This is a genomic window from Bacillus sp. D386 (genome assembly GCF_006346415.1).
This window is the reverse complement of the sequence record NZ_VEMV01000004.1, coordinates 461,372-576,714: the sequence shown is the minus strand read 5'-3', so window position 1 is coordinate 576,714 and position 115,343 is coordinate 461,372. Positions and strand designations below refer to the sequence as shown.

112 protein-coding genes, 2 pseudogenes, 2 riboswitches and 1 other annotated feature (1 of these 117 cut by a window edge) are annotated in these 115,343 nt (G+C 38.2%); of the genes and pseudogenes, 35 read left to right on the top strand and 79 right to left on the bottom strand.

The features are described from left to right. Positions 1 to 233 precede the first annotated feature (233 nt). Both FHY45_RS14770 and FHY45_RS14765 read left to right on the top strand, forming a co-directional pair. Complete coding sequence (locus tag FHY45_RS14770) at positions 234 to 1,571, top strand: sodium-dependent transporter (RefSeq protein WP_139892308.1); 1,338 nt, start codon at positions 234 to 236, stop codon at positions 1,569 to 1,571. A gap of 49 nt (positions 1,572 to 1,620) precedes the next feature. Then, a complete protein-coding gene (locus FHY45_RS14765; RefSeq protein WP_139892306.1) occupies positions 1,621 to 1,965 on the top strand; it encodes a helix-turn-helix domain-containing protein in 345 nt (114 codons plus the stop codon). Positions 1,966 to 2,650: 685 nt separating this feature from the next. Here FHY45_RS14765 and FHY45_RS14760 read toward each other — a convergent pair. Both FHY45_RS14760 and FHY45_RS14755 read right to left on the bottom strand, forming a co-directional pair. After that, complete coding sequence (locus FHY45_RS14760) at positions 2,651 to 3,817, bottom strand: aminotransferase (RefSeq protein ID WP_139892304.1); 1,167 nt, start codon at positions 3,815 to 3,817, stop codon at positions 2,651 to 2,653. Further along, positions 3,814 to 4,314 (bottom strand): Lrp/AsnC family transcriptional regulator, encoded by a 501-nt coding sequence (locus FHY45_RS14755; RefSeq protein ID WP_066106655.1) that lies wholly within the window; start codon positions 4,312 to 4,314, stop codon positions 3,814 to 3,816. The genes FHY45_RS14760 and FHY45_RS14755 overlap by 4 nt, the downstream gene beginning before the upstream one ends. Positions 4,315 to 4,546: 232 nt before the next feature. On the opposite strand from FHY45_RS14755, the gene FHY45_RS14750 reads away from it, so the two are divergent. Further along, complete coding sequence (locus tag FHY45_RS14750) at positions 4,547 to 5,716, top strand: MalY/PatB family protein (RefSeq protein ID WP_066106652.1); 1,170 nt, start codon at positions 4,547 to 4,549, stop codon at positions 5,714 to 5,716. Between the two features lie 108 nt (positions 5,717 to 5,824). Here the strand turns inward: FHY45_RS14750 and FHY45_RS14745 are convergent, their stop codons facing one another. Together FHY45_RS14745 and FHY45_RS14740 are read right to left on the bottom strand one after the other, a co-directional pair. Beyond that, positions 5,825 to 6,028 carry a hypothetical protein gene (locus FHY45_RS14745; RefSeq protein ID WP_066106649.1) on the bottom strand — a complete coding sequence of 68 codons (204 nt, stop codon included), beginning with the start codon at positions 6,026 to 6,028 and terminating at the stop codon, positions 5,825 to 5,827. A 151-nt stretch (positions 6,029 to 6,179) separates the two neighbouring features. Further along, complete coding sequence (locus FHY45_RS14740; protein ID WP_139892302.1) at positions 6,180 to 6,920, bottom strand: peptidylprolyl isomerase; 741 nt, start codon at positions 6,918 to 6,920, stop codon at positions 6,180 to 6,182. 129 nt (positions 6,921 to 7,049) lie between these two features. On the opposite strand from FHY45_RS14740, the gene kapB reads away from it, so the two are divergent. After that, on the top strand, positions 7,050 to 7,436 hold the full coding sequence (gene kapB, locus FHY45_RS14735; protein ID WP_139892300.1) for a kinase-associated lipoprotein KapB: 387 nt from the start codon (positions 7,050 to 7,052) through the stop codon (positions 7,434 to 7,436). A 41-nt stretch (positions 7,437 to 7,477) separates the two neighbouring features. On the opposite strand, the gene kapD is transcribed toward kapB, so the two are convergent. Further along, positions 7,478 to 8,098, bottom strand: a complete 621-nt coding sequence (gene kapD / locus FHY45_RS14730) for a 3'-5' exonuclease KapD (RefSeq protein WP_066106643.1) — start codon at positions 8,096 to 8,098, stop codon at positions 7,478 to 7,480. A gap of 117 nt (positions 8,099 to 8,215) precedes the next feature. Here kapD and FHY45_RS14725 point away from each other — a divergent pair, with 117 nt between their 5' ends. The 3 genes and pseudogenes from FHY45_RS14725 to FHY45_RS14710 all read left to right on the top strand — a co-directional run bounded on the left by FHY45_RS14725 (position 8,216) and on the right by FHY45_RS14710 (position 9,740). Beyond that, positions 8,216 to 8,440, top strand: coding sequence for a hypothetical protein (locus tag FHY45_RS14725; RefSeq protein WP_066106641.1), 225 nt, complete (start codon positions 8,216 to 8,218; stop codon positions 8,438 to 8,440). Beyond that, positions 8,398 to 9,339: pseudogene (locus FHY45_RS21255) on the top strand (transglycosylase domain-containing protein). Before FHY45_RS14725 ends, FHY45_RS21255 begins: the two are co-directional and overlap by 43 nt. 125 nt (positions 9,340 to 9,464) lie before the next feature. Further along, complete coding sequence (locus FHY45_RS14710) at positions 9,465 to 9,740, top strand: hypothetical protein (RefSeq protein ID WP_066106638.1); 276 nt, start codon at positions 9,465 to 9,467, stop codon at positions 9,738 to 9,740. Between the two features lie 21 nt (positions 9,741 to 9,761). On the opposite strand, the pseudogene FHY45_RS14705 reads toward FHY45_RS14710, so the two are convergent. Then, a pseudogene (locus tag FHY45_RS14705) lies at positions 9,762 to 10,226 on the bottom strand (DUF5366 family protein). A gap of 319 nt (positions 10,227 to 10,545) precedes the next feature. On the opposite strand from FHY45_RS14705, the gene FHY45_RS14700 reads away from it, so the two are divergent. From FHY45_RS14700 to mnhG, 7 genes are read left to right on the top strand one after another with little or no spacing between them, the layout of a single operon-like run. Next, positions 10,546 to 12,954 (top strand): Na+/H+ antiporter subunit A, encoded by a 2,409-nt coding sequence (locus FHY45_RS14700; protein WP_139892296.1) that lies wholly within the window; start codon positions 10,546 to 10,548, stop codon positions 12,952 to 12,954. Further along, on the top strand, positions 12,951 to 13,373 hold the full coding sequence (locus tag FHY45_RS14695; RefSeq protein ID WP_066106630.1) for a Na(+)/H(+) antiporter subunit B: 423 nt from the start codon (positions 12,951 to 12,953) through the stop codon (positions 13,371 to 13,373). The genes FHY45_RS14700 and FHY45_RS14695 overlap by 4 nt, the downstream gene beginning before the upstream one ends. Further along, positions 13,373 to 13,714, top strand: a complete 342-nt coding sequence (locus FHY45_RS14690; protein WP_066106626.1) for a Na(+)/H(+) antiporter subunit C — start codon at positions 13,373 to 13,375, stop codon at positions 13,712 to 13,714. Before FHY45_RS14695 ends, FHY45_RS14690 begins: the two co-directional genes overlap by 1 nt. Next, entirely contained in the window at positions 13,707 to 15,191 is a 1,485-nt protein-coding gene (locus tag FHY45_RS14685; protein WP_139892294.1) for a Na+/H+ antiporter subunit D, read from the top strand. Before FHY45_RS14690 ends, FHY45_RS14685 begins: the two co-directional genes overlap by 8 nt. A 7-nt stretch (positions 15,192 to 15,198) precedes the next feature. After that, positions 15,199 to 15,675 (top strand): Na+/H+ antiporter subunit E, encoded by a 477-nt coding sequence (locus FHY45_RS14680; RefSeq protein WP_066106620.1) that lies wholly within the window; start codon positions 15,199 to 15,201, stop codon positions 15,673 to 15,675. Continuing rightward, complete coding sequence (locus tag FHY45_RS14675; RefSeq protein WP_066106615.1) at positions 15,675 to 15,956, top strand: Na(+)/H(+) antiporter subunit F1; 282 nt, start codon at positions 15,675 to 15,677, stop codon at positions 15,954 to 15,956. The genes FHY45_RS14680 and FHY45_RS14675 overlap by 1 nt, the downstream gene beginning before the upstream one ends. Continuing rightward, positions 15,943 to 16,296 (top strand): monovalent cation/H(+) antiporter subunit G, encoded by a 354-nt coding sequence (gene mnhG, locus FHY45_RS14670; RefSeq protein ID WP_066106612.1) that lies wholly within the window; start codon positions 15,943 to 15,945, stop codon positions 16,294 to 16,296. The genes FHY45_RS14675 and mnhG overlap by 14 nt, the downstream gene beginning before the upstream one ends. Positions 16,297 to 16,348: 52 nt before the next feature. On the opposite strand, the gene FHY45_RS14665 is transcribed toward mnhG, so the two are convergent. Beyond that, positions 16,349 to 16,714 carry a hotdog fold thioesterase gene (locus FHY45_RS14665; RefSeq protein ID WP_066106926.1) on the bottom strand — a complete coding sequence of 122 codons (366 nt, stop codon included), beginning with the start codon at positions 16,712 to 16,714 and terminating at the stop codon, positions 16,349 to 16,351. 206 nt (positions 16,715 to 16,920) lie between these two features. Here FHY45_RS14665 and FHY45_RS14660 point away from each other — a divergent pair, with 206 nt between their 5' ends. Continuing rightward, positions 16,921 to 17,100, top strand: coding sequence for an asparagine synthase (locus tag FHY45_RS14660; protein ID WP_066106609.1), 180 nt, complete (start codon positions 16,921 to 16,923; stop codon positions 17,098 to 17,100). 121 nt (positions 17,101 to 17,221) lie between these two features. Next, positions 17,222 to 17,635, top strand: coding sequence for a YuzC family spore coat inner layer protein (locus tag FHY45_RS14655; protein ID WP_066106606.1), 414 nt, complete (start codon positions 17,222 to 17,224; stop codon positions 17,633 to 17,635). A gap of 44 nt (positions 17,636 to 17,679) precedes the next feature. On the opposite strand, the gene FHY45_RS14650 is transcribed toward FHY45_RS14655, so the two are convergent. From FHY45_RS14650 to FHY45_RS14625, 6 genes are all read right to left on the bottom strand, one after another. After that, positions 17,680 to 17,913 carry a hypothetical protein gene (locus FHY45_RS14650; RefSeq protein ID WP_066106603.1) on the bottom strand — a complete coding sequence of 78 codons (234 nt, stop codon included), beginning with the start codon at positions 17,911 to 17,913 and terminating at the stop codon, positions 17,680 to 17,682. Between the two features lie 126 nt (positions 17,914 to 18,039). Continuing rightward, positions 18,040 to 19,548, bottom strand: coding sequence for a leucyl aminopeptidase (locus FHY45_RS14645; protein ID WP_139892292.1), 1,509 nt, complete (start codon positions 19,546 to 19,548; stop codon positions 18,040 to 18,042). A gap of 549 nt (positions 19,549 to 20,097) precedes the next feature. Then, on the bottom strand, positions 20,098 to 20,877 hold the full coding sequence (locus FHY45_RS14640) for an ABC transporter ATP-binding protein (RefSeq protein WP_139892288.1): 780 nt from the start codon (positions 20,875 to 20,877) through the stop codon (positions 20,098 to 20,100). A gap of 16 nt (positions 20,878 to 20,893) precedes the next feature. Continuing rightward, a complete protein-coding gene (locus FHY45_RS14635; RefSeq protein WP_180349986.1) occupies positions 20,894 to 21,916 on the bottom strand; it encodes a FecCD family ABC transporter permease in 1,023 nt (340 codons plus the stop codon). Further along, positions 21,909 to 22,913 (bottom strand): FecCD family ABC transporter permease, encoded by a 1,005-nt coding sequence (locus FHY45_RS14630; RefSeq protein ID WP_139892286.1) that lies wholly within the window; start codon positions 22,911 to 22,913, stop codon positions 21,909 to 21,911. Before FHY45_RS14630 ends, FHY45_RS14635 begins: the two co-directional genes overlap by 8 nt. Before the next feature lie 12 nt (positions 22,914 to 22,925). Further along, positions 22,926 to 23,900, bottom strand: a complete 975-nt coding sequence (locus FHY45_RS14625; protein ID WP_139892357.1) for an iron-hydroxamate ABC transporter substrate-binding protein — start codon at positions 23,898 to 23,900, stop codon at positions 22,926 to 22,928. 244 nt (positions 23,901 to 24,144) lie between these two features. On the opposite strand from FHY45_RS14625, the gene FHY45_RS14620 reads away from it, so the two are divergent. Then, positions 24,145 to 24,996: an alpha/beta hydrolase gene (locus FHY45_RS14620; RefSeq protein WP_139892284.1), complete on the top strand. Its 852-nt coding sequence runs from the start codon at positions 24,145 to 24,147 to the stop codon at positions 24,994 to 24,996. Positions 24,997 to 25,075: 79 nt separating this feature from the next. Here FHY45_RS14620 and FHY45_RS14615 read toward each other — a convergent pair whose 3' ends face one another. The 5 genes from FHY45_RS14615 to FHY45_RS14600 form a co-directional block, all read right to left on the bottom strand. Continuing rightward, positions 25,076 to 25,738: a 3D domain-containing protein gene (locus FHY45_RS14615; protein ID WP_139892282.1), complete on the bottom strand. Its 663-nt coding sequence runs from the start codon at positions 25,736 to 25,738 to the stop codon at positions 25,076 to 25,078. A gap of 118 nt (positions 25,739 to 25,856) precedes the next feature. Next, positions 25,857 to 26,180, bottom strand: coding sequence for a YuiB family protein (locus tag FHY45_RS14610; protein WP_066106581.1), 324 nt, complete (start codon positions 26,178 to 26,180; stop codon positions 25,857 to 25,859). An 87-nt stretch (positions 26,181 to 26,267) separates the two neighbouring features. Continuing rightward, positions 26,268 to 26,390, bottom strand: coding sequence for a YuiA family protein (locus FHY45_RS20610; protein WP_175354293.1), 123 nt, complete (start codon positions 26,388 to 26,390; stop codon positions 26,268 to 26,270). A gap of 151 nt (positions 26,391 to 26,541) precedes the next feature. Beyond that, entirely contained in the window at positions 26,542 to 27,024 is a 483-nt protein-coding gene (locus FHY45_RS14605) for an NUDIX hydrolase (protein WP_139892281.1), read from the bottom strand. Positions 27,025 to 27,119: 95 nt separating this feature from the next. Further along, positions 27,120 to 28,337, bottom strand: a complete 1,218-nt coding sequence (locus tag FHY45_RS14600) for an NAD(P)/FAD-dependent oxidoreductase (RefSeq protein WP_257469124.1) — start codon at positions 28,335 to 28,337, stop codon at positions 27,120 to 27,122. Between the two features lie 299 nt (positions 28,338 to 28,636). Here FHY45_RS14600 and FHY45_RS14595 point away from each other — a divergent pair, with 299 nt between their 5' ends. Continuing rightward, entirely contained in the window at positions 28,637 to 29,635 is a 999-nt protein-coding gene (locus tag FHY45_RS14595; RefSeq protein WP_066106573.1) for an NAD(P)/FAD-dependent oxidoreductase, read from the top strand. 213 nt (positions 29,636 to 29,848) lie between these two features. Further along, positions 29,849 to 30,481, top strand: coding sequence for an NAD(P)H-binding protein (locus FHY45_RS14590; protein ID WP_066106570.1), 633 nt, complete (start codon positions 29,849 to 29,851; stop codon positions 30,479 to 30,481). Positions 30,482 to 30,656: 175 nt separating this feature from the next. On the opposite strand, the gene FHY45_RS14585 is transcribed toward FHY45_RS14590, so the two are convergent. Further along, positions 30,657 to 31,022, bottom strand: a complete 366-nt coding sequence (locus FHY45_RS14585; protein WP_066106916.1) for a HesB/IscA family protein — start codon at positions 31,020 to 31,022, stop codon at positions 30,657 to 30,659. A gap of 262 nt (positions 31,023 to 31,284) precedes the next feature. On the opposite strand from FHY45_RS14585, the gene FHY45_RS14580 reads away from it, so the two are divergent. Continuing rightward, entirely contained in the window at positions 31,285 to 32,043 is a 759-nt protein-coding gene (locus tag FHY45_RS14580; protein ID WP_066106567.1) for a TraR/DksA C4-type zinc finger protein, read from the top strand. A gap of 64 nt (positions 32,044 to 32,107) precedes the next feature. Here FHY45_RS14580 and FHY45_RS14575 read toward each other — a convergent pair whose 3' ends face one another. Continuing rightward, the gene (locus FHY45_RS14575) at positions 32,108 to 32,344 is read right to left on the bottom strand and encodes a YuzB family protein (protein WP_066106566.1); all 237 of its coding nucleotides are present in this window, start codon (positions 32,342 to 32,344) and stop codon (positions 32,108 to 32,110) included. Between the two features lie 345 nt (positions 32,345 to 32,689). Between FHY45_RS14575 and FHY45_RS14570 the strand changes: the two genes are divergently transcribed. Next, the gene (locus FHY45_RS14570; protein ID WP_066106563.1) at positions 32,690 to 33,760 is read left to right on the top strand and encodes an NAD(P)/FAD-dependent oxidoreductase; all 1,071 of its coding nucleotides are present in this window, start codon (positions 32,690 to 32,692) and stop codon (positions 33,758 to 33,760) included. A gap of 90 nt (positions 33,761 to 33,850) precedes the next feature. On the opposite strand, the gene FHY45_RS14565 is transcribed toward FHY45_RS14570, so the two are convergent. Beyond that, a complete protein-coding gene (locus FHY45_RS14565) occupies positions 33,851 to 34,213 on the bottom strand; it encodes a YuzD family protein (RefSeq protein ID WP_139892277.1) in 363 nt (120 codons plus the stop codon). 102 nt (positions 34,214 to 34,315) lie between these two features. Between FHY45_RS14565 and FHY45_RS14560 the strand changes: the two genes are divergently transcribed. Then, entirely contained in the window at positions 34,316 to 34,552 is a 237-nt protein-coding gene (locus tag FHY45_RS14560; protein ID WP_066106557.1) for a NifU family protein, read from the top strand. 52 nt (positions 34,553 to 34,604) lie between these two features. Here FHY45_RS14560 and thrB read toward each other — a convergent pair whose 3' ends face one another. From thrB to FHY45_RS14545, 3 genes are read right to left on the bottom strand one after another with little or no spacing between them, the layout of a single operon-like run. After that, positions 34,605 to 35,516 carry a homoserine kinase gene (thrB, locus tag FHY45_RS14555; protein WP_066106554.1) on the bottom strand — a complete coding sequence of 304 codons (912 nt, stop codon included), beginning with the start codon at positions 35,514 to 35,516 and terminating at the stop codon, positions 34,605 to 34,607. Continuing rightward, positions 35,513 to 36,574: a threonine synthase gene (gene thrC, locus FHY45_RS14550; protein ID WP_066106550.1), complete on the bottom strand. Its 1,062-nt coding sequence runs from the start codon at positions 36,572 to 36,574 to the stop codon at positions 35,513 to 35,515. The genes thrB and thrC overlap by 4 nt, the downstream gene beginning before the upstream one ends. Position 36,575: 1 nt before the next feature. After that, a complete protein-coding gene (locus tag FHY45_RS14545) occupies positions 36,576 to 37,868 on the bottom strand; it encodes a homoserine dehydrogenase (RefSeq protein ID WP_180349984.1) in 1,293 nt (430 codons plus the stop codon). A 413-nt stretch (positions 37,869 to 38,281) separates the two neighbouring features. Here FHY45_RS14545 and FHY45_RS14540 point away from each other — a divergent pair, with 413 nt between their 5' ends. Next, positions 38,282 to 38,779, top strand: coding sequence for a phosphatidylglycerophosphatase A family protein (locus FHY45_RS14540; RefSeq protein WP_066106546.1), 498 nt, complete (start codon positions 38,282 to 38,284; stop codon positions 38,777 to 38,779). Between the two features lie 59 nt (positions 38,780 to 38,838). Here FHY45_RS14540 and FHY45_RS14535 read toward each other — a convergent pair whose 3' ends face one another. From FHY45_RS14535 to FHY45_RS14525, 3 genes are all read right to left on the bottom strand, one after another. Next, a complete protein-coding gene (locus FHY45_RS14535; RefSeq protein WP_066106910.1) occupies positions 38,839 to 39,603 on the bottom strand; it encodes a TIGR01457 family HAD-type hydrolase in 765 nt (254 codons plus the stop codon). Positions 39,604 to 40,102: 499 nt separating this feature from the next. Beyond that, positions 40,103 to 40,552, bottom strand: coding sequence for a DUF86 domain-containing protein (locus FHY45_RS14530; RefSeq protein ID WP_139892273.1), 450 nt, complete (start codon positions 40,550 to 40,552; stop codon positions 40,103 to 40,105). A gap of 50 nt (positions 40,553 to 40,602) precedes the next feature. Further along, on the bottom strand, positions 40,603 to 41,859 hold the full coding sequence (locus tag FHY45_RS14525) for an EAL domain-containing protein (RefSeq protein ID WP_180349983.1): 1,257 nt from the start codon (positions 41,857 to 41,859) through the stop codon (positions 40,603 to 40,605). A 232-nt stretch (positions 41,860 to 42,091) separates the two neighbouring features. Here FHY45_RS14525 and FHY45_RS14520 point away from each other — a divergent pair, with 232 nt between their 5' ends. Then, the gene (locus FHY45_RS14520) at positions 42,092 to 42,358 is read left to right on the top strand and encodes a DUF3055 domain-containing protein (RefSeq protein ID WP_066106537.1); all 267 of its coding nucleotides are present in this window, start codon (positions 42,092 to 42,094) and stop codon (positions 42,356 to 42,358) included. Positions 42,359 to 42,416: 58 nt separating this feature from the next. Here FHY45_RS14520 and FHY45_RS14515 read toward each other — a convergent pair whose 3' ends face one another. Continuing rightward, entirely contained in the window at positions 42,417 to 42,692 is a 276-nt protein-coding gene (locus FHY45_RS14515) for a YutD family protein (protein WP_066106535.1), read from the bottom strand. A gap of 242 nt (positions 42,693 to 42,934) precedes the next feature. On the opposite strand from FHY45_RS14515, the gene FHY45_RS14510 reads away from it, so the two are divergent. After that, entirely contained in the window at positions 42,935 to 43,927 is a 993-nt protein-coding gene (locus FHY45_RS14510; protein ID WP_066106532.1) for a M23 family metallopeptidase, read from the top strand. 61 nt (positions 43,928 to 43,988) lie between these two features. On the opposite strand, the gene yunB is transcribed toward FHY45_RS14510, so the two are convergent. The 7 genes from yunB to adhE all read right to left on the bottom strand — a co-directional run bounded on the left by yunB (position 43,989) and on the right by adhE (position 52,511). Beyond that, the gene (gene yunB / locus FHY45_RS14505) at positions 43,989 to 44,762 is read right to left on the bottom strand and encodes a sporulation protein YunB (RefSeq protein WP_066106530.1); all 774 of its coding nucleotides are present in this window, start codon (positions 44,760 to 44,762) and stop codon (positions 43,989 to 43,991) included. 49 nt (positions 44,763 to 44,811) lie between these two features. Further along, positions 44,812 to 45,924, bottom strand: coding sequence for an HD-GYP domain-containing protein (locus tag FHY45_RS14500; RefSeq protein WP_066106527.1), 1,113 nt, complete (start codon positions 45,922 to 45,924; stop codon positions 44,812 to 44,814). Between the two features lie 180 nt (positions 45,925 to 46,104). Next, the gene (locus FHY45_RS14495; RefSeq protein WP_066106526.1) at positions 46,105 to 46,404 is read right to left on the bottom strand and encodes a YunC family protein; all 300 of its coding nucleotides are present in this window, start codon (positions 46,402 to 46,404) and stop codon (positions 46,105 to 46,107) included. 64 nt (positions 46,405 to 46,468) lie between these two features. Next, positions 46,469 to 47,836: a bifunctional metallophosphatase/5'-nucleotidase gene (locus FHY45_RS14490; protein ID WP_066106523.1), complete on the bottom strand. Its 1,368-nt coding sequence runs from the start codon at positions 47,834 to 47,836 to the stop codon at positions 46,469 to 46,471. Positions 47,837 to 47,846: 10 nt separating this feature from the next. Continuing rightward, positions 47,847 to 48,671: a sulfite exporter TauE/SafE family protein gene (locus FHY45_RS14485; RefSeq protein WP_139892269.1), complete on the bottom strand. Its 825-nt coding sequence runs from the start codon at positions 48,669 to 48,671 to the stop codon at positions 47,847 to 47,849. Between the two features lie 250 nt (positions 48,672 to 48,921). Beyond that, positions 48,922 to 49,767 (bottom strand): DUF72 domain-containing protein, encoded by an 846-nt coding sequence (locus FHY45_RS14480; protein WP_066106517.1) that lies wholly within the window; start codon positions 49,765 to 49,767, stop codon positions 48,922 to 48,924. Between the two features lie 140 nt (positions 49,768 to 49,907). Further along, on the bottom strand, positions 49,908 to 52,511 hold the full coding sequence (adhE, locus tag FHY45_RS14475) for a bifunctional acetaldehyde-CoA/alcohol dehydrogenase (RefSeq protein WP_066106514.1): 2,604 nt from the start codon (positions 52,509 to 52,511) through the stop codon (positions 49,908 to 49,910). Between the two features lie 362 nt (positions 52,512 to 52,873). Here adhE and FHY45_RS14470 point away from each other — a divergent pair, with 362 nt between their 5' ends. After that, positions 52,874 to 53,179 (top strand): c-type cytochrome, encoded by a 306-nt coding sequence (locus FHY45_RS14470; protein ID WP_066106511.1) that lies wholly within the window; start codon positions 52,874 to 52,876, stop codon positions 53,177 to 53,179. A gap of 98 nt (positions 53,180 to 53,277) precedes the next feature. Here the strand turns inward: FHY45_RS14470 and FHY45_RS14465 are convergent, their stop codons facing one another. The 18 genes from FHY45_RS14465 to FHY45_RS14385 form a co-directional block, all read right to left on the bottom strand. Continuing rightward, a complete protein-coding gene (locus FHY45_RS14465) occupies positions 53,278 to 54,159 on the bottom strand; it encodes a mechanosensitive ion channel family protein (protein ID WP_077248115.1) in 882 nt (293 codons plus the stop codon). Between the two features lie 396 nt (positions 54,160 to 54,555). Then, a complete protein-coding gene (sufB, locus tag FHY45_RS14460) occupies positions 54,556 to 55,953 on the bottom strand; it encodes a Fe-S cluster assembly protein SufB (RefSeq protein WP_066106507.1) in 1,398 nt (465 codons plus the stop codon). A gap of 63 nt (positions 55,954 to 56,016) precedes the next feature. Beyond that, positions 56,017 to 56,451, bottom strand: coding sequence for a Fe-S cluster assembly sulfur transfer protein SufU (sufU, locus tag FHY45_RS14455; RefSeq protein WP_139892267.1), 435 nt, complete (start codon positions 56,449 to 56,451; stop codon positions 56,017 to 56,019). Further along, a complete protein-coding gene (locus tag FHY45_RS14450; protein ID WP_066106501.1) occupies positions 56,441 to 57,670 on the bottom strand; it encodes a cysteine desulfurase in 1,230 nt (409 codons plus the stop codon). The genes sufU and FHY45_RS14450 overlap by 11 nt, the downstream gene beginning before the upstream one ends. Further along, complete coding sequence (gene sufD, locus FHY45_RS14445; protein ID WP_066106498.1) at positions 57,670 to 58,974, bottom strand: Fe-S cluster assembly protein SufD; 1,305 nt, start codon at positions 58,972 to 58,974, stop codon at positions 57,670 to 57,672. Before sufD ends, FHY45_RS14450 begins: the two co-directional genes overlap by 1 nt. 17 nt (positions 58,975 to 58,991) lie before the next feature. Then, on the bottom strand, positions 58,992 to 59,777 hold the full coding sequence (gene sufC / locus FHY45_RS14440) for a Fe-S cluster assembly ATPase SufC (protein ID WP_066106490.1): 786 nt from the start codon (positions 59,775 to 59,777) through the stop codon (positions 58,992 to 58,994). 359 nt (positions 59,778 to 60,136) lie between these two features. After that, the gene (locus FHY45_RS20605; RefSeq protein WP_175354290.1) at positions 60,137 to 60,289 is read right to left on the bottom strand and encodes a YuzK family famiily protein; all 153 of its coding nucleotides are present in this window, start codon (positions 60,287 to 60,289) and stop codon (positions 60,137 to 60,139) included. A gap of 293 nt (positions 60,290 to 60,582) precedes the next feature. After that, positions 60,583 to 61,416 (bottom strand): MetQ/NlpA family ABC transporter substrate-binding protein, encoded by an 834-nt coding sequence (locus tag FHY45_RS14435; protein WP_066106487.1) that lies wholly within the window; start codon positions 61,414 to 61,416, stop codon positions 60,583 to 60,585. Positions 61,417 to 61,429: 13 nt separating this feature from the next. Beyond that, complete coding sequence (locus FHY45_RS14430; RefSeq protein WP_066106484.1) at positions 61,430 to 62,098, bottom strand: methionine ABC transporter permease; 669 nt, start codon at positions 62,096 to 62,098, stop codon at positions 61,430 to 61,432. Beyond that, on the bottom strand, positions 62,095 to 63,126 hold the full coding sequence (locus FHY45_RS14425) for a methionine ABC transporter ATP-binding protein (protein ID WP_139892265.1): 1,032 nt from the start codon (positions 63,124 to 63,126) through the stop codon (positions 62,095 to 62,097). Before FHY45_RS14425 ends, FHY45_RS14430 begins: the two co-directional genes overlap by 4 nt. A 113-nt stretch (positions 63,127 to 63,239) precedes the next feature. Continuing rightward, a riboswitch (SAM riboswitch) is annotated at positions 63,240 to 63,351 on the bottom strand. A 94-nt stretch (positions 63,352 to 63,445) separates the two neighbouring features. Next, positions 63,446 to 64,765: an O-acetylhomoserine aminocarboxypropyltransferase/cysteine synthase family protein gene (locus tag FHY45_RS14420; RefSeq protein WP_066106478.1), complete on the bottom strand. Its 1,320-nt coding sequence runs from the start codon at positions 64,763 to 64,765 to the stop codon at positions 63,446 to 63,448. Positions 64,766 to 64,851: 86 nt separating this feature from the next. Further along, a riboswitch (SAM riboswitch) is annotated at positions 64,852 to 64,956 on the bottom strand. A 277-nt stretch (positions 64,957 to 65,233) separates the two neighbouring features. Then, on the bottom strand, positions 65,234 to 65,515 hold the full coding sequence (locus FHY45_RS14415) for a thioredoxin family protein (RefSeq protein ID WP_066106475.1): 282 nt from the start codon (positions 65,513 to 65,515) through the stop codon (positions 65,234 to 65,236). Beyond that, entirely contained in the window at positions 65,490 to 65,885 is a 396-nt protein-coding gene (locus FHY45_RS14410) for a toprim domain-containing protein (RefSeq protein WP_139892263.1), read from the bottom strand. The genes FHY45_RS14415 and FHY45_RS14410 overlap by 26 nt, the downstream gene beginning before the upstream one ends. A gap of 170 nt (positions 65,886 to 66,055) precedes the next feature. Continuing rightward, on the bottom strand, positions 66,056 to 66,439 hold the full coding sequence (gene gcvH, locus FHY45_RS14405; protein ID WP_066106469.1) for a glycine cleavage system protein GcvH: 384 nt from the start codon (positions 66,437 to 66,439) through the stop codon (positions 66,056 to 66,058). 72 nt (positions 66,440 to 66,511) lie between these two features. Beyond that, on the bottom strand, positions 66,512 to 66,865 hold the full coding sequence (locus tag FHY45_RS14400; protein WP_066106466.1) for an arsenate reductase family protein: 354 nt from the start codon (positions 66,863 to 66,865) through the stop codon (positions 66,512 to 66,514). 142 nt (positions 66,866 to 67,007) lie between these two features. Continuing rightward, positions 67,008 to 68,792 (bottom strand): acyl-CoA dehydrogenase family protein, encoded by a 1,785-nt coding sequence (locus FHY45_RS14395; RefSeq protein WP_139892262.1) that lies wholly within the window; start codon positions 68,790 to 68,792, stop codon positions 67,008 to 67,010. Positions 68,793 to 68,858: 66 nt separating this feature from the next. After that, a complete protein-coding gene (locus tag FHY45_RS14390) occupies positions 68,859 to 70,037 on the bottom strand; it encodes an acetyl-CoA C-acetyltransferase (protein ID WP_139892261.1) in 1,179 nt (392 codons plus the stop codon). 37 nt (positions 70,038 to 70,074) lie between these two features. Next, the gene (locus FHY45_RS14385; protein ID WP_373925483.1) at positions 70,075 to 72,465 is read right to left on the bottom strand and encodes a 3-hydroxyacyl-CoA dehydrogenase/enoyl-CoA hydratase family protein; all 2,391 of its coding nucleotides are present in this window, start codon (positions 72,463 to 72,465) and stop codon (positions 70,075 to 70,077) included. Positions 72,466 to 72,644: 179 nt separating this feature from the next. Here FHY45_RS14385 and FHY45_RS14380 point away from each other — a divergent pair, with 179 nt between their 5' ends. Then, positions 72,645 to 72,773 carry a YuzL family protein gene (locus tag FHY45_RS14380; RefSeq protein ID WP_077248114.1) on the top strand — a complete coding sequence of 43 codons (129 nt, stop codon included), beginning with the start codon at positions 72,645 to 72,647 and terminating at the stop codon, positions 72,771 to 72,773. A 101-nt stretch (positions 72,774 to 72,874) separates the two neighbouring features. On the opposite strand, the gene arcC is transcribed toward FHY45_RS14380, so the two are convergent. The 5 genes from arcC to argR all read right to left on the bottom strand — a co-directional run bounded on the left by arcC (position 72,875) and on the right by argR (position 78,346). Continuing rightward, complete coding sequence (arcC, locus tag FHY45_RS14375) at positions 72,875 to 73,837, bottom strand: carbamate kinase (protein WP_066106453.1); 963 nt, start codon at positions 73,835 to 73,837, stop codon at positions 72,875 to 72,877. Between the two features lie 44 nt (positions 73,838 to 73,881). After that, on the bottom strand, positions 73,882 to 75,297 hold the full coding sequence (arcD, locus tag FHY45_RS14370) for an arginine-ornithine antiporter (RefSeq protein WP_066106450.1): 1,416 nt from the start codon (positions 75,295 to 75,297) through the stop codon (positions 73,882 to 73,884). Between the two features lie 70 nt (positions 75,298 to 75,367). Beyond that, positions 75,368 to 76,378, bottom strand: coding sequence for an ornithine carbamoyltransferase (gene argF, locus FHY45_RS14365; RefSeq protein ID WP_066106447.1), 1,011 nt, complete (start codon positions 76,376 to 76,378; stop codon positions 75,368 to 75,370). Positions 76,379 to 76,426: 48 nt separating this feature from the next. Further along, complete coding sequence (gene arcA / locus FHY45_RS14360; protein ID WP_066106443.1) at positions 76,427 to 77,659, bottom strand: arginine deiminase; 1,233 nt, start codon at positions 77,657 to 77,659, stop codon at positions 76,427 to 76,429. 231 nt (positions 77,660 to 77,890) lie between these two features. After that, positions 77,891 to 78,346 (bottom strand): arginine repressor, encoded by a 456-nt coding sequence (gene argR, locus FHY45_RS14355; RefSeq protein ID WP_066106440.1) that lies wholly within the window; start codon positions 78,344 to 78,346, stop codon positions 77,891 to 77,893. A gap of 142 nt (positions 78,347 to 78,488) precedes the next feature. Further along, positions 78,489 to 78,699, top strand: a binding site (T-box leader). Between the two features lie 52 nt (positions 78,700 to 78,751). Here argR and argS point away from each other — a divergent pair. Further along, entirely contained in the window at positions 78,752 to 80,437 is a 1,686-nt protein-coding gene (argS, locus tag FHY45_RS14350) for an arginine--tRNA ligase (protein WP_139892260.1), read from the top strand. A 79-nt stretch (positions 80,438 to 80,516) separates the two neighbouring features. Here the strand turns inward: argS and FHY45_RS14345 are convergent, their stop codons facing one another. From FHY45_RS14345 to rodA, 4 genes are all read right to left on the bottom strand, one after another. Beyond that, positions 80,517 to 81,140, bottom strand: coding sequence for a hypothetical protein (locus tag FHY45_RS14345; protein ID WP_139892259.1), 624 nt, complete (start codon positions 81,138 to 81,140; stop codon positions 80,517 to 80,519). 85 nt (positions 81,141 to 81,225) lie between these two features. Continuing rightward, positions 81,226 to 81,912, bottom strand: a complete 687-nt coding sequence (locus tag FHY45_RS14340) for a Crp/Fnr family transcriptional regulator (protein ID WP_139892258.1) — start codon at positions 81,910 to 81,912, stop codon at positions 81,226 to 81,228. A gap of 414 nt (positions 81,913 to 82,326) precedes the next feature. Next, complete coding sequence (locus FHY45_RS14335; RefSeq protein WP_066106428.1) at positions 82,327 to 83,454, bottom strand: sensor domain-containing diguanylate cyclase; 1,128 nt, start codon at positions 83,452 to 83,454, stop codon at positions 82,327 to 82,329. Positions 83,455 to 83,697: 243 nt separating this feature from the next. Continuing rightward, positions 83,698 to 84,870, bottom strand: a complete 1,173-nt coding sequence (gene rodA, locus FHY45_RS14330) for a rod shape-determining protein RodA (RefSeq protein ID WP_066106425.1) — start codon at positions 84,868 to 84,870, stop codon at positions 83,698 to 83,700. Positions 84,871 to 85,211: 341 nt separating this feature from the next. Between rodA and FHY45_RS14325 the strand changes: the two genes are divergently transcribed. Together FHY45_RS14325 and FHY45_RS14320 are read left to right on the top strand one after the other, a co-directional pair. After that, positions 85,212 to 86,063 carry an MBL fold metallo-hydrolase gene (locus tag FHY45_RS14325; protein WP_066106422.1) on the top strand — a complete coding sequence of 284 codons (852 nt, stop codon included), beginning with the start codon at positions 85,212 to 85,214 and terminating at the stop codon, positions 86,061 to 86,063. Between the two features lie 644 nt (positions 86,064 to 86,707). After that, complete coding sequence (locus FHY45_RS14320) at positions 86,708 to 87,289, top strand: YdcF family protein (RefSeq protein WP_066106420.1); 582 nt, start codon at positions 86,708 to 86,710, stop codon at positions 87,287 to 87,289. A 70-nt stretch (positions 87,290 to 87,359) separates the two neighbouring features. Here FHY45_RS14320 and FHY45_RS14315 read toward each other — a convergent pair whose 3' ends face one another. After that, positions 87,360 to 87,872, bottom strand: a complete 513-nt coding sequence (locus tag FHY45_RS14315; RefSeq protein ID WP_066106417.1) for an acyl-CoA thioesterase — start codon at positions 87,870 to 87,872, stop codon at positions 87,360 to 87,362. Between the two features lie 202 nt (positions 87,873 to 88,074). Between FHY45_RS14315 and FHY45_RS14310 the strand changes: the two genes are divergently transcribed. Both FHY45_RS14310 and helD read left to right on the top strand, forming a co-directional pair. Next, positions 88,075 to 90,201, top strand: coding sequence for an MMPL family transporter (locus FHY45_RS14310; protein WP_139892257.1), 2,127 nt, complete (start codon positions 88,075 to 88,077; stop codon positions 90,199 to 90,201). A 177-nt stretch (positions 90,202 to 90,378) separates the two neighbouring features. Further along, on the top strand, positions 90,379 to 92,712 hold the full coding sequence (gene helD, locus FHY45_RS14305; protein ID WP_139892256.1) for an RNA polymerase recycling motor HelD: 2,334 nt from the start codon (positions 90,379 to 90,381) through the stop codon (positions 92,710 to 92,712). Between the two features lie 60 nt (positions 92,713 to 92,772). Here helD and FHY45_RS14300 read toward each other — a convergent pair whose 3' ends face one another. The 7 genes from FHY45_RS14300 to FHY45_RS14265 form a co-directional block, all read right to left on the bottom strand. Further along, positions 92,773 to 94,032, bottom strand: coding sequence for a sensor histidine kinase (locus FHY45_RS14300; RefSeq protein WP_139892255.1), 1,260 nt, complete (start codon positions 94,030 to 94,032; stop codon positions 92,773 to 92,775). Between the two features lie 107 nt (positions 94,033 to 94,139). Continuing rightward, complete coding sequence (locus FHY45_RS14295; protein WP_139892254.1) at positions 94,140 to 96,353, bottom strand: alpha-galactosidase; 2,214 nt, start codon at positions 96,351 to 96,353, stop codon at positions 94,140 to 94,142. A 173-nt stretch (positions 96,354 to 96,526) separates the two neighbouring features. Continuing rightward, complete coding sequence (locus tag FHY45_RS14290) at positions 96,527 to 97,987, bottom strand: S1C family serine protease (protein ID WP_139892253.1); 1,461 nt, start codon at positions 97,985 to 97,987, stop codon at positions 96,527 to 96,529. A 480-nt stretch (positions 97,988 to 98,467) separates the two neighbouring features. Beyond that, complete coding sequence (locus FHY45_RS14280) at positions 98,468 to 99,952, bottom strand: HAMP domain-containing sensor histidine kinase (RefSeq protein WP_225983625.1); 1,485 nt, start codon at positions 99,950 to 99,952, stop codon at positions 98,468 to 98,470. After that, positions 99,939 to 100,628, bottom strand: a complete 690-nt coding sequence (locus tag FHY45_RS14275) for a response regulator transcription factor (protein WP_139892251.1) — start codon at positions 100,626 to 100,628, stop codon at positions 99,939 to 99,941. The genes FHY45_RS14280 and FHY45_RS14275 overlap by 14 nt, the downstream gene beginning before the upstream one ends. A gap of 80 nt (positions 100,629 to 100,708) precedes the next feature. Further along, entirely contained in the window at positions 100,709 to 101,407 is a 699-nt protein-coding gene (locus tag FHY45_RS14270) for an ABC transporter ATP-binding protein (protein WP_066106398.1), read from the bottom strand. Between the two features lie 12 nt (positions 101,408 to 101,419). Continuing rightward, positions 101,420 to 102,925, bottom strand: coding sequence for an ABC transporter permease (locus FHY45_RS14265; protein WP_139892250.1), 1,506 nt, complete (start codon positions 102,923 to 102,925; stop codon positions 101,420 to 101,422). 291 nt (positions 102,926 to 103,216) lie between these two features. On the opposite strand from FHY45_RS14265, the gene FHY45_RS14260 reads away from it, so the two are divergent. Together FHY45_RS14260 and dnaN are read left to right on the top strand one after the other, a co-directional pair. Further along, positions 103,217 to 104,383: an MFS transporter gene (locus tag FHY45_RS14260; protein WP_139892249.1), complete on the top strand. Its 1,167-nt coding sequence runs from the start codon at positions 103,217 to 103,219 to the stop codon at positions 104,381 to 104,383. A gap of 479 nt (positions 104,384 to 104,862) precedes the next feature. Continuing rightward, positions 104,863 to 105,993 carry a DNA polymerase III subunit beta gene (gene dnaN / locus FHY45_RS14255; protein WP_139892248.1) on the top strand — a complete coding sequence of 377 codons (1,131 nt, stop codon included), beginning with the start codon at positions 104,863 to 104,865 and terminating at the stop codon, positions 105,991 to 105,993. A gap of 59 nt (positions 105,994 to 106,052) precedes the next feature. On the opposite strand, the gene FHY45_RS14250 is transcribed toward dnaN, so the two are convergent. Then, positions 106,053 to 106,295, bottom strand: coding sequence for a YkuS family protein (locus FHY45_RS14250; RefSeq protein ID WP_066106389.1), 243 nt, complete (start codon positions 106,293 to 106,295; stop codon positions 106,053 to 106,055). Between the two features lie 208 nt (positions 106,296 to 106,503). Here FHY45_RS14250 and FHY45_RS14245 point away from each other — a divergent pair, with 208 nt between their 5' ends. Further along, on the top strand, positions 106,504 to 106,782 hold the full coding sequence (locus FHY45_RS14245) for an AbrB/MazE/SpoVT family DNA-binding domain-containing protein (protein ID WP_066106388.1): 279 nt from the start codon (positions 106,504 to 106,506) through the stop codon (positions 106,780 to 106,782). 272 nt (positions 106,783 to 107,054) lie between these two features. On the opposite strand, the gene FHY45_RS21150 is transcribed toward FHY45_RS14245, so the two are convergent. The 8 genes from FHY45_RS21150 to FHY45_RS14205 all read right to left on the bottom strand — a co-directional run. Continuing rightward, positions 107,055 to 108,794, bottom strand: coding sequence for a glycine betaine ABC transporter substrate-binding protein (locus FHY45_RS21150; RefSeq protein WP_066106386.1), 1,740 nt, complete (start codon positions 108,792 to 108,794; stop codon positions 107,055 to 107,057). After that, on the bottom strand, positions 108,791 to 109,999 hold the full coding sequence (locus FHY45_RS14235) for a quaternary amine ABC transporter ATP-binding protein (protein ID WP_066106383.1): 1,209 nt from the start codon (positions 109,997 to 109,999) through the stop codon (positions 108,791 to 108,793). The genes FHY45_RS21150 and FHY45_RS14235 overlap by 4 nt, the downstream gene beginning before the upstream one ends. Before the next feature lie 172 nt (positions 110,000 to 110,171). Beyond that, entirely contained in the window at positions 110,172 to 111,086 is a 915-nt protein-coding gene (gene murB, locus FHY45_RS14230) for a UDP-N-acetylmuramate dehydrogenase (protein WP_139892247.1), read from the bottom strand. Positions 111,087 to 111,399: 313 nt separating this feature from the next. Then, complete coding sequence (locus FHY45_RS14225) at positions 111,400 to 112,062, bottom strand: amino acid ABC transporter permease (RefSeq protein WP_139892246.1); 663 nt, start codon at positions 112,060 to 112,062, stop codon at positions 111,400 to 111,402. A gap of 12 nt (positions 112,063 to 112,074) precedes the next feature. Next, positions 112,075 to 112,710: an amino acid ABC transporter permease gene (locus FHY45_RS14220; protein WP_077248128.1), complete on the bottom strand. Its 636-nt coding sequence runs from the start codon at positions 112,708 to 112,710 to the stop codon at positions 112,075 to 112,077. 62 nt (positions 112,711 to 112,772) lie between these two features. Further along, the gene (locus FHY45_RS14215) at positions 112,773 to 113,582 is read right to left on the bottom strand and encodes a transporter substrate-binding domain-containing protein (protein ID WP_139892245.1); all 810 of its coding nucleotides are present in this window, start codon (positions 113,580 to 113,582) and stop codon (positions 112,773 to 112,775) included. Positions 113,583 to 113,597: 15 nt separating this feature from the next. Further along, a complete protein-coding gene (locus FHY45_RS14210) occupies positions 113,598 to 114,326 on the bottom strand; it encodes an amino acid ABC transporter ATP-binding protein (protein WP_066106365.1) in 729 nt (242 codons plus the stop codon). A gap of 486 nt (positions 114,327 to 114,812) precedes the next feature. Then, positions 114,813 to 115,343 carry the 3' portion of a response regulator transcription factor gene (locus FHY45_RS14205; protein WP_139892244.1) on the bottom strand. 69 nt of this gene lie beyond the right edge of the window, so the window shows 531 of its 600 coding nt (coding positions 70-600); the start codon falls outside the window, past its right edge — the gene reads right to left on this strand; the stop codon is at positions 114,813 to 114,815.

Genomic DNA, 115,343 nt, shown 5'->3' with positions numbered 1-115,343 from the left:
AATGTTTAAATTTTTCGTTTATATACGCAATATAAAATTATAGCACAATGTTTAACCATTATCAAAAATGACCTACATACCTTTCTATTTTTATTTACCCTATTGCCTAATAATAAACACCTTTATCGGCAGGAATAACTTACCTGTTTAATCAGATTTAATATTCTGGCAATTATTCCTGTATAATGCTACTATAATACGATTAATAAGATTACAAGCTATGAGGTGCATACATGCAAACACATGAACAATGGTCATCAAAGATTGGTTTTATTTTAGCTGCTGCCGGTTCAGCAATCGGACTGGGGGCCATTTGGAAATTCCCTTATATGGCTGGAACAAATGGCGGTGCGGCCTTCTTCCTTTTATTTATTGCGTTCACACTCTTTATCGGTGCTCCTATTTTAATTTCCGAATTTGTTATTGGAAGAAACGCACAAAAGGATGCAGTCAGTGCCTATAAAGTTATAGCCCCTAATTCTAAATGGTTTTTAATGGGGTGGATGGGTGTAATTGCTTCCGTTCTGTTGCTATCCTTTTACAGTGTGGTAGGCGGCTGGATTTTATCCTATCTAGGCAGAAGTCTACTTGGGCAGATAACAGGGGTAGCTAATTATGAATCATTATTTAATAACATTATTGAAAATCCATATGAATCAATCATTTCCCAGATTCTGTTCATACTATTGACAATATGGGTGGTTCAGGGAGGAATCAAAAAAGGGATTGAACGGGCAAGCAAGTATATGATGCCGGCATTATTCATTTTGTTTATTATATTGGCCGTTCGATCGTTAACCTTGGATGGAGCTATGGAAGGTGTTAGATTCTTCTTGCAGCCAGACTTCAATAAAATCACGGGTGAATCCGTATTGCTGGCACTTGGACAAGCCTTTTTCGCTCTTAGTGTGGGAACATCGGTAATGGTGACCTACGCTTCCTATTTGCCGAAAAACGAGAATTTGATGAAATCTGGCTTTTCAGTTGTGGGATTAAATATTTTAATCTCCTTATTAGCAGGACTTGTTATCTTCCCTGCTGTATTCGCGTTAGGATATGATCCTGCATCAGGTCCAGGACTAGTTTTTGTCATACTACCAGCTGTATTTAATGAGATCGCATTCGGAGGATTTTTCATGATCATCTTTATGATCTTATTGTTATTTGCGACTCTTACCTCAGCCTTTTCCATTTTGGAAATTGTTGTAGCAGTCATTTCAAAAGAAAATCCCGAAAAACGAAAATCATCCGCATGGCTGGCTGGAGTCATCACTTTCATTGTAGGGATTCCGAGTGCTTTATCCTATGGCATTTTAAATGATGTTCATATTGCAGGGAAAACATTCTTTGATCTGGCAGATTTTATTGTTTCAAATCTTGCCCTGCCGCTCGGTTCACTATTTATCTCTATATTTATAGGTTACGTTATGGATAAAAACGCAGTCAGAACAGAGTTACAAAATGGCTCGAAATTGAAATACTGGATGTTTAACGGTTGGTATATCCTAGTCCGTTACGTATGCCCTGCCGCAATTTTATTAGTCTTCCTGAACTCTATTGGAATTATTTAGTAAGGTGGTAGAATATAAGGAGAACTATTAATATCGGGAGGGATTGATAATGGCTACAATTGGAGAAAATATTCGTAAGTACAGAATTGACAAAGGAATGAGTGTGGAAGAGCTAGCGTTACGCTCCAGAATCGGCACTCACAAACTTGAGCAATACGAGGAAAATGAAATAACACCAAGCCTCCAGGTTCTCCTGACTATTTCAACTGCATTGGATTGCCCTGCCTCCGAATTAATGGAGCACGCCAATCCAACAGGACCATGCCAACTAGATCCCGAACTCCATCACCTCATCAACACAATGGGGCAAAAGCGAGCGAAATTAATACTAAAGAAAACCCAAGACATAACCGAAGCCGACTTCCTAAGGATAATGGGGAACTTAAAAAGCTGAAACGGCTCGTTCAGAAGCGAGGAGCATAAGAGAAAGCCACGAAGGGAATGGTCTTCCCCGCAGTGGCTTTTCTTATGTCCTGAGCTTCTAGCCGTTGAAGCTGGATTAACTAAAAGGCTGAGGCGACTGCCCAGGAGCGACAAGCATAAGACGAATACTCGGAGGGAGGTTTTTCTCCCGCAGAGTATTTGCTTATGACTCGAGCTCCTAGGAGCCGAAGCTGGATTAACTAAAAAGCTGAAGGGCCTTGCCCAGGAGCGAGGAGCATAAGACAGAGGCTCGGAGGGGATGTTCTTCCCCCGTAGAGGCTATGCTTATGTCCCGAGCTCCTAGGCCCTGAAGCTAGATTAACTAAAAGGCTGAAACGACTGCCCAGGCCCGAAAAGCATAAGAGAGAGGCACGCAGGGAGGTGTTCTTCCCTCCCGCAGTGGCTATCCTTATGACTCGAGGGACTAGGAGTTGAAGCTGGATTGATTAAAAGGCTGAGGCGACTGTTTCAAGGAACAAAGACTAAGAACGCCACGTCGTGTGGCAACGCCTTTGTGACCAACATCCTGTTGGCCTCAACCAAACAAAGGGGCAACCATAGGTCATTTAACGACTTATGGTTGCCCCCTCATTTTTTATATTTGAAAATCTTTTCCCTATACTCAGAAAACTCTTAGTAAAAGTCCATAAGGAAATTTATGAATGATTGTTTAAAAATCGTTCAATTCTGGTTAAGGCTTCCCGTAATTGATCGATAGATGTAGCGTAAGAGCAACGGATATGCCCTTCTCCGCCTATACCAAATACATTGCCTGGTACTACTGCTACCTTTTCCTCAATCAATAATTTTTCTGCAAATTCTTCAGAGCTCATGCCAGTAGATTCAATGGATGGAAAAGCATAAAATGCTCCACCCGGTGTGTGGCACTTCAAACCAATCTCATTAAATGAACTAACAATATAATTTCTTCGATGATTATAGCTCATACGCATTTCTTCCACATATCCCGCCCCATATCGCAGGGCCTCCAAAGCAGCATATTGGGCAGATGTAGGGGCACACATAATCGCATACTGGTGGATTTTCAGCATAGCTTCAGAGATTTCTTTGTTTGCACATACAAAACCAAGCCTCCAGCCTGTCATAGCAAATCCCTTTGAGAAGCCTGATATTAAAATCGTCCGTTCATACATCCCTTCAATGGCTGCAAAGCTGGTATACGCGTCATCATAAACAAGTTCCGCATAGATTTCATCGGAAATCACAAGAACATCATGTTTAATAGCAATTTCAGCTAATGCTTTCAAATCATCCTTAGACAATTGGGTTCCTGTTGGATTATTGGGTGAACAAATCATAATCGCCTTCGTTTTCGGTGTTATAGCTGCTTCTAACTGTTCGGGTAACAGTTTAAAATCAGATTCTTTCATGGTTCCAACCGAAACAGGCTTACCTCCTGCCAATGCCACTAATGGAGCATAGGATACGAAGCATGGTTCAACGACTATTACTTCTTCTCCTAGGTTGAGAATGGCTCGTAAGGCGATATCGATTGCCTGACTTGCACCTACAGTTACAATAATTTGATTTTCAGGGGAGTATGTTACCTGAAAACGTCTACTCATATAGGCTGCAATTTCCTCGCGTAAATCAAGCAATCCTGCATTTGCTGTGTAAGACGTATAGCCTTCTTCCATCGAGAGGATAGCAGCTTCCCTGTATCGCCACGGAGTAACAAAATCTGGCTCACCTACACCAAGCGAAACGATACCTTCCATGCCTGCTGCCAAATCAAAAAATTTACGTATTCCGGAGGGCTTCATTTCTCGAGCCGTATCAGATAGATAACTCGTTTTAATCATGGAGTTATCACAATCCTTTTATCCTCATCAAGAGGTGCAAATACAGTCCCATCATGTTTATACTTTTTAAGAATAAAGTGAGTCGTTGTAGAAATAACTGAATCAAGAGTCGATAATTTGTCTGAAACAAATCGCGCTACCTCATTCATCGACTTGCCCTCAATGACCACAGATAAGTCATAAGCACCTGACATTAAATAAACGGATGTGACCTCTTCATAGCGATAAATTCGTTTTGCTGTCTCATCAAAGCCTACGCCTCTTTTAGGGGTTACTTTCACATCAATCATGGCAGTAACTCCTTCGTGATCTTTAACTTTCGACCAATCGACCAAAGCGGCATAGCCAACAATAATATTGGATTCTTTCAGTTTTTTTAAGGCTAGTTCAACTTCCTCTTTAGACATTGCTGTCATTTTTACTATATCATCCAGAGGGATTCTGGCGTTTTCTTCGAGAATATTCAAAATCTCAATTTCCTTAGCTGTAAGGTTCATACCCTCACCTCCATTAAAAGTATCATTAGATATAAAGATATCTGAAAATTTAATTTAAATTAAACTTTTTCCATTATAACACTCATTTTATACATATGAATATGTAATCAATTATTTTCATCTCACATACCATATTTATTTGAGAAAACAAGCCAATTAATAAATCTTCTAAAACTGCCAGTCTGTAAATATATGATAAAATAAGGGAATCATATAAAGGCGGGGTGAAAAAATGAACAGTACAACAAATACAGAAACCATTATAGATCGTAAAGGAACAGCTTCGTATAAATGGGATAACGTTGATTCATTATTCGCAGGCAGTGACTTATGGCCAATGTGGGTGGCAGACATGGACTGGGCTTCGCCTGTTCAGGTACAGGAAGCTTTAATTACCCGCATACAGCACCCAATATTCGGATATACATATGCCTCCGATTCTGTATACCAGGCTATCATAAATTGGATGAACGAAAAGCATAAATGGTCGCTTAAAAGAGAAAATATTTCTTTTAGTCCAGGTGTAGTTCCGTCCTTATCAGCAGCTGTTCTTGCATTTACTGAAGCTGGAGATCAAGTGATGATTCAAACACCTGTCTACGGTCCATTTCATAATGTCGTTAAAAGTAATGGCCGAACTCTTGTTACCAATAGAATGAAAATCAACCAAAATCAATTTGAAATTGATTTTGAAGACTTTGAAAACAAGCTTCGTAATGGAGTAAAATTATTCATCTTATGCAGCCCGCACAATCCTGGCGGAACGGTTTGGGCAAAGAAAGACCTTGAGAGAATGATTAGCCTATGTCAGCACTATCAAGTGCCTGTCATTTCCGATGAAATTCACGCTGACCTGATTCTTTATGACAATATTCACACACCTGCCGGAATCATCAGCAAAGATGTTATTACACTGATGGCTCCTAGTAAAACCTTTAATATCGCTGGATTGCATGGCTCTCTGATCCTAAGTGAAAATAAAGATTACCTCTTAAAAATGGAACAGCAATTCCTCAAGCAAGGTATTGGGGGCATTAATGTACTTGCCTATACTGCCATGGAAGCGGCCTACACCCATGGTGCTGAGTGGGTGAGTGAGACCGTATCCAAAATTGAAGAGAATATTGAAATCCTGACTGATTATGTTTCTAAGCATTTACCGAAAATAAACATCATGATTCCTCAAGCATCTTTCCTTGTTTGGATCGATTTACGGGATTTAGGAATATCAGATATTGAAATCACAGAAAGGCTCATCCATAAAGGGAAATTGGCTCTTGAACCCGGTGCGAAATATGGGCAGGATGGCCAAGGATTTGTTCGAATGAATATAGGGTGCTCTAAGGACACTCTCACTGAGGGCTTGCGCAGATTGCACGAAGCATTCCAAGACCTCAACTAATTATGTAACAAGCATTTGCCAATCAGTCTGGCAAATGCTTGTTTAATTTTAAGAAGAATCCACTCAGATTTCGGCAAAAAAAAACTGCACACTTTGCATGTGCAGCCATCATTGAATATTTTGCTCTTTTAATTTTTCTTCCAATTCCTTTGCCTTCTGTACCTGCTTACGATTATAAACAATGATAAACCGCATCGTTAACACTGCAAACAATGTAAAAATGGCCATCGTTAATCCGGCTGGAATGTATTCTCTTTTATCTTCAGGAAAATACAAGAATAATCCTATAATAAACGCTAATGGCTGAGACATGTTTGGAGACACCCCTTCCTGATTTGAAAACATTTGAATTTTAACCATATTATAACACGACCAGGGTGAGTATAAGTGATATTTGATTATCCTCATTTATAAATAAGAAAAAAGCTGCCGAGTCATCGACAGCCTACTTACATTATAGGGATTATTTTAGTATGTTGATTTTTTCAATCACTACATCATAAACCGGTTTATCGTTAGGACCTACTTTAGTAGTTGCGATGTCATCTACAACACCCATTCCTTCAGTAACTTGTCCAAACACGGTATGTCTGTGGTCAAGCCAAGGAGTTCCGCCTATTTCCATGTATTTTTCCACTGCTTCCTGAGGATATCCCGCTTGTTCCATTTGTCCTTTTAGATTCGCTTCAACAGCACCTTTTTGAACAATAAAGAATTGACTTCCATTTGTACCAGGGCCGGCATTTGCCATAGACAAAGCACCACGGAAATTAAATAAATCCATCGTGAATTCATCTTCGAATGATTGACCCCAAATGCTTTCTCCACCCATTCCTGTTCCAGTTGGATCTCCGCCTTGAATCATGAAATCATTGATCACGCGGTGGAAAATGATCCCCTCGTAGTATCCATTTTCTGCATGAGTCAGGAAATTTTCAACCGCTTTAGGAGCTTGGTCAGGGAATAATTTGATTTGGATGGAACCTTTATTAGTTACCATCTCCACTAATCTTTCATTACCTTGTACTTCTGTAAATTGAGGTAATACTGTCATTTTATCTTCGCCTTCTTTCTCTTTAATGGTTTGATCCAGCTTTAAAGTTGTTTGATCACCAGATTGGAATACCTTATCTTTTATATACAGATTCCAAATCGCTGCACCAAGGAGGATTATTAATAATAGTATCATGGTCTTCCATTTCATTTAAACTACCTCCAATTTTTCACTTTACACGATTCTCAAAAAAAAAGCATCTTTCTGAAGAGCTTTTTATAGGATTGATTATGGTACATCGGTATGATAGAGAAGAACAGATATGAATGGGGGATAAAAATGAATGAACTCACTATTGGCGACCAAGTGATTGCACATTATAAAACCGGTAAATATGTAGGCGAAATCACCAATATCCGAACAAATGGATATATGGTTGTTAAAATACTGGCTGTATTAAAGCACCCTATGCAGGGAGATCTTCATCATCCAAAACAAACAGAAGTTGATTTTTTCCATGAGCGAAAGGCTTTAGCTTACAGGGAACAAACCAACATACCGGTAAACATGGTGAAACCGTTTAAAGGGGAAATTCCTGATTACACAGAATCCCTGCGCCAGTCTCTTGAAACATTAAAACAGGAATTGCAAAAAGAAGAATCAAAGTGGTCAGATATGTCTTTGTCAGCTATATCGAATATAGAGCGCGAGTATTTTCCAATATGATAAACATAAAAAACCAAATCACTCTTTACTGATTTGGTTTTTTACGTCAACCCATTAAATAACTGTGAAAAATCCACAACGTCTCCGATTGTCGTTGGCTTATAGTTATCCACATACCTCCTGTCCTGCTCAATTAATGTAAACAGTTCATAAGTCATTCTGGCATCATCCAAAGCACGATGCCAAACGCCTTTAGCCTTGTCCCCATATTGCTGAACTGCTTTCCATAGGCCTGTCTGATTTCGGTCACCAAAGAATTTTTGATACTCAATCGATAAATCCAATTGCTTTCCCGTTAAAGGGAATATATGTCCTGAATACTGACAGTTTTGCTTTAACACCTTCATATCCATGTTTCCCCATGTAGCAATCGTTGGAGAGTTAGGATGATCCAATTCTCGCAGTAAACTGTGAAAAACATCAAATTCCACCCCTGTCTTAAGATCATCTTCGGTAATGTGCAAAAAGTTCTTACATCGGTTCGTTAACGACTGAAATACTCTGGGCAGGACATAAGAATTGTATTGATTGACTATTGTTCCACTCTTTACCTCGATAATTCCATATTCAATGATTTCAGGAAAGAACCCATTCGGATTATTTCGATCCTCTGGCATTGTAAATTCAAAATCTATGAATAAATAGTGGTCATCCTTCTTCACAATGATACAACCTCCTTGTTTTCGTGTAATCTATTGCTCCTTCCAAATTTTCCTCTTTTAACCATAAAATCAATACGATATAGTTAAATATACGAATAGAATTCCAGGTGGGTAAAAATGAGAAAATCAATTGGATTTTGTATGATTTTATTACTGGTTCCATCCTTATACGGATTGAGTACATTAACACTGAATGAGTTTTCCAAATTGCAAAGCCTCAATCATGTTTTGGACACCAATTTACAAATAGATCAATCAGCCATGCAGCTTAACAGTACAATCACAGATTCCGATGGACAATTATCAGAGAAATCTATCAAACAGAGAATCGGAAATATATAAAGGATGCTGATATCCCTCAAATTTTAAAGGATATTTACGTAGTTTCAGAGGATCAGCATTTTTATTCACATAAGGGGTTTGATTTATCAGCTATTAGCAGAGCGTTCATAATTAATACGGAAAGCGGGGGAATTCATCAAGGGGGCAGCACCATTACACAACAGCTCGCTCGAAATTTATTCCTCACAAATGAACGTACATATAATCGTAAATTAACTGAACTGCTTTACGCCTATCAGCTTGAGCGTGATTTTTCAAAAGATTAACTATTAAATACTTACATAATTGCGATTTACTATGGTAACAGTTCCTATGGAATTGAAGCTGCTGCTCATTTTTATTTTTCCAAATCAGCAAAGAATCTCAAGCATGGTGAACTCTCTTTTCTAGCGGCAATTCCTAATAACCCTAGTCTTTATGACCCGCTGACTAATTTCCAAAATACAAAAAAACGCCAGGTTAGACTTCTGCAGCAACTTGAGAATAAGAATTTCATAACGAATGGAGAAAAAGAGCAAATTTTAAAAGAATCAATAAAATTAAATCTTTCCAAACGAATCCAAGAATTTCCTGATTATACCGATTACACGCTGGCTGAATTTCGTCAGCTGGTCGCAGAGCAGGATGGTTATCAGTTTTCTGGTTTATCTGAACAAGAATCTAATCAATTAACAGAGAAATTAGATAACCGCATCACGGAACTGCTGCATTCAGGAATTACGATCCACACTTTTTCTCGATTCAGATATTCAGAAAAAGCCAAATCAGCCGTTAGTAGCATCCTGCCTTATAAAAACGTTGAAGCATCAGCGGTAGTTATTAATCATTCTACTCATGAGCTTGTCTCATTGATTGGGGGAAAAACATATAAACCCTCAACATTTAATCGAGCCCATTAAAGTTTTCGTCAGCCAGGATCTACGATTAAACCATTGCTGGTATATGCGCCTTATTTGAAAACTAATAAGGATCCAAAAAATAGACGCTTCAGCGATATGCATCGAAAATTACTGCCCAGAGAACTATGGTCATTCAACATATAGCAATCTTCCACTCAATCAGGCAATGGCCAAATCGGTTAATACTGCAGCTGTTCGATTGCTTCAAAAAACAGGTAGCTTATATAGGAGGAAAAACCGGTACAACAAATGATTATCATGATTTATGGTTTATTGGGATGACTGCTTCGTATACTGGTGGGGTCTGGGTGGGCAAGGATCAGCCGTCCAGTATTGATTTTTTAAATAAAAGTCAGCCGCAAATACAAATATGGAAAAGCATGATGTATTCTCTCTATTAGAGGTTCATCATGCTTTTTCCTTTACAGCGGAAGTCCCGCCATTATACTATTATATAATTTTAAGACAGAGAGACAGACTGCCAATAACAGAACGGCCCAGATAGTTACATGAAAAAATATAATCCCTATCAATCAGGTACCCGATAAGGATGAACTGATTATATACAGAAAGTATATAAAAGCGAATAATGAAGTAAGTAAAAAGCAGCCTGCAAGCAACCAAAGACAACATAACATAGATATAAGTCCACCTATCAGAAAAATGATAGAAGTCCCTCTCAGCTTTTGCAGGTCTTCTCCCACCTTATCCTTTGAGAAAAATAAAAGTGACAGTTCCAAAAAGGTATCGACAAGAAGCTTTAACGCAGCAAGTAACATAAAAAAACAGATAAAGAACAATAATAAAAAGGATAATTTAATATGGATCTCTGATAACAATCCAGTCATGCCTGAATAGAGCCCATTGCTTTTTAAAAATGCAATCATTCTTACCATAAGATGAACAGCAAAGAACAGACTAAATGCCATTATCGATAATAAGGGAAAATAACCTGTTACATATGTATTCTTCATTTTCATTATTCCTTATACTTCACATTTTCCCATTATAAACCATTTATCGGAAAGGAGAATTAAATTTTTAAATTTTTTCCTTCATATAATACATGGTTAAAACACATGAATACCAGTCTTTTCAAGTACAGTCTAATATAAATTTGCTGTATAATTTGCTATGCTGAATGTACGGATTGGTACATTTTGTTGTAATTTTTCAATATTTTATAATTTTTTAAGGGAGGTCCTTATGTCAATGCTTCACTTGAGTATATTACTGCCTTTTTTGGCTGCGATATGTATTCCGTTTATAGGCAAATATGCTCGTAAAATACATACCGGATGGTTCGTACTCATTATACCTATCGTATTATTTGGTTATTTGTTTACGTTCCTGCCTGAAATAACGGATCATCAATCCATAACAGCTAGTTTTGAGTGGATTCCTTCACTAAACATATCATTTGATGTTTATGTAGACGGATTAGGCCTGCTCTTCGCTATGCTGATCACAGGTATTGGTACACTAGTTATTCTGTACTCCATCTTTTATATGGACAAAACAAAAGAAAAACTGAGTAATTTTTATGTTTATTTACTATTATTTATGGGGGCTATGCTTGGGGTTGTCCTATCTGACAACTTAATCGTCCTTTATACGTTTTGGGAATTTACCAGCCTTTCTTCCTTCCTGCTGATTGGCTATTGGCATGAGAGAAAAGGATCTCGCTACGGAGCGCAAAAATCATTATTAATCACCTTTTTAGGTGGCTTATCCATGCTAGGAGGTTTTATAACCCTCTCTGTAATGGGAAATACCTTCAGCATCAGAGAATTAATTTCAATGGCTCCTGATTTGGTAAACCATCCTCTTTTTTATTTTTCGATGATACTCGTTTTATTAGGGGCATTCACGAAGTCTGCCCAATTCCCATTCCACATTTGGTTACCTGATGCAATGGAAGCACCTACACCAGTCAGTGCATATCTTCATTCAGCAACGATGGTTAAAGCAGGTATCTATTTAGTAGCACGTTTGAGCCCTATATTTGCTTTATCAGGTGAATGGGTATGGATTATCGGCCTGGTCGGTATCATAACCTTAATTTGGGGTTCCTTTAATGCAGTACGTCAGTATGATTTAAAAGGGATTCTTGCCTACTCAACAGTCAGCCAGCTCGGCTTAATCATGTCCCTGCTTGGCATCGGTGCGGCTTCCCTCCATTTTGGATCAGCCGAGAATAATGTATATATTGCCGCTGTTTCGGCAGCTGTTTTTCACCTAATTAACCATGCAACCTTTAAAGGTTCATTATTCATGGCAGTCGGTATAATTGATCACGAAACGGGAACTAGGGATATTCGTAAACTGGGCGGATTAATGACCATAATGCCAATCACTTTTACTATTGCTGCAATCGGAGCATTCTCAATGGCAGGCTTGCCTCCATTCAATGGCTTCTTGAGTAAGGAAATGTTCTTTGGCAGCCTATTAGATATAACAAAAGCAGATTTTCTTAACCTGCAAACATGGGGTAATTTATTCCCTGTTATTGGATGGCTGGCAAGTGTATTCACATTTGTTTACTGTATGATTCTTTTATTTAGAACATTTGGCGGCAAACTTCAGCCTGAAAAATTAACGAAAAAACCACATGAAGCACCGATTGGATTATTGATTTCACCAATCACGCTTGCAGCCTTGGTTATTATTTTTGGATTATTTCCAAACATCCTTACTTCAACAATTATTGAGCCAGCTACTGCAGCTATCCTGCCGAGCCTTTATGAAAACGGAAACCCTCCGCATCTTCATATACAAATGTGGCACGGAGTAAATGGCGCATTATTAATGACAATCGGAGTTGTCATCTTAGGAATTATCTTGTATAAGTTCTATCCAAAATGGAGCAAGATTTATACGTATTTCTCTGATAAATACACATTAAACAATGCATATAATATGGGATTAAGATCACTGGATACAGGTTCACGTCTCATTACCCGCGGATATATGAACGGGAGTATCCATGATTATTTAGTTTATATATTTGGCTTCTTGATTATCAGTTTACTTTATACGGTTTGGAAAACCGATAGCTTTGCATTCGAAACAACCAGTATGACTCCAATTGGGGTATACGAAGTTATTTTGATCTTTATCTTAGTTCTGGCTTCAATCATGATTCTATTTGCAAAATCGAGACTGACTTCAATCATTTTAATGGGAGCGGTTGGTTATACAGTATCACTTTTATTTGTTCTATTTAGGGCACCTGATTTAGCCTTAACTCAATTTGTCATTGAAACAGTATCTACATCGCTGTTCTTGCTTTGTTTCTATCACTTGCCGAAGTATAAACCAAAGGAAAAGCGTATGCGTTTTAAATTGACGAACCTGGCAATCTCTCTCGGTGTCGGAATTACGATGACACTTATCGCGCTGGCTTCTCACAGTACGAAGCTATTTGAATCCATCTCTGAATTTTATAAAGAGGTTACGTACAAAGAAGCTGGTGGAGAGAATATGGTTAACGTAATCCTGGTTGACTTCCGTGGTTTGGATACCATGTTTGAAATCACCGTATTATCCATTGCAGCCATGGGAATTTACACCATGATTAAACTCCGTCTCACGAAAAGAGGAGGGGAAGAATGAAAACAAATGATTTAATTTTACAGACGGTTACTAAAATCGCAACTTTTATTATTATTTTGTTCTCTATACACATTTTCTTTGCCGGACACTATACGCCGGGCGGTGGATTTATCGGTGGTCTTATGACTTCTTCTGCCATCATTCTTTTATTGCTGGCATTTGATTTAAAAACCGTAAAAAGTTTTCTGCCGGTAAATTATTTATCGTTAATAGCTGTGGGGTTGTTGTTATCTGTCGGGACTGGAGCTGGTGCGTTATTCTTCGATGCTCCTTTCCTGACGCACGCCTTTGATTATTTTGATTTGCCGCTCCTTGGAAAAACATCCCTTCATACAGCAGTTATCTTTGATACGGGTGTTTATCTAGTTGTAATCGGCGTGACAATGACCATTATTCAAACGATTGGGGAGAGTGAATGATGGAGATTTTAATGTGTTTTGCTATAGGAATTCTATTTACGATTTCCACCTATTTACTTTTATCAAAAAGCTTGCTTCGTATCATTATTGGAACAAGCATATTGAGCCATGCGGTGAATTTATTGGTTCTTACCATGGGAGGATTAAAACAAGGAGCTGTGCCTATCTTAAGTGAACACGCCAAATCCTATGTGGATCCGCTGCCACAGGCATTAATCCTGACAGCGATTGTAATTAGCTTCGGTGTCACATCTTTCTTCCTGGTATTGGCCTATCGTTCCTATCAGGAACTTGGAACGGATAACATGGATCAACTGAGAGGAAATAAGTCATATGAATAACCTTGTTATATTACCTATTTTACTTCCGTTATTGACAGGAATTTTATTGTTATTCCTTGCGAAAAAAATAAATGCCCAACGAATAGTCGCCTTGGCCTCTTCTATACTGGTCCTGGTAGTTACCTTTTCACTTTTAATAGAGGTAAAAACAAATGGCATTCTAACCTTGCAGGCCGGCAGCTGGGATGCCCCTTTCGGAATTAGTCTTGTAGCGGATATGCTGGCAGCCTTACTGGTTTTAACTACATCTCTTATTACATTAGTAACGATTATTTATTCTTTTAAAAATATTGATGCAAACCGTGAAAAATATTTCTACTATGCCCTTATCCAATTTTTAATTGTAGGTGTTAACGGGGCATTTTTGACCGGAGATATATTCAACTTATTTGTATTTTTTGAAGTAATGCTGATGTCATCTTATGTATTACTTGTGACAGGTGGTACAAAAGTACAGCTTCGCGAGTCTATTAAATATTTGCTTGTAAATGTAATTGCTTCTGGCCTTTTTGTTGCTGCTGTTGCATTCTTATACTCTGTTGTAGGTACGCTGAATATGGCAGATATCTCAGAAAGAATTGCGGAAGTAGACCAGCCGGGAATCATCACGGTTATCGCTGTTCTGTTTCTAATCGTGTTTGGATTGAAGGCAGCCATTTTTCCTTTATATTTTTGGATGCCCGGCTCATACTTTGCGCCGCCAATTCCAATCCTGGCTTTGTTTGGTTCATTATTAACGAAGGTTGGTGTTTATTCCATCCTAAGAACCTTTACCATTATGTTTTATCATCATACTGATTATACGCATACATTGCTGGAGTACCTTGGAATTTTAACCATTGTATTTGGCTGTATCGGTGTATTGGCCTATATGGATGGTAAAAAAATCATCATTTACAATATCGTAATTGCCATTGGTGTTATAATCTTCGGTATTTCAATCATGAATACCGCATCCATATCCGGTTCAATTATGTATACAATTCATGACATGATGATTAAAGCAGCCCTGTTTCTGCTTATTGGAGTAATGATGGCCAAAACAGGGACAAGTAATATTAAGCGCATGGGTGGGTTAATTCACGAATCTCCACTTTTAGCTTGGATGTTCTTCATAGCGGCTATATCGTTAGCAGGGGTTCCACCTTTCAGCGGTTTTACAGGAAAATTACTAATCATTCAGGGTGCCTTTGATGAAAGGCATTACGTAGGAGGATTGGTAGTCCTATTCTCAAGTTTAATTGTTTTATATTCCGTGATGCGCATTTTCATATTCGCGTTCTGGGGAGAGAAAAAAGTTTACGATGAGAACTTCTCCAAGAAAGATAACCGTTTTTTACTATTGCCGATCGGCATTTTACTTGTAGTCTCAATATTGTACGGATTGGGCTCTGAAGTTGTTTATACGTATGTTTCTGATGCGGTTGATGTTTTAATGAATCCATCAGATTACATTCAGGCCGTACTAAAGGAGTGATGAAGATATGTCTTATCAAATATTATTAAATGTAATTCTAGCCTTGACCTGGATGTTCCTGACGACGTCAAATACAGCCGCTTCCTTTATTATCGGCTATTTAATTGGGGCGATTATTCTTTTTCTATTCAGACGCTTTTTTTCGACTCGGTTTTATTTGCATAAGGTAGTGGCTGTCCTTCACCTTCTGGGGATATTTATACGAGAATTATTGATTGCAAACTTCGACGTTTTTAAAACAATCATCAGACCAAAGCTTGAACTGAAGCCAGGAATTTTTACTTATGAAACCAAACTTAAATCGGATTGGCAGATCACTCTTCTGTCCTGTCTGATTACCTTAACTCCCGGTACATTAGTTCTGGATATTTCTTCTGATAACAAAACATTATTCATCCATGCATTAAACATATCGGAGATTCCAGAGATGCAAGAAAGTATAAAAAATTCATTTGAGCGACTTATTCTGGAGGTGAGTGAGTAATGATTAATTTCATCCTTCAGCTTTCTTTAGTCTGTATAGCTATTTCGATGCTCATTCTAATTTATAGAGTAATTAAGGGACCAAGCATCCCTGATCGTGTAATGGCATTGGATGCTATTGGCATGAACTTAATTTGCATGATTGCCATACTATCTTTATTGCTCAGCACATCCATGTTTTTAGAGGTTATCCTTCTGATCAGTATTCTTTCGTTCACTGGTACGGTTGCCTTTTCGAAATTCCTGGAGAAAGGGGAAATCATAGAAAATGAACGAAATTAGTTCCTATATTTTTGTTTGTATCGTTTTAATCGGTTCTATATTAACCGTTGTATCAGCTCTTGGAATACTCCGTTTACCCGATGTCTATACGCGGAACCATGCAGCTTCTAAAACATCCACTTTGGGTGTAACCCTTGTATTGCTTGGCACATTCTTATATTTCTGGATTACAGAGGGCCATTTTAACTCCCGTATCCTGTTAGCTATCTTCTTTATTTTTATGACAGCTCCGGTTGCCGGACATTTAATCAGCCGTGCAGCCTATAATACAGGCGTTAAATTGTGGAAACATAGTGTGCGTGATGATTTAAAAAAGGCAAAAAAACAAAAAAATAGCTAATGACAGAAAAAGAGGATGCTTACAAGATCGCTTTAGACCTTGTAAAACATCCTCATTTTTTTATTTGAATAACAGCAAGCGTACATCTGCTGATACATATTAATTCGTTCTCTTCATCCGTTATTTTAATTTCCCATACCATTGTTTTTTTTCCTCTGTGTACAATATTTCCTGTTGCGGTCACCAAGCCTTCCCTTTTGCTTTTAAGATGATTCGCATTAATCTCTAAACCAACGACTGCTTCTTTCTCCTCGTCAACCATTGTATATCCACCAAGACTGGCGACCGTTTCGGCAAGAGCCACCGATGCGCCACCGTGAAGAAGTCCCATCGGCTGGTGTGTCCGATGGTCAACAGGCATGGTTGCAACAACTCTTCCTTCACAGACCTCAACTATTTCTATCCCTAATGTACCCATCAATGTTTTACTTAAATCCAATTAAAGGCATCCTTTCCATTGCTTATTTGTTATGAATTAGATAAAGAGCGGAAAAATAAAGGAGTAAAGCTTTCTTACAACTGATTCCTATTCTGATTTTTAAGGTGAATCCCTTCGAAAAAAGATGAACTGGATATCTGTAAGACTTTACAAAAAGCATATCTAGATGATGGAGGATTGGTCAAATGGATCTTCGAGAAGGAATGGTTCCAACTGTATTAGGTACCGCTGTTGCTGCTACTGGTTATGCCCTTAAACAAAAGCATAATAGCAATAAAATGATTGCCAATGCACTATTTGGATTTGGGCTTGCCCATATTGCTCTTGGTGTTATTGATTTAGTCGAGCATCGCAACGATATCTAAACGAACATCATCTATCCCCTAAATAAGCAACCTAACCGTTGCTTATTTTTTGGTCTAATACAATCTACCTTCTCTTATATATAGTTATAAGGTATTTTATTTCGTAAGAGGAGGTGCCCATATGTATGCAAATCAACAGTTTTATAACTGGGCTCAAAGTCTAGGTCCTCATTACCACATACCCACATGGATCCATCCATCTGTTACTGGTATGAATTCTTATTCTTCATATAACAGAAAAGTTCCTGCTATAGATACAACAAAATTTAAGAATTCTGCCAATCGAACCGCGTCCTATCTGACTGAAGCATTAAGAATTGCCAATCAGATCTCTGCATCTCAAGATTTAGCTCGTCAAATTATGGCAGCCTCTGAGTTTAATAACCTAAGCGAAGTGAATCGATTATTGCTTTCAACCGGTATTCGAATAGCTCCTTCCATCTATTACGATCCGGAGGGAATTCGGCTGGTTTTTGCTGATAAACAAACCAGTCCTCCCTGTTGTGAAGTTGGGGTAGTCATACGATGGAGCTAAAAACCAGCAGTTTGATAACTGCTGGTTTTGTTTACAAATTATTATTAATAAAATCCGCCACCATATCCCCATGGGGACCCATATCCATACGGAGGATAACCATATCCATATCCCCATGGTCTGCTAAGCAATGCTCCACCTATTAATCCGCCGGCTAATCCTAAACCAAATCCCCCGATCGGACCTCCAAATCCAAAACCAAAACCTGGTCTACCCCATGGTCTTCCCCACGGTCCGCCCCACGGTCTGCCCCATGGTCTTCTCTGTCTGTAATCCATCTGTAAAATACCTCCTGTTTGTTTAAATGCCTACACTATTATGTATGCAGAAACCTAACAGCAGGTAAGGGCGTATGCCCTCTTACAAGGATAACATTCACATTTAAATCTATTTATGAGATTAGATTAATCTTCACCATCCAAACCAAAACGTTCAACCAATACAGCCAATGTCCTCGCCATTACACCAGTAGCACCTGATGGTCCAAGTTCATAGCTGGAACGTCTTGTAGATGTACCAGCTATATCTAAATGCACCCATGGAGTCTCCTCGGCAAACTCACCAACAAATGCACCTCCCATAATGGCATGCCCCTCTGCTCCCGGCGAATTATTAAGATCAGCTATTTTGCTATTGCGAACACGCGCTTTATCCCTTTCGGTAATTGGCAATCTCCACATGGGTTCTCCAGCTTCATCAGATGCTTTTAAGACTTCCTCAAACCAGCTTTCATGATTTGTCATCGCACCTGTCATTTCTACACCTAATGCTGTAATAACTCCCCCGGTTAATGTAGCTACATCAACTAAATAATCCGCTCCATGCTGTTTAGCATATGTAATCGCATCTGCCAACACAAGACGCCCCTCGGCATCTGTATTCAAGACCTCAATTGTTTTACCAGCCATGGAAACTATGACATCATCCGGTTTGAAGGCATTTCCGGAAATCATATTATCTGTTGATGGAATAACAGCCACAACATTTTGTTCAGGTCTGAATTCCCCAATTATCTCCATAGCTCCAAGGACAGCGGCTGCTCCCCCCATATCCGTTTTCATTCCAACTATCCCTGCTTTTGTCTTTATTGAATATCCGCCTGTATCAAATGTAATTCCTTTGCCAACCAAACCAATTACATCTGTCCAGTCAGATTTCCCTTGATATTTTAGGACAATCATTTTAGGTGGTTCAGCAGATCCTTGGTTGACGGCAAGCAAGGCTCCCATTCCAAGCTCCTGCATATCTTCTTTTTCAAGGATTTCGCACTCAAACTGATACTTATCAGCCAGCCCTTTAGCATAATTGGCCATATCTGTAGACGTTAGCATATTACCTGGAAGATTTACTAAAGTCCGAGCTGAATTGGTTCCTTTTCCATATGTATATCCAACAAAAAGGGAAGACTCAACTAGCTCTCGGTCGGCTTCCGTATATACAGAAACCTCTTCTATTTTCTGATCTGGTTCATTTTTCTTATGCTTATATCCTTCAAATTCATACGTAGACAAGGCTAATGCTTCTCCTAAAGCATGTGCTGCATCCTCCACCGTAATGACATCTGTCAGGAATGACGTTAAGTCGACGCTAATCTTTGTCCATCCACGACCTTCGACTTTCTGAAACATTTTGCCAAATGCTTCTTTCAGCTCTTCGAATGTTAAATCTTTTTGTTTCCCCAATCCAACGAACACCAATCTCTCCGGTGGAATAAGATCAAGTGTATGCAATGTCGAAACTTTTTTCTTCCGAGCGGAAATATCTCCAACCTTGGCAAGCTCCTGAAGCTTACTATTCATCATTTTATCCGCTTCCGATAAAGTCGCTGCAAGCGTAACTGGATGATTAAATGCTCCAGTTACCAAAACAGGCATATGTATTTGACTCGGATTTTCATTATAAACTTTAAACATACTACTCCTCCTGATCGTTTATCTTTATTCATGCCTTTTCTTACACATTAACTATCCTTACCTATTATCTTACCATTGACATCATAATTTAGAACAAATGACGCATTCTATTCACTGAAAAATTAAACGATTTACCCCGACATATCTTGCCTATTTTACCCTTCCTTTAGACATAAAAAAATAGAGGACTATTATCCTCTGTGAATTAGTTGCGGAGGCCAACAGGATGTTGGTCACAAAGACGTTGCCACAGGACGTGCGTTTTTAGTCTTTGGTCCTTTAATAGGTCGCCTCAGCTTTTATGCAATCCGGCTTCAACGGCTAGAAACTCAGGTCATAAGCATGACCTCTACAGGAGGGAAGAACTCCTCCTTCCGAGCCCCTGTCTTATGCTCCTCGCTTCTGAGCAAGCCGCTTCAGCACTATAGTCAATCCGGCTTCAACGGCTAGAAGCTCACAGGACATAAGCATGACCTCTACAGGAGGGGAGAACGCCTCCTTCCGAGCCCCTGTCTTATGCTCCTCGCTTCTGAGCAAGCCGTTTCAGCACTATAGATTATATCCAACACATACCGGCGCTTGGTCATATGGGTCGATGATGATTCTGGCTTCTATTTGAAATACGGTTTTTAGTACTTCTTGGTTAATGATTTCGGTTGGTGTGCCGGATTTGATTATACTGCCGTCTTTCATGGCTATGATATGGTCTGAGTATCTGGAGGCATGGTTAATATCATGAAGAACCATTACAATTGTACTTTTTTCTTGGCGATTGAGTTCCTGAATAATTTGCAATACATCCAGCTGGTGGGCCATATCCAAGTATGTTGTGGGCTCGTCTAAGAGGATGATATCTGTTTTCTGAGCTAGGGCCATGGCTAGCCAAACCTTTTGTCTTTGCCCACCAGATAAGCTTGCGATGCTTCGGTTTCGGAAAGGGGATGTTTTAGTTATATCCATTGCCCATTCAATGATTTCCATATCTTCATTCGTCATTATTTTATTATTTTTACGATGTGGATAACGTCCATAGGATACCAATTCCTCCACACCCAACAAGCCCGGTGCAACCGGGCTTTGCGGCAGCATAGAAAGCCGTCTGGCAATCTCCTTCGTTGAAATCGTGTTCATATCTTGCTCTTGCAAAAATACCTTCCCTTGCTTTTGTTTCAGTATACGTCCCATTGTTTTTAATAAAGTAGATTTTCCACAACCGTTCGGTCCAATAATAGTCGTTATTTTTCCTTTAGTAATGTCTAAGTTTAAATTTTGAAACACGGTCTTTTTTTCATAACAGGCTTCAAGATTTTCTGTACGCAGAATACTCATATCAAATATCCCCTCTTTATGCTTTCGCCTTTTTGAGTAAATACAAGAAGAATGGTACCCCAATAATGGATACGATAATACCAACTGGCAGTTCAGCAGGGGCAATGATTGTTTTGGCAATATAATCAGAAGAGACTACCAACAGCGCACCGATTGCTGCACTCACAGGGATAACAAATCTATTTTTAACACCAACAAGATAGCGCGATATATGCGGCGCCATTAAGCCAATAAATCCAATACTGCCTGATACTGATACACAAGCGCTTATTAAGCCGATACTGCTGAGAAGTAAGATTGATTTTTCTTTATTAATGGCTATACCTAAACTGATAGCGCTACTATCCTCTAATTGGAGCAAATCAAGTATATAGGCCTTTTTTAGAATGATCGGTATACATATAAACAGCCAGGGGGCCATGGCAAGTATGTAAAGCCAATTGGCATCATAAATGCTGCCTGTGATCCACACAACTGCCATTTCAAAATCAGTTGCTTTCATTTTCAGCGACAAATATAAGGAAACGGCACCAAAAGCTGAACCAATCGCTATTCCAGTCAAGATGAGTCGTTCTACATCAAGGGAACCATTTTTCCATGAAAAGGCGAATATAATTAAGGCCGCCAGCAATCCTCCAACGAGACCAAATAAGGGCATAGCCATAATGGAGAGCCATGTCATTCCTTGAAAGACGCTATGAAAGAAAAACATAAATAAAACTACAGCCGTACCAGCACCGGCATTAATACCAAGTATTCCTGGATCGGCCAAGCCATTCTTCGTCACTCCCTGAATCACAGCACCGGCTATTCCAAGCCCAATCCCAACCAGACAGCCAATCAGAATCCTCGGTAACCTAAAATCAAAGATGACCAAATCGTGTTCCGGATTTACGTCTATTCGTGCTAATGTCTTTATTACATCGATAACAGACAATTGAAAGGTTCCGGCCATCAAGCTATAAACGATGACTGCTGTAATAGCGAGTACAATCAGCCATAATGTTATGTAATATCTTAGTTTTGAAACTTTATGCAAGGCCTCTTCCTCCTTTTGTTCTGATTAAATAGAGGAAGAATGGTACACCAATCAATGCAGTCACAACGCCAATCGGTGTTTCAAAGGGATAATTAATAAACCTGCTTAAAACGTCACATAAACCAAGAAATACAGCCCCGAGTATGCCTGCACAAGGAATTATCCATTTATAATCAACGCCGACAAGCATACGGCTAATGTGCGGAATGATTAAGCCTACGAAACCAACTTTTCCTACTAATGCAATTGCCGTACCCGTTAAACAAATAACAGACAGAATACAAATTACTTTGACTAATCCGGTACGCTGGCCCAGGCTGATTGAAACTTCCTCACCAAGAGAAAGAATCGTTACGGATTTGGAAACTAGTAAGGCAAGGAAGATTCCAACTATTCCAATTGGTACAGCCAGTCCAAGGAGCTCTGAATCTATTTGATGCAATCTCGCATTATACCAAAAACTAATATTCTGGGAGACTTGGTAATAGGAGGCCAATGCTTGAGACAGGCTGCTCAGAAACGTCCCAATTACAGTACCTATAATTGCCAAACGAACAGGTGATAAACCATTGGGAAGCATAGAGCCAAATCCATAAACAATTCCTGCACCGAGCGCTGAACCAACCATTGACAACAAAATCATTTCAATAGATGTCATATTCGGTAGGAAAATCATTGATACAGTAATGATAAAAGCTGAACCGTCTGCCACCCCCATAATGGAAGGGGATGCAAGATAGTTTCTTGTCATCCCCTGCATTAGTGCACCTGATATAGCAAGGAAAGCTCCAACAAGAAGTGCGCCTATTGCTCTCGGTAAACGGGATGTCATAATAATGGCATGGTCTACATTACCGGCATCATAATGAAAAAGGGCATTCCAAATCGTTATATAATCTATATTTTTGGCTCCATAAAAAACGGATAACAGGATGATAAGGAGTATAAGAATGGGTGCCGCACATATTATCAGTAAAGGTATTTTCCTCTTATCCATACACCATCAACCTTACTCAGTCAAAGAGCTGGTTGCAGCTTCGAGGAAAGCCGTCTTACTCCATGCCGTACCGCCCTGGGCAAGAGGATCCACAGTATTAACGAATACTTTTTCGTTTTTAGCAGCATTCATACTTTTCCAAATTGGATTAGCTTCTAGTTCTTCTAATGCTTTCGGTTTATCAGCATTTTCACTTTCTTCGAATTGAAGGAACACATAATCCGGATTCACTTCCGCAAGCTTTTCCATTGAGATAACTTCCTGTGCCTTCGCAGATTTTACCACTTCCGGTACCTCAAGTCCTAAATCATTGTATAGAACTGGGTTAAGGTACATACTTTCCGGATACACATAGACATTGCCTCCTCGGATACGAAGGACCATTGCCTTTTTCCCTTTCAGAGTTTCACCCAATTGTTCTTTTGCTTCCTCAGCATCTTTCTTATAACCAGAAATAATCATATCTGCTTCAGTTTCTTTACCTGTCAAATGAGCCATTAAATTTAAGTTATCTTCCCAATTTGTTGAGATATGGGAGTATGGGAATGTTGGTGCAACCTTCGTTAATTGTTCAGTAACATTCTCCTTCGCTTTGGAAGTCCAAAGGATTACATCAGGCTTTAATCCAAGTAACGTTTCATAATTTGGCTGTGTTTTTTCCCCTATCGACTTGGCACCAGCCAAATCTTCAGCCAAATAAGCAGGCAGTTCTCCGGCAATTGTAATAGCGCCTACAGGCTTAACTCCTAAAATTGCTGCATCCTCCATGGATTCAAGACTCGCTGTAGCAATCTTTTTCACTTCAGAAGGAACCGTATATTCTTTATCTAGGTATGTAATCGTTTGAGTTTTATCTTCTGATTTCTTACTTTCATTAGCTTGAACTTTATTGTCGGATTGTTTTATTTGTGTCTCCGTACCATTGCATGCTGCCAAACCAAGGCAAATCATTGCGGATAAACCCACTATTAATAAATTCTTTTTAATACTCATTTTCCTCTTCCTCCATCTAATCTTTTTTCTATGTACTCGCTTTCACTCTAACTTAACTATTGTTTTTCCTACCCCCATATTTATCGCAGAAAGTATTGAAAATGATAATCATTATCAAGTATTATATAAAATATATACTAACAAACTGGAATTTTCAATTAATTTTATGTAAATTTTTGAATGATTTATTCTTAATTTGTCAAATAATCTTTTGAATCAAATGAAAAGAGGTCAATAAATGAGAGAGACACCCAAAAAAAATTCTATGGAAGACAGCTTGCCTTGGCAGCAAAATATTTCTTTACCCAATACCTGGGAAATAGATATGTACAATCAGAAACAGGACCGGTTTTATCGTATTTTTATTTACAAGCCGGATACTGTTCCTCCTCCTGAAGGATACCCGGTTATCTATGCGTTGGATGCAAACTCTGTATTTGGCACCTTTGTTGATGCAATGCGTGTGCAGATGAGAAAGCCGGAAAAAACTGGCGTGTATCCAGCGATTATTGTTGGAATTGGTTATCACACAGATCAGCCATTCTCTCCTTACCGTGTCTATGATTTTACTAGGGCAATATCAAAAGAGGATTTACCGCCGCACCCAGCAGGCTTGGAATGGCCGTCTCATGGCGGAGCTGAATCTTTCATTACATTTATTAAAGAGAAAGTTAAACCTGAAATTGAGCGCCATCTGCCGGTCAATATAGACAAACAAACACTGTTTGGCCATTCACTAGGCGGATTATTTGTTTTACAAACTCTTTTTTCAGAGCCAGATACTTTTCATACATACATTGCAGGAAGCCCCTCTATTCATTGGGATATACAGTTTTTTAGAAATGAGAAAGAAGCATTCATCCATAAGGTAAAGCAATCTCAACGGCAAATAAAGATTTTGGTCGGGGTAGGCGAGCTGGAAAAGCTACACTTTAGCGGAATGAATAAAAATGCTGCTGAAATTTCCGAAGAACTTAATCAATTGCATCAATACGGTATTCACATACAGTTCAGAGAGTTTACAGAGGAAAGTCATGTATCGGTATTATTACCACTTATTAATCGTGCAATTAAACTGGGGAGTATATAAAAAAGCTATATAGCGAACACCGAATTTAAATCATAAAAAAACCGCCCATGAGGAACGGTAAAGGAAGAAAAATATTTCACTACTTGTTATTAATAATTTGATTTCTAAATACTTGCAAGCTCTCTGTTTCATTCAAAGCTTTTAGCTCAGGTTCAGTCAGCTTGCCTGTTCCCATACTGACTACATACACCTTCAGCTGCTTTTTCCCCCATTTCTGATATACATCGTCCACGGTATCGTAATAAAGATCTATTTTATTCCCCTTTATGGCTGAACCTGTATCAGCAACCACTCCATACCCATAGGATGGGATAAAAAGAATGGTCCCAATTGGAAAGACACTTGTGTCCGCTGCAATCGTTGAATATAAGTCACGTTTTACCCTAACACCGGAATAGGTGATTCCGTAGCTGGGATGGTTTGGATTTTTCCCAGTTGACTCGTATCCTGCTGTATAACCTGTAGCAATCACTTCTTTAGCCGGGTATTTATTCCAATTATCATTTTCTTCCAGCGTGGACGCTGATTTTATTTGTTTAACAGAGGAAGTTGTGTCATAGCTTGATAACGATATTTGCTCTTTGGGCTTAGGATTTTCCCTTACTATTTTAGAATGTATATGGCGAAAAACAGGAAACTCATGAACACTAATTCCTGTAAAATATGAAAGGGTTACAACGGTAGCCAGTAAGAATAAAAAAACGAGTGAAATTGCTCTGATAAATTTAAAAGTATGGTCCATGTGACGATTTCTCCTTTCACACAAACCATTTTTCCCAATACCAGATTATCTATTCGTTTTTCAGAATTATCTATACATTTTCAAATAAAAAAACCCTTTAACGATTGCTCGAAAAGGGTTAAAACATTCTGTATCCCATGGTACGAAGTATTCTTATAACGATACCTGAAACAATGGACCCTGCTAAACCTGCGGCTAGGATAATTGCATCTGCAGAGGCAAGATTGAATAAATGCTCTTTTAATGATTGAAAGCTAGAAGATGGATTTACAAAGTACTCCGTTAACTTAACACTGTTAATAAAATATAATGCTGCCAAAGGATAAATAACGGCCATAATCCATGTCTTTCTAAATAACATATTTAAAATAAAGCCCAATCCGAAAAAAAGAATAAAGAACAATACAACTGATATAATTACAACCGGAATTGACATGCCCATTCTCTATAACTCCCCCTTAGTCGTACAAAAGTAAGTTTATAGGATGGAATAATTTTCGTCAATTGGGTTGTTTTTGAAAAATAACATTTATTTAGTGTTTTTTGTTTTACCACTTCCTCCGCAACATGAGCATGTTTCAGATCCTCCAAGCAATAATTGAAAATATCCCTTTCCATAGCAATACGGGCACTGATAGGCTTTTTGATTCATAACATGATCACCCCCCTAATTTAATTGAATTTTCTGATAATATAACAGAAAATTTGGTAAATGAAAAGTACCCCAAAAGACTCAGTAATTTAATGTAAGCGTATATAAGGTAAATTTCCTTTTAAATTCTCCCTTATACACAAGAAATCAATTATATAAATAATTTATAAGCGGTGTATTGAAAGACATCCCCAGGATTGATTCCTTCAAGCGGTTTCTTATGAAGGGATGCATGCTTATCATTTAACTCCGTCAATAACAATGAACTGTCCGGATCCTTTTTAATTGTCTCCTGGTCCATAAAAGCAACATCCAATAATTCAGTTTTTTGTATCGAAATCTCTCCGGAAATTGGTTCCAATAAAAATAGCAGCATATTATCACTGATCTCATTACGTATAACACCTGTTCTAAGACCAAATAATCCAATGATTTTCGTCTCAATCCCCGTCTCTTCTTTAATCTCTCTAACCACTGCTTCATCTGCTGTTTCTCCCGGCTGTACAAAACCTGCCGGCAATGACCATTTCCCTTTTAAACCGCCATAAGACTTCTTCACAACAAGCCATCTGCCATCCTTTGTTACGACCAATCCTGCTACACCTAACCAGACATATTTGCTTCTTTCTAACATATGAGCACCTTTTCCTAGATTTTTTTAATTATCTATACAAAAAGCTGTCTCGAGTATAATCGGACAGCTTTCTTTCGAAGTATATTATACCTTTATTAGATTAATTTAAATTTACCCTTTTTCATGAGAAGCGGCAAGCCACCCATCATGTATAAGGCACGATTATCAATGATTTTTTTCATCGCAGCTGCTTTTGTACCTTTTAATTTTTTGCCAAAAACGACTCCAATAGCATCATCATCCCCAAGTGAACATACAGTGCCTTTTGGTTCAAATACGAAATCTTTCATTTTCTCTCCTCGAATAAGGGCAGCAATATTTTCAGAGCAAACTTCTGCCTGCTGCATAGAAATTTGAGCTGTTGGTGGGTAAGGACGATTAATCTCTTCATTAATGATTAACGCACAATCTCCAATGACAAAAACATTTTCAAGACCGGGCGCCTGCAAAGTAGGCTCTACTTTCACACGGCCTCGCATCGCCTCAATACCTGACTTTTCAATGATACTGCTTCCTCTGACACCCGCAGCCCAGATAACTGTACCGGCTTTTATTAATTCTGTATCGTCTTCGCCTTTTCCGACAAGAATTCCCTCTTCCGTGCAGCCTTTGACTGGTGTGCCAATCATAAACTCAACACCTTTTTTCTCCAATCGTGCAACAGCATATTGTACAAGCTCCGGATCAAAGCCTGGCAATGCTGTAGGTGCTGCTTCTACACAAATAATACGCGCTTTATTAGGATCAACATCATATTCTTCACAAAGAGCTGGCATACGATTAGCAAGCTCTCCAATAAATTCAATACCTGTAAATCCAGCACCGCCTACTATAATAGTCAGTCTTTCTTCCTTTTTATCCGTTTGGTATTGGGAGAACTGATAATCAATATGTTCACGAATATGACGTGCTTTATTCACACTGGAAATACTGAATGCATATTCCTTTAATCCTTCAATACCAAATGTTTCAGATTCAGCACCTAAAGCAACTACTAAATAATCATATGAAACAGTACCATTCTCGCAAACTATCACTTTCTCATCTTTTTTTATTTCTACAACGGTATCTTCAATCATGGCTACCTTATTACGATCGATGATACTGCTAATATCATAACGTACTTTATTGTGATGTATGGTACCCGCTGACGCTTCATGCAGCCAAGTTGTTTCATAATGATAACGATGCTTATTAATTAGTGTAATTTCAGCTTCATTCACATTAATTTTATTTTGCAAACGCTTAGCTGATAACAATCCGCCATAACCGGCTCCTAGAATAACAATTTGAGGCTTTTTCACTAGTATCACGTCCACCTTTTTTATATGATATAAAAATTCAAACATCTTGTGATATCATTCACGTATATCACGTCAAAAATGTCACAAAATATCAACATTTCGCTATAGATTACTATATTCTCTTTTGGTTATTTTTTCAAGCGCTGGATATAAAAAGGATAAAAAAATAAGTAACGGTATTACCTTTGACTTTTTTGAATATTTACTCTTATTATCTTTATATACACACATATCCTTTAGAGGAACGTTATACCAAGATATATGGTACTATTTATTAAAGATTTATTTACAATATAGGGGGTAATCAAGTGAAAGAAGATCAAAAAGTATATGACGTAACGATCATAGGTGGAGGACCTGTAGGATTGTTCACTGCTTTCTATGGTGGTATGAGGCAAGCCTCAGTGAAAATCATCGAAAGTCTGCCCCAGCTAGGCGGACAATTATCCGCACTCTATCCCGAGAAATATATTTATGATGTAGCGGGTTTTCCCAAAATACTCGCTCAAGAATTAGTTAATAACCTAAAGGAACAAATGGCTAAGTTCGATCCAACCATTTGCCTTGAACAAGCTGTCGAGAATGTTGAAAAACAGGCAGATGGCGTTTTTAAAGTAACAACCGATAAGGAAGTTCATTATTCAAACACGATCATCATCACAGCCGGTAATGGAGCATTCCAGCCAAGGCGCCTTGAACTTGAAAATGCGTCTAATTATGAAGGGAAAAATCTTCATTATTTTGTTGATGATTTAAATAAATTTGCCGGTAAAAAAGTCGTCGTATGTGGCGGAGGGGACTCTGCAGTAGACTGGGCATTAATGCTTGAGCCTATCGCCGAGGAAGTAACCCTTGTTCATCGCCGGGATAAATTCCGTGCCCATGAACATAGTGTGGAAAATCTTAAAAATTCAAGTGTAATCATAAAGACTCCATATATACCATCTGAATTAGTTGGCGATGGGGAATCCATTAAACAAATCGTGTTGGATGATGCAACCGGGGATCATAAAGAAACGATTGATGTTGATGACGTATTAGTTACGTTTGGCTTTGTTTCTTCACTTGGACCTATTAAAGAGTGGGGACTTAATATCGAGAAAAATTCCATCATTGTGAATAGCAAAATGGAAACTAATATACCTGGTATATATGCAGCAGGAGATATTTGCACATATGATGGGAAAGTGAAGCTAATTGCCTGTGGATTTGGTGAAGCTCCTACGGCTATTAACAATGCAAAAGCATATATGGATCCTAAAGCAAGAATCCAGCCCCTTCACAGTACAAGTATGTTTAAGGATTGATTTATTGAATTAAAACTGGTCAAGACGCGCCATGCAGAATAAATAAAGGAATTCAGGATGTAAGCTCCTATGCTAACACATTCTGAATTCCTTCTTTTTTTAGAACCCAACCTTCCCTCTTTGTATGTATACAAATTCTTCCCTTACGTACTAGTAAATACCAGAGTCAGGCCCCCTATGAAGCGGGTATGAGTTACTAGTGAGGTGATTACAATGAATGTGTTAATAGTCGGTGCAAACAATCGCACAGGCCAGCGAGTACTTGAGCTTTTGAATAAGTCTTCTCATCAGGCATACTGTTTAGTACATGATGAAAATCTTGCTTCATTAGTTAGAAGTCTTGGTGCTGAACCCATGTTCGGAGAAATAACCGATTCTCTCCAATTGGAGGGCATGCACGCAGTTATTTACGCAGTCGATGTAACAAATCCTAGTATTCATGATACGATCTCCCATGTAACACAGCACGGAGCTATCCACTTTATACGAGAGTGTGAAAAAGCGGGCATAGAGCGCTTCGTCATGCTAAGCTCCGTTTATGCTGACAAACCGGATGAAGCACCATGTGTTCTTTATTCCTTATTGGAGGAAACAAGGATGACGGAGAATTATTTAACTGGATCCAGTAGGTTAAAGTATACAATTGTCCGTCCAGGCAAAATGATTGATTCTGATGGCACATTTAAAATACTGGCGGCAGAATCTATCGATGATGATGGAATGATTTCACGTAATGAAGTTGCACAGGTTTTAGTTGATACATTAGAAATAGATACGACTTTTAATAAGAAATTTTATTGTATTGAAGGCCCTTTTCCTATTAAGGAAGCCTTGGCTGAAGTGTAATATAAAAACAACTAGTCTCCCTCTCCCCGCTCTTATTGGGAGAGGTTATTTTTGTATTTAGCAGGAACCTTAAAATGCCTTAGTCTCATATAAAAAATTCCTTCTCAATAGATACCTTTTTGATCGCATCTGTTTAAAGAAGGAATTCCAACTAAATCAGTATTGATTTGTTAGTTTAACATTGCTCTGGATTACCCGTAACTTTAGCTGTACGAAATGAAGACCCACAACCACATGTGGCAATGGCATTCGGATTATCAATCGTAAAACCTCCGCCGAGCATCGATTGTTTATAGTCTATACGCGTTCCAGTCAGGATAGGCGCGTCCTCTTTATTCACAAGAAAATGAATTTCATGCTGTATGGTTTCAATATCACTATCTTGTTTTTTTTGCTCAAAGTTCATGCCATACGATAAACCGCTGCACCCTCCACCATGGACGGAAACACGCAAATATGGCTGATCTTCCCCGCTTTCTTTTATCATCGTATTTATTTGAAAAGCTGCTGCTTCTGTTACAATAATGACATCATTATTCATTACCATTCTTCCCCCTTATAAAAAGTTAGAAGGAAATTAAATCCTCTATTTATTAGTATATACATTAACCGGTGTCCTCTCAACCTTAAAACTGCCCATAATATGCTGCTGTTCGCACGTTTTTGAATAAGATATACGCTTTTAAATAACACTTTACCTAAATGACTATATTATTTTATCCAAAAGATTAATTAATATTTTTTACATAAACAGCAGCGGAATGAAAGAAAATAGAAAGACGAAATTGAAAGGAGTTTCCTTGATGCTTTCTTCCGAACAACAATCCAATCTTCAATCAAAATTAGCAGATGAAAAAAAGGAACTTGAACATCACATTTCCCTGAATAATCATTTTGGCATAGGGGAAGATGAAAATTTTTATAATTATGTAGGAGAACTCTCTACATATGATAACCATCCTGCGGATACCGCCACTGAGCTATATGAACGTGGTAAAGACCTAGCCTTAAATGAACATTTTGAGAATGAACTTAATCAGGTAAATAGAGCTTTACAGGCAATTGAACAAGGAACCTATGGTAAATGTGAAGTATGCGGTAAAGACATCCCTTTTGAGCGGCTTCAAGCAATACCATCTACCACTTATTGCATCGAGCACAGTACTGAGCAAACCGTTTCTCACGAACGTCCAATAGAAGAACAGGTCCTGCATCCATTATATGAAAAAAAGCATGAGACAGAAGTAAATGGCTTTGATGAAGAAGATTCCTGGCAGGCTGTTGCGGAGTGGGGGAGTTCAGATACCCCATCTGATTATTATGATCCAAAAGAGCACTATGATCAGGTCTATTTAAATTCCGATGAATATATTGGATATGTGGAGGATATTGAAAATTTCGCTGGAAACGATATTGAAGGGAAAAATGTTCAAATCTATCCTACAGCAGAACTTGAGCAATTAAAGGATTTATTGGATGAAGAAGGTATCATGACATCCTTTGGCGATTTAAAACCATATGAGGAAGATCCTTATACTGAAGATACCAATGATGATGAGTAATTCTTTATACAAAAAATAGGGAAGAAATAAGCAGAGTATGCCTATTTCTTCCCTTTTTATTATATTAAAACATTGGGTTCTCTTCCAGATATTCATAAATATGATCTACTAGTTCTTCCGGACTGTCCCCTGTTACGACTTCTCCATTTACAAGGGCATACATACTGGCAGAGCAAATTCCACAATAACTAAGACACCCATATTCAATAACATCCAAATTAGGATCTTTATCTAAAATCTCCATAGCGGCCTGTGAACCGCTGACAAGATTACTGACACAAAATTCAATTATTGGTTTCATACTATTGTCACCCCTTAGCACAACCAAAATCCTACTCTAAAATGATATAATAGTCAATTAATTAAGGTGAATCAGTTACCTTTTTATACTCCATCTGCCGAGAGATGTAATAGAGAAAATGTTTTTAAATTAGGACATCCGAAACGGAGTAATAATGTGACTTTTCACAAATTATACACAATTCAGTTGTTATTTTTTCCTATTTTCGATATACTTTGTATGGAATTTTACAATATTGACATCTATTATAATAATTTAATATTTTTATAGCACTACTTTGAATTTAGTATTCTAGCATAGTTTAAAATTAGAAAATTGTATCCCAACAAAGGAGTCGTCATTTCTATGAAAAACTTAGTCATCCTCGGTGGTGGGTATGGTGGTATGAGAATACTTAACAAGCTCACTGATCATCATTTTCCCGCAGATATTCATGTTACTTTGGTCGATCGAATTCCTTATCATTGTTTAAAAACTGAATTTTATGCGCTTGCCGCTGGTTCCATTTCTGACCACACTATTCGTGTATCATTTCCTCAGCACGAAAGAATTCAATACAAGTACGGTGAAGTATCCTCTATCGATTTATCAAATAAGAAAGTTCTATTAAAAGATCAGGAACCGCTTACATATGATGAACTGATTATCGGCCTGGGCTGTGAGGACAATTATCATAATGTGCCTGGAGCCGCAGAATATACCTATAGCATACAGTCTATTGATAAATCTCGCAGTACCTATCAAGCACTGAATAACCTCGGACCAGGTAAAGTAGTTGCCATCATTGGCGGAGGATTAAGCGGAATTGAACTAGCTAGTGAATTGATTGAAGGACGCCCGGATTTAAATATTAAGCTTTTTGACCGTAATGACCATATTTTATCAGCATTTCCTAAAAAACTTAGTAATTATGTGGAAAGCTGGTTTCATGAACATCGTGTAGACTTAGTCCCAAATAGTAATATTACTAAGATAGAACCTAACCTGCTTTATAATGGTGACGTTTCCATTCCATGTGATGCCATTGTTTGGACCGCTGGCATTCAGCCAGTACAGCCAGTCAGAGAACTGCCTGTTGAAAAAGACAGCGGTAACAAAATAAAACTGACAGTCCAGCACACCATCCCAGGCTATCCAGATGTATTTGTCATTGGAGATTGCGCAAGCCTTGGACATGCCCCAAGTGCGCAATTGGCAGAGGGGCAAGGTGAACAAATTTATCAGGTACTGGTTAAAAAATGGGCCGGAGAACCGCTCCCAGAATCCTTCCCTCCAATTAAACTGAAGGGAATTCTAGGATCCCTTGGTAAAAAACATGGTTTCGGACTAATGTCTGAACGTACTATTATTACTGGCAGAATGGCGCGGCTGTTAAAGTCAGGGGTTTTGTGGATGTACAAGTATCATAATGGATAATAGGACCCTATGTTGATGGTTCGAATATATCGATTATTAAAAAACAAGCTTGCAGACCCTAAAAGTAGGCTGCAAGCTTTATCCAAATAATTATTCACTTTTATATCCGTAATCTCGTAAAGCTTCAGTTATTACCTTTAATCGAGGGCTTCCTTCTCCGACTACTTTCCCGTCCAAGATGACTAAAGGATAAAAATATTCTCCTTCGGCAACTTTCTCAGCTATTTCTTTAATTTTCGGATCTTCTGGTGGGTTAAAAATATCGATGTATGTGATCGTTAATGGGTGACTTGGGAATTTTCTCGATAAGGCAGCCTGCAGCCATTCATATGTTTCTTTTGATGATGGCATTCCAACACAGCTTGCACATATTTGTGTGGCTCCGTATACATATAAATTTGCAACCGTCACCTGTTTTCCCCCTATTTTATCGCTTTTCTTTTCATCATACATAAATTTAATATAGGAAACAAATTTTAACTATAAGCTAAGGAATGTAGATAGCTTTTTTAAGGTAAAATCATTATAATATGATTAGGAAAGGAGTCGATAGCCATGGCAGAACAAGAATTATTTGGGCAAGTTCAGGAAGTACTAGATAAATTACGTCCATTTCTTCTTCGCGACGGCGGCGACTGTGAGCTAGTTGATGTGGATGATGGAATTGTAAAATTACGTCTTTTAGGGGCTTGCGGAAGCTGTCCCAGCTCCACAATCACATTGAAAGCTGGCATCGAACGTGCACTTCTTGAAGAAGTTCCAGGCGTTGTTGAAGTTGAACAAGTTTTCTAATGATCAAAACACAAATAGCAGCGATTCCCCAATTATAGGGGAATCGCTGTTTTTAATTTAAATCCGTCAGTTGTATAATAGAACCCGTATTGACCATTGGAATATGAAGGATATTCATTTCAGGAAACTCTCCTTTAAGACGTTCACAAATAAGTGGAACAGAATGTGAAGGAGCTAAAGAAAAAATGGTTGGCCCGGCACCGCTGATTGAACTGCCATAAGCTCCTTCCTCTTTTGCTAAACGTTTAATTCTAGAATAGTGAGGCATTAACTCACTTCGATACTTTTCATGGAAATCATCTCTTTCCATCATCTCTCCAACCAGTTTCCAATCATTTGTAGCAGCAGCGGCTACCAAAATGTTCGCTGCAGCACTTGAAGAAACAGCTTGAGAATGGGACAGATGAGTTGGCAATACTTCACGTGCTCTTTCAGTGTTCAACTCAAACGGAGGAATCGTTACAATTGCCCCGACATCCCCAATCGGTAATGATACAAGGGTTGATTCACAATCATTATGAATGCCGACAATCATGCCACCGTAAATGGATGCACCCACATTATCTGGATGCCCTTCCTCTAAACTCGCAAATCTTAGTTTTTCTTCCTTGCTCAAATTCAGATTACAAAAGACATTGGCAAGCTCAAGTCCCGCTACAATTGCTGACGCACTGCTGCCCAGACCTCTTGCCAACGGTATTTCACTTTTCACCATCAATCTGCAGACCGGCATTTCTGCCCCAAAATAGGCTGCAGCTTTCTTAGCCATACGAACAATAAAATTACTTTCATCCGAAGGAGTTTTCTTTAATTCATCCGATTTGATAATAACCATCCATTCATCTGATGGCATTGCTTCTATCGTCAAATACAAGCCCAGTGCGATTCCAATTGAGTCAAATCCCGGTCCCAGATTGGCTGTACTTGCCGGTATTTTAATACGCAACATGTCAGGCTGGTTCATGATGAGACTACACCGCCAAAGCATCTTACCAATTCTTCTTCATCGTTTTCAATAACAGTTGGTTGTATTTGACTGTACTCCACAGCCGTATTTGGGTCTTTAAGCCCGTTACCGGTTAATACTGCGACAACTGTTTGTCCCTTCTTTATTTCTCCTGTTTGCAATTGTTTATAGATACCTGCAATGGAAGCACAGGAAGCTGGTTCGGCAAATATTCCTTCTTTTCTGGCTAATAACTGATAAGCCTTGATAATATCATCATCATTGATTTCATCTATTTTTCCGTTTGATTCCTTTACCGCCTCAACGGCATATTCCCAACTGGCCGGATTTCCGATACGAATCGCAGTGGCTATGGTTTCTGGTTGTTCGAACACCCGATTATGTACAATCGCAGCCGCACCTTCCGCTTCGAAGCCTCTCATTTCCGGAAGCCCACTCTGGCATTGCTCATGATATTCCTTAAACCCTTTCCAATACGCTGTAATATTACCGGCATTTCCAACCGGTATTGCGAGCACATCAGGGGCCTTACCCAATTGTTTACATATCTCAAAAGCAGCCGTTTTTTGCCCTTCAATTCTGTAAGGATTCACCGAATTGACAAGTGTGATGGGAAATTTGGCACTGATGGAGCGGACCATAGCCAATGCCTGATCGAAGTTCCCTTTAATGGCATAGATTTCGGCTCCATACATAACTGCCTGAGCTAACTTACCCATGGCAATTTTCCCATCAGGAATAACAACAATGCAGCGTAGCCCGGATCGGGCTGCGTAGGCTGCAGCTGCAGCGGATGTATTGCCGGTTGAAGCACATATAATCGTATCACTGCCTTCTTCTATGGCTTTTGCTACTGCCATCACCATTCCCCGATCTTTAAAGGAGCCTGTTGGATTGGCACCTTCATATTTAACATATAAATCAATCCCCAACTCCTTTGAAAGATTATGACAGCGAATTAACGGCGTATTCCCCTCCAACAGACTTAAATTCGGGGTCTGGTTATTCACCGGTAAAAATTCTTTAAATTCCTGCAGTAACCCATTCCAGCTCATTCTATGCTCCCCCTTCAACTCGATACGTACTTTTTATGGAGTAAACTTTTTCATTGGTTTCCAGCTCACGCAATACGTTTTCAAAATTAGCCACTGGAGCCTTATGTGATACAAGTACAATTTCCGATAATTCGTTGACCTTAATTGGCAGCTGCATGATTTTCTCAAAGCTTATTCCATGGTTAGCAAAAATAGCAGTTAGCTGTGCAAAAACACCAACTTCATCCTTCACATGAATCCGCAGAAAAAATTTGCTATTAATTTCTTCATTCGTTTTTAATTTTTTATCAAATTGAGGTATAACTGCACTTCGCCCATTTACATCCAGCCTCATATTTTTCATGATGGCAACAAGATCCGATACTACTGCTGTTGCTGTTGGCAGACTGCCGGCTCCAGGTCCGTAAAACATGGTCTCACCAACTGCCTCCCCATATACATACACCGCATTATATTCGTCATTTACGGTAGCAAGAGGATGTTCCTCCGGTAAAAGGGTGGGCTGGACGCTCACCTCCACTTTATTTTCGGTTCGATTGGCAAACCCAAGCAGCTTCATAGTGTATCCAAGCCTTTTGCAGAGCGCTAGGTCCGCATCAGAAACAGTTGTAATCCCCTGTACCTTCACATCTTCCAATCCAATATTCATTGAAAAGCCCAAGGTTGCCAGAATCGCCATCTTTCTTGCTGCATCTAAGCCTTCTACATCGGCAGTTGGATCTGCTTCAGCAAAGCCAAGATCCTGTGCTTCTTTTAACGCTTCCTGATAAGAGACTTTTTCCTTGGTCATTTTCGTCATAATATAATTCGTAGTACCATTTACAATGCCCATTATTTTTGTAATATGATCTGATGCAAGTCCATCTACCAAGCTTCGTAAAATAGGGATTCCCCCAGCTACACTTGCCTCATAAAATAAATCACAGCCATTCTCTGAAGCAGTACGCAATAAATCCGGTCCATAGACTGCCATCAGATCTTTATTAGCTGTTACTATATGTTTTTTATTATTTAAAGCCTGCATCAGCAACAAGTAAGTATCTTCCACACCGCCTATTACCTCAATAACGATATCTATTTCAGGATCAGAGATGATGTCTGTTGCGGAAGTCGTTATAAGTTCGGATGATACATCCATTGCTCTATCTTTATATTTATCTTTAACAAGGATTCTTTTAATCTCTACCGGGCAACCAACCTGATGCATCAGTTTTTCCTGGTGATTCTGAATGATTTGTACCACACCTGTTCCGACAGTTCCCAGTCCCAGTAATCCAATTGTAATTGGTTTCACCCTATCTCCCCCTTTTTGTCTACCACAAAAATACATTTGTTTATGTATAGAAGACATTATAAATATAAACATAACCGTTTACAATATTAAATTAATTAAAAATTAAAATAATTTTACCCTACCGTTCTATTATACACAATATTCTAAAAATATATTTGAACCATAAGCAAAGTAAATTCTTCTCCGCATACTAAATGGGTGTCTTCTTATGGCTGCAAATTTTATTCAGCAAATAATCACCTCTTATTAGCATGCTTACTAAGATATAAAAAGAAGAATATTTCATAATTAAAGCGATATGGATTTTACAAAGATTGCAAGGATAGATGATTAGCCGATAAGGAAGAAGGCCTTTTAATATGCTCATCAACCACTATTTGTACGTATTATAAATGGAAGTCGGTGTACACTTAATGAAAGATAAATCAATTGATAAAACGGAACAGACTGCAAGACAATGGCTAATGGATCGCGGTGTATCGGTAAAAGATATCGGTGAATTAGTTATGTATCTCCAGCATAAATACCATGATGATTTGCAATTGGAAGATTGTATTTACAACGTGGAACGCGTACTTTCAAAACGCGAGGTTCAAAATGCCATTTTAACCGGCATTCAATTAGATATGTTAGCTGAAAAGGGCTTATTGGAGGAACCAATACAATCCATTATTGGTGTCGATGAAGGTTTGTATGGCGTGGATGAGATTCTTGCATTAAGCATTGTTAATGTATATGGCTCCATTGGCTTTACCAACTATGGATATGTAGATAAACTTAAGCCCGGTATCCTGAAGCGATTAAATGATAAATCAACCGGAGAATGTCATACCTTTCTAGATGATATTGTCGGCGCCATCGCAGCTGCTGCCTCTAGCCGGCTGGCACACCGTATTGAAAACGTGGAGTAAAATCATTAAAGAAGGCTCACACTCGAGAATTAATCATGAGTTGTGAGCCTTTTTTTAGATTAAATAGTCCATTGATCCAATGAATCAATTGTATAAGTTGGCTTGCGGTCATAGCCTTTTAAATGTTCTCTGGTCGTAACACCAGTATGAACAAGCAATGTATCAACCCCAGCATTCATACCAGCCATAATATCCGTATCATAGTTATCTCCAACCATCAACGTCTCTTCTTTAGAGACACCCAGCACCTTCATCGCCTGTTCCATAATGATTGATTCAGGCTTCCCGATAAATATAGGCTCCGTTTGAGTAGACACAGTAACAACAGAAGTTAATGATCCATTACCTGGTAAGAGCCCTCTCTCAGTTGGAATGGCAATATCAGCATTGGTAGAAATGAATGTTGCTCCATTACGGACTGCAAGACAGGCAACCGATAATTTTTCATATGTAATTCCACGATCAATTCCAGTAATCACAAAATCAGCATCTTCATTCTTAAAGGTAAATCCTTTTTCTTTACAGGCTTCAATGATACCGTCTTCCCCAATAATGAAAACAGATGCATCTTGTTTTTTCTCATATATATAATTTGCTGTAGCCATACTTGTTGTAAAAACTTGTTCCCCTGTAGCAGGAATGTCAAATTGGCGCAGCTTTTCAGCTACCTGCTCAGGAGTACGTGATGAATTATTCGTTACAAATAAATAAGGAATCTCTTGTCTTTTTAGTTCCTGCACAAAATGGACAGCCTCCAAAATTCGTTCTGTTCCCTTATACATTGTTCCATCTAAATCAATTAAATAACCTTTATACTTTTTCATACGCATTGTTCTCTCCTGGACGTGTTAGATTTACTTCATTTACTTTACCACAGTAGCATTCAATCGAAAAGCGGAAGCCCGTCTAATTATCTCCTGATGCTAATTAGGACATACCCAAGTAGTTTAATCCTCTTTTTCTACTTTTAAGCCTTCTATTTGGCCAATTAACTTCCTATAAAATTCCGAACGAATGGAAAATCCACCGAACTCCTCATGTGTAGTACAGGTGAACCATGCAAAATTGTTCAAGTATTTCTTGTTTATAAGTTAATTCTTTCCGTGTTACAAAATAGAATGTGTCCGAGTAATCACATAAGACTTCTAATAATTGCTGATAAGTATTACCTACAGGATTTTCAGTTAAGTTCCAGATTTCCATCATAGCACCTTCTTTTATCAGGGTATTTAAAATTCAAAAGTACCCAAAATGTCTAACTCAAACGATTATCACAATCATTAAAAAAACGATAAGCATATTGGCTCATCGTTTATGTACGTATCATTTATCATATGGTTTAAAAGCTGTTACGACACCTAATTCAGTTTCAATATAGCTTCTTATACATGCAGGGAATTGTTGAATAGTGTTCAAATTTTCATATACTGCTTTTTGCAGTTGCTCGTGATGAATAGCTGTGTAGGCTTGCACGAGTTCTTTCCTGTATGGGAGCAATGTTTTTAAATCAATCTCCATCGCTGAATCAATCACTTTTTCATCCAGCAGGATATCGATTATGTCTTCATAGCTGCCTGGATCTCTCATAATAAAACCATCTATCATTGAATTCCCTACATCCAGAACGGCATCAATGATGGTTTGAAAGATACGCTCTAATGCCAGTTTCTCAATAGTCGACTCAGTCCATTCTCCTTTACTTTTCAGAAGATTTGTCTGAGTTTCTAAATAAAGCAGTTTATCCTCAATTGCTTCTCGATCTACGAAGTACATCCTGTATTCCTCCTCATCAATCTCACCACATATACTATCCATTTTTAAGCTTAAATGGTTGCTAATGAAAGTTCAAGAAATTGGGGTCTCCCATAAAAATAACCCTGAGCAAGGTCTACCTTATTCCGTACCATCACCATAGCCTCATCTTCATTTTCTATTCCTTCTGCAACAACAAGAGAACCCGTTTCTTTAGCAATGAGCAGCAGACCCTTAAGCATAGATTCTTTCACACGGTTTGAATGAATATTTTGTATAACTGTACGATCGATTTTTATGATATCCGGCAATACTTCTCCTATAATATGCAAACTTGCATAGCCAGCTCCTGTATCATCAATAGCTATTCTAATTCCAAGTGAACGTAAATAGCTGACATTTGATCTTAATAGATGAACTCCTTCAATCGAATCTCTCTCGGTTATTTCAAACACTACCACGGATGGTTCAATCTCATATTTTTTTAATAACATCTCTACATGGCCAGGAAAATTACGTTCTCCCATTGTTATTGGTGTAAAATTGATATAGATATCACCCTCTATATCCGTCATTTGGATGTGTTGAAATACCTTTTCCAACACAATCATTTCAAGAGTAAACAATCTGCCAGTTTGTTTAGCGACTGCAAATAACGTTAACGGATTTTCAAGCTTCGTTCCGGACGGTCCTCTTGATAGCATTTCCCATGCTTTAACCTTACCCGTTTCTACTTCTAAGATAGCCTGTGACATCAAGCGAATCGATTTATCATGGATAATACCAGTAAGCTGATGAATCATATCATTATAATCTGGCTCCACCTCATTACGAGCCATGGAATGAGCTAAAACAAAGGCCCGATTAACCGTTGTTTCAATATTTATATAGGTCCGGTCACAGTACATATATCCACGTCCGATTGTAAGCTCAATTGGCGAATATCTATATATGTCAGATTCCTGTACTGACTGGTGTATATTCCCTATTATATTATCCAACTGGTCAGTTCCTGGTGTGCACAAAGGACTCCTTACATACAAGACAATGCTATCCTGATTAAAATCTTGTACTCCCATAATATTTGTTCTGTAAATATATTTTTTAATAGCTATTTCAAATTCTTTTTTTAAATCATGAAAGAAGGAGTAATAGGCTTGCTCACCAGCCATTTCCTTTAATTCATCCATTTTGCTAATATGAAATACAACAATTGCAATTTCACCTTGATTTCCAAATGCTTTTTTTATCCTTGATACAATTGGGTTTCTTATTGTAAATTTCGGAGGATAGAACAGAAGTCTCGAATCAAGAAGAAAAATGGACATCCACTTACTCCATTTTGTTCCTCCATTATAGGAATGAACCATATTACACAATCCTCTCACAAAAGCATAGTTGGGATTTAACATTAGAGCCTTAAACTTTCAGTATATTCCTATTATATCCTTTTTTTAAAATTTTTTGTTGAAAAATGTTAGAATAAGACTAGAAGTCTCCAGTATAAAAACCATAGGATTTAGAAGAATCAAATGATAATAACAAAATGGAGGAACCCATATGTCCGAGCGATTTTTTCTTTACGATGACACGTATGATACAAAAACTAGATTTGTCAGTTTCATGGGTGAAAACAGCAGAATTGACCTAGCTTTAACCAGAACCGATCGTTTCTATGGAAAAACACTTGTGTTGGATATGCAAGGGAACCGTTTCGCCATTATTGGACCAGACGATTTAGAGGAGCCCGGCTATTTGGAATATGCTTTTTCTATAACGAGTGATGAGGCATTGGAGTGGAAAAAATTCTTAGACGAGGTCATTTAACTCTGCACAGCGGTTAAAATAATAGCCCCTCAATTACGAAGAATTGGGGGCTTTTCACTCACTTTTTAGTTTTCTTTAAAATAAAGTACGAACAGCCAAAGTTACAGTATTCATACAGATATTCTTTGATGGTACTTATTTTATTATCGTAGGATGCTTTCTGATTCTGGTCATCAAAAAACCCTTTAAGGCGAAGTTGTCCATATCCCCAGTCCCCAAGTATATAGTCATAACGGTTCAATATCTCACTAAAACGGCTTTTAAAGGTCTCTTCATTAAACCCGTCTCCATGTTCTTCTACAATCTCATATTGAGTGTTATTAATGGTAATCATTTGTTCACCTCTTACTCATTTATTCCGTAATTTGTTTCCTTATTATATCATTCCCCACATATAACCATGAAGTTTTTTATTTATGATGTGGATTTCTCTAGCCCTCCATTTTCTTTATCCATGTTTACCTACTGTTATTATAATGAGCTACCTTACAGATTTTACAATCACTTTCCAATTTCCTACTAAAATAATCATCCTCATTTATCGGTATACTAACGAACAGTAAAGGAGTGTTCCAAATGTTCTATCGTATATTGATTCTATTCATTCTGGCAGCTTATATCTCCCCCTGCATACCTGTGCAAGCATCAGCCAGTCAAGATGAGCAGCAACTATTAAAAAAACGGATGGAAATGTACAAACGTGTAGAAGACTCCACCCAACTCCCTTGGTACTATATAGCTGCTTTTGATCAATATGAACGAAGTATCAGATTGGCTCGAAAAGACCTATCGGACCCAAATACACTTGGTATTCTAATTCCAGCAGATAAGTGGACCGGAATCTCAAATCCAAATACCAAAGACACTAACCCTTTAACCATTTCTTTTTTTGGTGGCATGGGGATTGATGGTGATCAAGATGGTAAAGCAGATCCCTTTAATGAATATGATCAATTAGCTGCGATAAATCAATATTTACTATCCTATGGAGTAGATAAAGATAACTTCCGTATCGGTATATGGGAATACTATAAAAGAGATCGAGCAGTAAGTATTATTATGAGCAATGCTCAATTATTTAAAAAACATCAAACCATTGATTTGCAGAAAAAAGCTTTTCCTGTTCCACTTGGCAGCCATTATACATATACAAGCACATGGGGAGTTGCCCGTGGCTGGGGTGGCCGTCGTTCTCATGAAGGTACAGATATTTTTGCAGGCTATGGTGTACCCGTAAGATCCACCTGTTATGGAATTATAGAGCTAAAGGGGTGGAATAAATTTGGCGGGTGGAGAATTGGCATTCGTGATATCAATAACACCTATCATTATTTTGCACATCTAAATGGATTTGCAAAAGGGATTGAGGTTGGTCAATTAGTTGAACCAGGCACTCTCCTTGGAGGTGTTGGCAGCTCTGGATATGGTCCCCCCGGTACATCTGGAAAATTCCCTCCTCATCTTCATTATGGGATGTATAAAGAAAACGGCCGCACTGAATGGTCCTTTAATCCATATCCGTATTTAAAGCTTTGGGAAAGAGCTGAAAAAGCCGCGAAGGCAAAGTAAACTAGAAAGGCTTGGGTCCTGTATAAAACAAGATTCAAGCCTTTTTCTATTGAACAGACCCCTATTTTGCAGGTAGTTGGATAGCAGGGGATCCCCCTGTCCCACTCCCATTGAAATAAGTAGGAACATGACCGGACACGACTCTCATTCCCATTGGAATAGTGGTTTTAATCTTCGTCGGCTTTGAAGCAAATGGGATAATAACCTGGGCATGAACTTCAACCTCTAAATAGACCTTAATCAGGGCGTTATTGATTCCGTATGGCTCCAGGGTCGTTTTGACATCACTTTGTATATCACTGATTGTTTCCATTTCCACCGGGATTTTTGGACCAAGATTACCAAGCAAGGCATTATTCGTTGCTTTCCCGAGCGGAACCTCATGTATAATTCCCTTTGAACCATTTTCCTTCACCCTTACTCGATCCTTCAGATAGTCAAAGGATGATAAATTACCATTTTCTATTTCACTTAATTGATTTTGGATAAGCAAAGAGGTTTCCGAACGGATTCTATTAATAATTTCTGTGTTAAACTGGATTCCATCCACAGCTATATCGTCTCCCTGCTTGGGTATATCTGTAATAATTTTGTCCATATCATTATGTGTGGAAAGAGTTTCTTTAATTGCTTGATTAATAACCAAGCTGGTAAGTTTTTTCGTTTCAGATTCTGCATAACGCATCAATGTAGGTTCAATAGCCGCATTCACGATCCAAAGACTGATTAGGCTCGTTCCCATAAAGAACAAAAATGTTATAAGAAGGACATGCTTAACCGGCAAGGGACCCCGCATAATAGATCGTTTCCTTTTAATCCGTTTACGTCTATACATAAAAAATCCCCTCCTTACAAGTATACCTATGCTTGTAAGAAGAGGTTTATTAGCTTAATTTCATTGTATGATTGCTGAAGGTTGTATCACATTTTTTAATGGTTACATCCAGCTGTATTTTCAAATCAACTTCATATCTAAATGGGAGCTGCTCACCATTTCTTTCATACACTTCTATGACAGGGCGATCACTGTAGCCTGCATTCTGCCTAGATACGATTCCTTTTCGTCCATCATTTAATTCAACAGTGATGCCGACTGGATAAATGGCAATCGACCTCTTGAATGCATCCACAATCTCCCGATCAAATTTAGTACCTGTACCTGCATACAACAGTTCCAGAGCTTCACTTGGCAGCATCGCTTCCCGATACACACGTTTAGATGTAACAGCATCAAAAACATCTGCTACAGCAATAATTTTAGCCATGTATAAAATTTCATTGTTTTTTAGTCCTCGAGGATACCCGCTGCCATCAAGCCGTTCATGATGCTGATATGCACAATGAGCCACGAGCAATGAAAGATTGTGGACCTGTCTGAGTATATGGAATCCTTCTTCCGAATGCCGTTTAATAATTTGGAACTCACTTTCCAGAAGTTTTCCTGGTTTAAAGAGGATTTCCTCCGGAACGGCCATTTTCCCTACATCATGCAGGATTGAACCAAGTCCCAATGTTCTTAATACATCTGGCTTTAATTTTAATTCCAAGCCGATGGCCAGTGAATATAGTGCGACATTTAAGGAGTGATTAAAAACATAACTATCAAAGGTATAGATATCAGAAATAATATGAAATAAATCCTGATGCCCTTTTAATTCGGCTGTCAGTTGATCAACTAGCTTTGACATGGTCAATGCAGCATTTTCTATGACTATACTTTTAGATTGCTTGACTTCATTCTTCATATTATCAAAGGTATCTTTAATTGTTACAATAGCTCCTCTTCGGATTTTATCTGAAATAATATCCTCAGGAATTATATGACTGGTTTCTATATCATCAATATAAACATATGGAATATTGTATTTCTGCAGCCGTTTAATCTGCCAATCTGTAATTTGCACACCTTTATGCAACAGGGTACGCCCCTTGATATCAACGATTGGCTTTCCTAAAACAGCACCCGAAGTTAAATAAGCTGTCTGAACGATTCTCATTTTTATACCTCTGTTTAGGAAAAGATTTAATGTCTATAATTTGACATCTTATCCTATATTATAACAGATTAACCTAAAATTATTTTCAAATTTTGGAATATATTATAAAAAATTGTTTGTTAATCACACTATTCCATTAGTTCGTTAACATAAAAAAAGAGCACCCCTTTAGGAGTTGCTCTACATAAATTGAATTGCATCTTTTCCAAGCATTCCTGGAACAATCCCTCTTCTTTTGGCTTCTTCCGTTACTGATTCGAGCGGAGCATTCAATAATTCCTCTAGGGTACGTACCCCTACCGCTCTTCCGGCAATAATCCTACGTTCGTTGAGCCTTTCATTCAATAATCCAATATCCAGTGCTCCGCACATAATATATCCCTTCTGTCCGGCAATTGCCAGTAGAGATGTCTTTGGAAGCTGTACACTCACACCCTTATATAATTTACCGTCTATTTCAAAGGGCACAAATTCAATCATGAGCACCACCCCTTATTCCAGTACCATTCATAAAGTATATGGCTGCTCACCCTAAAACATGCCGTTAAGATGCAAGCTGCGCTAATTTCCAGGCAAGAATATCTCTAAGAAATTCTGGCATCAAATAGGTTTTGTTCTCAACCTCTCTGACTTCCGGAAAAAGATGGCCAAACGTAAACATATCAGGAATGGCCACCCTGTACAGCTCCTGTGTATTAATTTGTTTACCATTATGTAACCAACAGCTCTGATTATCCCTATCTATCAATTGAACACCGTCATAAACAAATGATCCCATTATTTTCCCCCTAAAGCCAAGACCCTTTACTTGCAGATGAGGCCAGTCGGGATTACGAGTCAGATTTAAAATTTGTATTAATTTTTCTCCTGTAATGGTTAATATACATGGATTAATTGGGTGAGGACAAATTTTGTGGATATCATATTTAGTCACATCTTTAGCATCCAAACCATCCAATAGTAGACCTGAATTTAATAAGGCGATGTCCACTTCACACCATTCCTTCACCCCTTGGCAAAGTAATTTAGAAAGATCTGAATCATGAAACCAGTCAGTTTTTAACGGCTGTTCTAGAGTTAGTATCGTTTCATTGAGAGTTGTCTTTCCGATTTCATACAGTTTATCTGCCATCAACTGATCTGCTACCGTTAATCCATCCGATCGCATATCTACAAGACCGGCCCGTGTAGAAATAAATCCTTCATCTATTGTTACTTCTGCATGACCGACGTACATTCCATATTTACCTGCACAACATAAAAGAGTTTGGTTAATCCTTTTTCCACTATGCAAAATATGATGAGTATGCCCTCCAATAATCAGAGAAATTTCCGGATGTTTGGCTGCGATAACCTCATCACTTGGTAAGCCTAAGTGAGATAATAAAATTATAATATCTGCTTTTCCCTTTAATTCATTTATAATACGTTCGACCTCATAAAATGGATCTGTGATGGACCACCCTAGGAGATGATACAATTCAGTAAATGGAGCTGTTACGCCAAAAAAAGCAATACGCCTTCCTTTAGGCGTTACCCTAATATAATATGGCAAAGCCCAGCTAGGTCTGCTTCCATCAGGTTTATAAAGATTGGCAACGGTAACTGGAAATTCGGCTTCCTCATATAAATGATCCAATTCATCATGGGGTAATGTAATTCCCTCGTTATTGCCAATCGTTGCACCGTTTATGCCCGCTTCATTTAATAATTGAATATTTCCTTTTCCCATTGTACCTTCCGTAAAAGGATGAAATCGGTCAACATGATCACCTATATCGAGCTTAAACACAATATCTCCGGCTTCCTCATATGCCGCCTGCTGATTATTCATATATGTTACAATTTTATTCCAATGCTCAAAATGACTATGTATATCATTTATATGAAACAAATGAATTGTTTCCTTCATATTCCCACCTCTAAATTAACGCTTGTACCCCTTCCCAGATCAATTTTATGCCAACTACTACCAGCATGATTCTGAGTGCGATGACCAAGGTTGTACTTTTCATTTTCGTATTTACAAAGGCACCCAATTTTGCTCCAATATATCCACCCGGTATTAGTGCCAATGCATAAAGCCAATTGACATGGCCTTGAAAAATGTGGCTAATGGATCCAATAATGGAAGAGAAGAATATTAACAACATCGATGTCCCGACAGCGACATGGGGAGGAAAATGGAACGCAATCAACATAACCGGTACCATCAAAGAGCCTCCGCCTATCCCAAATAACGAAGAGAGAAAGCCGACCGCAAAAGAGGCCAATATGGCGCTACTTTTTTTGTAACCATATTGATGCTCACGCCCTTCCTTATCTATGTATGTACGTGTAACCATCCCGTTGAAATTCTTCTTTTTTGGCTTCAGTTTATTTCTGACCATAAGGAGAAAGGACATGAAAACCATAAGGATTCCAAACAGGATATTAAAGGCATCCACATTTAAATAGGAATTGGCCCATCCTCCAATCAAACTGCCTGGCGCAATCCCAATCAAAAATAAATATGCACTTTTATAGTCCACAGTCTTCTGCTTTAAATAAGCAAGAGTAGAAGACAGCCCCGTAAAAATCAGGGTAAACAGAGAAGTACCCACTGCCATTTGGGGGCTGAGGGCACCGAGGATTCCACCTGATAAAAATAATAGAATCGGAACGATGATAATACCTCCGCCCAATCCAACAAGGGAACCGAAAAAGCCGGCAGCTAACCCCACAATTATTAATAAAATATAACTCATATAATCCGCCTTCCAATGATTTAGTAATAAAGAGACAAAGCTGCTTGATTATAGCTCATCGGTTGTTTATATCATTAATAACACCTCGACGTTATTGCAGAGAAAAATCGTCCAGGCGTATCTGCCTAATAAATCCTTGCGATGTTCCTTCCAACCGCTGGAGGCTTTTAACTTGATTCAGTCGAAGTTTGAACTCCTACTGATTTATCTCACGACCTAATCGAGGTGGGGAGACTTCTGCTGAATCAAGTTAAAACAAATCCATTTGTCTCGGATTTAAATCTTGATAGCTTATCCCGAGCATTTGTTGAAATTCCTTTGCGTTACCAGCGGCGTCTCCACCGGAATTATTGTTAAATAAGACAATAATATCCCTTGTATCCTTTGCTAACTCCTGGATTCTCATTCTCCATTCAAGCAGTTCTTCTTCATTGTATTTATATAAATATCGAACTTCCCGCCAATTTGCATCATTCGGTTTATTCCAGCCATACACATTTCTTCCATGCATCCGCACAAGTGTAACTTCAGAATCGGTTGCAACTGGTACTGTCGGGATTGAACCCTCGCCTGCTTGCGGTTCATCCACAATTGAATGAATCCACCCTTCTTCTTTCATAAAAGACAAGGTTGCTTCACGATATTTCTCACTAAACCATGATTGATTTCTGAATTCCAAGGCCACCTTACAATCGCCCATCATTTCCTTGCAATACCTTAAATAACTGACGTTTTCTTTTTTACAATCAAACCATGGGGGAAATTGAAACAAAACCAAGGCCAGCTTATTCGCGTTACTGTACGGCTTTAAGGAATCCTTAAAAGCATGGAACATGTCTTTTTTTGATTTAAAAGGGATATCGCCACGCTGATGGCCCGTCATTCCTTGATAGGCTTTAACTATAAATTTAAAAGAATCAGGTGTCTCTTTAACCCATTTCTCAGCGTTCCTAATCGGCTGTACCGCATAAAAGGAGGCATCAACTTCCACTACCGGAAAATGGCTACTGTACTCAGCCAGCTTATCTTTAGGCTTAATAGTTGAAGGATAAAGGGTATCATGATCACCCCAACCGGTTACACCAATATAAATCATAAAGGATCCCCCTCCTACGTCATATAATAGCATATGAATACAGATCCTTGGTGATTGGTGCTCCTTTGTTTTGGAGGACTACATTTAATCCTATATACAAAAAAGACGGCACATTTCATGCCGTCTTTTTTACCAGATAATTAAACTCCTTTGTACGCTTCTCTTAAGATTTCTTCCAGTTCACTGATTAGAGGTAATTTTGGATTGGCAGTTGTACATTGGTCTTCAAATGCACGCTCTGCTAATATTTTTACATTTTCCTCAAATCTTTCTTGAGTTATTCCTTGTCCTTTAATGCTCATATCGATTTCCAATGATTTACCCAGCTCAGTGACAGCCTCTATTAATGACTGAACCCCTTCTTCAGTTGTGCTTGCAGGTAGTCCCAGTATTCTGGCTATTTGAGCATATCGCTCATCCGCACAGTAGTATTCATATTTAGGGAAGAGCGCATGTTTTCTTGGACGAATGGCATTGTAACGAATAACATGCGGCATAAGAATTGCATTAGAGCGGCCATGCGGGATATGGAATTCAGCTCCAATCTTATGTGCTAGGCTGTGATTAATACCCAGGAAGGCATTGGAGAAGGCCATCCCTGCCATACAGGATGCATTATGCATTTTCTCACGAGCTTCCTCATTCGCTCCGTCATGGTACGCTGTTTTTAAATTATTAAAGACTAGTTCAATAGCTTTTAAGGCTAAACCATCTGTATAATCATTTGCCATTACAGACACATAAGCCTCAATGGCATGTGTTAAAACGTCCATCCCTGTATCAGCTGTGATATTTTTAGGAACAGTCATGACAAACTGGGAATCCAGGATTGCTACATCCGGTGTTAAGGCATAGTCAGCCAGCGGATACTTTACATTCGTTTCTTTATCCGTAATAACCGCAAATGGCGTTACTTCAGAACCAGTACCGGAGGTGGTCGGGATGGCAACAAATTGGGCTTTTTCACCTAAGTCAGGATATTTATACGTACGTTTCCTGATATCAATGAATTTTTGTTTAATGTTAAAGAATGATGTTTCCGGTTGTTCATAGAATAACCACATGCCCTTCGCTGCATCCAGCGCAGAACCACCGCCCAGAGCGACAATTACATCCGGCTCAAAGCTATGCATTAATTTAGCACCCTTGAATACTGTTTCATCAGATGGATCCGGTTCAACATCCGCAAACATTTCGATTGCTTCAATCCCTTTATTTTTCCATAAATATTCTTTAACAATATCAACATAACCAAGGCTTACCATGCCTGGATCCGTTACAATAAAGGCACGTTTGATTCTTCTCATTTTTGCTAGATACTGTGTGGAATACTTCTCAAAATAAATTTTTGGCGGCAATTTAAACCATTGCATATTATTACGACGCTGTGTCATCATCTTCACGTTAATCAAGTGAGTAGCTGATACATTTTCAGAAACTGAGTTATTTCCATAAGAGCCACAACCAAGTGTTAAAGATGGAATGAAGGCATTATAGATGTCACCAATTCCTCCTTGAGCAGATGGGGAATTTACAATAATACGACATGCTTTCATTTTTATTCCGTATTCCCGTTGGATTTGTTCATTGGTGCTATGAATAACGGCCGAGTGTCCAAGACCACCTAAGTTCAGCATATCCATACATGCACCAAAGCCCTCTTCCGTAGATTTAACACGGATACACGCCAATACCGGACTTAATTTTTCACGAGATAAAGGATATTGTGGACCTGCACCATCAATTTCGGCAATTATTATTTTGGTATGCTCAGGTACTTTAATTCCAGCCATTTCAGCTATCTCATTAGCAGATTTTCCAACAATATGAGCATTAACGGCACATGATTTTTCATCAATAACAAGACGTTCAAGTTTCTTTAATTCTTTATCATTTACAAAATAGCAGTTATTTTTTATAAACTCTTGTTTAACTTCTTCATAGATCTGATCATCTACAATAATAGCTTGCTCAGAGGCACAGATCATGCCGTTATCAAAAGACTTCGATAAAATAACATCATTGACTGCACGTTTTACTTTAGCTGACTTTTCAATATAACAAGGTACGTTACCAGGACCTACACCTAGTGCCGGCTTACCTGTAGAATAAGCTGATTTAACCATTCCTGCTCCGCCTGTCGCAAGCACTAATGCGATATCTTTATGATTCATTAATTGCTTTGTAGCTTCAATGGATGGGTGCTCAATCCATTGAATACATCCTTTAGGAGCACCTGCAGCTACGGCAGCATCATGCAGGACTTGCGCCGCCTTCTTGGAGCATTCTTGTGCTGATGGATGGAAAGCAAATATAATTGGGTTACGTGTCTTAATAGATATTAAAGCTTTAAACATAGTAGTCGAAGTAGGATTCGTAACTGGTGTGACACCTGCAACAATTCCGACAGGCTCTGCAATCTCCATGACACCTGTTTGTTGATCTTCACGAATGACACCAACCGTTTTATCGTATTTAATACTGTGCCAAATATATTCCGTTGCAAACATGTTTTTAGTACATTTATCTTCGTAAATCCCTCTGCCAGTCTCTTCCACCGCCATTTTAGCTAAAAGCATGTGTTGATCAAGACCGGCAATTGCCATTTGATGAACAATCTCATCGATTTTTTCTTGATCAAATGTCTCAAATGTACGCAGGGCCGATTTTCCATTTTCGATTAACTCTTCAATCATCTCAGATACCTTAAGGACTTCTTCTATTTTTTCTTCTTTAACAGCCATTTCAATTTCCTCCTTATAGAAAACTTAGCATTGGTCGTAAATAGTCCCACAGGGATAAAATACGTCCCTATTAGTGAAAAAAATTACTGAACATCCTATCTGACAATTTAATTTTATCAGATTATTTAAAATCAGTCTGTAAACAATTTGTGAACACCTTCACCTTACAGATAGTGAAATACTTCACATACTTATTATATGCCTGCTTTATGTATTTGTCTAACTGTAGTCATTATTTTTTGAATTTAAGTCCTTTGTCATAGATCCACTTCTATCGGATTGACAGAGAAGTCTTTATATTGACAAAATAATAAACTCAAGTAAAGTAATTCTTAAATAGAACTGAAGGGAGAATGATTCCTATGTACAAAAAAGCCCTCTTACTGGCAGGCTTAGTTTTTTCTTTAACTGCATGCTCTTCTGGTAATGAAGAAGAATCACAAAAACCACTAACAGAAGAAGAAAAAATATATGCCAATAACTGTGCTTCCTGCCATGGCAATGCTTTAGAAGGCTATGCCGGACCAAAGCTTGAGGATATCGGAAATAGTATGAGTAAGGATGAAATCCTGGATATAATCAATAACGGTGCGAAAGGAATGCCTGCAGGAATAATCAAAGGCGAGGATGCAGAGAAAGTTGCTGCATGGCTTGCTGAGAAAAAGTAGAATAGAGATTTAAAGAGAGATATGGAATCAATGGTTTATGGTTTAATGAAAATTAAACAGCACTAAGAAATGCCGTTACCACTACGTAACGGCATTTCTTAGTGTTCTATATAATCCTTTTGTCTATCTTGTACGGCAAATTGTTGCGATGCTAAACCAATACGATTTTCATACATTTTCTGCGCCATAACTTTCTTAGCCATTTGAGCTGCTTCCATATAGTACTCATCGCTTACTGTAGCTTTGATTGAAAATCGTAAGCCATACGGACTGCTATCTAATGAAGATAAGCCATGAACTTGATAGGGTTCGAGATATTCTCCGTTTAAATCAGTTTTGAGATAATGGATTTGCTTTTGGTTGAGTTCATCACATACCTCAGCAAGTAACTCTTCTATTTTTGCAGGATTCTCTTGGAAACTAACAATTACGCTCTCAAAAATTCTTCTCCTTTCAACATTTCCGTTTTCTACTTTGCGAATTTCACCATTTGGAACTGTCATTAGTTTTCCGTTAAGTAATCGGATTTTCACCACTCTAAATCCCATATCCTCTACTGTCCCACCATCTATTTCCCCATTTACGTGGACAAAATCCCCTCGCTGAAATTGTTTTTCGAATATCATAAAAAACCCTGCCAGAAGATCAGTCATAATTTTTTGGGCACCCAGTCCAACTACAATTCCTACCACTCCGCCGGCAACCAGTATATTTTTGATATCCACGAAGGGTTTAATCATGGCAAGAATAATAATAAAGAAACCCAAATAATTAGACGTGTTGCGTACTACAGATTCAATTGTTTGTTCCTTTTTCTCAATCAAAAAATTTGTATGCTTAAAGAACTTGTGAAGAATAAACCTGACGAGATAAATCAAAGCATAGGTGATGATAAAAGTGTATAGGATTGTTAATCCATAACTTTTGAGTTGAGGCCAATCAATGCTGATATAACTTTGTAACCTGTTAATAAAGTCCATATCTATCCTCCCTAATTATAAAAACAATATAAGGATTACTAAATACTACTAAATATTCTGTTATTATCCAAGTGTTATTGTTTAATAAAATCTAGTAGACCTATTTAAATAAAATAGAGGCAGATGCTATGGAGTCTAAATTATATGGTTCATGGCTAATATAAGTTGCATTGCTTATTCTTCCTTCGGTAAAGATGGGGCATAGCTGCGGCATAGGCGGATTATAGGTGGCTTCCTCCACCTTTCACACATCCTGCACCTTTACCCCGGTATAGGTGGGGCATAACTACGCCATAGGTAGGGTATAGGTGATTCCCCTTCAACTTTGGAGACGATAAAAAAAGAATCCGAAAATAAATTCGGATTCTTAATATAGTGGAAAGAGTTGTCTCAGTATTAACCGATAGAACCTTCCATCTCAAATTTAATTAATCTGTTCATTTCAACTGCATATTCCATTGGAAGTTCTTTTGTGAACGGTTCAATGAACCCCATAACGATCATTTCTGTTGCTTCCTGTTCTGAGATACCGCGGCTCATTAAATAGAAGAGCTGCTCTTCAGATACTTTGGAAACTTTCGCTTCATGCTCAAGTGAGATATTATCATTGTGGATTTCATTGTATGGAATCGTATCAGAAGTTGATTGATTATCCATAATGAGTGTATCACACTCGATATTAGAGCGTGCTCCATCAGCCCTTTTACCAAAGTGCACAACCCCACGATAGCTCACTTTACCGCCATGCTGAGAAATTGACTTAGATACAATTGTAGAAGATGTATTTGGAGCTAAGTGAATCATTTTAGCACCTGCATCCTGGTGTTGACCTTTACCTGCAATAGCAATGGAAAGCGTCATACCACGGGCACCCTCACCGCGTAAAATACAAGCTGGATATTTCATGGTAAGCTTGGAGCCGATGTTTCCATCTACCCATTCCATTGTACCGTGAGCATCTACTACTGTACGTTTAGTAACAAGGTTATATACATTGTTTGCCCAGTTTTGGATTGTTGTGTAACGGCAATAAGCATTTTCTTTAACAATGATTTCAACAACAGCACTGTGAAGTGAATTTGTTGTATAAACAGGAGCCGTACAGCCTTCTACATAATGTACGGACGCATCTTTATCAACGATGATTAAAGTACGCTCAAACTGACCCATGTTTTCAGAGTTAATACGGAAATATGCTTGCAATGGTGTATCTACTTTAATACCTGGTGGGACATAGATAAATGATCCGCCAGACCAAACTGCAGAGTTCAATGCAGCAAATTTATTATCAGATGGCGGAATTACTTTAGCAAAGTGTTCACGGAAAAGGTCTTCATTTTCACGTAAAGCGGAATCTGTATCTTTGAATACGATTCCCATTGCTTCTAAGTCTTCCTTCATGTTATGGTACACAACTTCAGATTCGTATTGAGCTGATACACCGGCTAGGTATTTTTGTTCAGCTTCAGGAATACCAAGTTTGTCAAATGTACGTTTAATTTCCTCAGGAACTTCATCCCATGATTTCTCGGACTTCTCAGATGGTTTTACATAATACGTAATCTCATCAAAGTTTAAATCTGAAAGATTGCCTCCCCATTGTGGCATTGGCATGTTATAAAAATGTTCAAGAGACTTCAAGCGGAAGTCAAGCATCCATTGTGGTTCGTTCTTCATACGAGAGATTTCTTCAACAATCCCTTTAGTTAAACCGCGTTTAGAACGAAAGATGGAAACGTCCTTATCATGAAAGCCATATTTATAATCACCGATATCAGGCATTTTTTTAGCCATCGATCGCTTCCTCCTTCTTACTTAGTTCTAGCTGTTTTTCACTCTCAGCTAAAACATGTCATTTTAGTTTTCGTTAAGCCCTTTTTCCATAGCTTTCCAAGCAAGTGTCGCACACTTAATACGTGCTGGAAATTTACTCACACCTTGAAGGGCCTCTATATCACCAAGATCAAGATTCCCTTCGTCATATTCCTTGCCCTGTATCATGTTCGAAAATATACCAGCAAGCTTTAATGCTTCCTCACTGCTTTTGCCTTTGACGATTTGAGTCATCATGGAAGCTGATGACATAGAGATGGAACAACCTTCTCCATCAAACTTTGCATCTTGCACAATACCATCCTCTACTTTAAGTGTAAGATGAATACGATCTCCACAAGTAGGGTTATTCATATCTATCACAAGACTGCCGTCTTCCAGGCTTCCTTTATTTCGTGGATTTTTATAGTGATCCATGATCACTTGCCTGTAAAGGGTATCTAAATTATTAGAAGCCATTACTGAAATACTCCTTTGTTTTAACGAGTCCTTCGACTAAACGGTCGATATCTTGTTCTGTATTATATACATAAAAACTTGCTCTCGCCGTAGACGAAGCTTTTAACCATTTCATAAGCGGTTGTGCACAGTGATGCCCGGCACGAATAGCTATTCCATCTGCATCCAGAACGGTAGCGACATCATGCGGATGAACATCCTCAAGGTTAAAAGTTACTACACCAGCTCTTGATTCCGGATTTTTAGGTCCATAGATTTGGAGCCCCTCTATACTTGATAATTTATCAAGTGCATAAGCAGCAAGCTTATGCTCATGCGCCTCTACATTATCAAGACCAATCTCATTCAAGAAATCAATTGCAGCTCCAAGTCCAATGGCACCTGCAATGATTGGAGTACCGCCTTCAAATTTCCAAGGCAGCTCTTTCCATGTAGAATCCTGCAATCCCACAAAATCAATCATCTCTCCGCCAAATTCGATTGGTTCCATATTCTCGAGGTATTCCTTTTTCCCGTACATGACACCAATGCCAGTTGGTCCACACATTTTATGTGCAGAAAAGGCAAAGAAATCACAGTCAAGATCCTGAACATCCACTTTCAAATGCGGAGTGCTTTGCGCACCATCTACAACCATTACTGCTCCATTTTCATGGGCAATTTTCGCAATTTCTTTAACCGGATTGATGACACCAAGCACATTCGATACGTGCATAACTGAAACGATTTTCGTGTTTGAAGTAATCACTTCTTTGACTGTTTCAAGTGAAATAGTACCGTCTTCTCCAAGCGGGATATATTTCAATGTCGCACCGGTTGCTTTAGCTACTTGCTGCCATGGAATGATATTACTATGATGTTCCATCATACTGATAACAATTTCATCACCAGCTTTTAGGTTAGCTTTCCCGTAGCTGGCAGCAATTGTATTAATCGAAGTCGTTGTCCCTCTTGTAAAGACAACTTCTTCGATGGATTTCGCATTAATGAACTTTCTTACCTTTTCACGTGCTCCCTCATAAGCATCCGTGGCCATCGTTCCAAGTGTGTGAACACCACGGTGTACATTAGAGTTATACCGCTTGTAATACTCATCAATAGTCTGAATAACGGATGCTGGCTTCTGCGAAGTTGCGGCACTGTCCAGATATACTAATGAATGACCATTGACTTTCTCATTTAAAATTGGGAATAGTTCTTTAATATTCGTTGGAATCATTATTTAACTTTCCTTTCAATTACCTCAGTCAACTGCTTTTTAACAGCTTCAACAGGTAATTGATTTACTACTGGGGCAAGGAACCCATGGATAATTAAACGTTCTGCTTCTGTTTTACTGATCCCTCTGCTCATTAAATAATAAAGCTGAATTGGATCCACACGGCCTACAGAAGCTGCGTGTCCAGCTGTTACATCATCTTCATCAATTAACAGAATAGGGTTTGCATCCCCACGTGCTTTCGGACTAAGCATTAATACTCTGGATTCCTGTACAGCATCAGCTTTAGTGGCACCATGTTCAATCTTACCGATACCATTAAAAATGGAGGATGCTTCATCCTTCATAACACCGTGCTTCAGGATATATCCATTTGAGTTTTTACCAAAATGAACAACTTTAGTTGTAAAGTTTTGAGTTTGTTTACCAGTACCAACCACTACTGTTTTAGTATCACCATATGAACCATTACCATGTAGGTTTGTAATATTCTCTGAAATAGTATTACCATCGTTCATTAAGCCCAATGCCCATTCCACTCGTCCATCATTTCCTACATATGCATTACGGTTTACATAGGTTTTCATATCTTTAGATAATGTATCAACTGCACCATATTTAACGACCGCATTGTTGCCGACGATAACCTCAGAAATGATATTTCCAATAGTCTCTTTGCCGTCAACCAATGAAATATAGTTTTCAACGTACGTTACGGAGCTGCTCTCTTCAGCAACAACAAGTACGTGATTATATAATTCAGTCTCAGCATTATCAATCATGAAGATAGCCTGGATGGGTTCTTCAATAACCACGTTGCGTGGGATATAAAGAAAAGCTCCACCATTAAAGAGTGCTGCATGTAAAGCTGTAAGCTTATTCGTTTTTACAGGAACACTTGTAGTCATGAAGTATTTTTGCAAAAGTTCAGGATGTTCTTTAGCAGCAGTCCTGATATCTGTAAAAATAACACCTTTATCTTTAAGTTCCTGAGATACTGTCAAATAAGCAGCTGTATTGTTTCGTTGTACATACAAACTTCTGTTCTCATCAGGATTGATCAGCTTTTTCACGTCTTCAGCAAGTTCATCAATAGATGTAAATGTCTCGCTTGTAACGGAGTTCACTTTCATATCCTCTAATTGCCATTTATCAATCTTCGTTTTATCAGGTCTCGGCATAGGTAGCTCAGCTGAGGCAGAAAGGGCGTCTAAACGGAAGCTTTCAAGCCAGGCAGGCTCACTATGTGCTTTTGAAAAAGATGATACAACATCTTTTTCGAGTAATGTAGTTTCGATTGTCATAACGATCCTCCTATTGCTTATGCTTCAATTCCTACTGTTTCGTCTTCAATACCTAATTCTTTTTTAATCCAGTCATATCCTTCTGCTTCTAAGCGTTGCGCTAGTTCTGCTCCACCGGATTTCACGATTTTACCTTGCATCATTACGTGAACATAATCTGGAGTAATGTAGTTCAATAAGCGTTGATAGTGAGTAATCATTAGGCAGCCAAAATCTTCGTTTCTCATTTGGTTGATTCCTTTGGAAACAACTTTCAGCGCATCAATATCTAAACCGGAGTCGATTTCATCAAGAATCGCAATGGCTGGTTGCAGCATTAATAATTGAAGGATTTCATTACGTTTCTTTTCACCGCCGGAAAAGCCTTCATTTAAATAACGTTGAGCCATATCTTGATCCATTTCTAATAGATCCATTTTTTTATCCATTTCTTTAATGAATTTCATTAAGGAAATTTCGTCTCCTTCTTCACGTTTACTGTTAATAGCAGAACGCATGAAGTCGGCATTAGTAACCCCAGTAATTTCACTTGGGTATTGCATTGCTAAAAATAGACCGGCACGAGCACGTTCGTCAACTTCCATTTCAAGAACATCTTCACCGTCCATTGTGATGGAACCACTTGTTACTTCATATTTTGGGTGACCCATGATAGCAGATGACAATGTAGATTTTCCTGTACCATTTGGCCCCATAATTGCATGGATTTCTCCACCTTTAACTTCAAGGTTTACCCCTTTAAGAATCTCTTTACCTTCTATTGAAACATGTAAATCTTTAATTGTAAGAACTGAACCAGCCATTCTTATACCTCCAATATATAGTCATCTAAAGTTTTAGATTATTTCTATTCTCAATTTATTCTCATTACAATCTTATAACAAATCAAATCTAGATTCAACTTTTTGAAACGAGAAAATTACATAAAATGGACATAATATTTTAACATAATACTTAGCTTTACTGACATTATAATGTTAATTTTCACGAAAGAAAAGAACCAGCATGATCTTTACCAACCACCCTGATTTTAAAGACGGCAGTAACATTTTTGCACTAATTGAAAACATAAAAACAGGTAGAAGGAGAAATTGATTTTTCTTCCGCTACCTGTTTTTATGATTATCACTTTTAGAAATATTCACTTTATCACTTGATTCATTTACCCATGTACTCTTCTATTCACATCATTTAAGATTTGATTACTCTTCATATAACTACGTTCACGCTTCTCTTCTACTTTCATACGCACTTCAAGATTCTGACTGTAAACTTCATAGCCAACTCCATGTGCCTGCCTCATCGCTTTTTCCATTTCATCTGTTACTCTAAGCTGTAACTGATTGTCAAAGATAATGAATCATTCCTTTCCATTTATTATAATAAGGGTATCACTTTGCAGAAGAACCCTCAAAGTCTATATACCACTCTGAGCACATCTTAAAAGTGATATTGCGTATTTCTTCTAGGAAATCCTTGATTATCCTGAAAAATAATACCAGAGAAGAAAATAATTCATTGGAAAAGCATCTTACAATTGCTTTTAAAACACCTATTATATAGATGAAAAAGGTGCAGCTAAATGAATAGCTGCACCTTCCTTTTCTATTATTTATTTGATGGGATAACGGACCCTTTGTAGTTTTCATTAATGAAATCCTGGATATCTTTAGAATGAAGAACTTCAACCAATGTTTTAATTTCTTCCTTATTCTTATCCTCAGATCTAACAGCAATAATGTTTACGTATGGATTATTATCAGCACTTTCCAATGCAATCGCATCCTCAGCTGGTACAAGATCCGCTTCAATGGCATAGTTGGAATTAATCAGTACTGCATCGCCTTCATCATTATTGTAAACCTGCGTAAGCATAGGTGCTTCAATATCCGTTTTAAACTTTAAATTCTTCGGATTTTCCGCAATATCATCCACAGTTGCTTTAGTTTTATCAATGCCTTCTTTTAGCTTTATTAAGCCTTCTGTTTCCAGCATAGATAACATACGCCCATGATCAGCTACTGAGCTGCTCATAATGATGCTTGCGCCTTTTGGTAGGTCATCCAGGCTGTCGTATTTTTTAGAATAAACACCAATCGGTTCAATATGGATTCCGCCTGCATTGGCGAAATCATACCCATTATCCTTCACTTGACTCTCAAAATAAGGGATGTGTTGGAAATAGTTAGCGTCAATTGAGCCATCTTCCAATGCTTTATTCGGCATTACATAGTCTGTAAATACTTCAACTTCAAGTTTAATACCTTTTTCTTCAAGAAGAGTTGCTGCTTCTTCCAATATTTCTGCATGTGGAACATTTGATGCGCCAATTTTAATCGTTTTTAGTTCTTTGTCCCCGGAATTGGATTCATCTCCTGATCCACCGCAGGCTGCCAATAATAGGGTTAATCCTAAAACAAGTATGAACGATAACTTTTTCACTTTGGTTTCCTCCCTAGCGCTTATCTAATTTTCTTGTTATAAAATCTCCAATAAATTGGAGAATAAACACAATAATCAATACTAAAATAGTAGCAACAATCGTGACATCTGTCTGTCCGCGGCTAAACCCTTCCAAATAGGCAAGGTTTCCAAGTCCGCCCGCACCAATCATACCTGCCATCGCTGTATAACCTACAAGCGCAATTGCCGTAACTGTGATACCAGAAACAAGTGCAGGCAGAGATTCAGGAATTAGCACCTTCCATATGATTGTAAAGGAAGTGGCCCCCATCGATCTTGCTGCTTCGATTACACCTTTATCAATTTCACGCAATCCAATCTCAACCATTCGCGCATAGAATGGAGCAGCACCTATAATTAAAGCTGGCAAAGCCGCATTGACACCGATAATACTTCCTACTAATGCCTTTGTGAAAGGAATTAACAACACGATTAGAATAATGAATGGAATGGAACGGAATATGTTAACGAAAGCACCTACAATTCCGTAAATCACTTTGTTTTCCCACATATTCCCCTTTGAGGTCAAGAATAATAGCAGACCCAATATAATTCCAAGGAAAAAAGTTGCGATTAATGAGACACCTGTCATATACAAGGTTTCCCATGTCTTTTCATAAATTCGTTCCCAAACTACATTTGGTAATAATGTTTCCATCATTCTGAAATCACCTCCACACCAATTTCCTGATTGTGGAGATAGTCAATCGCTTTCACCACTTCAGCAGCATCACCGTCTACATGAATAAATAACGTTCCATAGGACCCGTGCTGAGTCTGCGATATTTTACCCTGCAATATGTTTACATTGATTTTGTAAGAGCGGATAACCTCTGATAAAACAGGGGTTTCAGCTGATTCGCCAATAAAGGATAATTGTACAACTTTCCCCGTCGGATATTCAGCAAGCAAATGCTCAATCGTCTCTTTCGTTTCTTCTGGCTCAGTCACTTGCTGTACAAATCGTTTAGTAATCGGAGCATTTGGTTTTTTAAATACATCAAGTACTTTTCCGCTCTCGACCACTTTCCCCATCTCCATCACAGCAACGCGATGACAGATTTTACGAATAACATGCATTTCATGTGTAATTAATACGATTGTCAAGCCAAGTCTTTTATTTATATCAACGAGCAAATCCAAAATATCGTCTGTAGTCTGAGGATCAAGTGCTGATGTCGCCTCGTCACAAAGAAGAACCTGTGGATTGTTCGCTAATGCGCGCGCTATACCGACCCGCTGCTTCTGACCGCCGCTCAACTGAGATGGATAAGCATTTTCACGGCCATCTAATCCTACCAGACTTACAAGTTCCTTCACTCTTTCTTTACGTACCTTGCTTGGTACGCCCGCAATTTCTAAAGGAAACTCTATATTTTCGCTGACTGTCCTTGACCAGAGGAGATTAAAGTGTTGAAAAATCATACTTATTTCCATTCTGGCTTTTCTTAATTCAGCGCCTTTTATAGCAGCCATATCTTTGCCTGCCACCAAGACACTGCCTTCTGTTGGCTTCTCTAAACCGTTCAGCATTCTAATGAGGGTACTTTTTCCCGCACCGCTGTACCCAATAATTCCAAAGATCTCGCCTTTTTCAATAGATAATGAGACTTGATCCACTGCTTTGACAGCTGATGAACGTTTAAATGTTCCTGAGAAGGTCTTCGATACATCACGTAATGTAATCATGAAAAGTTCACCTGCTCTTTCTATCAACCTATAATTAAAGAATAACTTCAGTTAAACAAAAATGCCTTTCTGCGGAGGCAGAAAGGCATGATTTATTTATAACATGTTCCTTTCTCTCATCTCCCAGGATTTATTATCCTGTGTGAATTGGCACCTTTTCAATCATAAATGATTGCCGGTTGCCGGGCGTCAAAGGGCACTTCCCTCGGCCTCTCTTGATAAGAGTACTTAAACTATTCAATTAAATCTAACTGTCTGCTATCCTATCATGTTGAAGAAAGAACTGTCAACACCAAAGTCTGCATAGCATGTTCAATATTTATTTCACAACCACCTCAGTGGAAGCTATACCTGTTGCTTTTTCAATCGCAAGCTCCAATTCTTCAATTAGATCTTCTGCATGTTCAATTCCAACAGACAGTCTGATTAAATCCTCCTGTACACCTGATGCTTTTAATCCCTCTTCACTTAGTTGCTGATGAGTCGTGCTTGCCGGATGGATAATTAGGCTCTTTGCATCTCCCACATTGGCCACATGGGACCACAGTTCAACGGAATCAATCAGTTTTTTACCTGCCTCACGTCCACCCTTTATTCCAAAAACAACGACTGCTCCAGCACCTTTGGGTAAATATTTCTTCGTTTTTTCGTAATCAGGGTGATCTGAATCTCCTGGATACAAGACCCACGATACAGCCGGATGCTGTTTTAAATAGTCAACTATTAATCTCGTATTGGCTACATGCTCCTTCATCCTCACATGCAGAGTTTCCAATCCGAGAATAAATTGAAAGGCATTGTACGGGCTTAAGGAAGGACCTAAATCTCTCAACAGCTGAACTCTGGCCTTTACAATAAATGCTGCTGCACCAATTGCTTCACTGTAAATCAGATCATGATAGCTTGGATCGGGTTCAGTAAAGCCCGGAAATTTAGATGAATTCCAGTCAAACTTCCCTCCATCGACTATGACCCCGCCTAATGTGGTTCCATTTCCAAGCAGCCATTTCGTAGCTGAGTGTACGACGATATCCGCTCCAAACTCAATCGGACGGGATAAATAAGGAGTTGCAAATGTATTATCAATGATTAACGGAATTCCAGCTTCATGAGCAATTTCCGCCACCCGTTCAATATCAAGAACCTGCAGGCTTGGATTTCCAATCGTTTCTCCAAAAATAGCTTTGGTCTTTGATGTAATCGCTTCTCTAAAATTTTCAGTGTCACTTGGATCCACGAACCTTACGTTAATACCATACTTAGGGAGAGTATTGGCAAATAAATTGTAGGTTCCGCCGTATAGAGTGGACGCAGAAATAATTTCATCACCTGCTCCCGCAATATTTAGGATTGAGAGTGTTATAGCTGCAGCACCACTTGATACCGCTAAAGCTCCAATGCCACCTTCTAATTCTGCTATACGTTCTTCGAATACACTTGAAGTTGGATTATGGATTCTAGTATAAATATAGCCAGTTTCAGCTAATCCAAATAAATCCGCAGCATGATCTGTGTCTTTAAATAAATAAGCATTCGTCTGGTAAATCGGCACGCTTCTCGCTCCAGTTACCGAATCCTGCTGCAATCCTCCGTGTATACCTACTGTTTCAAACCGATACTTCTTTTCTTCATTTGCCATTCTACATCTCTCCATTTCATTTTAAATAGAGAAGTGAGTAAATGAAAAAAACCTCTTCACAAGAAGAGGCAGGCATTTTCCATCTCTCCTTATCTCCCGGATTTATATCCGCTGGAATTGGCACCGTGTATTATAAAAATACCGGTTGCCGGGCTTCAACGGGCCAGTCCCTCCACCTCTCTTGATAAGAACCAAATATTAAGTTGTTAAAACTATAGCATATGGAAAAATATGAGTCAACTGATTATTCAGAATTTTTAAATTAAATAACAAAGAGCTTCTTTTACTATAATAAATGCCTCCAGTTAGCCACTTAACAATCGTCTAATCGGTTGAGATTACAGGCTATTATATAGAATTCTACAAATCAATTAAAACTTCTGACATAGACAGCGTAAAATAGAAACAGCACCTTTAAAAGATTCTAGTTAAATATTCATCGACATATTTCCTGAGAAATAACTGCTCTTATTCTGTAATTCTCTTTAATTGATCAACAAGATAGGGAACTGAGTGGAAGGCATAGATTTTCTCGATTGGCTGGTTATCCTTGATTAAAATGAGGCATGGTACACTCTGAATTTGATATTCTTCTGCAAGTTCCTTAGCATAGTTAAGATTGACTTTTTCCAAAGAGGCATTTGGGAGGACTTCCTTTGCAATATCAAGCATTTTACCTGCTAATTGACATGTTCCGCAAAGAGGAGTAAAAGTATAGATCGCTTTATTTATCGTGGTTTGATTGTTCATTTTTCATTACATCCTTCATTTGTTTTAAAAATTCGGCTTTTACATCTATATTGGCTGCCAAAAGAACCGTTGCTAAATGATATCTTGGCGCATTAGCAACTTCACGGTATGTACGATCAATATATATGTGAGATGCATTTGGCATTTCTCGTCTTAACTGTTTTCTCAGCTTTTCTCCGGATTCATCTGCATCAGCCAAAATATACACGTCTCTCTGTTCAAGTTCGTCTACTAATTCATCCAGTTTCGATAGACTGATGGTTCCATTTGTACATCTTATATCGACAGATTCGTTAAGTACAGATTGTATTTTTTGGCGGTCGGTAGAACCTTCCACAATAATTACTTTCTCACTTTGAGCATCCTGCATGATTGATCACCTTTTATTAGGAGAGTACGTTCTATGTGATTGGACAATTGCCTTCGTCTTTTTCATTATATGTATCTTACCCTAACATAGTGGAAAGTAACAATTGATCTAAAAACATAATAAAAAGGAAAGAAGCTGACGAATGACCCCAAACTTCTCCCCTCTATTGACTACTCTTCTTTAGTCGCTGTTTCGTATTGGCCAGCATCCATTAATTCATCATATTCGCTGATTTCGGATGGTTCAACAACTACCATCCATGCTTTTTCATATGGAGATTCATTAACATATTCTGGACTATCCGCTAATTCTTCATTTACTTCAACAACTGTCCCACTGATTGGCGCATACAATTCAGATACTGTCTTAACTGATTCTACACTGCCAAACGGTTCATTACGGGTCAATTGATCACCTATTTCCGGTAGTTCCACAAATACGATGTCTCCCAATTCTTTTTGAGCAAAATCAGTTATTCCAATTCGAATCTTACCATCCTCTTGTTTAACCCATTCATGCTCAGCTGTATAACGTAATCCCGCTGGAATGCTCATGATTTAATCCCCCCAAAATGTATGTATGGTTCCTATTTATCATGACATCAAACTGGTTATTTGACAATTGTTTCATGCCCAGATTTTCTGGTAATTTACCTCTTTGAATCCTACTGTTACTTTTTCTCCATCAAATGCGATTGGGCGCTTGATTAGCATCCCGTCTGATGCAAGCAAGGTAAGAATTTCATCTTCAGACATATCCTTCACTTTATCTTTTAACCCAAGTTCTCTGTATTTCATCCCACTTGTGTTAAAAAATTTCTGAAGAGACAATTCACTTTTTTGATAAATTATTTCTAGCTCTTCTTTCGATGGAGGATTTTGCGCTATATCAACTTCTTGATAGGATATTCCCTTTTCATCAAACCATTTCTTTGCTTTTCTGCATGTCCCGCATTTAGGATACCAGTATAATGTAATCATCGTTTTATCACCTCAATTGAAGCATACCACATTTTTTCATCTATCTTAAACGGATATACTTCTGCTCTAGAAAAGGTAACAGGTCTAACATAGCAGGAAAAGAAAAAGCCTGGTTTTCACCAGGCCTCCTTAGTATAAAGGATTAAACAGTGTAACGCTCAGCATCAACTAACTTTTCTGAAGCTTCACGTTTAAGTGCGATTACATTGATTGGTGTGAAACGTGTGAATTTACGTAAAGCTGATGTCATCATACGTAATGTATCACCAGTTTCTGTTGCCACTAATGTTTCTTTAGCATGCTTCTCGATTTCGCCAAATGCTTCCTGGCAGAAGATTTGAGTATAAAGAAGTTTTTGTTTGTTCTTTTCTAAGCCATCTTTTTTGATTGCTTTTTCTGTACGAAGAACAACTGATTCCATCGCATAAACGAAAGAAGCAATATCCGCAATATTAACAAGAATTTCTTGTTCTTTTTCCAGCTCAGTACCATATTTTTGCGCAGCCAATCCTGCAATCATAATACCAATCTTCTTAGCATTTTTCACAAGATGTTTTTCTTGATCAAGCGGCTCTGTACCTGGCTCTTCAGGCATAAGCATCATGAGTCCTTCAGACAGCTCCTGTGCTTTTTGTAATAACGGCAATTCACCTTTTAAAGCTTTTTTCAGGAATGTACCTGGTACAAGCAGACGGTTAATTTCGTTTGTTCCTTCAAATATACGGTTAATACGAGAATCACGGTACATTCTTTCAATTTCATACTCAGCCATAAATCCATAGCCTCCATGAAGCTGAACCGCTTCATCCACAACATAATCTAAAACCTCGGAAGCAAAGAACTTATTTAAGGAGCATTCGATTGCATATTCAGCAATTGATTTTGCTACTTCTTTCCCATCTTTTACTTCTTCATCACTTAGGCGGCTCATTCTTTCCTCGAATAAACCAACTGTCCTATAGACGGAACTTTCAGCTGCGTATATTTTGGAAGCCATTGTAGAGAGCTTTTCTTTTGTTAAATTAAATGAAGAGATTGGTGTTTTAAACTGTTGGCGTTGATTAGCATACGTAGCAGCTAATTCAAATCCTCGTTTGGAAGCACCAACAGCTCCTACTCCCAATTTATAACGACCGATATTCAAAATGTTAAAGGCAATTACATGACCTCTTCCTGCTTCTCCCAATAGGTTCTCAACAGGTACTTCTGCATCCTCAAGAATTAATGTTCTAGTTGAAGAGCTCTTAATCCCCATTTTCTTTTCTTCCGGTCCAGTAGACACACCTGGATACTCTCTTTCTACGATGAATGCAGAAAATTTGTCGCCGTCGATTTTTGCATATACGACAAATACATCAGCAAAGCCTGCATTTGTAATCCATTGTTTCTCACCATTTAAGACATAGTGAGTTCCTGCTTCATTCAATTTTGCTGTTGTCTTTGCGCCAAGCGCATCAGAGCCTGAGCTTGGTTCAGTTAAGGCATAGGCTGCCAGCTTTTCCCCGGTAGCTAATAATGGGAGGTACTTTTGTTTTTGTTCTTCATTACCAAATAAAACGATTGGCAAGGACCCGATCCCAACATGTGCTCCATGAGAAATTGAGAAGCCTCCTGCACGGGATAATCTTTCTGAAATAAGGGCGGAACTGACTTTATCCAAGCCTAATCCACCATATTCCTCCGGTACATCTGCACCTAATAGACCCAGTTCTCCAGCTTGTTTCAATAATTTTACAGAACGGTCAAACTCATGATTCTCTAAATATTCCACCTGAGGCAATACTTCATTTACTAAATATTCCTCAGTCGTTTTCGCAATCATTTTATGCTCATCTGTATAGTCCTCAGGTGTAAACATGTTTTCTGCATCAATATCTTCAATTAAAAACGCTCCGCCTTTTAACACTTCTTCTGTTTGATTAGCCACTTTTCTTCCTCCTGATTTAGAGATGACTGGACTCTTGTTGCCAATCATCTCATCGTTTATAAATTTTTATGCTAATAATTCAAATACACCAGCCGCGCCCATTCCTCCGCCAATACACATCGTTACGATTCCAAATTGCTCATTTCGGCGTTTCATCTCATGAAGGAGGCTCAATGTTAATTTAGCTCCAGTACACCCAAGCGGATGTCCTAATGCAATGGCGCCGCCATTTACATTCACTCTCTCCTCATCCAATCCAAGCTGACGAATTACCTGAATGGATTGAGAAGCAAACGCTTCATTCAATTCGAATAATCCAATATCAGATAAACTTAATCCTGCCAGCTTAAGAGCTTTTGGAATTGCTTCTACCGGACCGATTCCCATAAGTTCCGGCGGCACTCCTGCGACTGCAAAAGAACGGAATTTCAAAAGTGGCTTGAAACCATCTGCCTCGGCTTTTTCCCGGTCCATTAGTAATACCGCTGCTGCTCCATCACTGGTTTGTGAAGCATTACCGGCTGTTACTGTTCCCGTGAGTGAAAATGCAGGCCTCAGTTTAGCAAATACTTCCGTTGTTGTCCCTTCTCGAACTCCTTCATCTGTTGTAAATTGAACGGATCGCTCTTTTAATTTATGGTCTGATCCTACTTGACGAAAAGTGACATCAACAGGAACGATTTCATCTTCAAATTTCCCATCTCGAATGGCCTGCGCAGCTTTTTGGTGACTGCATACTGCAAAGGCATCCTGTTCCGCACGGGTAATCCCAAATTTCTTAGCAACTTCTTCAGCCGTATGACCCATACCCATATAGTATTCAGGAGCTGCTTCTGCCAGTTTGGAATTAGGACGAACTACATGTCCCATCATCGGAACCATACTCATCGATTCAACCCCACCGGAAATGACCGTTTCAGAATGTCCGAGCATAATTCGCTCTGCACCATAAGCAATGGATTGCAGTCCTGATGAACAGTAACGGTTGATCGTAATAGCCGGTACATTGTATGGTAATCCTGCCAAGGCACCGATATTACGAGTCACATTGAGCCCTTGCTCTGCTTCAGGCATTGCGCATCCAAAGATCATATCATCAATGGGTCCATCGTAATTTTCTGCTCGTTTTAGCGTTTCCTTTACTACTAATGCACCTAAATCATCTGGTCGAACATTTGCAAGAGTTCCTTTTTTGGCTCTGCCAACCGGGGTTCTGGCTCCGGCTACAATCACTGCTTCTCTCATGCCAATCCTCCTCTTAATCAATCAAAATACGGATCTATTAATTGCGTAATGGTTTTCCTTTAACAAGCATATGCTGCATGCGCTGCTGTGTTTTTCCTTCCTGGACAAGGCTGATGAATGCTTCTCTTTCTAAATCAAGCAAATACTGTTCATCCACTTCTGTTCCATAAGGCACCTTACCGCCGGCTAAAACATAGGCAATTTTTTGGGCAATCTTCAAATCGTGCTCTGAAATATAGCCTGAATACAGCATAGATTGTGCTCCTAGTAATAGAGCCGCATAACCTGGTTCTCCTGATACCGGAATTTTTTTGCGCACCGGCGGCTTATAGCCAGTATCATGTAAAGCAATAACAGCTTGTTTCGCATCATATAACTGATGATCTGGATTAAAACTGATTCCATCGTTACTATTCAGGAAGTTATTCTCTCTTGCTTCATCAGCGGAAGTAGATACTTGGGCAGTAGCAATCGTTTCAAACACTTTAATAGCAACTTTAGTAATATCGAAATCAATACCATTCGGTAAGCTATCCAGGTGTTTAATATATAGCTCTTTATTTCCGCCTCCGCCAGGCAACAAGCCGACACCCGTCTCAACCAATCCAATATATGACTCAGATGATGCCTGGATTTTCGCGGCTGGCAGGCAAATTTCAGCTCCTCCGCCAAGCGTCATATTAAACGGCGCCGCAACAACCGGTTTATTGCTGTATTTAATATTCATCATCGCTTGCTGGAATTGACGTGTAATCATTTCTACATCAAATATATTGTCGTCCTGTACTTCCATTAAAATCATAGCCAGATTGGCTCCAACGCAGAAGTTTTTGCCCTGGTTTCCGATAACTAGTCCTTTGTAGTTTTTATCCACTTCTTCAATTGCATAATTAATCATTTGAATAGTATCAAAGCCAATCGCATTATTAGGAGAATGGAATTCAAGCAAAGCTACACCATCACCAATATCAATCAGGCTTGCGCCGCTATTTTTCTTAATGACCCCTTTTTGTTTCTTAATCAACTTCAGATCTATGATTTTTTCATTTACTTCAACCTCTTGGTATTCGCCATTTGCATAATAAAGGGTTCCGTTATCCCCTTCTTTATAGAAGGTTGTGTTACCATTTTCGATCATTTGTGTAATCCATTCAGGAATATTGCGTCCTTCCTCCTGCATCCTGGCAACGGATTTCTCTAAGCCAATTGCATCCCAGGTTTCAAATGGTCCAAGCTGCCAGCCAAATCCCCATTTCATCGCCTGGTCGATTGCGACAATATCATCTGCAATGTCGCCAAGTAGTTCTGCTGAATAGAGTAAAGTAGGGCTGATTACATTCCATAGCAATTCACCGACACGATCTTTCGCATAAATAAGCGCTTTCAATTTTCTTGCGGCGCCTTTCTCCTGCTTTGCCATATCAAGCGAAGGTGCTTTTAGCTTTTTACGCTCTACATATTCCAAAGCGGACGGGTCGAGCTCCAGTATTTCTTTCCCTTTTTTCAGGAAGAATCCCTGCCCTGACTTACTTCCCAACCAGCCATTATCAAGCATCTTTTTCATAAATTCAGGTACTTCAAAAACGGATTTTTCCTCTTCATTATCTACATTGTCATAAACATTTTTAGCTACATGAGCGAATGTATCCAGTCCCACTACATCCAGCGTACGGAACGTTGCACTCTTTGGACGGCCAATTAAAGGACCAGTTACAGAATCCACTTCCCCGACACTGTAGCCTCGCTCCATCATTTCACGAACAGTAACCAATAAACCGTAAGTCCCAATTCGATTACCGATAAAATTAGGGGTATCTTTAGCAATTACAACCCCTTTTCCTAAAACATCTTCTCCAAATTGTTTCATCGCTTTAACTATTTCAGGCGATGTTGCTTCTGTCGGGATAATTTCCAAAAGCTTTAAATATCTAGGTGGATTAAAGAAATGAGTGCCAAGGAAATGTTTGCGGAAATCTTCTGAACGCCCTTCCGCCATTGCCTCAATGGAAATTCCGGATGTATTTGAACTAATAATACTGCCCGGCTTTCTATATTCGTCAATTTGTGAAAACACACTTTGTTTAATATCAAGTCTTTCAACAACGACCTCAATAATCCAGTCGCAATCATTAATTTTTGACAAGTCGTCTTCAAAGTTTCCTGGCTCAATTAAAGATAAATTTTTCTTGGAGGTTAACGGTGCAGGTTTTTGTTTAAGTAGTTTTTGAATGGACATTTGAGCCAATCGATTACGGACTTGCTTGTCTTCAAGAGTTAGCCCCTTTTTTCCCTCATCCGCGGTAAGTTCTCTTGGAACAATATCCAATAGCTTAACCGGAATTCCAATGTTGGCTAAATGTGCTGCAATCCCTGAACCCATGACACCTGATCCAAGTACAGCTACTTTTTTAATTTTAAGGTTCAACATTAATCCCCCTTTAATTTGAATGAATACTCATTCATTTTTATGACAAAAAAATATGGAATAAAAATCCTACATCTTTAACTATAAAAGATTTTCGAAAATTCCGCAATTAAAAAAGCCATAAAAATGGTAATTTGTTAGAAAGTTTTTATTTGGTCAAACTACTACTGGAGGTGAATTTAATGGCGAAGCTTAAAAAGAATCCAAGCAAAGAAGGAGTCAGTGCGGCAAGTGTAAAAGGCAATGCTGGTCCGCACCATGAAAAACATTATAATAAGGTAAACAGCCAAAATAACCAGTTTAAAAAATAGTCTGCACCTGTTTTATACTATGTACAAGGCGTACTTTTTCGCTCCTATTAAACGCACATAAAATACCCCAAATCTAATGATTTGGGGTATGTGTTTCATCATTATGCCATTACTGTCTCTTCCTGCATAGATATAATCGTTCCCGCATTTCCTTTCAATGCATCTAATGCTTTTTCGAGAGATGTAATAATAGTAGTACGGCCAGGTCTTGATTCTGCAAATTGAATAGCAGCTTCTACTTTAGGAAGCATACTGCCCGGTGCAAAGTGACCTTCTTCAGCCAATGCCTTTATTTCATTGGTTGAAATAGATTCCAGTTTTTGCTGATTAGGCTGATTGTAGTTTATGTAGATATTGTCTACAGCAGTCAAAATAATTAATGAGTCTGCATCCACTAATTCTGCTAACTTCTCAGAAGCAAAATCCTTGTCGATTACTGCCTCAACACCAATCAACTCGTCGTCAGATTGCATAACTGGGATACCGCCGCCTCCTGTAGAAATAACAATTTTTCCACTTTCCACAAGACTATTAATGCTCTTATGCTCCAGGATGCTGACCGGTTTCGGTGAAGGAACGACTCTTCTCCAACCTCTGCCTGCATCTTCCTTAAAGGAAGCACCAGTCTCCTGGATCAATTTCATCGCTTCCTCTTCTGTATAAAAAGGACCAATCGGTTTTGTAGGATTCTTGAAGGCGCCATCGTTTTCATCAACTACGACCCTTGTTACAATGCCCACTACATCTTTATGAATTCCTCTTTTGCTTAGGGCTTTGTCCATGGCATTTTCCAACCAGTATCCAATCATACCTTGTGACATCGCTCCGCAAGTATCAAGTGGCATTGCTGGATTTTTCTCTGAATCAGCCGCTTTTTGCTGAAGAAGGATATTTCCTACTTGTGGACCATTACCATGCGAAATGATAATATCCATTCCATTTTCAACAAGCGTTGCAAGCTGTTCAGCTGTCTTTTCTAGTGCCAGCTGTTGAGCCTTTGCACTGGCATCTCCGGATTGAATGGCATTACCGCCTAAAGCTATCACTACTTTTTTTCTTTCCATAGTTGATTCAATACCTCCAAAAATCAGTCTGTATTTAGAACTCATTAAATGGAAATAGTTCCATTGATCAATCCAACAATCGCCATACCGGCAAATACAACAAACGCTGCTGCAATAGCCAATTCTGTTTTCGTAAATACTTGTTTAATATTCGCTTCTTTCTGTACAGCTCTGTAAATCAGGATACCTGGTGCATATAAAAGCATAGTTAATAGTAAGTATCCAATACCGGCTGCATAAACCATCCAAACACCATATACACTTGCCACAATACCAACAATAATGTTTTTCACGCGATCTGCGGCAGTATCTTGTAAGGAATATTTCAATTGATAGAATGCTGTAAATGCATACGGAATTAAAATAGCTGAAGATGCCAATGAAAATGCAAAGTTATAAGCTTGCTCAGATACAAGGAATGTCAATAGGAACACTTGAATCAGACCATTTGTAATCCATAAAGAATTAGACGGAGCCCCATTTTTATTAACTTTTGCAAACCATTTAGGGAATAATTTATCCTTACCTGCTAAGTAAGGAATCTCGGATGCCAGCAATGTCCAGCCCAACCAAGCACCTAGGACAGAGACTATTAATCCAAGATTGATGAATGTTGCTCCCCATGGACCTACCATTTCTTCAAACACATATGCCATAGACGGATTAGCCAAACCGGCTACTTCTGCACGATTCATTGCACCGATAGACATAATATTAATTAATACGTAAATGATTAACGTACTAATCAAACCAATGACAGTCGCTTTACCAACATCCTTTTTGTCTTTCGCACGGCTGGATAAAACAACCGCTCCTTCAACCCCAATGAACACCCAAAGTGTTACAAGCATAGTGCTCTTTGTTTGGGACATAACATCACTAAATTTGAAGCCAGCACCAGTTCCCCAGAAGTCGTCTAAGAAAATATCCGCATTAAAAGCAAAAATACCAATAATGATAAATAGGAAAATAGGAACTAATTTTGCAATTGTTGTTATTGTATTTACAAGTGTTGCTGAGTGAACTCCTCGTAAAACTAAAGCATGCACAGCCCATAGCAATACGCTGGCACCAATGATTGCAGCTATGTTTTGTCCACCTTCAAACATAGGGATAAAGTAACCAATGGAAGAGAACAAAAGTGTAGCGTATGCTACGTTACCTAACCATGCAGACAGCCAGTAACCCCAAGCACTGTTGAATCCCATAAATTTACCAAATCCAGCTGAAGCATAGCTGTAAACTCCACCATCAAGATCCGGTCTTTTATCATTCAAGTTTTGGAAAGATAACGCTAGCGCGACCATCCCTATACCAGTAATTGTCCATCCTAAAATAATTGCACCGGGAGAAGCTGCACCAGCCATATCTGAAGCAAGGTTAAATGCTCCTCCTCCAATCATAGAACCTATAACAATGGCAATTAAGGCAAATAAGCCAATCTTTTTATCTTCTGCCATTTTTTCTTCACCTCGTTAATTTGATAATGGTAGCAGGGAATTGTGTAGAACCAATTCCCTGCTCATCTACTTATTCAATATTTCCTAATGTCAATGCCATTACAGATTTGATTGTATGCATTCTGTTTTCAGCTTGATCAAATACTTTGGAATGCTTGCTGCGGAAGACTTCATCTGTAACTTCCATTTCAGCTAATCCGTGCTCTTCATGAATCGCACGACCATAAGAAGTTTCTAAGTCATGGAATGCCGGTAAGCAGTGTAAGAAGATCACGTTGTCATTTCCAGTCATTTTGATCATATCCATATTCACTTGATATGGAGCTAATAAAGCGATACGTTCTGCGAACTTGTCTTCTTCTCCCATTGATACCCAAACATCTGTGTAGATAACATCAGCGCCGGATACTGCCTCTTCAACATTAGATGTGATTGTTACACGGCCTTGGGACTCTTTTGCTAATTCCTTAGCAAGTTCAACAATAGATGCTTCTGGGAATAAAGATTCCGGTGAACAGATACGTACATCCATACCAACTTTTGCACCGCCGACAAGTAAGCTGTTTGCTACGTTGTTACGGCCATCCCCAACATATACGAATTTAACGCCTTTTAAGTGGCCTACATTTTCTTTCACTGTTAAGAAGTCCGCTAAAGTTTGAGTTGGATGCCATAAATCTGTAAGACCATTCCATACAGGAACTCCGGAGTGCTCAGCCAAAGATTCCACTTTTGCATGTTCAAAGCCACGGAATTCGATACCATCAAACATACGGCCTAAAACTTTAGCAGTATCTTCAATAGATTCTTTTTTTCCAAGTTGGATATCATCTTTTCCAAGATACTCAGGATGAGCGCCTAAATCAGTACAAGCTACCGTAAAAGCACAACGTGTACGAGTTGATGGTTTTTCAAATAATAAGGCAATATTTTTACCTTCCATATAACGGTGAGGAATGCCTTGTTTTTTCTTTTCCTTTAACTCAGCAGCAAAATCAATCATGTGTAAGAATTCTTCTTCAGTGAAATCTTTCTCAGCCAAGAAACTTCTACCTTTAAGGTCTGGTCTTGTTTTAATCATTTTATATACTCCCTCCAACGATAACCTTTTAATCAACTAAATCTTTTATTAAATGTCTTCACGTACTAGAGGCATGCTCATGCAGCGTGGGCCCCCACGGCCACGAGACAATTCAGAGCTTTTGATTTCAATAACTTTTACACCATGTTTGCGTAAGCACTCGTTTGAGATATAGTTACGGTCATATGTAACAACTACACCAGGTGCAATCGCCAGTGTATTGGAACCATCATTCCACTGTTCACGTGGAGCTGCGATTTCATCTCCGTCACCACAAAGGATGATTTCAAGTTCAGGCAAGTTAAGCACTTCTTTTAAAGTCTCTTTAATGTCAGTACGGTGTGTGATATTTACATTAAATTCATCAGCGCCTTTTTCAAGGATGTAAATATTCATTTTACCGCCAGGTCCCTGAATCATCGGATGCATTGTAAATTTATTGTAGTCTACCATTGTAAATACAGTATCCAGGTGCATGAATGCACGGCAGCTAGGTATTTCAATAGCTATTACTTTCTTGAATTGATTTTGTTTATTCAAGATGCTAAGCGCGAATTTTTCGATTGCTTTAGCAGATGTTCTTGCTGAAACACCGATTGCGACTACTTCTGGGCTTAATACCAGTTCATCTCCCCCCTCAATTGGGTTATGATAAGTACGGTCAAGCCATACAGGAACATCTTTACCAGCAAAACGTGGATGATGCTTGATAATATATTCCATGAACATGGACTCTCTGCGTCTTGCAGGTTCGCGCATGTTATTAATTGTTAAACCGTTTCCGATAGCTGCTGCCGGGTCCCGCGTAAAATACAGGTTTGGCATTGGATCTGTATAGAATGGATAATGGTCTTCCATCAATTCATACAAATGTGTTTTTTTGCTGATCTCCAGTTCATTTTTGCGGATACCGGACATAATTTTGTCAACCATGTCTTCATTTGAAAATGATAATAAATACTCTTTAAGATTTTCAAATGTACCCTGTACCTTTGCATTGCTTTCTTCAAGCATGCGGCTAACAAATTCCTCTTTCACTTCAGGATTTGTAAGAGATTCTGCAGCAAGCTTCTCAAGGTATAAAACTTCTATTCCTTGATCTCTTAGTGTATTAGCAAAATAATCGTGCTCTTCCTGAATAATCGGCAAATAAGGAATATCATCAAACAATAGTCTCTCCAGATATTCCGGAGTAAGATTTTCTACTTCTTTTCCGGGACGCTTTAACATTACAGTTTTTAAAGTGCCGATTTCAGAAGTAACATGAATTGGATTTGTCATATTGCCTTTCCTCCTGCACACCTTATTTTTCTTACATTTTTAGTGTAAAGGAACGAAAAAAAGAGATTTGTGATTTTTTACACACAAAAAATGTGTAAATCCTCACATAAATCTCTTTAAATAGAAAAGTTTATGTATGAATATTCAATTAATTATTTTTAATTTCCTATTATTTCGCATAACTATGTATATTTTTTTGCATATCATACTTGAAATATAAAAAAATATTTCTTATAAATTTGCAACTGTTCTTAACCTTTCTTCCAGGGCCTCTGCTTGATGGATTGTACGGCAAATAATCATACAGGTATCATTCCCACATATAGTTGCCGCCTTCTCTTCCCACTCAAGTTCATCTAAAATTGCCCCAAATGAGTGGGCATGGCCAGGTAATACTTTTAGGATAATAAAATATTCTATTCTTTCAATATTTAATAATGCGTCTTGCATTTTTTTACGTAGTTTCATTGTGTCATTGTACTTATGATCTCCGATAAATCCATACTTCGTCCCTCCGGTCTTAGATGGATATTTTACCAGGCTTAATTCCCGGATATCTCGAGAAATGGTGGCTTGTGTAATATGCAACCCTTGCTTAGATAATTCTTCGACCAGCTGTTCCTGAGTTTTAATTTCATTATTCTGAATTACCTGCTTAATAATAGCGAGTCTTTTTTCCTTATTCATAATAAAATACTCCTTTTACTAAGTTCTATAATTCTATTTATACTCATTTGTGCATAGATGAGCAATATATTCATACAAAAGAATATTTTGTATTGACTTTCTATTCGGAATTTCTATACTATTTGTATATAAAATAATAAAGATAATATTTATGATGAAGAATAGTACTTAAAATACAAATTATAGCGAGCCGGGAATGGTGAGAGCCTGGTATTAATGGTTTTAAGGAACGCCCTTCTGAAATGCTCATTCGAACAACTTTAGTAGTTTGGGCCGGACTTTTCCGTTATAAAGTTAAGGTGGTTCATTAGAACAAGCAGAGTGGTACCGCGGGTTTACAGCCCGTCTCTTAAAGATTTTTAAGAGGCGGGCTTTTTTTATTATATTTTACTGGAGGCTGAGGATATGGATATAAAACTAGATGTAGCTTCTCATATGAATGAAGTACTAAAAGGTGACTTAAATCTTGAAACATGCTTGTCTTTGGTCGAAACCCCAAAGAACAAAGAGCATGGAGATTTGGCATTTCCCTGTTTCACTCTCGCAAAACTGTGGAAGCAATCTCCGCAGAAAATTGCAGTAACATTAGCTGACCAACTAAAGGATGAACGTTATGAGGATGTAAAAGCTATTGGACCGTATGTTAACTTTTTCCTCGATAAAAAGTCTATCAGTGAAAGAGTAATGAATACGATATTAACTGATCAACATCAGTACGGCACACTTTCTCTTGGACATGGTGAAAATATCGCAATTGATATGTCTTCACCCAATATCGCCAAGCCCTTTTCGATGGGGCACCTTCGCTCCACAGTAATCGGAGCCTCTATAGCCAATATTATTAAAAAATGCGGTTATACCCCTGTTAAAATTAATCACATTGGTGATTGGGGCACTCAATTCGGAAAATTAATTGTAGCCTATAAAGCTTGGGGAAATGAAGAAAAAGTTAAAAAGAGTCCCATCAGCGAACTTTTAAAGTTATATATTATCTTTCATGAAAAAGCTGAAACAGAACCTGAGCTAAAGCAACAGGGACGTGACTGGTTCAAAAAACTGGAAGATGGGGACGAAGAAGCCACGAAATTATGGAAATGGTTCAAAGAAGAATCCCTGAAAGAATTCGAGAAAATATATGAGCTGCTTGGCATTCAATTCGACTCTTTTAATGGGGAAGCTTTTTATAATGATAAGATGGCAGAGGTTATAGAAATAATTGAGAATAGCGGCCTGCTTGTAGAAGATCAGGGTGCCATGGTAGTCAAATTAGAGGAAGAGGGATTAACACCTTGTTTAATCAAAAAATCCGATGGTGCGACTCTTTATGTAACACGGGATTTATCAGCTGCTTTATACCGTTACCGTACCTACGACTTTGCCAAGGCTGTATATGTAGTCGGAAATGAACAATCCTTACATTTTAAACAGCTTAAAGCTGTTTTAAAGAAACTTGGATTTGACTGGGCTGACGATATTTCACATGTACCATTCGGAATGATTATGAAAGACGGCAAAAAAATGTCAACTCGTAAAGGAAGAGTTGTCCTCCTCGAGGAAGTGCTGGCCGAATCAATCGAGCTTGCTCGTAAGAATATTGAGAATAAAAATCCTGATTTAAATAACAAAGATGAGGTTGCAAAACAAGTAGGCGTAGGAGCTGTTATATTCAACGATTTGAAAAATGACCGTATGAATAATATTGAATTCTCGCTCGAAGACATCCTAAAATTCGAAGGTGAAACCGGTCCCTATTTACAATATACAAATGCTCGTGCCCATTCTATTCTTAGAAAGGCCTTCACTCCTGCTAGTGCATCAGCAGGCTTGAGTGATGAATATAGCTTTGATATTGTAAAGCATTTGCTGGCATTTCCATCCGTGATTGAGCGGGCTTTCGAAAAAATGGAGCCATCCGTTATTGCTAAATACTTGATTGACTTGGCTCAATCATTTAATCGCTATTATGGACATATACGCATATTAGAGAATGACAGTGAATTGCAAAATCGCTTGGCTTTAATAAAATCAATTACCATCGTTCTTGAAGAAGGCATGCATTTATTAGGAATGGAAGCACCGCAGGAAATGTAATCCCAGCTAACCTTCAATAAAAAATATCGGAGAACCGCTTCTATGATACACGGTTCTCCGATATTTTCTATTAAGACCATTATGATTGAATTGTAAATTCAGGTACCCCTTCGAAAGCGGCTAATTCATCAGCTGTAAATTGCACTCTAATCTCTTTTTTTTCATGAACCTGTAAATAAGCTGTTACTTGTTTTTCTTTCTTTACCGAATCGGAAACAGGAAAATGCAACGTTACCTGCTGTGATTGATGCTCATAATTTTGCAGTATAATTTTGCATTCATACAGATTACCTTCATCCTGCTCTTCTATTGTACATTCGCTTTCCAAATATTCTATAGCATTAGCTCCATTCTCAGCAGCATAAATATACGTTTTGGCAGAAGTACTTAATAGACTGTTAATTACAAAAGGAATAGCAAACAATAAGACAACCAAGAATACCGGTTCAAATTTCATATATTTCTTTAAAATCTGAGGATGCTCCATAAATAGCCATTTCAAAAATAACAAGATTCCGCTGACCTGAATGATAATGGATACAATCCAAACATAAGAGACCCCAATCTCGGCTGTAACAGGAATAGAGTACGCTTGAAACAGTTGATGGCCTATAGTTTCATCCTGACCGGGCCATTTCAGTTGTAATACTAACCCCCAAATAAATATAACTGCTCCCAGTGTATGATAGGAAGTTTTGATCACATTACCCCTCCATCCCTTTAGTATAATATTCCTATTATAGTAGGGAGATGGAGAGATTTTCAATTAATCAGTTCATAAATTTTCCTCATATAACTTCTTCTTCAAAATATTCAGGTTTATGAATATGAAGCATTCGATCTTTTATGGATAGAATCTGATTCTTCTTTAATTTATTTACGACCATACTTACGGTTTCTCTGGAGGTTCCGGACATAACAGAAATTTTGGTTGTTGTAATCGGACAGTTAATACGAATGACCCCTGATTCTTCTTCACCCAAATCATTCATTAAATAATCAATCGTATTCAACACTCTTACATGTGCACTAGGGGTCATAACGTTTTTAACTCGATTTTCTTGTACCGCAAGCAACTCATTGACTTGTAGGATTACTTTTTTAAGAAGTGCAGAGTTTTTTGCCACAATACTTTCGAATGCATCCGCTACCATATAGAAGACCCGAATATCTGTTTCTGCAACGGCACTGTGATTGTAGTCCTCATTTTTAAATAAGCCCATATAAGGAAAGACCGTGTTCTTTTTGACGTAACTTGTATATAATAAGCTACCCTGTTGATTCGATTTTTCAAGCATAACAAAGCCTTCAAGCAATATATATATCCTGAGTCTCGGATCTCCTTCAAAAAATAGATATTGACCCTTCTTATATGTTCTTTCATATATAAAAGGCTCCAGTTCTTTTATCTCTTTTTCTGATAAGCACGAAAATAGGTCAACTTGTCTTAATAATTGAATTGCTTTTGCTTTCATTCGAACACCCACTTATATGTATTGTTCAGTTTACTATCAATTCTTCTATTAAATTCAGCTTGCAAACAAGATATGTTTTGAGCTGATAACAATATAAAAATCCCTTTAAGGCAAGATTTTACTTAACCTTATTTCACTCCATTGACATACAAACATATCTGATGCTGATCGATTGGGCCTCATCCTTGCAGTAATATAGTATAAGGCCAAGTACTCGGACGTATGATTTGAATGTAGTTTCTATTCTATTACAATCAAAATATACAATATCCTTTCTTTAATATTATCAAAAAATTATATTAAAATAATTAAAAGTAGATAAAAAAACAAAAAAGTATGTATTTTTAATAAATTCATTATTAAAATACATACTTTTTTATCACTCTATCCATATTTATTTAATTGGAACGTCATTTACATTCTCGCAGCACTACTTATTTTTGCCTGATTCAATTCAACATTTGCTTCTTCTATAAGAATAGAGTAATCTAAATTGTCTGTCGCTACCCGTGTAGACGCTCCCATAGATACAGTGAAATCAATTATATTAGATGCTAATTTATTTTCATCTACAAGCTGAATAAGCCCATTTCTTAATTCGGCTTGCCTCTCTCTTATTTGTTTACCAAATAGTCCTGAAAAGATGACAGCAAATCTGCTTCCCTCTATATGAGCTACCACTCCCTCTCCGTTCACTGCCACGCATAATTTTTTAGATACTTCCATTAATACTTGGTCACTATAGGTAAATTCCTGATCTCTCCTATACTCCTTCGTATAATCAATTTCGATTAAATATAATGTAACAGGTGTTCCAGACTTTTTAGATTCAAGCCAAACCTCAGTTAAATAAGAATTAAAATAACGTCGATTTGGGATATTTAAAATATAATCTGTGAATGACATTTGCCGTAATTGTTCATTTTTTTCATTTAATAGTTTTATTGAATTAAATTGGTCAGTTATCTCACTGAATACGAGTACAACTGCTTCTATATGTTTATCTGCATTTAAAACAGGATTGGCACTAACTTCGAGCCAAATAGGCTGTTGAAATTTGAAATTTTTTATGCCTATAACTTCTTTTTCAACCGGTTTACACGTATTTAATGAAACCGATATTGGGATATCATTTTTATGCATTAGATTTCCATTTCTGTCTACGAGTCCCCATAGGCCATCAATCAATGATACAGAAGAAGCACTTTCAGCTGCTATTCCAAGGATCTCACTCCCAACTCGATTTATATCAATAATTTTCCCTTGGGAATCACTGATAATGATTCCATATAAAATCGAATTAATAGATTGTCCCCTCTCCATATCACCCACGTTTATTGGCTGTCTGGATATGTAATAGGATTGAAGACTAATAACAAAAATCAATAAACCAGAGAGGAGGATTGTTCCAAATTCCAAATGTTCATAATCAAATAGGATTACTATAAAATTCAAGCCTAATAACAAGAGAAACAGAGTGAGAAATACCGGATAATATCCTATAAATAAACCCGGTAATTTTCCATATGACTTTTGTCTCATTCATTCACCTTTTCTTTACATATTATTTATATAGTTCGCACTTATGTGGTTTTATATGACTATCTCTTTATTATAAAATAAAAAATAACAATAACTGCCATGTAACATATTCTTAAACTAAATATAAAATAGTAATTTATCATTCATAAAAAACATCTATTTTGAGCCATATTAGATTGTTATTAAACAAAAAATACCCCCTGCCGATTTAAGATCAGCAAGAGGTATTCAATGTTAATTTCCTTATGAAGATGTAGAAAACATGTATTTCTTATGATGGTATCTTATGCTGAATATTAATCCGAGCGCCATCATATTGCCGAGCAATGAACTTCCCCCATAGCTTAAAAATGGTAAAGGAATACCGGTAATCGGCAGCAAGCCGATCGTCATCCCAATATTTTCAAACACATGGAAAGTCAGCATACAGATTACACCAACACATATATAGGTATTAAAATCATTTTTAGTTTCAAGTCCAATTTTTGTCATGTTATAGATCAATAAGAAGAATAAGCTGATGACAATACTTGAACCAAGGAATCCGTATTCTTCTCCAATGACAGCAAATATGAAATCTGTGTGACCTTCTGGCAAGTAAACTTCCCTATTTCCAAATCCCTTACCGGATGTGGTGCCGGATCCAATCGCTAATAGTGATTTAATTAACTGGTATCCTTCTGAGGAAGTATAGTTATACGGATCAAGCCATGCATATATACGCCCAAATTGATACTGTTTAACATGGAAATATTTCTCCATAATATTTGGATGCCATACAACGAGGTAAAAAATAACTCCAACTAACAGTGTGCCACCGCCAAATATCGGTAAAAGCAATTTCCAAGTGATACCCGATACAAAAATCATCCCAACCATAATCGCAATCATGACAAGAGAAGTACCCAAATCGGGCTGTTTCATGACAAGCAAAATCGGAATAGCTGTAGTAAGTACGATTTTACATAAAAGGATGAAGTCCGTTTGAAGTGTTTTAATCCGATGCTTCAAATGATGATTTTGGATAAGAGCCGCCAACGCCAAAATTAGAAATACCTTCATAAATTCCGATGGCTGAATTGAACCAATACCAGGAAATCTAAACCAGCTCTTTGCTCCATTGACAACTGGAGCAATACTTGTTGGTGCAATTATAATGGTCATCAATAGAAATAAGCCAAAGAAGTATAAATACCAGCTCATTTTTTTCATTTGGTCAGCATCAAATCTCATGATCACAAATGCAAGGCTGATTCCTACGATATACCAGACAATTTGCTTTACAAGAAAGTTTTCGGCATATTGACCTGTCGTTTGTGCACTATATATAGCCATACAGCTTGTTATAAAAAGCAAAAATACAATAAATAGAAGACCATAATCTATTCTCGACGTGAAATTTTTATTGTTAGACATGATAAACCACCATATTCATTACTAGTTAGGCCAGTAGCCATTTTCTTTATTATACTTGAACAAGATAAAATCACAACTGACACGGCATCAAGAATATAATTCCTGAAAAAGATAATTATACATATAAATCATTATCAATTCCACTTTCTGCAATACAGTTCTTCTTTTTACTATTTTTAATGGATTCTAATTGTACCAGTTTTATAGATTTGAACTACAAACATTTGCATCTGCAAGGAATCTTAAAATCGTTAATTTTTTCTATTTTCCATGATTAGTGTTAATGAGAAAAGTAATAAGGGTACATACTACTAAAGAGCTGACTAAAGGAGTGATCTTTTATGGAACATAAATCTAAACAAACATTCCGTCATACATATATTCCTTTAACTTCCTCTACAAGCGGAATGGGTATTGAGGTAAAAGAAGATATTTATGTCCTGAATACGCAAATTGTCAATGTGACACTGGCCGGACTTCCTAATCAAGACAATTTTGTTCTGATTGATGCCGGTATGCCTAAAGCAGATGACGAAATTATTGAAGCAGTAAACAAACGGTTCGGTGAAGGCAGTATGCCAAAAGCGATTATTTTAACACACGGCCACTTTGACCATGTTGGTGCACTCGAAGAATTACTGGATAAGTGGGATGTGCCCGTATATGCACATGAGCTGGAAATCCCTTATTTAACCGGACAAAAGAATTATCCTGAACCTGACTATAAAGCAGAGGGCGGACTTGTTCCGGATATTGCCCGCTTCTTTCCTAATCACGGCATTGATCTTGGCAATAAAGTGCAACCTCTTCCTGCTGATGGGAGTGTTCCTGAAATGCCTGGATGGAGATGGATCCATACGCCTGGGCATACACCTGGACATATTTCATTATACCGAGAAGATGACGGCTTCCTGATTGCCGGAGATGCATTTGTTGGTGTAAAACAGGAATCCCTTTATAAAGTCCTTACTCAAAAACAAGAAATCAGCGGTCCGCCCCGTTATTTCACAACAGACTGGAAAGCCGCAAAAGATTCAGTCATACAATTAAACCAGCTAAATCCAAACTTTGCTGTAACAGGTCATGGTCTTCCTCTCCTTGAGGAATATTTAAAAAAAGAGCTTAACATCCTAGCATCCAATTTTGATGAGATGGCCATTCCGAAACACAGTATTTACAAGGAAGAAGAATAGGCACTTTTTTCAAATGGACACCCTTTTTGATGCCTCTATAGACAATCGAGAATGTCCTGTTAAATCACCTTCTATAAAAATAAAAAAAGAGATTAGATAGTTTCTCTACCTCTAATCTCTTTTTTCATTTCTCTATTTCCGTAATCGAAGGATCCTTCAGTTAACATACAAAGAGACTCAATCATAAACAGCTGATAAATTTAAAATACATTTGTCATCGGTTACTTATAAAATACGAATCAGCTGATTGTGCAGGTTCCGTATTCTAACATTACAAGAAACTCAACTATATATTTCATTTCTCTATCCCTGTACCCTCTATCACATTCGTTCACATAATCTGTAAGGTTAGAATGATTCGCACGAATTATGCTGCAATTCCATTTAATTTTAAGGATATAATAAATATTTTTACTTTGTTCGCCTTTTCCAGTGACTTACCTCTACGAAACAAACACGTTGATTGAGCCTCTTTATAGGTTAAAACTTTGTATATGATCCTTCTGCCTTAATAATAACTCATATCCCATTCAAATAAATGCCTACATTTTGAACTTTTTGTTAATTATTACCTGTTTATTTTACACACCCCTCCATATTTCCTTTATGATTATCTTAGAAATGCTGAAAAGGAGCTGCCAAAGGTGAAAAGGATTCTATTGATAAGTTTTACAGCTATTATCATAATCTTACTTATTTACATATCCATTCTTCAATTCAATATGTATCGCTACGCAAATCAAGAACAGGAGAAAACAATTGATTATATTATTGTACTCGGGGCAAGAGTAAAAGGTGAAACACCATCTCTGTCACTAAAGTACCGTATTGATGCTGCGGCTGACTTTTTAATAAATCATCCTAAATGTATGGCAATCCTATCCGGTGGCCAGGGAGATGGTGAGGATATTTCAGAAGCTGAGGCAATGAAAAGAGGATTAGAGGAATACGGTATACCAAGCAACAGATTAATTCTCGAAGATGCTTCGACAAACACGAAAGAAAACATATCATTTTCTAAAGAACTTATACCAAGCCACCTAAATTCTGGTGCCGTTGTAACAAATGATTACCACCTCTATCGAACAATCAAAATAGCTGAGAAACTAGATTTAAAATTAACTGGAATCCCAGCTAAAACACCTAAAATTTCAAGGCTGAAGTCACATGTCAGGGAGTACGCGGCTATAACATCCTATCGGCTAAAAAAAGACATTAGCTGGTGATTGGAATCAAAAAAAAGAAATGTAGATTATGGCTGTCCCATTTTCTGCATTTCTTTTTAGTAACATCTTGTTATTCCCACGGTCTTTTTGTTGTGATGTATTCAGCAAGCTCCTTACTTTGGATACGATGAAGTTTTCGTTTAGCAGCGCGAATGCTCCCTGTCTCATTCAGTTTCTTCTCTTCCTCAGTTTCAGGGACGATGGTTGGAACACGACATGGCCTTCCTCCTTCATCTAGTGCAACAAAAGTAAGAAATGCTGTGGCTGCAATTTTACGTTCTCCACTCATTAAATTTTCAGCAATTACCTTTACAAATACCTCCATAGAGCTCTTACCAGTATAGGTCACATATGACTCCAAACATACAGAGTCCCGGGTTGTAATGGGATTTAGAAAATCTACAGAATCTGTTGAAGCCGTAACCACCGTTTTACGGCTATGTCTCGTCGCTGAAAGTGAAGCTGTCATATCAATATCACTCATTAACTTTCCGCCAAATAACGTATTATGATCGTTTACATCGCTCGGAAATATACGGTTTGTTTTTACAATTCTTGTTTCACTGCATGTCTTTGTTTCCAAGTTGTTACCTTCTTTCCTTCTACGCTCATTTATTCTTTTTATATCTTACTATATGGAATGTTTCAACCAATACGATTCAGTGTACAGACAATATTAGTACAATTTAAGGAATCATCAAATTTGATAAATTGTTGTATAAATTATTTAATTAAATTATGGTATGCGTATAATTCCCATAACCTTTCCTGAAGGAGGAATTTAATTGAAGAGATTATTAGCCGCACTAACAGATAGGGTTACTACTAAACGCGGCATGTGGATAACGTTAATTGCATGGTTAGTGGTGACCTTAGGATTATTCTTATTTGCACCAAGTGCCAAAGATTATGATGTGTCGAGTATACAAACATTACCTGATGATGCAAAATCCGTTATTGCCAACGAAGAACTGAACAAATATTTTAAAGATGATCAGGGGGTCCCAGCCCTTTTAGTATTCTCAGCTGAGTCAGGAAAAGCAGACACGCAGACAATAAGTCAAGCGATGGATGTGATCATTAAGGAAGATATAAAAGGAGTTAAGGAAGCTGTTCCTTTTTCTTCACTGCCTCCACAGGCACAGGTACAATTCTTATCAAAGGATGGAACAACAGCTGTTGTACCGCTTAATTTTGAAAGCTCACTTGAGTCAAAAGAGATTCAAGCCGGTATTGAGGATATCTATGCTGCAGTAGAAGATACCACTGCTGATATGACATTCAAGATTACTGGACCGGCGGGAATTGCCGCTGATACATTGGGCTTATTTTCAAAAGCCGACCTTGTCTTATTATTTTCAACAGTTGGATTGATTTTAGTCCTGCTAATTGTTATTTATCGTTCCCCATTATTGGCACTTATTCCGCTTTTGGCTGCTGGTTTTGTGTATATAGTAGTAGATCAGTTACTCGGAATAATGGGGAAAGCTGGTTTGGAAATGAGCACGCAATCTCTCTCCATTATGACCATTCTCTTATTTGCAGCTGTAATAGATTATTCTCTATTTGTCTTTGCACGATATCGAGAAGAACTGAAACGTTATACCAGCAAGCATGAAGCAATGAGTTTGGCGATGCGAGAAACAGGCGAACCTGTTTTCTTCTCAGGCGGGACGGTTTTGGCTGCCATGCTTGTCCTATTCCTAGCTAAAAATGGGGACTATCAAAGCTTTGCACCTACCTTTGCCACAACGATGTTTATCATCATGATCGCATCAGTGACACTCGTTCCGGCTTTATTTACCCTATTTGGCCGAAAATCCTTTTGGCCTAAGGTCCCTCAGGTTGGGGAAAGCATTCAAACAAAAGCTACTTTCTGGTCCAGAACTGCAAACTTTGTTACCACCAAGCCTTTAATGGCTGGAGGAATTGTATTTGCTATTCTACTTATCTCTGCCTTAAACATATTTAATATAAAATATGAATTTGATACAGTAAAAGGATTCCCAGAGGATATGCAATCTCGCGAAGGCTATGAGATTGTGGAAGAAAAGTTCGATAAAGGTGACTTGGCACCAACAACCGTTTTACTTAAATCTGAACAATCTATTTCAAAAGACCAAAGTGAAAAACTTGCAAAAACACTTGAAGAACAAAATCTAGTGGCAAGTATTCGCCAATCAGGTGCTACTGAAGATGGAAAAGCACTACAGTACAGCCTTTCATTTTCAGAAAGTCCATATGCATTAGAATCCTTAGATGCTTTAGAGTCCATACGAGACAAATCAGATAAGCTCTTAAAAGATGCAGACATTGATGGGGAGCTATACTTCGCTGGAGAAACTGCTACAAAAGTGGACGATCGAACCATTAATGATCGGGATATTATCGTGATTGTCATTGCAGAAACATTACTCATTTTAGTCCTACTGTTTGTTCTGACCAGATCCTTCAAGATGCCGATTTATATGATGGGAACGATTTTGCTATCCTTCCTGGCAGCTCTAGGCCTTGGAACATTTTTAACAGATATCCTATTTGGTATTGATGCTATTAACACCCGTGTACCGCTGTATGCTTTCGTTTTCCTTGTAGCACTGGGTATCGATTATAATATTATTTTAATATCCAGATACAAAGAAGAACGTGAAAAGCACCCTGTTAAAAAAGCTGTAGAAATCGCGGTGGCTAATACAGGCGGTGTCATTTCCTCCGCTGGAATCATTCTTGCGGCCACATTCGCTGTATTAATGACACAGCCCATAGCCGTTTTATTTGTTTTTGGTTTTATTGTAGCAATAGGCATTATATTGGATACATTCCTTGTAAGAGGCCTATTACTGCCTTCTCTAATCCTGTTCTTTGAAAAAGATGCAGATCAACAGAAAGAAGTTCATTCAACTAAACTGTAATTTAACCCACCAATACCCGGTATTGATGACAGGATTTAAATGTCACCGATACCGGGTATTGATATTTTATAGTTTGGAAAAGAATAATTTGATCCGTCTTTCATTATATTCACCAAAATCAACCATTATAGAAAGTATGACTGTGTATCAATATCCGAATCACTAGGAGGACAGGATATGACCGAACAAAATTTTGCTAAACAACAGGAAGAACAACGACTATCAACCATTATCAAGATTATTGAGAATAAAGCCAATAAGCTGAACCAATCATCAGGTGGACTCAAGGATGAAGTCATTTATATTCGCAAAACCTTTTGGGAAGATGTCACCGTCAATATGGACAATATTGAGGATGCAGTCGAAACATTGGCGAGCATAAAACAGCAATCTGAATTACTGTCAGAAAGAGAAAGAACCCAATATCAGATTACGAAGCAACTAAAAACACTGGACCTACTTAAAGACTCCCCATATTTCGGCAGGATTGATTTTCATGAAGACGGTGAAGAACAAATAGATCAAGTCTATATTGGAATTGCTTCTCTAATGGATCAGAACAATGAAAATTTCCTGATCTATGATTGGCGTGCCCCAATCTCGAGTCTATACTATGACCATTCACCCGGACCCGCTGAATATCAAACACTCGAAGGGCCCATCACGGGCACGATGGAGCTAAAGAGACAATATATCATCAAAAATGGAAAGCTTAAAAGTATGTTTGATACCGGCTTAACAATAGGGGATGAACTCTTAAAAGAAGTTCTTGGCACCCGTGCGGATAATCAAATGAAGAATATTGTTGCCACGATTCAAAAAGAGCAAAATAAAATTATTCGTAACGTACAAAGTAAGTATTTGGTCGTCCAGGGTGTGGCCGGAAGCGGTAAAACTTCGGCTGCCCTTCAGCGCGTGGCTTTTTTACTATATCGTTATTTTGGGAAGATCAAATCAGATCATATCTTATTATTTTCTCCAAATCCCTTATTCAACAGCTATATAGCCACTGTTCTGCCTAATTTAGGTGAAGAAAACATGCAACAAATTACTTTTCAGGATTATATCGAAAAGTATGTAGGTAACGAATTTGATATCGAGGATCCTTTTCAGCAAATGGAATACGTATTGAAAAATGAACAGGATGAATATTACCAGGCTCGACTTGAAGGAATTCGTTTTAAATCCCATTTGCAGTATAAACAATTGATAGATGCCTATATTCACCATCTCAGTCGACAGGATTTAAAATTTAAAACAATTTCTTTTCGCGGTGAAACACTTATTTCGGCAAGTGAAATTGCGGAATACTTTTACTCTCTTGATAACAGGAGTCCTATCCAACTTCGTATGCAGACCGTGAAGGATTGGCTTTTACAAAAGCTGGATCAAAAAGAAAAACTCGAATATAAAAAAGAATGGGTAGAAGATGAACTAGAGTTACTTGAAACAGATGAATATACCGAGACTTATTTGGAGATTCAGGCAAAAGATCGCTTGTCAGAGGACACATTTAATGATTTTGAACACGAGAAAGATGAATTGGCAAAAAAATTAGTTCGTAAATATTTTAATCCAATAAAAAAAGCCATTAAAAATCTAAAATTTATCCATGTAAAAGCTATCTATAAGAACTTCTTCCTTAATGGCTATAAATATATCAATGATGCTGATTATCCTAAAATATGGCCAAGGATTTGTGATTACACCTTAGACAAATGCAAACAAAACCAATTAGCCAATGAAGATGCAACAGCTTATATTTATTTAAAGGCACAATTGGAGGGGCGAAAAACTAATAATATTATCCGGCACTTATTTATTGATGAGGCACAGGATTATTCGCCATTTCAATTTGCTGTTCTTAAACAACTTTTTCCAAATAGTAAAATGACCATTTTAGGCGACTTTAATCAGGCTATTTATGCTCATTCGATGAATGCGCCAACCCTTCTGTCTAATGAGCTGTATGAGTCAGAGAGCTTTGACAAGATGGTTCTGACAAAGAGCTACCGATCAACCCGTCAAATTGTTGACTTTACGAAGGAAATTTTGGGCAATGTCCAAATTGAGCCATTTAATAGAACTGGGCCAAAACCTACAATAAAAATCGTAAATAACAATTCAGAACGGACCCAGGAAATAATGAATCTGATCGCTTCTTTGGAGAACGCTGGCCATCAAACCATTGCGATTATATGCAAAACAGAAGAAGAAACTCGGAATGCCTACGTAGAATTATCAAAAAACCTCGATGTCCAGCTCATGCAAAAAAACACCTATTCGTATAATAAGGGAATATTAATTCTGCCTTCCTATTTATCAAAAGGAATTGAATTCGATGCTGTCATTATTTTTGATGCATCAAAAGAAACCTATAGCCGCGAATTGGAGAGAAAATTATTCTATACGGCTTGTACAAGAGCTATGCACGAACTCTATCTGGTTAGCAGTGATGAAATGAGTCCATTTCTTGATGGGATACCGACTGATTTATACCATATTGATTAAAGGCATAAAAAGACCTGAATGGGCTATAACCCTTCAGGTCTTCTCCATTTATGGAGTTATTTATTCTTGTCCCGGAAAATAGATGGTAAAGGCTGTCCCTTCACCAGGCTTGCTTTTTACACGGATTGACCCTTTCATCGAATCAATTATCCGATATACCGCCATCATTCCAAGACCTGTTCCTTCTACCCCTTTTGTTGAATAATAGGGCTCGCCCAAACGCTTTAATTGTTCATTGGTCATACCAATGCCCGTATCGATGATATGTATATCTACACCTTTTCTCTTATGATCCGTGTTGATTGTAAGAGAACCCCCATGACCCATTGATTCGATTCCATTTTTTAAGATATTAACGAAACATTGCTGAAATAATTGCTTTTCTCCTCTCACTATAAAGGAAGCTACTTCAATCTGAATACGTACATTTCGCATAGTAGCCAGCGGCTGAACAATATCAGCTACTTTATTCAACTCTGCTTGAATATTGATATCTTCTTTACTGTTAATATGCGGTTTAGCAAACGCCAGAAAATCTTTAATAATGTTATCAGCCCGGTCCAATTCGGATAGCGCAATATCAATATACTGCTCCTTTTTTTCCTTCGTAAGATTCTCATCACTTCTTAATAATTGTAAAAATCCTTTCGTGGCTGTTAATGGATTACGAACTTCATGTGAAATTGAGGCTGCTAAATGACTGACAGACTGCATCTTTTCCGTATCAATCAATTTACTTTTAAAGTTTCTGTTTTTCTCTAGCCTTTCTATTGAATAAACAAGCCAGACCGTTCCAGTTATATACAAGAAAACATATAAAATTTGATTTAGTGTTTTAATATCGTTAATCATTATAATTGTAAAAATCTCCATAATAGCCAAAGAGGAAATAAGCGCCGTTACAAAGGAGGCAACTAAACGCTGCCTGGTCATTAGTTTGAAGTATTGCTTTCTCATAACCATTGCAGAGAAAAGGACAAACATGCCTGAAAAAAAGTGAAACCATTCAAATGAAGAGGTGTAAAGGATAGACGCAGTAAATGTCAGCATGTATAAACTGATACCGATTGCATACCCACCATAAAATATACCGATAATAATGGATATAGAACTAAAATTCATGATCTGAATTCCAGGAGGTGATTCAGCAGTGAAGAATACAATATTAACAAGAATCGCAATCGCTTGACCAATTCCAACGATTAAAGGATTAATCACTCCAAGTATCCCATATTTAACATGCCAAAAGTAAATGAATTGAATAATAATCAGAATGATAAATAGATTAATAAATAACTTTGCAATGAATTCACTTGTCATCTGATTCTCCTTCTAAATACATCTATACTTGAAGTTTAGAGGAAAATATATCCAAAGTAAATTATTATTTTTAGAAGTCTCAGTATATTAATCTAAACTCATAAAAGCTAGAACTCTATATTATTAATCTTTTCGTAACCTTCAAAGGCGAGCCTCCAAAACATACTGCAATAATCCCCCTTCATTTCCGGGATAGAAAGTCCTGCATACATTAATTCATCTCCACCATATATTAAGGATGTATGTTTATCGAGGTATTCTTTCTCGGGATTTAACCCCCTGAGCCTCAGAATACGGAACGGTTCTGCAGGCTGTGCCATCATTCTGAAATACATCACAACCGTTTCAGATAAATCTTGACTAACAAATTGCCAAGCTGCCTGATTTCCTGCAAATGGGCTAAGTAATCGATAATACGTGCCAAATTGTATAATCGAACGAATTTCCTTATACAAGGAAATCTGGTCTTTAATCATTTTCTTTTCTAATTGACTCAGTTTGGAAAAATCCAGCTCGTATCCTAGATTTCCTGACATAGCAACATGTCCACGCATGTTTAAAGAAGTGTGACGATGCACCTGATGATTTGGGCTTGCTGACACATGAGCACCCATTGTCACCGGTGGATACACAAGGCTTGTTCCGTGCTGGATTTTTAACCTTGAGATAGCATCTGTATTGTCACTCGTCCACACCTGAGGCATATAAAACAGCATTCCTGGATCATATCTTCCCCCTCCCCCTGAACAACTCTCAAATAAGACCGTTGGATAGCGGCTAGTCAATACCTCTAATATATAATATAGTCCCAAAATGTAGCGATGCCCTGTTTCTCTTTGGCGTTCTATAGGTAAAGCAAGTGACCCCACTTCCGTCATATGTCGATTCATATCCCACTTCACATAGCTAATAGGAGCAGATAATAAGACATTTGAAACCGATTCAATAATGTACTCACATACCTCGGCTCTTGTTAGATCGAGGACCAATTGATTACGTCCTAATGATTTCGGGCGATTGGGCACTTGAATGCACCAATCGGGATGATTTCGATATAAGTCACTTTCCATAGATACCATTTCAGGTTCAAACCAAAGCCCAAATTTCATCCCAAGCTGATTAATTTGCTCTGCCAGCTTTTTTAACCCGCCAGGTAATTTTTGCTTATTTACATACCAATCTCCAAGAGAAGTTTTGGCGTTGTTACGTTTTCCGAACCATCCATCATCCAGGACAAATAATTCAATCCCAAGCTCCTTACCTTCTCGTGCAAGCTTTAAAAGCTTGTCAGAGTCAAATTTAAAATACGTAGCCTCCCAGTTATTTAACAATACTGGCCGCAGACAATCTCTGTGCTGCCCTCTCGCCAATCGAAAGCGATATAATTCATGATAAGTTCTCGACATGTCACTGAAACCCTTATAAGAATAAACCATAACGACTTCCGGTGTTTGAAAGATTTCTCCTCTCCCCAAATGCCAACTAAAATTAGAGGGATTAATACCAATGGAAAGGCGCGTGGTTTCATACTGATCAACCTCAGCCTGCGCTCTAAAATTCCCACTATAAACCAGACTGAACCCATATACTTCTCCATACTCTTCATTTGTATCTGGCTTTGCCAGGCACATAAAGGGATTATGCTGATGACTGCTGGCCCCACGTCTGCTCTCGATGAGATGGCTTCCGGCTGTTAAACGTTTTCTCGATAGATTACATTCATTCGCATGGGCGCCATATAAAGTGAGCAAATCAAATTCGCTTTCTCTAAAATCAACAGAAGCACTCATGGCTTTAATTATACTCACGGAGTTAGCTCCATGATTTATAAACCGGACTGACCGAGTGATCACATTGGATTGCTCGTATGTACTATACGTCAATATCGCCTGAAGCCCCGTTTGATTATCCATAAGGGTAAAATCTATAGAGGTTGCTTCCTCTTCTTCTTCAATGTACGTAGCAGGTAATCCGGTTAATTTTCGTTTCCATTTATATATGTGAAAATGTTTATATTTTAAATCAGTAACGGCTGAACCATCCGAAAATTGAACTTGATAGGCCGGCGTACGAAAATCAGTGTTGTTTGCTGGATATTCCTGAGGCAACGTATCAAGAGAAAACGTTCTGTCAAACCCTTCTGGTTGTGGAGAGAACAATCGGTACTTAAACTGTAATTGATTGCTTTCATTCACATCCTTAATCCTTTTCCCCCAATATAAATGAGACAGATATGCTTGATGATAGATTTTTATCACATAGCTCATTTCACCAGCTTGCAAATGGAATATTTTCCGTTTAGGACAGTACGACACTCCCATTTTGATCTCCCTCATATCTTTTCTTCTATATATATGTACACGAAAATACCAACTTGCTCATAAATGCAAAAAAAAAAGAAGCCTTAAAATAAGGCTTCAAAGCGAAATCTTCATCTATTTAAATAATGTCTTCTACCCAAGAGGGCAAGGCAGTCGACAGTTATTCTCAGTTATTATTTCTCCGTTACTGTAACAGATACGGTTTTCTCCACTCCATTTCGATAAAGCTTGATTTTGACCTTATCTCCATTTGCAGCATTAGAATACAAGTATTTTCTGAACTCCCCAAGTGTAGTGACTTCCGCATCATTGATTGCCACTACCACGTCCTTAGCCTCTATACCTGCTTCAGCAGCGGGAGAACCGGTTTCCACCTGAGTTACTAACACTCCACTTGTTATCTCGGAAGGAAGATTCAATTGTTGCTGCAATACATATTGAGGTATTTCGGATATAGATTGCAAGCCTACACCAATATATGGACGTTGTACTTTTCCATCGGCAAGAAGGTCATTCACAATATCTGAAACATCCTTACTTGGAATAGCAAACCCTATTCCCTCAACCTCTTCAGATGATATTTTCATACTGTTGATACCAATAACTTGTCCGTCGGAATTGACAAGCGCTCCGCCACTGTTCCCAGGGTTTATAGCTGCATCCGTTTGAATTGCATCCATATCCCATTCACCAGCAGATGTAGCAACCGTTACTGTACGCTGCAATCCGCTGATAATTCCCTGGGTTACGGACCCCGAGAAGTCAAGACCCAAAGGGTTACCTATTGCCAACACTGGTTCACCAACACTTAGCTTTTCAGAGTCTCCGAATTCGGCTACTTTTGTCACTTTGCTTCCATCAATTTTTAATACCGCCAAGTCTGTTAATGGATCTGTTCCAACCAGTTCAGCCGTTATCCTTGTACCTTCTGCCAAGGACACCTCAATAGTATCTGCATTCTCAATAACATGATTATTGGTCACAATAAATGCATCTTTTCCCGATTTTTTGAAAATAACCCCAGAACCAGTCCCGCTCTCCTGGCTGTTATTGGACTCCTCATTGATTGTTGGTTGGCGGTAGTCATAGTAATTAGATGAGTTTTGTATATTCACTATACCTACAACCGCAGGAGAAACCTCCTCAATCATTTGAATTAGTTCAGAGGTTGTTTTCGTAGAGTCTACAATCTTCAGGCCATCCTCATCATTTACCTTATCATTTGTAGCAATGGCTGTTTTAACAGGTCCATCATCACCTGGCAGTACGCCTGATAAATCAACAAAACCTAAGTAAGAACCTGCTCCAAGTGCCACCATTCCACCAAGAATTGCGGTAATGACTGGTGTCAGCCATCTGGACCTTTTTTTCTTCTCTCTTGTAGATCTAACCTCTGCTTGATCATCAGATGCTTGAAGCGGTTGTACTTCCACGCATTCATTTACTTGTTCATTATTTTCATCTGTCATATCTTCTTCCTTGGCAGAGCTTAGTTCATGATATCCACGATATGAAATAATTTCTGTTTCAATATCTTTCTCATCTGGTAATGCAGGAATCTGAATATTATCCTGATTAGCAGTATCTATTGGTCTATCAAAATCATCATAATCACGACGGTTATTGTTTTCCATCCAAATTCCTCTCCTCACTCATTAAACTGTCTATTTAATATATTACGATAATTGTAGAATAATTGCATTTCTGCTCTTCTCACTATCTAATTTACTAACTGTATGTGTCAACAAAATGTCAAAATCTTTTCTCCTCTTAAAAAATTTAAAAGCTGCCTGTTCTTTGGCAGCTTTTAAACATATTCATTATGTTCTGGGGGACTACAGGATGTAGGTCACAAAGACGTTGCCACAGGACATGGCGTTTTTAGTCTTTGTCCCTTACCCTTAATCCTTCCGAGCCTCTGTCTTATGCTCCTCGCGGGCCTACAGGATGTAGGTCATGAAGACGTTGCCACAGGACGTGGCGCTTTTAGTCTTCGTTCCTTAAACGAGGCTCTTCAGCACTATGGTAATCCGGCTTCAGAGCCTAGGAGTTCGGGACATAAGCATAGCCTCTTCGGGGAAGAACATCCCCTTCGAGCCTCTGTCTTATGCTCCTCACTCCTGGGCAAGGCTCTTCAGTACTATAGTAAAGGTTGTACCTTCTTCACTGCTATTCGTTAATACCAAATCTCCATCCATTGCATTGGCGAGCATTCTGCTGAATGGGAGTCCTAGTCCTAGACCGCGGATTTTGTATTTTTTATCTTCTCCTCGATAAAAACGTTCAAATATTAAATCCTGCTCGGCAAGCGGGATTCCCGAACCGCTGTCCTGTACATCGATTGCGACATGATCCTCATCATATTTATAAATACGGACCTCTATCGTTCCCTCTCCTTGAATAGCATGCTTGGAATTATTCAAGAGATTAATCATAATTTGCTGCAATCGCAGAGGGTCCGCCGATACTACCATATCTTCTTTTGGCTGCTGTACAGTAACTTTAACAAGTTGATCATCCTGCACAATATCCCATTGGTAAATCATTTCATTAATGACCTCACCAATTTTTACAGACTCTCTATTAACAGGGATGGCATTGGCTGTAAAGGAGTTGAACTCCAATAAGTCTCCCACCATTTTTTGCATACGAGTCGTTTCCTGTAAGGATATGGCCAGAAACTCTTTTGCTTCTTCCCCTGTTACAACTCCATCATTAACGGCTTGAAGCAAACCGCTGATAGACGTTACAGGCGTCTTTAATTCATGTGTTACACCTGCCAGCAATTCAGCTCGCATAGCTTCAAGCTGCTCCAATTTAATAGCCATTTCCTTAAAGGAATGGACTAGATCATAAACTTCCTGTTCATTTACCTCTTCAATAAGTTCAATATTATAATTTCCTTTTTGAACCTGCTTAGCTGCTTCAGCTACATTCTCAATCGGCTTAACCAGTCTTTTGGATAAAAAGTAAATCGCAACCCATCCGAGCAAGGCCAAACTTAAAATCATAATCAAAAGTAATTTGTATTCCTGATCTACTGCAGTTAACTCATCCTCAGATTGCATAACGACAATCCAACTAATCACCGTATCATTCACAATCATAGGCCGCTTAACCAAATAATAATCTCTGCCACCAATATTGTTTAATTGTTTCACTTCATCCTTACTATTAAGCAGTGCAGTTGAAAATGAAGATACATTAAGGTGATTACTTGAACGATTCTCAATTACTATTTTTCCATTTACATCCACCACATAAATGGACGGATTGCCGCTGACCTCTAATAATTTTTTTCGATTGGCAAAAACCTCTGGATTCTGCTCTGTTTGAATATCAGTTCCAACCGTTTGATCCAGTATTCGCGCTGCTACTTCCTCAGCCAAATATTTATTAATATCCAGGTTCTTATTAAGAGTGGATTGCCTGATAATGATTCCTGTAAGGAATCCTATGACAATAAGTCCAATAAACAGGGTAACCAGATATCGTGTCGTCCAGTATTTCAACAAACTGACACGTTTAGTCGGATGGTTTTTCTTTTTTTGACCCAAGTGCTTCAGAAAATACATTTGCAGTTTATTATTTTTTTTCATAGACACTTAATTGATACCCCAATCCTCGCAGAGTTTTAATTTCTCCTTCAGATGCAGGCCAGTTTTGCAGAGACTTTCTCAGCCTTTTGATGGACAAATCTACCGCTCGGTCACTGCCGTCGTAATCCATCCCCCATACATGATCAATTAATTGATCTCTCGTAAATAATTGATTAGGATTTTGTGCCAAGAAGATGAGCAGTGAGAGATCGCGCGGTGTTAAGTCAAGCTCTACTCCATTTAATGTAACATTATGAGCTTTCATATTAATGCACAACGCGCCAAACTGTTTCTTTTCCTTATCATCAATGACCTGTCCAGATCTTCTCAATACTGCCTGGACACGGGCAACCACTTCATCTCCAATGAAGGGTTTAGTGATATAGTCGTCAGCTCCATCATTTAAGCCTGTGAGCTTGTAATTAATATCACCAAGTGCTGTGAGCATAATAACAGGGCATGCGCTTTTCGTACGAATTTCTTTTAATATATCCCATCCACTCATACCTGGAAGCATAACATCGAGCAAAACAAGATTCGGTTGAAACTCCTCAAATTTAGCAATGGCTTCACCACCTGTAAATACTTGTTCAACTTCGTAGTTTACTTTCTTCAAGTAAGCCTTTAAAACCTGGCTGATGGCTTTTTCATCTTCTACAATCATGATTTTTTGCATCTTTCGTACTCACTCCTCGAGGATTAAAAGATAGGACAAAAATCCCCGATAACTCGGAGATTTTCATTAAACAAAATCACTTATTGGTGCGAATGTTCGCTTATATTATTAACAATCGTTATTTGGCCTTTAGAAAGGCGAATCGTTTGATCTGCAATGTCAGCAATATGCTGATCATGCGTAACGATGATGACACATTTATTTTCCTCATGTGCCAGCTGCATAAATAACTTAATGATGTCTTGAGCGGTATCCTCATCGAGGTTTCCAGTCGGTTCATCTGCTACAATTAAATCTGATTTACAGCAAAGGGCTCGTGCAATGGAGACACGTTGCTGCTGACCGCCACTCAGTGTGAGCACCTTTTGTCCAGCCTGCTTTTCATCGATGCCCACTTTTCTAAGCATCTCGAGTGCATACTGTTTTTTGTCCTTAACCTTATTTCCGGTAATCTCCATCGCTGTAGTGACATTTTGTAACGCAGTCATATAGGGCAGTAAATTATAGGATTGGAAGACAATCGAAACATATTTATTTCGAAACGTGGTATATCCAATTTTTCTAATATCTTTTCCTTCGTATAATACCTGTCCATCCTTAGGAGCATCCAGCGCACTCGCCAAGGCGAGAAGCGTAGTTTTTCCTGAACCGGAAGGACCGACAATTGCATAAAATAATCCTTTATTAAAAGAAACATTAATTTTCTTTACTATATCATGCTGTTTATTATTATGTCTGTACCAATAACTTAGATCCTTAAACTCCAATAATGCGCTCATTTACGGTTCCTCCTAATCCTGTCTTGAAAGTATTGCTTTTGGCTGCAATCGAAGTATGGATAATGATGGGATCAATGTAGCCAGGATGGCAATCAGTAAACCAATACCGGTTAACATACCAAGATCGGAAGCAGTTACTTTAACATCTAGATCATCCACTTGAGCTGTTTCCACCTGTGCCTGATTCGGTGCACCAGGAGCGTTTCCTCCTCCCATTCCAGGGCCCATGCCGCCTTCCATTTGCATTCCTTTACCGCCAAATGGATCCATTGTGGATTGTGTATCCGTTTCTACTTGTTGGGATAATAATTGATCGCCGATTTTATCAGCTGCTACATTACCAGTGACAGAAGCTATACCAAGTGCAAATACAGCAATGATTAGTATTTCTACAATAAACTGCCCTATCAACTTGCTCTTCTTTTCTCCAATGGCAAGCAGTACGCCCATTTCATATTTACGCTCCCGTATACCAAGCATTACAATCAGTCCTAAAATAATCGCACCTGCAATAGTCACGAGATAGACAACGTTCTTAGAAAAGGATGCTACATTGTTAATTGGTTCAACCATTTGTTGATACAACTGATCGTTGGCATCCAATTTAAATATGTCCGTATCAATAGTTCCGGTCGCTTCTGCATCCTCAATAAAAGAATCCGTATCCGCTGGGTCATTCATGTAGTAGACTGCGCTTTCGATTGTATCCTTGTAATCTTCACCCTTCAATTCATTAACAAGTGTGTATGGTACATATACTTTGTTATACGGATTCATGGCAGTGAAGTTCATCATACCTGAATCAGTAGATATTGAAGAAGTTTTGTAAATGCCGATTATTTCGACTTCAACAGTTGTATCTTCATCTGTTGAAGAGGTCACCTCTAATTGGTCCCCAACTACCAATTCGTTCTCTTCAGCCAGTGTCTCTTCGATAATGGCTACATTTTTATTTAAATGGTCATCTGATAGATGAGTGCCCTCTACCATTTCGGCATCTCCATCCATAAATTCGCTTGTTGTATCTGTAAAAGCTACTCCCTGGAGACTAATATCGGCATCCGCCATACTTGGACTGCCGCCTCCTCCAAATCCCGGACCTTGGCCATTTTTGTTCGTTTCATTTGTTGTACTTGTTGACTCTGTTTCTATTGGATCAAAATTTCCAGCCACTCCAAATGTAGTAGAATAATAGTTATATCCTTTTATCTGTGACAAAGATAGTAATTCATTTGCATCCTCAACCGCGACAGGCTCTTCTGTTAATCTAACAGGTTCTCTGTTTTCTTGATTTTCACGCTCCTGCCGTTGCTGCTCCATTAATTTTTCTCGATCAGCACTTAGTGTGACTTCACTGCCAAGACTCTGTTTTGCGAGCTCTGCTGATTTGTTTGCTGCTGTTTGTATCGATAAGCCAGATAAAACAAGCACACAGATAACTGTGAATACAACTAACTGTAGAATGCTCTTCCCTTTTCTGGCTTTTACACTTAAAAAAGCCCTTTTTATAAAGTTCATCTTTTTCATCCTTTCTGACAATCTATACCGGGTAAATCCTTAGAAAAGCTTTTCTATAAAAAATCTTACGACCATAATGTGTCGATAAAATGTCAAACAAAACTAAAAATATTTGTGTAGGCGAAACTATTATATTTGTATGAAAAGCTTTACAATTGACGTTAGAAATATTGATTATGTACAGTTGAAAAGAATATAACTATTAATATAACCGCTTGATACATAGATTTTTTTATACTTCATAGACACATAATTATCTAAGCATTTTGAGCGGTTTTAGAGGAGAAACTCATGGAAAATAAAAAAATATTGCCCGTTCTATTCCTGGTCATGTTTTTAGTGATGGTTGGCTTCGGGATTATCATTCCGGTCCTTCCATTTTTAGCAGAAGAGGTCGGCGGCACACCTACCCAGCTTGGCTTACTAATGGCAGTTTATTCGTTAATGCAGTTAATTTTCGCTCCGATTTGGGGAAAGATATCGGATCGAATCGGCAGAAAACCAGTCATGTTAATCGGTATATTTGGTCTGGCTTTATCATTCTTCATCATGGCCATAGCCAATTCATTATGGATAATGTTTGTGGCACGGATCATTGGTGGTATCCTTTCCTCAGCCAATATGCCAACTACCATGGCCTATGTAGCAGATATTACGACTGAAGAAGATCGTGGAAAAGGAATGGGGATTATAGGAGCAGCGACCGGGTTAGGCTTCATCTTCGGTCCAGCAATTGGCGGGATTCTTTCAAAATCCAGCTTAAATACGCCTTTCTTAATTGCCGGAATCCTCTCTACTTTGACGTTCTTATTAGTACTTATTGTTCTTAAGGAATCCTTAACAGCTGAACAATTAGGAAAACAAAGCTCGGGCAACAAATCGATGTGGATGAATTTTAGCGGTGCTGCTTCTATCTTGTTTGTGCTTCAATGCGTCGTATCTTTGTCTATGGCTGGTCTTGAAGCAACTTTTGCTTATTTTGCCGCTAATAAGGCTGGAATTGATACGGTCCAATTAGGATATATCTTTATGATTATGGGATTTGGCAGTGCGATTGTGCAGGGAGGACTCATTGGAATTATGACGAAGAATTGGGGAGAAGGCCGAGTCATTCAAATCGGGCTAATCGTTTCAATCATCGGGTTTATACTAATCCTATTTACCAATAGCTTCTGGACTGCAACACTCTTTATAACAATCTTCGGGTTAGGCAATGGGCTTATTCGTCCAGCTGTCACTGCATTGCTGACAAAGACCTCAACAGGAGGACACGGCAGCTCAACCGGACTACTTTCATCCTTTGATTCCCTTGGCAGGATCATAGGCCCGCCACTTGGAGGTTTACTGTATTCATTCGCCGTTGGACTCCCTTATATTTCAGGAGCTATTCTGACTGTAGGTGCATTATTGCTTTATCAGGTTTACCATGCTCAGGCAAGAAAAGTTCAAGCTTTATAAAATTATAGTATTGAAGCCTTCGATTTTTTACCATCGGAGGCTTTTTTGTTTTATAAGAGGTAATCTTAAGCGCTATGGGCAGGCGCTGGCTGGTTTTTTCCTCAATCCGGCTTTATTATTCCTGCTTTCCGCTGGTTTATTCACCTAATTGGCTGGTTTCTGCCTCTTTCCCGCTGGATTTCCTGCCGAATCGGCGGGATTCCCCCTGTTACTCTCCCTAGAATATCCTAATCATCAGTTTCCTTTCCGCTATTTCACTTGCAATCTAGATTCGGTCTATATTTAGGAGGAATTTTGAGTGAATTATAGAATATAGGTATATCATAACTAACATTTTGTTAGCGGGGAGCCTTTACTTAATTTTATGCAACTTAATGGCTAGTAAGTTAACCGGAAGGATTCATGCTGAAAGAAGGAATATGATTCTTTTTGGAGAATTGAATATACATGAAACTAATTATGGACTTGGGAGACTTCTAATGGAACTTACAATAAGTAAAGATTACTTCAACGAGGCATTATCCGATGTTAGCAGGGCAGTGACAACAAAATCGCTTTTACCAATTCTAACAGGCATAAAGTTGGTCGCTAAGGAGGATTGTTTAATTCTGATTGGCAGCAATTCCAATATTGCAATAGAAAAAATAATTCCTTTAGAAATGAACGGTATCCGGATATTAAACATAGATGAAACTGGCAGCGCAGTTCTTCCAGCTAAATATTTATGTGAAGTTGTAAAAAAATTATCTGATGATATTCATATAAAGGTAACTGGAAATAACGTAGCTAAAATTCAATCTGATGAAGTCATGGTATACCTAAATGGATTTAATCCTGGCAAGTATCCCACTTACCCTTCAATAAAGACAAACCATTTTATACAGATACACAGCTCTGCCTTAATGGAAATAATCAAACAAACTACATTTGCAGTCTCCAAAAGTGAAACAAGACCTGTTCTAACTGGTGTGAATATGTCGTTTAAAGAGAATAAGCTAACCTGTGTTGCGACCAATTCCCATCGACTGGCTTTAAGGAAAGTACCAATAAACTCACAAATTGAAGCTTCTTTCATTGTTCCTAGTGCCAGCCTTACTGAGCTCACAAAACTAATGAATAATGAAAAAGATCTTATACATATTTACATATTAGACAATTATATCGTATTCAAATCGTCGACTACCTCATTATATTCCAGACTTATTGAAGGTAATTTCCCTGGCATCTCTAAACTTATACCAGCCGATTCGAAAACCGTCATGATACTAGATACAGTAAAGTTATTAAAGGGGATAGATCGGGCTCGGCTGTTTGCAAGTGAATGGAAAAATAACAATATATTGATTGAAATGATAGATGGTAAACAAATAAAGATTGCATCAAACTCAACAGACATGGGGAAAATCGAAGAAATAATGGATATCAGAATGGTTCAAGGTGAAATTAATTTAAGTATATCTCTTGATGGAGAATTTCTACTCGATGCTTTAAAAGCCATAAAAGAAAAAGAAGTAAAATTAAGTTTTGGCGGATCCTTAAGACCCGTCTTGATTGAACCAGTTAACAATCCGTCTCATCTTCACCTTATATCCCCTGTACGATCGTATTGATGTAAATCTATTTCTTAGAAAAAAAATAACGGCTGCTTGTACACGGCAGCCGTTATTTTTTATTGAATTCTGTTTTCAACTGCCTGACATACTTCCTCAGCAGTAAGACCATCAGCGTTGATCACTGAAGCTTTTGTTGCTGTATCCTGCATACCCATTACGTTAATATCCAGGCCGGATACAACACAGCAGTCACACCCTTGTGTGTCATTTTCCTGTTTTAATTCGATTACATTATGTCCTTTATCACGTAAAGCTTGTTGAACGTCTGATAAAGATTGCTCCACACCAATTTTAGCCATAACATCCACCTCCTTCTTATGTAAATTGTCCATTAAGGCGACAAATTATACCAAAAATGCAGAAGGTCAATCGAAATATTGGTATATATATTATTATTACTGGTATAGCATTTAGTATTACAATCATGTTAATATTTGAGCAAAACTATTTACTTGTAACCAATTTAAGACTATTATTCTATAAAAAGGAAAGAAAAGTGGTGTGAGAATGAAGTCAACTGGGATTGTTAGAAAAGTCGATGAACTCGGCAGAATTGTACTGCCGATTGAACTTAGAAGAACTCTTGATATTAACATAAAAGATTCTATAGAGATTTTTACGGATGAAGACAAAATTATCCTGCAAAAATATACACCGGGTAAGGCTTGTGCCATTACAGGTGAAGTCAGTAATCAGAATATTTCATTAGCCAATGGAAAGATTGTGTTAAGTCAGGAAGGATTACGAATACTAAATTCAGAATTAAATCGAGTGATTGAAAGATAAAAGGCGATTCTTTATCGCCTTTTACCTCGAATTCAAGAGAATTTTGTACTTTCCAGCATAAACGCTAATATGTTTCAATTCTTGAACATTTAAATTTACAAAAAGATCACGTAAAAAAGATTAACATCCTTTGAGGCACCGAGTTGTTCTAATCCTTTATGCAGCCGTCCAACTTTCTGATTTATCATGCAGGCAAAACAAAAAGCATGAGTCCAGTAAAGTACCGAACTCATGCCCTAAATCATCTGCAAAACAATATGTCATTTACTCAATTATTCTTTCACTAGATCCTCGATTGAATCTATATCCATGTAAGTAGGAACAACGAGTCCACTCTTGGCACCTTTTAGATTTGGACCCAGATCGGTTAAATCTTCCTTATACTTATCATAGTAGGCATTATGAGTTAATGGCAGCCAAGCCGCAACCATGGCATCTGCTTTTTGATTGGCAATTGATGCAAACATCGGCCCAATTTCTACCTGCTTTAATTCCGGACTATATCCATGCATTCTTAATACTTCACCAATAACATTTGTTGATGCGATCTCTGACTCCCAGGCAACATAGATTAGACTAATACTTTGTCCTTCTCCCTTTTCTGCACCTGTCAGCCATTGATCCACCTTATTTGGATATTTTTCAATCCATTTGGCGGCTGCCTCTTTTGGTGTCATTCCTCCTTCCATGTCCACCATTACCTCTTCCATATCAGCTGGAGTCCAGTAAAATTGATCTAAGATTTGTTCTGCTCCAGGCAACTCTTCTTTCAAGCCTTTTCGGACCAATGTATGGATGTTTTCACTTTGGCCATATACATTCTTGGGATCATCTAAATATTTCAGATCATATTTTTGGAACTTCCAATGCGGTGTCCAACCTGTCAGAATAATTGGATCCTGATTATCGTAAGCTTTTTGAAGCTCAGCAACCATAGCAGCAGATGATCCTTCCTGCAAAGTCCAGTCTTCTTCCAGTCCATATTTCTTCAACACTTCTTCAGTTGCTGACATAATTCCTGCTCCAGGCTCAATACCCACAATTTTATAATCCACCTGATTGCCCACATAAGCATCATCTTTTGTACCTGTTTCTGCAGAAGAAGATAATGCTATATATGCGTATCCTCCAAGGAAAATTAAGATGATGAAACTATAAACCCATTTCTTAGCAATTACTCTTTCATATACAGGAGTTCTGAGGTTTTGCGATAATCTGTCTAAAATAATTGCAATGATAACAAGTGCTAAACCAGCTTCGAATCCTTCACCTACTGCTATTTGCGAAACGGCACGGTATACCTCGGCACCCAATCCAGGCGCACCAACAAGGGATGCCATAACCACCATAGATAAAGAAAGCATGATACTTTGGTTGATTCCGGCCATTATCGTTGAAACAGCCAATGGCAGTTGGACCTTTGTGATTTTCTGCCACGTGGTGGAACCAAAGGCTTGAGAAGCTTCTATTAAATCTGCCGGAACCTCCCGGATTCCTAAGTTCGTCATTCGAATCGTCGGCGCAACAGCGAAAATAAAAGAGGCCACGATTCCCGGAACGACTCCAATTCCAAAGAAAAGGATGGCAGGAATCAGATAAACGAAGCCAGGCATCGTTTGCATGAAATCCAGAATCGGCATTACAATTCTCTTCACCGTATTACTCTGTGACGCCCAAATACCAATTGGGACTCCGACAATAACCGTAATCAGTACGGATGCCAATACTAATGCCAATGTTTGAATCATAGCATCCCATAATCCTAAATTATCAATCAATAATAATCCTATAAACGTTAATAATGCCATGCCCCAATTATTTGTATATAAAACTAGCAGAGTAATCAGGATAATTAACAGAATGGAAGGTCCTAAGCCCAGTACTTCCACACTTGTATCAATAATAGTTTGAATGAACATCGAAATCCAATTAAATAGTGGTCCACATACTTCTGTTACCCAATCAATAAAACGATCTACTCCAGAAGCTATCGGTAATTTTTCTAGGTTCATTGACTTTCCTCCTTATCTTGGAGTACATCTTTGTTACCAGCCAATGCTCCAATGACAACACCACGTACAAGAACACCCTTCAATCTGTTAGCTTCATCAACGATTGCTAATGGGATTTGTGCATTTGCCATATCGTCGAGCAAATCAGATAGAATCGTATTTTCCAATGCTGTTGGCACTTCTTTTGTCATGACCTCTTCTATAGGGATTTTCTTTAGAATAGCTTCTCTTGCCTGGTCGGCGGAGAGCGCCCCAAGCAGTGTCTGCTTGCGGTCTACGATAAATATACTGGAGTATCCCCTGTCTTTCATAATTTGTAAGGCAACACGAGGACCTCTGTCAATTGTAATACGTTCCGCCCGAGTCATAATCGAAGACGCAGTCAGAACATGTGACAAATCGATATCTTCAATAAATCGTTCAACATAATCATTGGCAGGATTCATCATGATTTCCTCAGGAGTTCCCACTTGAATTACCCTGCCATCACGCATCAAAGCGATCCGATCACCTATTCTTAAAGCTTCATCCAAGTCATGCGTAATAAACACAATTGTTTTTTTGTAATTATCCTGGATCTCCAGCAGCTCATCCTGCATGCTTTTGCGGATAAGTGGATCAAGGGCACTAAATGCCTCATCCATAAGAAGAATATCTGTATCACTGGCCAAAGCCCTCGCAAGTCCAACACGCTGTTGCATCCCGCCGCTCAATTGGGATGGATACTGATCTTCATATCCTTTTAGGCCAACTACTTCGAGTGATTCCATTGCCTTCTGTTTTCGTTCCTGTTCAGGTATTTTTTGAATTTCCAATCCATACTCTGTATTCTCCAGGATAGTTTTATGAGGAAATAGGGCGAAGTTTTGAAACACCATACTAATTTTCTTTCTTCTAGTTTCACGTAATTCAGCCGGTGACATGTTAACTATATTCTCATTATCAATCAAAATCTCACCGGATGTCGGGGCAATTAGACGGTTTAACATTCGAATCAACGTGGATTTCCCACTCCCCGATAACCCCATAACAACAAAAATTTCTCCTTCATAGATATCAAGATTGGCATTATTAACCCCAATCGTACATCCTGTTTTCTTTAAGATATCTTTTTTTGAAGAGCCCTGCTTCAATAATTCAAGTGCAGATTGTGGAGATTTTCCAAACACTTTTACAACATTTTTTATACTTATCTTTGGCTGCAAACAACCACTCCTTCTATGTATTTTTTTGAAACAAACCATTTTCCCCTACTTATTACTATATCCTATTTCGGGAAAATCTAAACTTTTTTGCTCCTTTATACCCTTTTGCATAAGAATTGACACTAAAAAAGCCCCTCTTTTATGAGGGGCCAGACATTCAATTTATCAAATTCTATTCTTCTTCACCAATTATTTTTACTTCTGTTTCCAGGCTGACGCCAAAATTAGCTTTAACCGTGTCCTGAACATGCTTAATCAGCGCCAGATAGTCAGTAGCAGTAGCATCGCCAGTGTTAATGATGAAACCGGCATGCTTTGTAGATACCTGTGCTCCACCAATTTGAGCCCCTTGCAAACCGCTATCCTGAATCAGTTTACCCGCAAAATAGCCAGGCGGACGTTTAAATACACTTCCACAGGAAGGATACTCAAGCGGTTGCTTGGACTCCCTTAAAAAGGTTAACTCATCCATTTTTTCTTTAATTACTTTTACATCTCCCGGTACTGGAACAAAACGGGCTTCTAAAACGATATAATTTTGCTTGGCGATCAAACTGCTACGGTAAGTAAGCTCCATCTCATCCTTCGTCAATGTAAGAAGCTCACCCTTCTCATTTAACACGATAGCTGACTCAATGACCTGTGAAATTTCTCCACCGTAAGCACCAGCATTCATATACACAGCTCCACCGACTGAACCAGGGATTCCGCAAGCAAACTCTAATCCCGTCAGCTTCTGTTCTAAAGCAAATCGGGATACATCAATAATGGTTGCACCGCTCTGGGCAATAATTTTTCCATCTTCCATATAAATCTTATCTAAATGGTTTAGAATCAGGACAATTCCTCTAATTCCACCATCTCTAACAATTAAATTCGATCCATTCCCTAAAATCGTCAACGGAATATCATTCTTATGTGCATAAAGTATCGTATTTTGAACCTCTTCATAGGTTGTAGGCAACACCAAAAAGTCTGCATTCCCACCCGTTTTAGTAAATGTATATTCACGTAAAGGTTCATCCTGTTTAATATGTTCTGCTTGAATAATCTGCTGCAATTCTTCAATTGTTTTTTGTTTATTCATACTCTCAACCTTCTGAATTTATATTTGTCATATCTTATTATATACATGATTCACTCTGGGAAATCACTGCAAATGGTTGGAAATCGCTAAAATCACATTCATGAGTAAAACGATAATCCTGTTAGTGAGATATCTTTAGAACAACCTCATTGACTATCATACTATAAATATGCCCTATAAAAAAATAGTTATATCTATACCAAGATACATCGAGTTAATTAAATGAACCATTTTTCTTTATGTATATGACATATACCTAAACTAATGTGCAAAAAGCATCATCCCTCCTTAAGGATGATGCTAAGTACACACTCTAAGCCCTTTTAATCTCTAATGTTCTTGCAACTAAGGATAAACCGTAATTAACCACAAAATACATAAGTGCAACGAGAATCAGGATGGGGTAAATATAGTTCCCGTTTTGCGCGTAAATAATCTGGCCGTTATGTGTCAGTTCTGGCAATGCAATAATAACCGCTAATGATGTATCTTTTAACAAGGAAATAAACTGACTAACAATAGGTGGAACCATGTTCCGCAAGGCCTGTGGCAAAATAATATGAATAAGTGTCTGTATGTAATTTAAACCTGATGAACGAGCTGCTTCTATATGTCCTTTTGGCACTGAGTTTAGGCCACTTCTGATAATTTCTGAAATCATGGCAGATTCAAAAATGGTTAACGCCATAATGGCCGCAGTCGTTACACTCATATTCAAGGACCAGCCTCTGCTTGGATCCTGTAAACCAAAATAAACAAAGAAAATAATTAGGATTAGTGGCAGATTTCGGATCGTTTCTACGATAACCGCCACAATCTTTGATAACAATGGTACCTTGGCATAACGGATTATTCCTAATATCCCCCCGATAATAAAACTAAGGATAATAGAAATTACAGCAACCTTTAGCGTAACAAGAAATCCATCTACTAAAAATTTGAGATTATCGGGTGTATATGCTCCTGCAAAATCCATGATTACGCCTCCTTACGAGCTTTTTTCCAGGTGTTTTTCTAAATAGCCAACACCTAAACTTAGTGGAATGGTGATAACCAAATAGAATATAGCAACAAAAATATAGACATCAAATACAACAAATGTGTGGAGAGAGATCAAATCAGCCTGATACATTAATTCACCGCCGGCAATGACAGCCAAAATGGATGAATTTTTAACTAAATTGATAAATTGATTGCCTAATGGAGGAATTACAACTTTTATAGCCTGTGGCAAAACAATCATTCTCATAGCCTGCCCATAGGTTAAACCTGATGAACGGGCTGCTTCCATTTGCCCTTTGTGAATTGAAAGGATCCCCGCACGAATGGCTTCTGCTATAAAGGCAGCTGTATAGATCGTTAATGCTAATGATCCCGCCGCAAAGCCTGGCATTTTCGCTCCATAATAAAAGATAAATGCAATGATCAATAAGGGGATATTTCGGACAAATTCAACATAGGCAGTCCCAATCCAATTTAGTGGCTTGAACGGCGCAATCCTCATGACTGCAATCAATGCCCCTAAAAAAAAGCTTCCTACGAGGGCTAATAAACTAATTTGTATCGTTTTTAAAAAACCCTCCAAATACATATCCATATTTTCTGCGAGTATAGAAAAATCCAGCAATTGATTCACTCCTCTTAATCAATCAGGATGAGCATACATGCCCATCCTGATCGGAGAAATTATTTATTTTCGATCCATTTATTAAGTATCTCATCATAAGTTCCGTTATCTTTAATTGTTTTTAGAGCTTTATTTAATTCATCCACTAATTCTGTATTACCTTTTTTAACAGCGATTCCATATGGCTCTTCCGTAAATTGTCCGCCAACTAATTCATACGAAGGATCTTCATCAACCATTCCATACAGGATGGCATCATCCGTTGTTAAAGCATCTCCTTGTCCGGATTTAAGTGCTGTAAAAGCTTCTGCATAGTTTTCATATTGCAGAACTTCTGCATCCGGTGCTTTTTCTGCTATATTAATAGCAGAAGTAGAACCTTTAACAGCAAGAACTTTGGTACCTGCTTTTAAATCATCTATGCTTTTAATTTTGCTTCCCTTTTTAACAAGCAATGATTGACCTGCTTCAAAATAAACATCTGTGAAATCTACTTCTTTTTTACGTTCCTCTGTAATTGTCATAGTGGCAACAACAGCGTCAATTTTTCCATTCTGTAGCAGTGGCACACGTGTTTTAGAAGTCACTTCTACGAACTCTACTTTATTTTCATCCCCAATTACCTCTTTAGCCAGTGCTTTTGCAATGTCCACATCAAAGCCTTCTACTTTACCAGTGCTCGTATTTTTTAATCCAAACAGACGTGTATCATTTTTCACGCCAAATACGATTTTATCTTTATCCTTAATTTTCTCCAGACCCTTTTCAGATGATCCTCCGGTTGTTTCTTCTTTACTACCGCAGGCTGCTAACATGAATACAGCAATGATTGAGAGTATTGATACCTTCCAAAACTTTTTTAATGACATTCTTTTTCCCCCTTATTAATGATTTAAAATACGGCTTAAGAATGAACGAGCCCTTTCTTCCTGTGGATTCGTAAAGAATTCAGCCGGTGTGGATTCTTCTAAAATTTTTCCTTCATCCATAAAGACAATACGATTAGCAACCTCTTTCGCAAAGCCCATTTCATGCGTGACGACAACCATCGTCATACCTTCCTTCGCCAGCGCTTTCATAACATCCAATACTTCACCAATCATCTCAGGATCGAGAGCGGAGGTTGGTTCATCAAAAAGCATGACTTCCGGATTCATTGCTAATCCTCTCGCAATAGCAACACGTTGTTGCTGCCCGCCGGAAAGCTGAGCAGGAAATGCATTTGCCTTATCAGGAATACCTACTTTTTCAAGATATAGTTTTGCGGTCTTTACGGCTTCCTCTTCAGACTTACCCAACACTTTCATAGGAGCCAATGTTATATTTTGAAGGACTGTTTTATGAGGATATAAATAAAAATGCTGAAATACCATACCGATATCACGACGAAGCTCGTTGATATTTGTCTTTTTATCCGTCACCGAAATACCATTTACTTTTAAAGTACCGCTATTAATCGCTTCGAGACGATTAATACATCTGAGCATCGTACTTTTACCAGATCCCGAAGGTCCAATTACGACTACTACTTCTCCCTTTTCAATTTGTAGATTTATATCTTTTAGAACATGAAAATCACCAAAATACTTATTTACATGATCAAAGACAATCAAAATACTACCCCCTTGCTGACATTTACGGAATATTTTATATTTTCTGATATTATATGGACTACTTAGAATTATATGTATATAAAGTTTGTCCGTCAATAAAATTAAAACAGTAATTTCCTCTTTTAGGTTTTATTGTACCGAGAAAAGGTGCATGAAATAACTTCTTACTCTCATGGGAATATAGTATTTTATTATCTGAAAATATGTTTATGTGAATAGTGGTTTAATCAATCTAATAGAAGTGGCAAATTCATCTGTTCTAGATGTAAAACTTGCTGTACTAAGAAGTGTTTTACTTTGAGGTAATAGAAATGTAGATCTTAAGATGTTTAAAAGGAATACTTCCTCCGATAAATGAAAAAGCAAAATAGGAACATATTACTACATTTGTTCAATCCTATTTTACCTATTTTTCATCATATAATTTAGATTTTACTGGTATATTATAACAATATCAATCATATTTTTTAAAAATAACAACATATTCTACTTAAACCAGCCTTTTTCCTTAAATCGAGAGATAGCTTCTATTCGATTATTGACGTCCAGTTTATCAAGTATGACAGAGATATAGTTTCGAACCGTTCCTGTTGTTATAAATAGTTGATTGGCAATTTCCTTCGTATTTTTTCCATCAGCTATTAAGCCCAAAACCTGTTGTTCACGTTCCGTTAGAGGGTTTTCCTCTTCATATATCATGTCAACCAGTTCGGGTGCATAAATACGTCGTCCATCCATAATAACCCTGATAGAGTTGGCCAGTTCTTCACTTGGACTGTCCTTTAACAAATACCCGCGTACATCCGCTTTTCGTGCCCTTTCAAAATAACCCGATCTCGCAAAGGTTGTAAGTATAATTACTTTGCATGCGCTTCCCTTTAATTCTTCTGCGACATCCAGTCCACTTTTACCAGGCATTTCTATATCCATCACACAAACATCCGGCTTATGCTGTTTGATCATGGATATAGCTTCCTCTCCATTTTTCGCTTTACCAACCACCGTCATATCTGGTTC

Bases quoted from the DNA above. Each gene is read 5' to 3' on its own strand.
- FHY45_RS14570 (WP_066106563.1), top strand. From the start codon at position 32,690: ATGAAAAACTTAGTCATCCTCGGTGGTGGGTATGGTGGTATGAGAATA.
- kapB (WP_139892300.1), top strand. From the start codon at position 7,050: ATGAATGAACTCACTATTGGCGACCAAGTGATTGCACATTATAAAACC.
- FHY45_RS14245 (WP_066106388.1), top strand. From the start codon at position 106,504: ATGAAGTCAACTGGGATTGTTAGAAAAGTCGATGAACTCGGCAGAATT.
- FHY45_RS14685 (WP_139892294.1), top strand. From the start codon at position 13,707: ATGAATAACCTTGTTATATTACCTATTTTACTTCCGTTATTGACAGGA.
- FHY45_RS14610 (WP_066106581.1), bottom strand. From the start codon at position 26,180: ATGGGCATGTCAATTCCGGTTGTAATTATATCAGTTGTATTGTTCTTT.
- FHY45_RS14425 (WP_139892265.1), bottom strand. From the start codon at position 63,126: ATGATTACATTACGTGATGTATCGAAGACCTTCTCAGGAACATTTAAA.
- FHY45_RS14580 (WP_066106567.1), top strand. From the start codon at position 31,285: ATGCTTTCTTCCGAACAACAATCCAATCTTCAATCAAAATTAGCAGAT.
- arcD (WP_066106450.1), bottom strand. From the start codon at position 75,297: ATGGCAGAAGATAAAAAGATTGGCTTATTTGCCTTAATTGCCATTGTT.
- sufC (WP_066106490.1), bottom strand. From the start codon at position 59,777: ATGGCTGGTTCAGTTCTTACAATTAAAGATTTACATGTTTCAATAGAA.
- FHY45_RS14480 (WP_066106517.1), bottom strand. From the start codon at position 49,767: ATGATTTATATTGGTGTAACCGGTTGGGGTGATCATGATACCCTTTAT.
- FHY45_RS14585 (WP_066106916.1), bottom strand. From the start codon at position 31,022: ATGAATAATGATGTCATTATTGTAACAGAAGCAGCAGCTTTTCAAATA.
- rodA (WP_066106425.1), bottom strand. From the start codon at position 84,870: ATGTCTAACAATAAAAATTTCACGTCGAGAATAGATTATGGTCTTCTA.
- FHY45_RS14605 (WP_139892281.1), bottom strand. From the start codon at position 27,024: ATGTTAGAAAGAAGCAAATATGTCTGGTTAGGTGTAGCAGGATTGGTC.
- FHY45_RS14770 (WP_139892308.1), top strand. From the start codon at position 234: ATGCAAACACATGAACAATGGTCATCAAAGATTGGTTTTATTTTAGCT.
- FHY45_RS14385 (WP_373925483.1), bottom strand. From the start codon at position 72,465: ATGTTGAACCTTAAAATTAAAAAAGTAGCTGTACTTGGATCAGGTGTC.
- FHY45_RS14430 (WP_066106484.1), bottom strand. From the start codon at position 62,098: ATGATGGAAACATTATTACCAAATGTAGTTTGGGAACGAATTTATGAA.
- FHY45_RS14530 (WP_139892273.1), bottom strand. From the start codon at position 40,552: ATGTACTTCGTAGATCGAGAAGCAATTGAGGATAAACTGCTTTATTTA.
- FHY45_RS14500 (WP_066106527.1), bottom strand. From the start codon at position 45,924: ATGAGAATCGTTCAGACAGCTTATTTAACTTCGGGTGCTGTTTTAGGA.
- FHY45_RS14325 (WP_066106422.1), top strand. From the start codon at position 85,212: ATGGAACATAAATCTAAACAAACATTCCGTCATACATATATTCCTTTA.
- FHY45_RS14565 (WP_139892277.1), bottom strand. From the start codon at position 34,213: ATGTATGATGAAAAGAAAAGCGATAAAATAGGGGGAAAACAGGTGACG.
- FHY45_RS14765 (WP_139892306.1), top strand. From the start codon at position 1,621: ATGGCTACAATTGGAGAAAATATTCGTAAGTACAGAATTGACAAAGGA.
- FHY45_RS14215 (WP_139892245.1), bottom strand. From the start codon at position 113,582: ATGTCATTAAAAAAGTTTTGGAAGGTATCAATACTCTCAATCATTGCT.
- FHY45_RS14410 (WP_139892263.1), bottom strand. From the start codon at position 65,885: ATGCAGGATGCTCAAAGTGAGAAAGTAATTATTGTGGAAGGTTCTACC.
- FHY45_RS14535 (WP_066106910.1), bottom strand. From the start codon at position 39,603: ATGAAAAAGTATAAAGGTTATTTAATTGATTTAGATGGAACAATGTAT.
- FHY45_RS14515 (WP_066106535.1), bottom strand. From the start codon at position 42,692: ATGATTACCATTAATAACACTCAATATGAGATTGTAGAAGAACATGGA.
- FHY45_RS14630 (WP_139892286.1), bottom strand. From the start codon at position 22,913: ATGGATAAGAGGAAAATACCTTTACTGATAATATGTGCGGCACCCATT.
- FHY45_RS14700 (WP_139892296.1), top strand. From the start codon at position 10,546: ATGTCAATGCTTCACTTGAGTATATTACTGCCTTTTTTGGCTGCGATA.
- FHY45_RS14225 (WP_139892246.1), bottom strand. From the start codon at position 112,062: ATGGATTTTGCAGGAGCATATACACCCGATAATCTCAAATTTTTAGTA.
- FHY45_RS14650 (WP_066106603.1), bottom strand. From the start codon at position 17,913: ATGGATTACAGACAGAGAAGACCATGGGGCAGACCGTGGGGCGGACCG.
- FHY45_RS14510 (WP_066106532.1), top strand. From the start codon at position 42,935: ATGTTCTATCGTATATTGATTCTATTCATTCTGGCAGCTTATATCTCC.
- FHY45_RS14265 (WP_139892250.1), bottom strand. From the start codon at position 102,925: ATGAACTTTATAAAAAGGGCTTTTTTAAGTGTAAAAGCCAGAAAAGGG.
- arcA (WP_066106443.1), bottom strand. From the start codon at position 77,659: ATGACAAATCCAATTCATGTTACTTCTGAAATCGGCACTTTAAAAACT.
- FHY45_RS14640 (WP_139892288.1), bottom strand. From the start codon at position 20,877: ATGAGTATTCTGCGTACAGAAAATCTTGAAGCCTGTTATGAAAAAAAG.
- FHY45_RS14300 (WP_139892255.1), bottom strand. From the start codon at position 94,032: ATGACAAGTGAATTCATTGCAAAGTTATTTATTAATCTATTTATCATT.
- sufU (WP_139892267.1), bottom strand. From the start codon at position 56,451: ATGGCTTCTAATAATTTAGATACCCTTTACAGGCAAGTGATCATGGAT.
- thrC (WP_066106550.1), bottom strand. From the start codon at position 36,574: ATGAGCTGGAATGGGTTACTGCAGGAATTTAAAGAATTTTTACCGGTG.
- FHY45_RS14290 (WP_139892253.1), bottom strand. From the start codon at position 97,987: ATGGAAAACAATAACCGTCGTGATTATGATGATTTTGATAGACCAATA.
- FHY45_RS14540 (WP_066106546.1), top strand. From the start codon at position 38,282: ATGAAAGATAAATCAATTGATAAAACGGAACAGACTGCAAGACAATGG.
- FHY45_RS14295 (WP_139892254.1), bottom strand. From the start codon at position 96,353: ATGGGAGTGTCGTACTGTCCTAAACGGAAAATATTCCATTTGCAAGCT.
- FHY45_RS14725 (WP_066106641.1), top strand. From the start codon at position 8,216: ATGAGAAAATCAATTGGATTTTGTATGATTTTATTACTGGTTCCATCC.
- FHY45_RS14470 (WP_066106511.1), top strand. From the start codon at position 52,874: ATGTACAAAAAAGCCCTCTTACTGGCAGGCTTAGTTTTTTCTTTAACT.
- FHY45_RS14415 (WP_066106475.1), bottom strand. From the start codon at position 65,515: ATGAACAATCAAACCACGATAAATAAAGCGATCTATACTTTTACTCCT.
- FHY45_RS20605 (WP_175354290.1), bottom strand. From the start codon at position 60,289: ATGGAAAAAGCGATGAGGCAGGCACATGGAGTTGGCTATGAAGTTTAC.
- FHY45_RS14335 (WP_066106428.1), bottom strand. From the start codon at position 83,454: ATGAGACAAAAGTCATATGGAAAATTACCGGGTTTATTTATAGGATAT.
- FHY45_RS14485 (WP_139892269.1), bottom strand. From the start codon at position 48,671: ATGAGTTATATTTTATTAATAATTGTGGGGTTAGCTGCCGGCTTTTTC.
- FHY45_RS14390 (WP_139892261.1), bottom strand. From the start codon at position 70,037: ATGAGAGAAGCAGTGATTGTAGCCGGAGCCAGAACCCCGGTTGGCAGA.
- FHY45_RS14280 (WP_225983625.1), bottom strand. From the start codon at position 99,952: ATGAAAAAAAATAATAAACTGCAAATGTATTTTCTGAAGCACTTGGGT.
- sufD (WP_066106498.1), bottom strand. From the start codon at position 58,974: ATGACAATCGAAACTACATTACTCGAAAAAGATGTTGTATCATCTTTT.
- FHY45_RS14755 (WP_066106655.1), bottom strand. From the start codon at position 4,314: ATGAACCTTACAGCTAAGGAAATTGAGATTTTGAATATTCTCGAAGAA.
- FHY45_RS14340 (WP_139892258.1), bottom strand. From the start codon at position 81,912: ATGAAAGCAAAAGCAATTCAATTATTAAGACAAGTTGACCTATTTTCG.
- mnhG (WP_066106612.1), top strand. From the start codon at position 15,943: ATGAACGAAATTAGTTCCTATATTTTTGTTTGTATCGTTTTAATCGGT.
- gcvH (WP_066106469.1), bottom strand. From the start codon at position 66,439: ATGAGCATTCCAGCGGGATTACGTTATACAGCTGAGCATGAATGGGTT.
- FHY45_RS14745 (WP_066106649.1), bottom strand. From the start codon at position 6,028: ATGTCTCAGCCATTAGCGTTTATTATAGGATTATTCTTGTATTTTCCT.
- dnaN (WP_139892248.1), top strand. From the start codon at position 104,863: ATGGAACTTACAATAAGTAAAGATTACTTCAACGAGGCATTATCCGAT.
- FHY45_RS14525 (WP_180349983.1), bottom strand. From the start codon at position 41,859: ATGTCCATTTTTCTTCTTGATTCGAGACTTCTGTTCTATCCTCCGAAA.
- FHY45_RS14250 (WP_066106389.1), bottom strand. From the start codon at position 106,295: ATGGCTAAAATTGGTGTGGAGCAATCTTTATCAGACGTTCAACAAGCT.
- FHY45_RS14690 (WP_066106626.1), top strand. From the start codon at position 13,373: ATGGAGATTTTAATGTGTTTTGCTATAGGAATTCTATTTACGATTTCC.
- yunB (WP_066106530.1), bottom strand. From the start codon at position 44,762: ATGTATAGACGTAAACGGATTAAAAGGAAACGATCTATTATGCGGGGT.
- FHY45_RS14275 (WP_139892251.1), bottom strand. From the start codon at position 100,628: ATGCAAAAAATCATGATTGTAGAAGATGAAAAAGCCATCAGCCAGGTT.
- FHY45_RS14465 (WP_077248115.1), bottom strand. From the start codon at position 54,159: ATGGACTTTATTAACAGGTTACAAAGTTATATCAGCATTGATTGGCCT.
- FHY45_RS14710 (WP_066106638.1), top strand. From the start codon at position 9,465: ATGGTCATTCAACATATAGCAATCTTCCACTCAATCAGGCAATGGCCA.
- FHY45_RS14740 (WP_139892302.1), bottom strand. From the start codon at position 6,920: ATGAAATGGAAGACCATGATACTATTATTAATAATCCTCCTTGGTGCA.
- FHY45_RS14260 (WP_139892249.1), top strand. From the start codon at position 103,217: ATGGAAAATAAAAAAATATTGCCCGTTCTATTCCTGGTCATGTTTTTA.
- FHY45_RS14380 (WP_077248114.1), top strand. From the start codon at position 72,645: ATGGCGAAGCTTAAAAAGAATCCAAGCAAAGAAGGAGTCAGTGCGGCA.
- FHY45_RS14675 (WP_066106615.1), top strand. From the start codon at position 15,675: ATGATTAATTTCATCCTTCAGCTTTCTTTAGTCTGTATAGCTATTTCG.
- FHY45_RS14655 (WP_066106606.1), top strand. From the start codon at position 17,222: ATGTATGCAAATCAACAGTTTTATAACTGGGCTCAAAGTCTAGGTCCT.
- FHY45_RS14520 (WP_066106537.1), top strand. From the start codon at position 42,092: ATGTCCGAGCGATTTTTTCTTTACGATGACACGTATGATACAAAAACT.
- FHY45_RS14645 (WP_139892292.1), bottom strand. From the start codon at position 19,548: ATGTTTAAAGTTTATAATGAAAATCCGAGTCAAATACATATGCCTGTT.
- murB (WP_139892247.1), bottom strand. From the start codon at position 111,086: ATGAATAAACAAAAAACAATTGAAGAATTGCAGCAGATTATTCAAGCA.
- FHY45_RS14615 (WP_139892282.1), bottom strand. From the start codon at position 25,738: ATGGACCATACTTTTAAATTTATCAGAGCAATTTCACTCGTTTTTTTA.
- FHY45_RS14665 (WP_066106926.1), bottom strand. From the start codon at position 16,714: ATGGGTACATTAGGGATAGAAATAGTTGAGGTCTGTGAAGGAAGAGTT.
- FHY45_RS14495 (WP_066106526.1), bottom strand. From the start codon at position 46,404: ATGATTGAATTTGTGCCCTTTGAAATAGACGGTAAATTATATAAGGGT.
- FHY45_RS20610 (WP_175354293.1), bottom strand. From the start codon at position 26,390: ATGAATCAAAAAGCCTATCAGTGCCCGTATTGCTATGGAAAGGGATAT.
- FHY45_RS14680 (WP_066106620.1), top strand. From the start codon at position 15,199: ATGTCTTATCAAATATTATTAAATGTAATTCTAGCCTTGACCTGGATG.
- FHY45_RS14270 (WP_066106398.1), bottom strand. From the start codon at position 101,407: ATGAGCGCATTATTGGAGTTTAAGGATCTAAGTTATTGGTACAGACAT.
- FHY45_RS14560 (WP_066106557.1), top strand. From the start codon at position 34,316: ATGGCAGAACAAGAATTATTTGGGCAAGTTCAGGAAGTACTAGATAAA.
- FHY45_RS14450 (WP_066106501.1), bottom strand. From the start codon at position 57,670: ATGATTCCAACGAATATTAAAGAACTATTCCCAATTTTAAATGAGAAA.
- FHY45_RS14575 (WP_066106566.1), bottom strand. From the start codon at position 32,344: ATGAAACCAATAATTGAATTTTGTGTCAGTAATCTTGTCAGCGGTTCA.
- FHY45_RS14400 (WP_066106466.1), bottom strand. From the start codon at position 66,865: ATGATTACATTATACTGGTATCCTAAATGCGGGACATGCAGAAAAGCA.
- FHY45_RS14590 (WP_066106570.1), top strand. From the start codon at position 29,849: ATGAATGTGTTAATAGTCGGTGCAAACAATCGCACAGGCCAGCGAGTA.
- argF (WP_066106447.1), bottom strand. From the start codon at position 76,378: ATGATTAAAACAAGACCAGACCTTAAAGGTAGAAGTTTCTTGGCTGAG.
- sufB (WP_066106507.1), bottom strand. From the start codon at position 55,953: ATGGCTAAAAAAATGCCTGATATCGGTGATTATAAATATGGCTTTCAT.
- helD (WP_139892256.1), top strand. From the start codon at position 90,379: ATGACCGAACAAAATTTTGCTAAACAACAGGAAGAACAACGACTATCA.
- FHY45_RS21150 (WP_066106386.1), bottom strand. From the start codon at position 108,794: ATGAACCTAGAAAAATTACCGATAGCTTCTGGAGTAGATCGTTTTATT.
- FHY45_RS14490 (WP_066106523.1), bottom strand. From the start codon at position 47,836: ATGAAGGAAACAATTCATTTGTTTCATATAAATGATATACATAGTCAT.
- argS (WP_139892260.1), top strand. From the start codon at position 78,752: ATGGATATAAAACTAGATGTAGCTTCTCATATGAATGAAGTACTAAAA.
- adhE (WP_066106514.1), bottom strand. From the start codon at position 52,511: ATGGCTGTTAAAGAAGAAAAAATAGAAGAAGTCCTTAAGGTATCTGAG.
- thrB (WP_066106554.1), bottom strand. From the start codon at position 35,516: ATGAACCAGCCTGACATGTTGCGTATTAAAATACCGGCAAGTACAGCC.
- FHY45_RS14620 (WP_139892284.1), top strand. From the start codon at position 24,145: ATGAGAGAGACACCCAAAAAAAATTCTATGGAAGACAGCTTGCCTTGG.
- FHY45_RS14760 (WP_139892304.1), bottom strand. From the start codon at position 3,817: ATGATTAAAACGAGTTATCTATCTGATACGGCTCGAGAAATGAAGCCC.
- FHY45_RS14750 (WP_066106652.1), top strand. From the start codon at position 4,547: ATGAACAGTACAACAAATACAGAAACCATTATAGATCGTAAAGGAACA.
- FHY45_RS14420 (WP_066106478.1), bottom strand. From the start codon at position 64,765: ATGGCAAATGAAGAAAAGAAGTATCGGTTTGAAACAGTAGGTATACAC.
- FHY45_RS14660 (WP_066106609.1), top strand. From the start codon at position 16,921: ATGGATCTTCGAGAAGGAATGGTTCCAACTGTATTAGGTACCGCTGTT.
- argR (WP_066106440.1), bottom strand. From the start codon at position 78,346: ATGAATAAGGAAAAAAGACTCGCTATTATTAAGCAGGTAATTCAGAAT.
- FHY45_RS14695 (WP_066106630.1), top strand. From the start codon at position 12,951: ATGAAAACAAATGATTTAATTTTACAGACGGTTACTAAAATCGCAACT.
- arcC (WP_066106453.1), bottom strand. From the start codon at position 73,837: ATGGAAAGAAAAAAAGTAGTGATAGCTTTAGGCGGTAATGCCATTCAA.